At 66.0% G+C, this 113,462-nt stretch carries 107 protein-coding genes and 2 tRNA genes (2 of these 109 cut by a window edge); 81 read left to right on the top strand and 28 right to left on the bottom strand.

Features of this window, described 5'->3' with window-relative positions; genetic code table 11:
• Window positions 1-480, top strand: the 3' portion of a protein-coding gene (locus BSP_RS12430; protein WP_152950544.1) for an enoyl-CoA hydratase-related protein. Its footprint begins 420 nt before the window's first position; 480 of the gene's 900 nt are visible here — the last part of the coding sequence; its start codon lies off the left edge, out of view; the stop codon is at window positions 478-480.
• 74 nt (window positions 481-554) lie between these two features.
• Window positions 555-1,955: a Do family serine endopeptidase gene (locus BSP_RS12425; protein ID WP_152950543.1), complete on the top strand. Its 1,401-nt coding sequence runs from the start codon at window positions 555-557 to the stop codon at window positions 1,953-1,955.
• 500 nt (window positions 1,956-2,455) lie between these two features.
• Here BSP_RS12425 and BSP_RS12420 read toward each other — a convergent pair whose 3' ends face one another.
• Complete coding sequence (locus BSP_RS12420) at window positions 2,456-2,878, bottom strand: VOC family protein (protein WP_152950542.1); 423 nt, start codon at window positions 2,876-2,878, stop codon at window positions 2,456-2,458.
• Window positions 2,879-2,948: 70 nt separating this feature from the next.
• Between BSP_RS12420 and BSP_RS12415 the strand changes: the two genes are divergently transcribed.
• From BSP_RS12415 to BSP_RS12405, 3 genes are all read left to right on the top strand, one after another.
• Window positions 2,949-4,277, top strand: coding sequence for a replication-associated recombination protein A (locus BSP_RS12415; protein ID WP_152950541.1), 1,329 nt, complete (start codon window positions 2,949-2,951; stop codon window positions 4,275-4,277).
• A 16-nt stretch (window positions 4,278-4,293) separates the two neighbouring features.
• On the top strand, window positions 4,294-5,019 hold the full coding sequence (locus BSP_RS12410) for an RluA family pseudouridine synthase (RefSeq protein ID WP_054766007.1): 726 nt from the start codon (window positions 4,294-4,296) through the stop codon (window positions 5,017-5,019).
• Window positions 5,020-5,096: 77 nt separating this feature from the next.
• Window positions 5,097-5,585, top strand: a complete 489-nt coding sequence (locus BSP_RS12405; protein WP_054766006.1) for a hypothetical protein — start codon at window positions 5,097-5,099, stop codon at window positions 5,583-5,585.
• Here BSP_RS12405 and BSP_RS12400 read toward each other — a convergent pair whose 3' ends face one another.
• The gene (locus tag BSP_RS12400; RefSeq protein WP_054766005.1) at window positions 5,586-6,779 is read right to left on the bottom strand and encodes a hypothetical protein; all 1,194 of its coding nucleotides are present in this window, start codon (window positions 6,777-6,779) and stop codon (window positions 5,586-5,588) included.
• Window positions 6,780-6,918: 139 nt separating this feature from the next.
• Between BSP_RS12400 and crcB the strand changes: the two genes are divergently transcribed.
• The 5 genes from crcB to BSP_RS16395 all read left to right on the top strand — a co-directional run bounded on the left by crcB (window position 6,919) and on the right by BSP_RS16395 (window position 9,931).
• Window positions 6,919-7,314, top strand: coding sequence for a fluoride efflux transporter CrcB (gene crcB, locus BSP_RS12395; protein ID WP_054766004.1), 396 nt, complete (start codon window positions 6,919-6,921; stop codon window positions 7,312-7,314).
• Window positions 7,311-8,333: an RluA family pseudouridine synthase gene (locus BSP_RS12390; RefSeq protein ID WP_152950540.1), complete on the top strand. Its 1,023-nt coding sequence runs from the start codon at window positions 7,311-7,313 to the stop codon at window positions 8,331-8,333. Before crcB ends, BSP_RS12390 begins: the two co-directional genes overlap by 4 nt.
• Window positions 8,330-9,094 carry an ATP12 family chaperone protein gene (locus tag BSP_RS12385; protein ID WP_152950539.1) on the top strand — a complete coding sequence of 255 codons (765 nt, stop codon included), beginning with the start codon at window positions 8,330-8,332 and terminating at the stop codon, window positions 9,092-9,094. The genes BSP_RS12390 and BSP_RS12385 overlap by 4 nt, the downstream gene beginning before the upstream one ends.
• A 79-nt stretch (window positions 9,095-9,173) precedes the next feature.
• On the top strand, window positions 9,174-9,626 hold the full coding sequence (locus BSP_RS16400) for a hypothetical protein (RefSeq protein WP_227975961.1): 453 nt from the start codon (window positions 9,174-9,176) through the stop codon (window positions 9,624-9,626).
• Window positions 9,623-9,931: a transcriptional regulator gene (locus BSP_RS16395; protein ID WP_227975960.1), complete on the top strand. Its 309-nt coding sequence runs from the start codon at window positions 9,623-9,625 to the stop codon at window positions 9,929-9,931. Before BSP_RS16400 ends, BSP_RS16395 begins: the two co-directional genes overlap by 4 nt.
• On the opposite strand, the gene BSP_RS12375 is transcribed toward BSP_RS16395, so the two are convergent.
• Window positions 9,917-10,687 (bottom strand): pseudouridine synthase, encoded by a 771-nt coding sequence (locus tag BSP_RS12375; protein WP_152950537.1) that lies wholly within the window; start codon window positions 10,685-10,687, stop codon window positions 9,917-9,919. The two genes, BSP_RS16395 and BSP_RS12375, sit on opposite strands and share 15 nt — an antisense overlap.
• Window positions 10,688-11,078: 391 nt before the next feature.
• Between BSP_RS12375 and BSP_RS12370 the strand changes: the two genes are divergently transcribed.
• Entirely contained in the window at window positions 11,079-11,510 is a 432-nt protein-coding gene (locus tag BSP_RS12370) for a hypothetical protein (RefSeq protein ID WP_202483713.1), read from the top strand.
• On the opposite strand, the gene BSP_RS12365 is transcribed toward BSP_RS12370, so the two are convergent.
• A complete protein-coding gene (locus BSP_RS12365) occupies window positions 11,511-12,164 on the bottom strand; it encodes a DUF938 domain-containing protein (protein ID WP_054766975.1) in 654 nt (217 codons plus the stop codon).
• Between the two features lie 132 nt (window positions 12,165-12,296).
• Here BSP_RS12365 and BSP_RS16500 point away from each other — a divergent pair, with 132 nt between their 5' ends.
• The 8 genes from BSP_RS16500 to BSP_RS12330 all read left to right on the top strand — a co-directional run bounded on the left by BSP_RS16500 (window position 12,297) and on the right by BSP_RS12330 (window position 17,124).
• A complete protein-coding gene (locus BSP_RS16500) occupies window positions 12,297-12,431 on the top strand; it encodes a hypothetical protein (RefSeq protein WP_255478917.1) in 135 nt (44 codons plus the stop codon).
• Between the two features lie 95 nt (window positions 12,432-12,526).
• Window positions 12,527-13,861: a hemolysin family protein gene (locus BSP_RS12360; protein ID WP_191554085.1), complete on the top strand. Its 1,335-nt coding sequence runs from the start codon at window positions 12,527-12,529 to the stop codon at window positions 13,859-13,861.
• 96 nt (window positions 13,862-13,957) lie between these two features.
• A tRNA-Trp gene (locus BSP_RS12355) sits at window positions 13,958-14,033 on the top strand.
• 70 nt (window positions 14,034-14,103) lie between these two features.
• Window positions 14,104-14,403 (top strand): preprotein translocase subunit SecE, encoded by a 300-nt coding sequence (gene secE, locus BSP_RS12350; RefSeq protein WP_152950536.1) that lies wholly within the window; start codon window positions 14,104-14,106, stop codon window positions 14,401-14,403.
• Window positions 14,404-14,416: 13 nt separating this feature from the next.
• Window positions 14,417-14,992: a transcription termination/antitermination protein NusG gene (nusG, locus tag BSP_RS12345; protein ID WP_054765997.1), complete on the top strand. Its 576-nt coding sequence runs from the start codon at window positions 14,417-14,419 to the stop codon at window positions 14,990-14,992.
• 362 nt (window positions 14,993-15,354) lie between these two features.
• Window positions 15,355-15,786 (top strand): 50S ribosomal protein L11, encoded by a 432-nt coding sequence (gene rplK / locus BSP_RS12340; RefSeq protein WP_054765996.1) that lies wholly within the window; start codon window positions 15,355-15,357, stop codon window positions 15,784-15,786.
• 4 nt (window positions 15,787-15,790) lie between these two features.
• A complete protein-coding gene (gene rplA / locus BSP_RS12335) occupies window positions 15,791-16,480 on the top strand; it encodes a 50S ribosomal protein L1 (RefSeq protein ID WP_054765995.1) in 690 nt (229 codons plus the stop codon).
• Window positions 16,481-16,596: 116 nt separating this feature from the next.
• Window positions 16,597-17,124, top strand: coding sequence for a DUF2059 domain-containing protein (locus BSP_RS12330; RefSeq protein WP_082382708.1), 528 nt, complete (start codon window positions 16,597-16,599; stop codon window positions 17,122-17,124).
• A 78-nt stretch (window positions 17,125-17,202) separates the two neighbouring features.
• Here the strand turns inward: BSP_RS12330 and BSP_RS12325 are convergent, their stop codons facing one another.
• Entirely contained in the window at window positions 17,203-17,811 is a 609-nt protein-coding gene (locus BSP_RS12325; RefSeq protein WP_054766973.1) for an NAD(P)-dependent oxidoreductase, read from the bottom strand.
• Window positions 17,812-17,863: 52 nt separating this feature from the next.
• Between BSP_RS12325 and BSP_RS12320 the strand changes: the two genes are divergently transcribed.
• From BSP_RS12320 to rplL, 5 genes are all read left to right on the top strand, one after another.
• Window positions 17,864-18,274, top strand: coding sequence for a helix-turn-helix domain-containing protein (locus tag BSP_RS12320; protein WP_152950535.1), 411 nt, complete (start codon window positions 17,864-17,866; stop codon window positions 18,272-18,274).
• A gap of 89 nt (window positions 18,275-18,363) precedes the next feature.
• A complete protein-coding gene (locus tag BSP_RS12315; RefSeq protein ID WP_054765992.1) occupies window positions 18,364-19,449 on the top strand; it encodes an AI-2E family transporter in 1,086 nt (361 codons plus the stop codon).
• A 161-nt stretch (window positions 19,450-19,610) separates the two neighbouring features.
• Window positions 19,611-20,072, top strand: a complete 462-nt coding sequence (locus BSP_RS12310; protein WP_054765991.1) for an NUDIX hydrolase — start codon at window positions 19,611-19,613, stop codon at window positions 20,070-20,072.
• Between the two features lie 303 nt (window positions 20,073-20,375).
• Window positions 20,376-20,891: a 50S ribosomal protein L10 gene (gene rplJ / locus BSP_RS12305; RefSeq protein ID WP_054765990.1), complete on the top strand. Its 516-nt coding sequence runs from the start codon at window positions 20,376-20,378 to the stop codon at window positions 20,889-20,891.
• A gap of 62 nt (window positions 20,892-20,953) precedes the next feature.
• Window positions 20,954-21,340 carry a 50S ribosomal protein L7/L12 gene (gene rplL / locus BSP_RS12300; RefSeq protein ID WP_152950534.1) on the top strand — a complete coding sequence of 129 codons (387 nt, stop codon included), beginning with the start codon at window positions 20,954-20,956 and terminating at the stop codon, window positions 21,338-21,340.
• 124 nt (window positions 21,341-21,464) lie between these two features.
• Here rplL and BSP_RS12295 read toward each other — a convergent pair whose 3' ends face one another.
• Window positions 21,465-22,382, bottom strand: coding sequence for a PHB depolymerase family esterase (locus tag BSP_RS12295; protein WP_152950533.1), 918 nt, complete (start codon window positions 22,380-22,382; stop codon window positions 21,465-21,467).
• Window positions 22,383-22,506: 124 nt separating this feature from the next.
• Between BSP_RS12295 and BSP_RS12290 the strand changes: the two genes are divergently transcribed.
• The 3 genes from BSP_RS12290 (at window position 22,507) to rpoC (ending at window position 32,018) form a co-directional block, all read left to right on the top strand.
• On the top strand, window positions 22,507-23,187 hold the full coding sequence (locus BSP_RS12290) for a type 1 glutamine amidotransferase domain-containing protein (RefSeq protein WP_152950532.1): 681 nt from the start codon (window positions 22,507-22,509) through the stop codon (window positions 23,185-23,187).
• Between the two features lie 369 nt (window positions 23,188-23,556).
• Window positions 23,557-27,672, top strand: a complete 4,116-nt coding sequence (gene rpoB / locus BSP_RS12285) for a DNA-directed RNA polymerase subunit beta (RefSeq protein WP_152950531.1) — start codon at window positions 23,557-23,559, stop codon at window positions 27,670-27,672.
• Between the two features lie 149 nt (window positions 27,673-27,821).
• Entirely contained in the window at window positions 27,822-32,018 is a 4,197-nt protein-coding gene (rpoC, locus tag BSP_RS12280) for a DNA-directed RNA polymerase subunit beta' (RefSeq protein ID WP_152950530.1), read from the top strand.
• 62 nt (window positions 32,019-32,080) lie between these two features.
• Here rpoC and BSP_RS12275 read toward each other — a convergent pair whose 3' ends face one another.
• Together BSP_RS12275 and BSP_RS12270 are read right to left on the bottom strand one after the other, a co-directional pair.
• Window positions 32,081-32,908: a hypothetical protein gene (locus tag BSP_RS12275; RefSeq protein WP_152950529.1), complete on the bottom strand. Its 828-nt coding sequence runs from the start codon at window positions 32,906-32,908 to the stop codon at window positions 32,081-32,083.
• Complete coding sequence (locus BSP_RS12270; protein WP_152950528.1) at window positions 32,905-33,570, bottom strand: hypothetical protein; 666 nt, start codon at window positions 33,568-33,570, stop codon at window positions 32,905-32,907. The genes BSP_RS12275 and BSP_RS12270 overlap by 4 nt, the downstream gene beginning before the upstream one ends.
• 116 nt (window positions 33,571-33,686) lie before the next feature.
• On the opposite strand from BSP_RS12270, the gene BSP_RS12265 reads away from it, so the two are divergent.
• The 6 genes from BSP_RS12265 to tuf all read left to right on the top strand — a co-directional run bounded on the left by BSP_RS12265 (window position 33,687) and on the right by tuf (window position 39,358).
• On the top strand, window positions 33,687-34,277 hold the full coding sequence (locus BSP_RS12265; protein ID WP_152950527.1) for a hypothetical protein: 591 nt from the start codon (window positions 33,687-33,689) through the stop codon (window positions 34,275-34,277).
• 30 nt (window positions 34,278-34,307) lie between these two features.
• The gene (locus BSP_RS12260; protein ID WP_152950526.1) at window positions 34,308-34,628 is read left to right on the top strand and encodes an energy transducer TonB; all 321 of its coding nucleotides are present in this window, start codon (window positions 34,308-34,310) and stop codon (window positions 34,626-34,628) included.
• A 275-nt stretch (window positions 34,629-34,903) separates the two neighbouring features.
• Complete coding sequence (rpsL, locus tag BSP_RS12255; RefSeq protein ID WP_008260482.1) at window positions 34,904-35,278, top strand: 30S ribosomal protein S12; 375 nt, start codon at window positions 34,904-34,906, stop codon at window positions 35,276-35,278.
• 81 nt (window positions 35,279-35,359) lie between these two features.
• Window positions 35,360-35,833, top strand: a complete 474-nt coding sequence (rpsG, locus tag BSP_RS12250; RefSeq protein WP_054765982.1) for a 30S ribosomal protein S7 — start codon at window positions 35,360-35,362, stop codon at window positions 35,831-35,833.
• A 149-nt stretch (window positions 35,834-35,982) separates the two neighbouring features.
• Entirely contained in the window at window positions 35,983-38,061 is a 2,079-nt protein-coding gene (fusA, locus tag BSP_RS12245; RefSeq protein WP_152950525.1) for an elongation factor G, read from the top strand.
• A gap of 106 nt (window positions 38,062-38,167) precedes the next feature.
• On the top strand, window positions 38,168-39,358 hold the full coding sequence (gene tuf / locus BSP_RS12240) for an elongation factor Tu (RefSeq protein WP_152950524.1): 1,191 nt from the start codon (window positions 38,168-38,170) through the stop codon (window positions 39,356-39,358).
• A 258-nt stretch (window positions 39,359-39,616) separates the two neighbouring features.
• Here tuf and BSP_RS12235 read toward each other — a convergent pair whose 3' ends face one another.
• A complete protein-coding gene (locus BSP_RS12235; RefSeq protein WP_227976113.1) occupies window positions 39,617-40,297 on the bottom strand; it encodes a TetR/AcrR family transcriptional regulator in 681 nt (226 codons plus the stop codon).
• Between the two features lie 29 nt (window positions 40,298-40,326).
• Here BSP_RS12235 and BSP_RS12230 point away from each other — a divergent pair, with 29 nt between their 5' ends.
• From BSP_RS12230 to BSP_RS12165, 14 genes are all read left to right on the top strand, one after another.
• The gene (locus tag BSP_RS12230; RefSeq protein ID WP_197273304.1) at window positions 40,327-40,848 is read left to right on the top strand and encodes a DinB family protein; all 522 of its coding nucleotides are present in this window, start codon (window positions 40,327-40,329) and stop codon (window positions 40,846-40,848) included.
• 162 nt (window positions 40,849-41,010) lie between these two features.
• On the top strand, window positions 41,011-42,237 hold the full coding sequence (gene hemA / locus BSP_RS12225) for a 5-aminolevulinate synthase (RefSeq protein WP_054765978.1): 1,227 nt from the start codon (window positions 41,011-41,013) through the stop codon (window positions 42,235-42,237).
• Window positions 42,234-42,422 carry a hypothetical protein gene (locus BSP_RS12220; RefSeq protein WP_054765977.1) on the top strand — a complete coding sequence of 63 codons (189 nt, stop codon included), beginning with the start codon at window positions 42,234-42,236 and terminating at the stop codon, window positions 42,420-42,422. The genes hemA and BSP_RS12220 overlap by 4 nt, the downstream gene beginning before the upstream one ends.
• 32 nt (window positions 42,423-42,454) lie before the next feature.
• Entirely contained in the window at window positions 42,455-43,018 is a 564-nt protein-coding gene (locus tag BSP_RS12215) for a GNAT family N-acetyltransferase (RefSeq protein WP_054765976.1), read from the top strand.
• A 33-nt stretch (window positions 43,019-43,051) separates the two neighbouring features.
• Window positions 43,052-44,335 carry a serine hydroxymethyltransferase gene (gene glyA / locus BSP_RS12210; protein ID WP_152950523.1) on the top strand — a complete coding sequence of 428 codons (1,284 nt, stop codon included), beginning with the start codon at window positions 43,052-43,054 and terminating at the stop codon, window positions 44,333-44,335.
• An 8-nt stretch (window positions 44,336-44,343) separates the two neighbouring features.
• Window positions 44,344-44,814, top strand: a complete 471-nt coding sequence (gene nrdR / locus BSP_RS12205; protein ID WP_054765974.1) for a transcriptional regulator NrdR — start codon at window positions 44,344-44,346, stop codon at window positions 44,812-44,814.
• Window positions 44,814-45,434, top strand: a complete 621-nt coding sequence (locus tag BSP_RS12200) for a RibD family protein (protein WP_152950522.1) — start codon at window positions 44,814-44,816, stop codon at window positions 45,432-45,434. Before nrdR ends, BSP_RS12200 begins: the two co-directional genes overlap by 1 nt.
• Before the next feature lie 120 nt (window positions 45,435-45,554).
• Window positions 45,555-46,145, top strand: coding sequence for a riboflavin synthase (locus BSP_RS12195; RefSeq protein ID WP_054765972.1), 591 nt, complete (start codon window positions 45,555-45,557; stop codon window positions 46,143-46,145).
• Window positions 46,145-47,293, top strand: a complete 1,149-nt coding sequence (ribB, locus tag BSP_RS12190; protein WP_224762204.1) for a 3,4-dihydroxy-2-butanone-4-phosphate synthase — start codon at window positions 46,145-46,147, stop codon at window positions 47,291-47,293. The genes BSP_RS12195 and ribB overlap by 1 nt, the downstream gene beginning before the upstream one ends.
• The gene (ribH, locus tag BSP_RS12185; protein WP_152950521.1) at window positions 47,290-47,751 is read left to right on the top strand and encodes a 6,7-dimethyl-8-ribityllumazine synthase; all 462 of its coding nucleotides are present in this window, start codon (window positions 47,290-47,292) and stop codon (window positions 47,749-47,751) included. The genes ribB and ribH overlap by 4 nt, the downstream gene beginning before the upstream one ends.
• Window positions 47,748-48,272, top strand: coding sequence for a transcription antitermination factor NusB (gene nusB, locus BSP_RS12180; RefSeq protein ID WP_152950520.1), 525 nt, complete (start codon window positions 47,748-47,750; stop codon window positions 48,270-48,272). Before ribH ends, nusB begins: the two co-directional genes overlap by 4 nt.
• A complete protein-coding gene (thiL, locus tag BSP_RS12175) occupies window positions 48,272-49,261 on the top strand; it encodes a thiamine-phosphate kinase (RefSeq protein WP_152950519.1) in 990 nt (329 codons plus the stop codon). Before nusB ends, thiL begins: the two co-directional genes overlap by 1 nt.
• Before the next feature lie 45 nt (window positions 49,262-49,306).
• Entirely contained in the window at window positions 49,307-49,738 is a 432-nt protein-coding gene (locus tag BSP_RS12170; RefSeq protein WP_054765968.1) for a hypothetical protein, read from the top strand.
• Window positions 49,739-49,915: 177 nt separating this feature from the next.
• Window positions 49,916-52,063, top strand: a complete 2,148-nt coding sequence (locus tag BSP_RS12165; RefSeq protein WP_152950518.1) for a sodium-translocating pyrophosphatase — start codon at window positions 49,916-49,918, stop codon at window positions 52,061-52,063.
• 61 nt (window positions 52,064-52,124) lie between these two features.
• Here BSP_RS12165 and BSP_RS12160 read toward each other — a convergent pair whose 3' ends face one another.
• Window positions 52,125-52,604 (bottom strand): outer membrane protein assembly factor BamE, encoded by a 480-nt coding sequence (locus BSP_RS12160; RefSeq protein ID WP_152950517.1) that lies wholly within the window; start codon window positions 52,602-52,604, stop codon window positions 52,125-52,127.
• A gap of 91 nt (window positions 52,605-52,695) precedes the next feature.
• Here BSP_RS12160 and BSP_RS12155 point away from each other — a divergent pair, with 91 nt between their 5' ends.
• The 15 genes from BSP_RS12155 (at window position 52,696) to BSP_RS12085 (ending at window position 70,467) form a co-directional block, all read left to right on the top strand.
• A complete protein-coding gene (locus tag BSP_RS12155) occupies window positions 52,696-53,220 on the top strand; it encodes a ubiquinol-cytochrome C chaperone family protein (RefSeq protein WP_054765965.1) in 525 nt (174 codons plus the stop codon).
• Window positions 53,221-53,224: 4 nt separating this feature from the next.
• Window positions 53,225-53,743, top strand: coding sequence for a DUF177 domain-containing protein (locus BSP_RS12150; RefSeq protein WP_082382706.1), 519 nt, complete (start codon window positions 53,225-53,227; stop codon window positions 53,741-53,743).
• A 105-nt stretch (window positions 53,744-53,848) separates the two neighbouring features.
• Window positions 53,849-54,925 (top strand): phosphate acyltransferase PlsX, encoded by a 1,077-nt coding sequence (gene plsX, locus BSP_RS12145; protein WP_227975959.1) that lies wholly within the window; start codon window positions 53,849-53,851, stop codon window positions 54,923-54,925.
• A complete protein-coding gene (locus BSP_RS12140) occupies window positions 54,922-55,899 on the top strand; it encodes a beta-ketoacyl-ACP synthase III (protein WP_152950515.1) in 978 nt (325 codons plus the stop codon). The genes plsX and BSP_RS12140 overlap by 4 nt, the downstream gene beginning before the upstream one ends.
• 77 nt (window positions 55,900-55,976) lie before the next feature.
• Window positions 55,977-56,282 carry an integration host factor subunit alpha gene (locus tag BSP_RS12135; protein ID WP_152951144.1) on the top strand — a complete coding sequence of 102 codons (306 nt, stop codon included), beginning with the start codon at window positions 55,977-55,979 and terminating at the stop codon, window positions 56,280-56,282.
• Between the two features lie 5 nt (window positions 56,283-56,287).
• Window positions 56,288-56,707 (top strand): MerR family transcriptional regulator, encoded by a 420-nt coding sequence (locus BSP_RS12130; RefSeq protein WP_152950514.1) that lies wholly within the window; start codon window positions 56,288-56,290, stop codon window positions 56,705-56,707.
• Between the two features lie 59 nt (window positions 56,708-56,766).
• A tRNA-Pro gene (locus tag BSP_RS12125) sits at window positions 56,767-56,843 on the top strand.
• A 356-nt stretch (window positions 56,844-57,199) separates the two neighbouring features.
• The gene (locus tag BSP_RS12120) at window positions 57,200-59,959 is read left to right on the top strand and encodes a TerB N-terminal domain-containing protein (RefSeq protein WP_152950513.1); all 2,760 of its coding nucleotides are present in this window, start codon (window positions 57,200-57,202) and stop codon (window positions 59,957-59,959) included.
• A complete protein-coding gene (locus BSP_RS12115) occupies window positions 59,956-61,266 on the top strand; it encodes an ATP-binding protein (RefSeq protein ID WP_152950512.1) in 1,311 nt (436 codons plus the stop codon). Before BSP_RS12120 ends, BSP_RS12115 begins: the two co-directional genes overlap by 4 nt.
• Window positions 61,263-63,491, top strand: a complete 2,229-nt coding sequence (locus tag BSP_RS12110) for a DEAD/DEAH box helicase (protein WP_152950511.1) — start codon at window positions 61,263-61,265, stop codon at window positions 63,489-63,491. The genes BSP_RS12115 and BSP_RS12110 overlap by 4 nt, the downstream gene beginning before the upstream one ends.
• Before the next feature lie 212 nt (window positions 63,492-63,703).
• A complete protein-coding gene (locus BSP_RS12105; protein ID WP_152950510.1) occupies window positions 63,704-64,309 on the top strand; it encodes a BRCT domain-containing protein in 606 nt (201 codons plus the stop codon).
• Between the two features lie 199 nt (window positions 64,310-64,508).
• Window positions 64,509-67,931 (top strand): response regulator, encoded by a 3,423-nt coding sequence (locus BSP_RS12100; protein ID WP_227975958.1) that lies wholly within the window; start codon window positions 64,509-64,511, stop codon window positions 67,929-67,931.
• A gap of 3 nt (window positions 67,932-67,934) precedes the next feature.
• Window positions 67,935-68,759: a protein-glutamate O-methyltransferase CheR gene (locus BSP_RS12095; RefSeq protein WP_152950508.1), complete on the top strand. Its 825-nt coding sequence runs from the start codon at window positions 67,935-67,937 to the stop codon at window positions 68,757-68,759.
• Window positions 68,756-69,331 (top strand): chemotaxis protein CheB, encoded by a 576-nt coding sequence (locus BSP_RS12090; RefSeq protein WP_152950507.1) that lies wholly within the window; start codon window positions 68,756-68,758, stop codon window positions 69,329-69,331. Before BSP_RS12095 ends, BSP_RS12090 begins: the two co-directional genes overlap by 4 nt.
• Window positions 69,328-70,467: a hybrid sensor histidine kinase/response regulator gene (locus BSP_RS12085; protein WP_152950506.1), complete on the top strand. Its 1,140-nt coding sequence runs from the start codon at window positions 69,328-69,330 to the stop codon at window positions 70,465-70,467. Before BSP_RS12090 ends, BSP_RS12085 begins: the two co-directional genes overlap by 4 nt.
• Window positions 70,468-71,279: 812 nt before the next feature.
• On the opposite strand, the gene BSP_RS12080 is transcribed toward BSP_RS12085, so the two are convergent.
• Window positions 71,280-71,678, bottom strand: a complete 399-nt coding sequence (locus BSP_RS12080) for a putative quinol monooxygenase (RefSeq protein ID WP_227975957.1) — start codon at window positions 71,676-71,678, stop codon at window positions 71,280-71,282.
• Between the two features lie 261 nt (window positions 71,679-71,939).
• On the opposite strand from BSP_RS12080, the gene BSP_RS12075 reads away from it, so the two are divergent.
• Window positions 71,940-73,235, top strand: a complete 1,296-nt coding sequence (locus tag BSP_RS12075) for a sodium:proton antiporter (protein ID WP_152950505.1) — start codon at window positions 71,940-71,942, stop codon at window positions 73,233-73,235.
• Window positions 73,236-73,613: 378 nt separating this feature from the next.
• Here the strand turns inward: BSP_RS12075 and BSP_RS16650 are convergent, their stop codons facing one another.
• From BSP_RS16650 to BSP_RS12005, 14 genes are all read right to left on the bottom strand, one after another.
• The gene (locus BSP_RS16650) at window positions 73,614-73,817 is read right to left on the bottom strand and encodes a dihydrofolate reductase family protein (RefSeq protein WP_227975956.1); all 204 of its coding nucleotides are present in this window, start codon (window positions 73,815-73,817) and stop codon (window positions 73,614-73,616) included.
• A gap of 37 nt (window positions 73,818-73,854) precedes the next feature.
• Window positions 73,855-75,041 (bottom strand): IS3 family transposase gene (locus BSP_RS12065; protein ID WP_152948930.1). Its coding sequence is split into 2 segments (ribosomal slippage): window positions 73,855-74,780 and window positions 74,780-75,041, totalling 1,188 coding nucleotides; the frame shifts between segments, so codons are not numbered across the junction.
• Window positions 75,042-75,102: 61 nt separating this feature from the next.
• Window positions 75,103-75,441 (bottom strand): dihydrofolate reductase family protein, encoded by a 339-nt coding sequence (locus BSP_RS12060; protein WP_227975955.1) that lies wholly within the window; start codon window positions 75,439-75,441, stop codon window positions 75,103-75,105.
• Between the two features lie 188 nt (window positions 75,442-75,629).
• On the bottom strand, window positions 75,630-76,877 hold the full coding sequence (locus BSP_RS12055) for a DUF3363 domain-containing protein (RefSeq protein WP_152950504.1): 1,248 nt from the start codon (window positions 76,875-76,877) through the stop codon (window positions 75,630-75,632).
• A 328-nt stretch (window positions 76,878-77,205) separates the two neighbouring features.
• Complete coding sequence (locus BSP_RS12050) at window positions 77,206-78,150, bottom strand: DUF2493 domain-containing protein (protein WP_152950503.1); 945 nt, start codon at window positions 78,148-78,150, stop codon at window positions 77,206-77,208.
• Window positions 78,151-78,436: 286 nt separating this feature from the next.
• Entirely contained in the window at window positions 78,437-78,652 is a 216-nt protein-coding gene (locus BSP_RS12045; RefSeq protein WP_152950502.1) for a hypothetical protein, read from the bottom strand.
• Between the two features lie 219 nt (window positions 78,653-78,871).
• Entirely contained in the window at window positions 78,872-79,291 is a 420-nt protein-coding gene (locus tag BSP_RS12040) for a single-stranded DNA-binding protein (protein ID WP_152950501.1), read from the bottom strand.
• Window positions 79,292-79,328: 37 nt separating this feature from the next.
• The gene (locus BSP_RS12035) at window positions 79,329-79,685 is read right to left on the bottom strand and encodes a hypothetical protein (RefSeq protein ID WP_152950500.1); all 357 of its coding nucleotides are present in this window, start codon (window positions 79,683-79,685) and stop codon (window positions 79,329-79,331) included.
• A 122-nt stretch (window positions 79,686-79,807) separates the two neighbouring features.
• Window positions 79,808-84,094, bottom strand: coding sequence for a strawberry notch-like NTP hydrolase domain-containing protein (locus tag BSP_RS12030; protein WP_152950499.1), 4,287 nt, complete (start codon window positions 84,092-84,094; stop codon window positions 79,808-79,810).
• Between the two features lie 153 nt (window positions 84,095-84,247).
• Window positions 84,248-86,308, bottom strand: coding sequence for a ParB N-terminal domain-containing protein (locus tag BSP_RS12025; RefSeq protein WP_152950498.1), 2,061 nt, complete (start codon window positions 86,306-86,308; stop codon window positions 84,248-84,250).
• A gap of 51 nt (window positions 86,309-86,359) precedes the next feature.
• Complete coding sequence (locus tag BSP_RS12020) at window positions 86,360-87,259, bottom strand: toprim domain-containing protein (protein ID WP_152950497.1); 900 nt, start codon at window positions 87,257-87,259, stop codon at window positions 86,360-86,362.
• 7 nt (window positions 87,260-87,266) lie between these two features.
• Window positions 87,267-87,872: a DNA repair protein RadC gene (gene radC, locus BSP_RS12015; protein WP_152950496.1), complete on the bottom strand. Its 606-nt coding sequence runs from the start codon at window positions 87,870-87,872 to the stop codon at window positions 87,267-87,269.
• 213 nt (window positions 87,873-88,085) lie between these two features.
• The gene (gene dmeF, locus BSP_RS12010) at window positions 88,086-89,039 is read right to left on the bottom strand and encodes a CDF family Co(II)/Ni(II) efflux transporter DmeF (RefSeq protein ID WP_152950495.1); all 954 of its coding nucleotides are present in this window, start codon (window positions 89,037-89,039) and stop codon (window positions 88,086-88,088) included.
• A gap of 8 nt (window positions 89,040-89,047) precedes the next feature.
• A complete protein-coding gene (locus BSP_RS12005) occupies window positions 89,048-89,323 on the bottom strand; it encodes a metal/formaldehyde-sensitive transcriptional repressor (RefSeq protein ID WP_152950494.1) in 276 nt (91 codons plus the stop codon).
• A gap of 168 nt (window positions 89,324-89,491) precedes the next feature.
• Here BSP_RS12005 and BSP_RS12000 point away from each other — a divergent pair, with 168 nt between their 5' ends.
• The 9 genes from BSP_RS12000 (at window position 89,492) to BSP_RS11960 (ending at window position 99,334) form a co-directional block, all read left to right on the top strand.
• Window positions 89,492-89,854: a PepSY domain-containing protein gene (locus BSP_RS12000; protein WP_194166967.1), complete on the top strand. Its 363-nt coding sequence runs from the start codon at window positions 89,492-89,494 to the stop codon at window positions 89,852-89,854.
• A 52-nt stretch (window positions 89,855-89,906) separates the two neighbouring features.
• Entirely contained in the window at window positions 89,907-90,584 is a 678-nt protein-coding gene (locus BSP_RS11995) for a response regulator transcription factor (protein ID WP_152950492.1), read from the top strand.
• The gene (locus tag BSP_RS11990) at window positions 90,577-91,932 is read left to right on the top strand and encodes a HAMP domain-containing sensor histidine kinase (RefSeq protein WP_152950491.1); all 1,356 of its coding nucleotides are present in this window, start codon (window positions 90,577-90,579) and stop codon (window positions 91,930-91,932) included. Before BSP_RS11995 ends, BSP_RS11990 begins: the two co-directional genes overlap by 8 nt.
• Before the next feature lie 46 nt (window positions 91,933-91,978).
• Entirely contained in the window at window positions 91,979-93,286 is a 1,308-nt protein-coding gene (locus tag BSP_RS11985) for a TolC family protein (RefSeq protein WP_194166966.1), read from the top strand.
• The gene (locus BSP_RS11980) at window positions 93,274-94,326 is read left to right on the top strand and encodes an efflux RND transporter periplasmic adaptor subunit (RefSeq protein ID WP_152950489.1); all 1,053 of its coding nucleotides are present in this window, start codon (window positions 93,274-93,276) and stop codon (window positions 94,324-94,326) included. The genes BSP_RS11985 and BSP_RS11980 overlap by 13 nt, the downstream gene beginning before the upstream one ends.
• The gene (locus tag BSP_RS11975) at window positions 94,323-97,373 is read left to right on the top strand and encodes an efflux RND transporter permease subunit (RefSeq protein ID WP_152950488.1); all 3,051 of its coding nucleotides are present in this window, start codon (window positions 94,323-94,325) and stop codon (window positions 97,371-97,373) included. Before BSP_RS11980 ends, BSP_RS11975 begins: the two co-directional genes overlap by 4 nt.
• Window positions 97,370-97,984, top strand: coding sequence for a dual specificity protein phosphatase family protein (locus tag BSP_RS11970; RefSeq protein WP_227975954.1), 615 nt, complete (start codon window positions 97,370-97,372; stop codon window positions 97,982-97,984). Before BSP_RS11975 ends, BSP_RS11970 begins: the two co-directional genes overlap by 4 nt.
• Before the next feature lie 86 nt (window positions 97,985-98,070).
• Window positions 98,071-98,712: a phosphatase PAP2 family protein gene (locus BSP_RS11965; RefSeq protein WP_194166965.1), complete on the top strand. Its 642-nt coding sequence runs from the start codon at window positions 98,071-98,073 to the stop codon at window positions 98,710-98,712.
• Window positions 98,713-98,752: 40 nt separating this feature from the next.
• On the top strand, window positions 98,753-99,334 hold the full coding sequence (locus BSP_RS11960; RefSeq protein WP_152950486.1) for a DUF1003 domain-containing protein: 582 nt from the start codon (window positions 98,753-98,755) through the stop codon (window positions 99,332-99,334).
• Here the strand turns inward: BSP_RS11960 and BSP_RS11955 are convergent.
• The 3 genes from BSP_RS11955 to BSP_RS11945 form a co-directional block, all read right to left on the bottom strand.
• Window positions 99,325-99,903 (bottom strand): cation transporter, encoded by a 579-nt coding sequence (locus tag BSP_RS11955; RefSeq protein ID WP_152950485.1) that lies wholly within the window; start codon window positions 99,901-99,903, stop codon window positions 99,325-99,327. The two genes, BSP_RS11960 and BSP_RS11955, sit on opposite strands and share 10 nt — an antisense overlap.
• 131 nt (window positions 99,904-100,034) lie before the next feature.
• Window positions 100,035-100,379, bottom strand: coding sequence for a YnfA family protein (locus BSP_RS11950; RefSeq protein WP_152950484.1), 345 nt, complete (start codon window positions 100,377-100,379; stop codon window positions 100,035-100,037).
• The gene (locus BSP_RS11945) at window positions 100,376-100,870 is read right to left on the bottom strand and encodes a DUF411 domain-containing protein (protein ID WP_152950483.1); all 495 of its coding nucleotides are present in this window, start codon (window positions 100,868-100,870) and stop codon (window positions 100,376-100,378) included. Before BSP_RS11945 ends, BSP_RS11950 begins: the two co-directional genes overlap by 4 nt.
• A gap of 610 nt (window positions 100,871-101,480) precedes the next feature.
• On the opposite strand from BSP_RS11945, the gene BSP_RS11935 reads away from it, so the two are divergent.
• The 9 genes from BSP_RS11935 to trbB all read left to right on the top strand — a co-directional run.
• A complete protein-coding gene (locus BSP_RS11935; protein WP_227975953.1) occupies window positions 101,481-102,797 on the top strand; it encodes a TolC family protein in 1,317 nt (438 codons plus the stop codon).
• On the top strand, window positions 102,794-104,056 hold the full coding sequence (locus BSP_RS11930) for an efflux RND transporter periplasmic adaptor subunit (RefSeq protein WP_152950481.1): 1,263 nt from the start codon (window positions 102,794-102,796) through the stop codon (window positions 104,054-104,056). The genes BSP_RS11935 and BSP_RS11930 overlap by 4 nt, the downstream gene beginning before the upstream one ends.
• A 14-nt stretch (window positions 104,057-104,070) precedes the next feature.
• Window positions 104,071-107,259, top strand: coding sequence for an efflux RND transporter permease subunit (locus BSP_RS11925; protein ID WP_152950480.1), 3,189 nt, complete (start codon window positions 104,071-104,073; stop codon window positions 107,257-107,259).
• 50 nt (window positions 107,260-107,309) lie between these two features.
• Complete coding sequence (locus BSP_RS11920; RefSeq protein WP_152950479.1) at window positions 107,310-108,041, top strand: HupE/UreJ family protein; 732 nt, start codon at window positions 107,310-107,312, stop codon at window positions 108,039-108,041.
• Window positions 108,042-108,055: 14 nt separating this feature from the next.
• The gene (locus BSP_RS11915; RefSeq protein WP_152950478.1) at window positions 108,056-108,733 is read left to right on the top strand and encodes a transmembrane anchor protein; all 678 of its coding nucleotides are present in this window, start codon (window positions 108,056-108,058) and stop codon (window positions 108,731-108,733) included.
• An 82-nt stretch (window positions 108,734-108,815) separates the two neighbouring features.
• Window positions 108,816-110,141 (top strand): MFS transporter, encoded by a 1,326-nt coding sequence (locus BSP_RS11910; RefSeq protein ID WP_152950477.1) that lies wholly within the window; start codon window positions 108,816-108,818, stop codon window positions 110,139-110,141.
• A gap of 583 nt (window positions 110,142-110,724) precedes the next feature.
• A complete protein-coding gene (locus tag BSP_RS11905) occupies window positions 110,725-112,611 on the top strand; it encodes a type IV secretory system conjugative DNA transfer family protein (RefSeq protein WP_227975952.1) in 1,887 nt (628 codons plus the stop codon).
• Between the two features lie 11 nt (window positions 112,612-112,622).
• Window positions 112,623-113,075, top strand: coding sequence for a hypothetical protein (locus tag BSP_RS11900; RefSeq protein ID WP_152950476.1), 453 nt, complete (start codon window positions 112,623-112,625; stop codon window positions 113,073-113,075).
• Window position 113,076: 1 nt separating this feature from the next.
• On the top strand, window positions 113,077-113,462 hold the start of the coding sequence (gene trbB / locus BSP_RS11895) for a P-type conjugative transfer ATPase TrbB (RefSeq protein WP_152950475.1). 571 nt of this gene lie beyond the right edge of the window; only the first 386 of its 957 coding nucleotides appear in the window; the start codon lies at window positions 113,077-113,079; the stop codon falls past the right edge of the window.

Genomic DNA, 113,462 nt, shown 5'->3' with positions numbered 1-113,462 from the left:
TGCGCCGTCGTCGAGGGCGCGGCCATGGGCGGCGGGGCCGGAATCGTCGCCGCCTGCGACATGGCCGTGGCGGTGGAGGGGGCGCGTTTCGCCTTTTCCGAGGTCAAGCTGGGCCTGATCCCGGCCACCATCGCCCCCTATGTCATTGAGGCCGTCGGGGCCCGCCGCGCCCGCCAACTCTTCCTGACCGCCAACAGTTTCGACGCCGACTACGCCGCCCATGCGGGACTGATCGACCTGGTCCTGCCCCAGGGGTCGGTCGATGAGTTCATCACCATGTTGACCGACAGCCTGGGCGGCAATGCGCCCGGCGCCATGGGCGAAGCCAAGCGGCTGGTCAACGACATCGCCGGCCACAGGATCGATCACGGCCTGATGGACGATACAGCCAGACGGATCGCCCGGGCGCGCGTCTCGGCCGAGGGGCAGGAGGGGGTTCGCGCCTTTCTGGACAAGCGCAAGCCGAGCTGGACGGTCTGACCGCCATCGCCTTGATGCCGCCAGAAAAGCCGTGCGGTATAGCCCGGCTTGAAGCTTCCATTCCTTGGATGACGATGAAGACCCGACCGATCGTGCTCGTCGCCGCCCTGGCCCTTTCGGCCTGCGGCAATCCCACCTCGACCAAGGCGCAGGAGGGCGAGTTCGCCCAGCCCACGCGCACCGCCCCCAGTGATGCGGCGGGGATGAAGTCCAGCTTCGCCCCTGTGGTGCGCTCGGCCGCTCCGGCTGTGGTCAATATTTCGGCGCGCAGCGTGCAGCGGGTTCAGGTCGATCCCTTCTTCCAGTTTTTCGGCGGCGGCATCCCCCAGGCGCGGGTGGCCGAATCCGTGGGGTCGGGGGTCATCGTCCGGTCGGACGGGATCGTGGTGACCAACAACCACGTCATCGACGGCGCCCAGCAGATCAAGGTGGTGCTGAACGACCGGCGCGAGTTCCCCGCCACCGTCATCCTGGCCGACGAGCGCAGCGACATCGCCGTGCTGCGGCTGGAGAACGTCAGCGACCGCCTGCCGGTCCTGGCCATCGACGATCAGGAAGAACAGCAGGTCGGCGATCTGGTCCTGGCCATCGGCAATCCGTTCGGCGTGGGCCAGACGGTGACCAACGGCATCATCTCGGCCCTGAATCGGACCGAGACGGGCATTTCCGACTCAGGCTCCTTCATCCAGACCGATGCGGCCATCAACCCCGGCAATTCGGGCGGGGCCCTGGTGGACATGGACGGCGACCTGATCGGCATCAACACCGCCATCTTCTCGCGCTCGGGCTCGTCGGCCGGGGTCGGGTTCGCCGTGCCGGCCGCCATGGTCAAGCGGGTGGTCGACAGCGCCCTGGGCGGCGCCAAGACGGTGGTGCGGCCCTGGCTGGGGGTGAAGGGCGACACGGTCACCGGCGACATCGCCGGCAGCCTGGGCCTTTCCCGCCCGCAGGGGCTGGTGGTCACCGACGTCTATCCGAACAGCCCGGCCGCCCGCGCGGGGGTGCGTCAGGGCGACGTGATCACGGCGATCGACGGCCAGGAGATCAACGACCAGGGCGGGCTGAACTACCGCATCGGCTCCCGCGCGCCCAATGATCAGGTGCAGGTGGCCATCCTGCGCGACGGGCGGGCCCAGACGCTGACGGCGCGGGTGCAAACCCTGCCGGGCGAGGCTGATCCCGACAAGGGCCTCGTTATCCAGCAAGGGCCGTTGCAAGGGGCCATGGTGGCGCAACTCACGCCGGCCCTGGCGGATCGGCTTGGCGGCGATCCCTTCGCCACCGGAGTGGTCGTGCTCGGCGTCTCCGGTCGAGGCTATGCGGCCAGCGTCTTCCGCCAGAACGATTTGCTGATCGCGATCAACGGCCGTCAAATTTCCACAGCCGCTGACGCTCAGGCCGCCAGCGCTGGTCGCGGCCCTTGGGAGGTGGTCATCAATCGCGGCGGTCGGCAAATCCGAGGCGTTCTGCGCTAGGCCGCTCCGCCATTGGACAAAAAAAGGTGTCCGATGTGTCCGATCTGTCCGACGACCTTTGTTTTTGCGGGGGGAATTCCTCTGACGCCGATTGGGCTGTCCGAGGATGGGGCCAGGCGCGGGCTGGAAAAGGGCTCGGGCTGGAAGCGGCGCGGCGAGGGCTGAGACGTCCGGCCGATCGGACACGAAAAAAAAGGTGTCCGATGTGTCCGATCTGTCCGACGGGTTTTGTTTTCTAATGAGAAATGGCCGGACGCCGATCGGACTGTCCGCCGGCCGCCGCGCTCTGCTCCTTCTGCGATGTCAAAGACCGGGCGTCATTATAGGGCCCTCGGGAGGGGCGCCGGGTAGTTCGACGGGCGAAGCCGCAAGCCGTTGAAACAAGGAGCGGGTTTTCGCGACATTGGACGAGAAGCCCTGGGATGGCCAGAAGGCAGAGGGCTGGGGATCGAGCGCTGCGAGGGCTCTCGCTGACCGGACGGGGCGAGAGCCTGATCGTCTCAACCCTTCATCGGCCCGCCGATCGACCAGGTGTGGCCGAAGGGGTCGCGCAGGACGCCGTAGCGGTCGCCCCAGAACTGGTCCGCCATGTCGAGAACCGGTTCCGCACCCCCGACGGTCAGGGCGCGGGTCCACCAGGCGTCCGCGTCTTCGACCTGAAGGTGCAGGGTCACGCCGGCGGGGCGGACGTCCTGGCTGCCCGTATATTCCGGGAACTCGTCGTTCAGCATCAGGCTGGCGCCGTTGATCCTCAGATGGGCGTGCATCAACCGTTCCCCGTCGTCCGCCAGCCGCCGATCCAGCACTTCCGCGCCGAAGGCGATGGTGTAGAAATCGACGGCGGCGGCGGCGCCCCGCGACGGAATGGTCAGGTGCGGGGTTAGGCCGCCAGTCGGGCCTTGGTTCGGATGGGCGTCGGTCATAAGGGCTCTCTGTGGCGCTGACCCATACTAACGGGTGAAAACCGCTTTAGGCACGACTACATAGGTCGCAATGAGCGATCTTTTCGAAGCCTCCGGCATTCTGCCCCCCGACGCCCCCCTGGCCGACCGTCTGCGGCCCCGCACCCTGGACGAGGTGGTGGGCCAGGATCATCTGCTGGGCGCCGGCGGGCCGATCCGGCGGATGATCGAGGCGGGGCGGCTGGGCTCGATGATCCTGTGGGGGCCGCCCGGCACCGGCAAGACCACCATCGCCCGGCTGCTGGCCCAGGCGGCGGGCTATGAATACCAGTCGATCAGCGCCGTCTTTTCCGGGGTCGCCGACCTGAAGAAGGCGTTCGAGGCGGCGCGGATACGGCGGGCGGCGGGGCAGAGCACCCTGTTGTTCGTCGACGAGATCCACCGCTTCAACCGCGCCCAGCAGGACGGCTTCCTGCCCTTCGTCGAGGCGGGGATCGTGACCCTGGTGGGGGCCACGACCGAGAACCCCAGTTTCGAACTGAACGGGGCGCTGCTGTCGCGGTCCCAGGTCTATGTGCTGAAACGTCTCGACGACACGGCTCTGGATCAACTGTTGCAGCGGGCGGAGGCCCATATGGAGCGCGCCCTGCCTCTTTCACCCGAGGCGCGTCAGGCCATGCTGGCCCTGGCCGACGGCGACGGCCGCTATCTGCTGACCATGTCCGAGGTGTTGTTCGACCTGCCCAAGGGCGGGACCCTGGATGTGCAAGGGCTGGCGGGGGTGCTGCAACGCCGCGCGCCCGCTTACGACAAGTCGCGAGAAGAACACTACAACCTCATATCCGCCCTGCATAAATCGGTGCGGGGGTCGGACCCGGACGCGGCCCTCTACTGGCTGGCGCGAATGCTGAACGGGGGCGAGGATCCGCTGTATCTGGCGCGGCGGATCGTGCGGATGGCGGTCGAGGACATCGGCGAGGCGGACCCCCTGTCGATCCTCGTCGCCAATGCGGCCAAGGACGCCTACGACTTCCTGGGCAGCCCGGAGGGCGAACTGGCCCTGGCCCAGGCCGTGGTCCACCTGGCCACTGCGCCCAAGTCGGTGGGGGTGTACGAAGCCTTCAAGGCGGCGAAGAAGGCGGCCTATGAGACCGGCTCGCTGATGCCGCCCGCCCATATCCGCAACGCCCCGACAAAGCTGATGAAACAGCTCGGCTACGGCAAGGGCTACCAGTACGACCCGGACACGCCCGAGGGTTTCTCGGGCGCCGACTTCTTCCCCGACGAGATGGAGCGCCGCACCTTCTACAAGCCCAAGGGCGAGGGGCATGAGGAGAAGGTCAAGGCGCGGCTGGAGCGCTGGGCCGAGATGCGGGCGCGAATGGCCGAAGAGGCGGCAGTGGACGGGGCGGGGGACTGACCTCTAGAAGCCCCCGATGACCGCCCGCACCCCCGTCGCCCTGTCCGAGGATGAGATCGCCGCCGTCCGGTCCTGGGTGATCCACGAGGACGCCCATCTCATCGCCTTTTCCAAGCCGTCGGGCCTGTCCAGCCAGGGCGGGCGGATCAAGGCCCATACGCTGGACGATCTGCTGTGGGCCTTCGCCCGGTCCAACGGAAAGCGGCCGGAGCTGGTGCATCGGCTGGACCGGGACACCTCGGGGGTCATCCTGGCGGCCAAGACCAAGCCGGCGGCGGGTTTTTTGGGCAAGGCCTTGCAGATGCGGCGGTTCCGCAAACAGTATCTGGCCCTGCTGTCCGCCGCGCCGGACCCGAAATCCGGCTCCATCGACGCCCCGTTGCGGCGCGAGGAGATCGGGCGCGAGTCCTATATGCGGGTCGTCGCCTTCGACGCGCCCGGCGCCCAAGGGGCGCAGACCCGCTATCGGACCCTGGCCGCCAATGATCAGGGCGCGGTGGTCGAGCTGGAGCCGCTGACCGGGCGGATGCACCAGCTGCGGGTCCATATGGCCCATCTGGGCCGTCCGCTGATCGGCGACGTCCGCTATGGCGGCGCCCTGACGACAGAGGTCGGGCCGGCGCCGCGCCTGATGCTGCACGCCGCCAAGCTGAGCTTCCCCCATCCCGAAGGCGGGACCACCACGGTCGAGGCGCCGCCGCCCGCCGACTTTGCGGGTTTGCGCGCGGCGCTTGGCCTGTAGTCGGGGCCTCTAGTCTGGGCCTCTGGACGGAACGCTCCGGCTCAAACAACGCTATCTCAGCCAAAGGAGACCCCGCCATGAAGCGCCTCGCCGTTCTCAGCCTCGCCGCCTCGACCTTGGCGCTTGCGGCCTGCGCCAGTCTGGCGCCCTACGGCGCCCAGCGCGGGCCGGGCGGTCAGGGCTATTCCGACCAGAGGATCGAATCGAACCGCTATCGGGTGACCTACAACGGCGTGGGCGCCCCCGGCGCCGTAGCCGACTTCGCCCTGTTGCGGGCCGCCGACCTGACGACCGAACAGGGCTATGACTGGTTCGAGGTGACCCAGAGCTGGACCGACGGCCGCCCCGGCGGCGCGGGCGGCGTGCGTCCGAGCGTCTCGATCGGCGGCGGCTCCAGCCGGTACGGCGGCTATTCCGCCTCGGGCGTCGGCGTCGGCCTGGGCCTGAATTTCAGCGGCCCCAGCCCGACCTCGACCTCGCTGGAGATCGTCATGGGACGGGGTCAGAAGCCCGACCGTCCGAACGCCTATGACGCCCGGTCGGTGCAGGCCTCCATTCCGCGCTGATCAGCGCCCCCTGGTGAGGGCGCGATATTCGACCAGCCGTTCCTTGTCGCGCCGCACCTGATCGCCGACGGTGTTGTCCACGTCCAGCGAGGCGTAACGGACCCAGCCGTCAGCGCCCAGCTTGTCCTGAATGGCGTTTGTCGGGGTTTGCCAGCGGAAGTAGGACAGCCACGACACGCCGAACGCCAGAACGACGGCGACCAGTTGAAGGACGCGGAACCCGACCTCGTTCGCCTGGGGCGCCGGGAAGAGGGCGAAGGCGATCAGCCAGATCAGCAGAACCGCCGGGGTGGTGATCCGCCCGAACCAGCGCATCCAGTAGCGTTCGCGCCGCACACGCCACAGCTCCATCTGGATGAACTTCTCCAGATACTCCATCCGCGCCCCGATCCACATGACCAGCCGCGTCAGATAGAGGGCGCGCTGGCCCCAGGCCTTGCCGTCCATCTGATAGGTGGTCTCGGCCTGGTCCGACAGGGCGCGGGCGTTGGTGAACAGGTTCTGCAGCTCCCGCGTCCGCTGCACGATTTCGCGCGACAGCTCATAGGAGTCGTTCTCCAGTCGGAACCGGTACTGGATGAACAGTATGGTCGAGACGCCGAAGAAGATCCCGCCCGTCACGAGCATGGCCAGGACGCCCAGGCCCAGCCCCGCCGGCTGACCGCCCGCCCACTGGGCGAACAGGGTCGGCCCCATCTCGGCCAGGACGGCGAAGGCGATCAGGGTCAGGGCCTGGGTCAGCCGTTTGACGCCCACATGGACACACAGGTTTCGGAAGATGCGCCGCCCATAGGCGTGAACCCGGCCGCGGATGTCGCGGTCCGCCGGAAACCGCTCCTTGATCTGGCGTGAGAACAGGACGTGGAAGCGGTCGGGCTTCTTCTCGTTTTCCCAGAAGGGAAAGATGTCGAGGGGCTGGTTGAAATAGAGGTCGATGTTGCCGGAGATGCGCGCGATCGCCGCGTCGTCCAGGGTGAAATAGTCGCTTTCCTGGATCGGGCGCAGAACCCCTTCGTCCGATATGGCGGGGGTGTCGCTGGGGGTCGGCGTCGGCGGCGCGGCGCGCGGGGCCTCCGCCGGGGCTTCGGCCAGATCGTGCGGCTGCTCGGCCGCCGGCGCTTCGGGTTCGACGACGGGCGGCGGCGGGGTCATCGTCGGCGTGATCGCCGGGCTCTGGCTGTCTTCCTGCGACATGAAACATCCCCGACCTGAACTAGGCTGTTTCGGATATCGCCGTTAACCACGTCCGAGGGCAAGTGAAGTTTCGGTCAGACGGGCGGCGAGGGCAGGGAGACTTCGCTTTCGGCGGCGGCGGCGTATATAGGCCCGGATCATGACACGGTTTCTTCTCGTCGCCGCCGGCGGCGCCCTGGGGTCCATGGCCCGGTTCGGCCTGGGTCTCCTCGCCGCGCGGCTGGCGCCCAATACGGCCTGGCCGATGGGCACCTTCGCGGCCAATATCCTGGGCGGCCTGGCCATGGGCTTGCTGGTCGGCTGGCTGGCCTTCAAGGGAGGGGCGCATCAGGAGACGATCCGCCTGTTCGCCGCTGTCGGCGTGCTGGGCGGGTTCACCACCTTCTCCTCCTATTCGCTGGAGGCGGTGATGATGATCGAACGCCGAGATTACGCCCTGGCCGCCGCCTATGTGGTCGGTTCGGTGATCCTGGCCGTCGCCGCTCTCTTTATCGGCCTGATGGTCGCCCGCCGCGCTTTCGGAGCCGCCCTTTGACCGACCAACCGCCCGCAGACGCGCCCAAGCGCGAAGTCCTGACCCTCTATGTGGCGGAAGACGAGGACGGCATCCGGCTGGACCGCTGGTTCCGCAGGCGTTGGCCCCACCTGTCCAATATCCAGGTCCAGAAGATGGCCCGCAGCGGCCAGATTCGCGTCGACGGCGCCCGCATCAAGCCCGAGGGCCGTCTGACCGCCGGCGCCGCCGTGCGCGTGCCGCCGATCCCCGACGACACCTCGCGTCAGGCCGGCGATCCCCACGCCCTGACCGAACGCGACATCGCCTTCGCCAAGTCTCTGGTCCTCTATGAGGACGACATGGTCATCGCCCTGAACAAGCCGCACGGCCTGGCCGTCCAGGGCGGCACGAAGACCAGCCGTCACGTGGACCGCCTGTTGGGAGCCTGGGGCGAGGGGATGGAGCGGCCGCGCCTGGTCCACCGCCTGGACCGCGACACCTCCGGCGTCCTCCTGCTGGGCAAGGGGCCTGAGGCGGCCAAGCGTCTGGCCGGGGCCTTCGCCCGCCGTCAGGCCAAGAAGACCTATTGGGCCATCGTCATCGGCAATCCGAAACCCTATTCGGGCCAGATCGACATGCCGCTGAAGAAGACCGGCATCAACGACTTCGAGATGATGCGCCCGGCGGATCGCAAGGATCCCAAGGCCGAACCGGCCGAGACGGCCTTCAGCACCATCTCCCGCGCCTCCGATCGCGCCGCCTGGATGGCCCTGCGCCCCTTCACCGGCCGCACCCACCAACTGCGCGCCCATATGGCGGGCATAGGCCACCCGATCCTGGGCGATCCCAAATACGGCGACGACAAGTCCCGCGAACTGTCCGGTCCGCTGAAGCTGCAACTCCACGCCCGCAGCATCGAACTGGACCACCCGCGTGGCGGCCTGCTGAAGGTCACCGCGCCGCTCAGTCCCGAAATGAAGGCCGGCTTCGCCCATTTCGGCTTCTCCGAGGACGAGGCGGAAGACGATCCCTTCCTGGGCGTGAAGCGAATTCGATGAGCCATATTCCCCCGCTCGACCCCATTGTCGCCGCCCGCAAGGGCTTCCGCGAGGCCCAGGAGACGGTGCGCCGCTTCTGGAGCGATGTGACCGTCGGGAGCCATTCCGACGGCGGCTGGGCCGTGCTGCTGGACGGGCGCACGCCCAAGACCCCCGCCAAGGCGCCCCTGGTGCTGCCGACCGAGGCCGCCGCCCGACTCGTGGCCGACGAGTGGGCCGCACAGGGCGAGATCGTCGAACCCTCGACCATGCCCGCCACCCGCCTGGCCTCGACCGCGATCGACCGGATCGGCCAGGCGCGCGAGGCGGTGGCGGACGAGATCGCCGCCTACGCCGGATCGGACGTGGTCTGCTATCTGGCGGAACACCCTACGCCCCTGGTCGAACGCCAGCAACACGCGTGGGGACCGTGGCGTGATTGGGCGGCGCGCGAGATGGGAGTGGTCCTGGCGCCCGTCTCCGGCGTCATCCATCAACCCCAGTCGCCTGAGGCCGTCGCTCGGGTGAAGGCCCACGCCCTGTCGCTGGACGACTTCCGCCTGACCGGCCTGGCGACCGCCGTGCCCCTGTTCGGTTCGGCGGTCCTGGCCCTGGCGCTGGAGCAGGGCGCTCTGGAGGGCGGCGTCGCCTTCGACCTGTCGCGGATCGATGAGCAGTTTCAGGAGGAGCAGTGGGGCGTCGATGCAGAGGCTGCGGAACGCACCGAGGCGCGCCGGGCCGAGGCCGAACTGCTCCAGCGGTGGTTCGAGGCGCTGGGTTGATTTTCCAATTTGGAAACTTATGACTTGACGATATGGAAAGTCTCCATCATTTTCCATTGTGGAAAGTGAGAAAGCCGCCATGTCCCAGAACGACCCTGAAACCCACGAACAGATGCTGGCCGAGATCCGGCGTTCCCAGGACCTGGTGCGCGAGCGCGTCGGCAAGAGTTCCTGGTCCTATGACCTCGTCTATTCGGCGGTCGCGGCCGCCTTTGTCGGCGGCCAGGCTGCGCCGATGCCCTTCAACGTATTGGCCTCGGCAGCAGCGACCCTGGCCTTCGCCATCCTTTGGCGGCGATGGTCCGAGAAGACCGGCGTCAGCGTCACCGGCCTGTCGCCACGCCGCGCACGCTGGATCGCCATCGCCCTGGGCGTCGTCTTCCTCGTTCTGGCCCTGGCCAGCGTCTATTATGGACGGACGGGCCAGTATGTCTGGGTTCTGCCGCTGATTGCCGCCGCCTTTGTCCTCGCTCTGGTCTTCTCGCGCCTTTGGATGCGGGTTTATCGCGCAGAAACGGTGACGCGACCGTGAGCGCCCCGGTCCTGGACGCCGTCATCCACGCCCCCGGCCGTCTGCAGATCTGCGCCATGCTGTCGGCGGCGGACGAGGTCGAGTTCGGCGTGGTCCGCGACGGGATCGGCGTGTCCGATTCCGTCATGTCCAAACACGTCAAACAGCTGGAAGAGGCCGGCTATGTGAAGCTGCGCAAGGCGGCCTTGGGCGGGCGGCAGCGCACCTGGCTGGCGCTGACGGGGTCGGGGCGCAAGGCCTTCGCCGACCATGTGGCGGAGCTGACCCGCTTGGCCGGTTTGGCGGGCGTATCAGTTCCCGGCTGACTGCCGGATCAGCGCCTCGCGCTCGTCCGGCGTCAGGTGACGCCATCGGCCCTCGGGCAGGTCGCCCAGCAACAGCGGCCCCACGCGGATGCGGTACAGGTCTGTGACCTCCAGCCCGACCAGTTCGCACATTCGGCGGATCTGGCGGTATTTGCCTTCGGTCAGGATGAAGCGCAGTCGCTGGGGTTCGATCTGGGTGACGCGGGCGGGCTTCAGCGGCTTGCCGTTCAGCTCCAGTCCGTGGCGCAGCTTGCCCAGCTTGGCCTCGGTGATCTGGCCGTCGACGACCACCAGATATTCCTTGTCCAGTTCGGACTGCGGCCCGATCACCGCCTTGGCCACCACCCCGTCCGACGACAGCAGCAGCAGGCCGCGCGAATCCTCGTCCAGCCGGCCGATCGGGGGCAGGGAGGCGTCGCGCGCCGGGACCTCGCCCTCGCCGACGCGGTTGGGGGCCTTCAACAGCCGCACGGCCGGGATCTTGCCGGGATCAGGCTGGCCCGAGACATAGCCGACCGGCTTGTGCAGCAGTATGGTCATGCCCGCCGCCAGGGCCGACTGGGCCGTGTCGTTCAGGGTCAGGGTCTGGCCCGGCTCGATCTTGCGGCCTGCGTCTCGCACCACCTCTCCGTCGATGGTCACCAGTCCGTCTGCGATCAGGCTCTCGGCCTCCCGGCGCGAACAGACGCCGGTCTGGCCCAGCCACTTGTTGATCCGGACCGGCGCGTCGCCGTCATAGGTGCGGGAAAAAGCCATTACGGTCCGTCGTCAAAGGATGCGGCTGTCTAGAGCATGACCGCTTCGGACGGAACCGCGAAGCCGTTCCTCCTCACCGCATCAGGCTCCAGGCGGGGCGGCCGTATGAGAAAATCGCGGGGGTCGTGAATGACCATGATCAGGACGTTCCGAGCCGGCGAAGGTTGATATTGCCGACGATCCGACTATATCAGACCTCATTCCACAAACGATGCAGATTGCGGGGCGGCCACGGCCGATCCCGATCATTTTCGTTTCTCTGGAAATTTTCCAGAAGCGTCTTCGGATTCGGCGACGCGATCTGATGACATATTGAAATTGAAAAGGAGACGTCTTGTACGCACAACGTAAATCTTCCTCCGGTCCTCGTCGTTCGAGCTATAATCGTCCCGTGCCCACCCGTCTTCGGATGGGGTTGGTGATGCGCCGGGACATGGACTTCGGTGAAATGGGCGATGTCGAGGGCGCACTGCGGGCTGAAGGCGTGGGACTGGCGCCCATTTCGACCGGCGACGCCAGTTTGGTTGCGGGCGGGGTGACGGTCTTGGCGACCGCAACCGCATCCGACATCGCCGAGGGGCGTTTGAAGGGTTTGATCGTGCCGGGCGGCGCGCAGGACGCGACGGGCCTGGCGGCCGTTCGGGCTCTGATCGATCTGGCGCGGGCAAACCAACTGCCCGTGATCGCATTCGCCGACGGCGTGGATGTGGCGGCCGATCGTTTCGGCGTGGCCGCACAGGCGCCCGGCGCCCTGTTCAACGGCGAACAGGTCCAACTGGTGAACGCCCGTCCGGATCTGGCGGCCGTGGTCGCCGCCCTCTGATCAGGCACGCCTGAACAGCAGCATCAGATTGTTCGACGGCATCTGGACCCGGCGCGTCGCGACCAGCCCCTGCGACCGGGCCAGATCCTCCACGTCCTCGCGCGCCCTCAAGCCCCAGCTCGGGTTTCGCGCCTTCAGACTCTCGTCGAAGGCGGCGTTCGACGGGGACAGGGGGAGGTCGGCCTCGCGATAGGGGCCGTAAAGCGCCAAGAGACCGCCGGGGCCGCGCAGCATCCGTCCCGCCAGAACCATCAGCCCCTCGGTCGCCGACCAGGGGCTGATGTGCGCCATGTTCGCGCAATAGACCGCATCCCAAGCCGTTTCGGGACCCGCCGTCGGGGGCCATGTCGCCGGGTCGGCGGCGTCCAGCGGAAGGGGCTTCCGCAGATTCGACGGTCCATCCCGCCGCCAGGCGTCGATGCTGTCGCGCGCCTCACGGCTCGGATCACTGGGCGTCCAGGTCACGCCGGGAAGGGCGCAGGCGAAGATCAGGGCGTGCTCGCCCGATCCGGCGGCGACCTCCAGCACGCGGCCTTTCTTGGGCATATGGGCCTTCAGCACGCCGAGAATCGGCGCGGCGTTGCGACGCGCCGCCGGAGAGGACAGGGCGCCGGGCGGAAGGGCGGCGCCGTCTGTGGCGACGAGGGAATCCATGGTCTGCATCTCGATCCTGTAGACGCCGCTCGGGCTGTGGCGTCTCTTTTTCGCTTCCGGCGGGTGTCGGCTTGAACCAAATCTTAATCCATCGTTTATGACGGTTGTCAGTACTAAGCGATTGGTAACCTTATGCGACGCGCGCTTCGCACCGGACTGTTCATCGGCACGCTTTTGGGCATGAGCGCCTGCGCCGGCGCCCATGACGCCGGTCGCGCCTCGACGTCCGGCGCCTATGGGGCGATAGAGGTCGGCCGGACCGGCTGAAGATCAAGGAAAACGTGGCGTCGCGCGCCAACCTGTCATAGTATAGGCGCGCGGACGCCGAATGTCGCGCCGCGTCGGTCCCCAAAAACCCCTAGATGTTACTCATCGCTATTGCCGTCGTTCTGCTCCTTGTGGTGCTCAACGGCCTGTTCGCCATGACCGAGTTGGCCGTGGTCTCCTCGCGAAAATCCCGCCTCCAAAGCCGGGCTGAAAAAGGCGATCGCGGGGCGCGCAAGGCGCTGAAACTGTCAGAGGAGCCGACGCAGTTCCTGTCGGCGGTCCAGGTTGGCATCACCCTGATCGGCATTCTGGCCGGCGCCTATGGTCAGGCCACCATCGCCGCCGAACTGGACCATATTCTGGAAGTCAGCTTCCCGGCCCTGTCGGCCTATACGGAAATCGTGTCCACGGCCCTGGTCGTGGTCTGCATCACCTATGTTTCGCTGATCGTCGGCGAACTGGTGCCCAAGCGGCTGGCCCTGATCTTCCCTGAAACCATAGCGGCGAAGATGGCCGCGCCCATCTCCACCCTGGCCGTCGCTCTGAAGCCTTTTGTTCTGCTGCTGACGGCCTCGACCTCGGGCATTCTGAAGATTCTGGGCGTCAAGGATCGTGACGGTTCGGACGTCACCCAGGAAGAGGTGGCGACGATCCTGGCCGAAGGCACCTCCGCTGGCCTGATCGAGCCCGAAGAACAGGTGATGATCGAGGAAATCCTGCGCCTGGGCGACCGGCCCGTGCGGGTGGCCATGACGCCGCGCCACGAAGTCTTCTGGATCGCCCTGGACGATCCCGAGGCGGTGTTGCGCGAAGAGATCCGCACCTGCCCCTATTCCCGGATCGTGGTGGCGCGTGAGAGCGACGTCGATAATCCCCTTGGGGTGGTGCACAAGAAGGATCTGCTGGACGCCCTGCTGACCGACGGCACGTTCGACATCGAACCCCTGGTGGCCGAACCGGCCTTTATTCCCCAATCGACCTCGGTCCTGAAGGCCCTGGAGATCCTGAAGGGGTCCCGGGTTCATATGGCCTTCATCGTCGATGAGTTCGGCGCCTTCGAAGGCGTCGTCACCGCCACCGACATTCTGGAAATGATCGCGGGCGACTTCAACGAGGGCCACGATGAAGACGACGCCTGGATTCATCAGCGCCCAGACGGCAGCTGGCTGGTGGACGGACAGACCGATCTCGACGATCTCGCCGATACCCTGGGCGAGGACTTCGGCGAGCATGAGGGTTTCCACACCGTCGCGGGCCTGATTCTGCATCAGATTTCGCGCGTCCCGGACGAGGGCGAGATTCTGCAGGTCGGCCGATTCGAGGTCGAGGTGGTCGATATGGACGACCGCCGCATCGACAAGCTGATCTTCAAGGAACTGGTGAAGGCCGAGGCCGAGCGGGAAGCCATCGCCGCCCATCTGGAAGACTGAAGCGGAACTGCGACATCGCCCTTGAAATGACGGGCGGCGTGGGGCATACGCCCCCCTCTGGCGAACGCGCGGGCCGGACGGTTCGCGCGATTGTCTAGGAGTTTAGCTCAGCTGGTAGAGCACCGGTCTCCAAAACCGGGGGTCGTGGGTTCGAGTCCCCCAACTCCTGCCAATCCCCCCTGTCGCTTCCGGATGGGACTACCCATCTGGGGCGACAGGAACAATTGTGTGAAGAGCAACTGATGGCCAAGGCCAAATCACCCGGCAAGCGGCCCCAGGCCGGCTCCAAGCCCCAGGCCGTCGCGGCCGGCGCCACCGTCGTCGTCGATCCGATCGAGCCCAAGAAGCCCCGCACCAGCCCGGCGCAGTTCTTCAGCCAGGTTCGCGCCGAGGCCCGCAAGATCGTCTGGCCGACCCGCAAGGAGACCTGGATCACCTCGGTGATGGTCTTCATCATGGTGGTGATCGCTTCGATCTTCTTCTGGGTCGTGGACACCGTCCTCGGTTTCGCCTTCCGATACATCATCGCTCTCGGATCCTGAGAAAGACGCGCCCATGACCGATGCAGCGCCCGCAAAGCCCGCCAACCCGCGCCACAAATGGTATATCGTCAACGCCTACTCGAACTTCGAGAAGAAGGTGGCGGAGCAACTGCGTGAGCAGGCCAAGCAACAGGGGCTGGAAGACGCCTTCTCCGAAATCCTGGTGCCGACCGAGGATGTCGTCGAGATCCGTCGCGGCCGCAAGGTGAACTCGGAACGCAAGTTCTTCCCCGGCTATGTGCTGGTGAAGATGGAAATGACCGACCAGGCTTATCACCTGGTCAAGAACACGCCGAAGGTCACCGGCTTCCTGGGCGCCGCTGGCGGCACCAAGCCCCTGCCGGTCTCGGAACGTGAGGTCCAGAACATCATCGGCCAGGTGGAGGAGGGCGTCGAACGTCCCAAGCCCACCATCCGCTTCGACATCGGCGAGAAGGTCAAGGTCATCGACGGCCCGTTCGCCAGCTTCGACGGCTCGGTCGAGAGCGTCGACGAAGAACAGGCCCGCCTTCGCGTCGCCGTCTCCATCTTCGGCCGCGCCACGCCGGTCGAGCTGGAATACGGCCAGGTGGAGAAGGTCGCCGGCTGAAGCCGCGCACCGGCCGAGATTTGAAGCCGCGTCCGACTGGGCGCGGCTTTTTTCGTTGTGGCGTGTGGATCGTTTCCCGCCGTCATCCTCGGGCTTGATCCGAGGATCGGATCGTCAGTCGCATTGCGCCTCGGACGACGCACAGCCCGATCCGCGTCCGGACTTCGGGTGAAGCCCGAGGATGACGAAGCGGGGGATGGGAGCGCCAGTCGCGTTTGCCTTTCCAGCCCCTCTCTGTTACACGCGCGCCTTCGCTTGGCGGGCCTCGGTTCGTGGAGCGTCAAATCCGTGGGAGGCCGCCATGCCGCACCACGGCTCACCGGCTCGTCGTTCGTTCGTCGGGTCATTCATAGGAGAGACCAATGGCCAAGAAGATTCTCGGCTATATCAAGCTGCAAGTGCCGGCCGGTTCGGCCACGCCTTCGCCCCCGATCGGCCCGGCGCTGGGTCAGCGCGGCGTGAACATCATGGGCTTCTGCAAGGAGTTCAATGCGCGCACCGAGAAGGAAGCCAAGGGCACCCCGCTTCCGACCGTCATCACCGTCTATCAGGACAAGTCGTTCACCTTCGTCACCAAGACGCCCCCGGCGACCTGGTACCTGAAACAGGCCACCGGCCTGAAGTCGGGCTCCAAGCTGGTCGGTCGCGAAGTGGCCGGCAAGATCACCGTGGCCCAGCTGCGCGAGATCGCCGAGAAGAAGATGAAGGATCTGAACGCCAACGACCTGGACGCGGCGACCAAGATCATCGAAGGCTCCGCCCGCGCGATGGGCCTCGAAGTGGTGGAGGGCTAAGCACATGGCCAAGCAAACCAAGGCCCAGAAGGCCCGCACCGGCGTCACCCAAGACCTGCTGCCTTTCTCCGACGCCATCAAGCTGGCCAAGGAAAACGCCAAGGCCAAGTTCGACGAGTCCCTGGAAATCGCCGTCAACCTGGGCGTCGATCCGCGTCACGCCGACCAGCAGGTCCGCGGTGTGGTCAACCTGCCGTCCGGCACCGGCCGTGACGTCCGCGTCGCCGTCTTCGCCAAGGACGCCAAGGCCGCTGAAGCCGTCGCGGCCGGCGCCGAGCACGTCGGCGCCGAAGACCTGTACGAGAAGATCGCCGGCGGCTTCATGGAGTTCGACCGCGTGATCGCCTCGCCGGACATGATGGCCCTGGTCGGCCGTCTGGGTAAGGTGCTGGGCCCGCGCGGCCTGATGCCGAACCCCAAGGTCGGCACCGTGACCCCGAACGTCGCCCAGGCCGTCAAGGACGCCAAGGGCGGCGCGGTCGAGTTCCGCGTCGAGAAGGCGGGCATCGTCCACGCCGGCGTCGGCAAGGTCTCCTTCACCCAGGAAGCTCTGGAGGCCAACGTCAAGGCCATCGTGGACGCCCTGGTCCGCGCCAAGCCGTCGGGCGCCAAGGGCACCTATGTGAAGCGCATCAGCCTGTCGTCGACGATGGGCCCGGGCTTCAAGGTCGATCCGGCCTCGCTGGGCGCCTAAGCCGTCTGCGTCGAAAGACGATCGGTACGAAGAGCGGCGGGGAGCGATCCCCGCCGCTTTTTTCTTGTCTCGAACCGGACGGCCCGGCAGGGTGGGCGTCTAACCGGGGGTTTAGGATGAGACACTTTTTCGGCGGGCTGATGTTGGCCCTGACACTGTTCTGCGCGCCGGCCGCCCTGGCCGAGACGCGCGATGACGGCGCGGCGCGGCTGGCGCTCGCAAACAAGTTCGTCTCCTTGATGCAAGGAGAGGAACTGGGCGCCGCCCTGGGTCAGATGACGTCGATGATGATGCCCGCCGAGCTCGAAGGCATGTCCGAAGATGAGGCCGCCAAGTTCCGTGCGGTCATGGGGGAGGTGACGGCGCGCATGATGCCGCGCATGTTCGAGGCCATGGCGCCGATCTACGCCGACATCTTCACTCTGGAAGAACTCCAGGCCCTGGTCGACTTCTATCAGAGCGACGTCGGCCGCTCCATGGTGACCAAGAGCTATCAAGCCGCGCCGCGTTTGGCGGAGGCGGTCCAGGCGATCATGCCGGAAATCATGGCCGAGATGGGCAATGTGCTCTGCGACGAGTTCGAATGCACAGCCGAACAGCGCCGTGAATTGAAGGCGGCGATGTCTCAAGCCGTGGGGCGGTGATTTTCAGGCGACGATCACGGGGACTGTTTCACCTGTGACCTGGAAGACGGCGGCGGATCAAGACCCGCCGCCCAGCCCTCAATAGGCCGCGGTGAAACGCGATCGCGAGTGGTTGTGCTGCTCCAACTCATCCACCATGGCGATGGCGTAGTCGGCGAAGCTGATGCGGCTCTGTCCGTTGGCGTCGACGATCAACTGATCGGTTCCCGTGCGGAAGACGCCCAGGCGCGGTCCTTCCTCGATGAAGGCCGCAGGGGAGAAGAAGGTCCAGTCGATTTCGGTCTCGCCCCGCAGATCCTCCAGGAAGGCGACGCCGGGCAGGGCGTAGGGTTTGAATTCTTCCGGAAAATCGGGAGTGTCGATCAGGCGAAGACCCGGCGCGACCTCCAGGCTGCCCGCGCCGCCGGTGACCAGAAGGCGCGGCACGCCCGCAGTCTTCAGCGCCTGAAGCAGGGTCTCGGCCTTGATGTCGTGGTGCAGGGCGCTGATCACGGCGTCGCATCCCTTGATGAGGTTCGCCAAGGCCGCAGCGTCCGAGGCGTCGCCCCCAAGCGCCGTCACGCCGGGCGCTACGGGAATGGCTTCCGGCTTGCGGGCGATCGCCACGACTGAATGGCCGCGAGAGGCCAGCTCCTTGGTGATTTCCGATCCGGCGCGACCGCTGGCGCCCAAGACTGCGATCTTCATGAAAGTCTCCATAGGTTTCCAATGGAGACCAGGTGCGTTATGGAAATCGGCTATGCAAGACGGCACCTTTCTCTCACCTGGTCACCCGCTGGAAACCCGACTGCGCGGCGACGTCTTTTGCGCCGCCTGTCCGACGCGCCAGCTCCTGGATCGGATCGCCGACAAATGGAGCACCCTGGTCCTGATCGTCCTGGGCGACGGGCCGATGCGTTTCAATGCGCTGAGGCATAGGATCGACGGCGTGTCCCAAAAGATGTTGAGCCAGACCCTGAAGGCTCTGGAGCGCGACGGGCTGGTCTCCCGATCGGTCGCGCCGACCGTGCCCGTGTCCGTCACCTACGCCATGACGCCCTTAGGCCGATCGCTTCTGGCGGCGCTGCAGTCAATGATAGACTGGGCGGAGACCCATATGGACGAGGTGGAGGCGGCCCAGGCCGCCTATGACGGACGCGATCATCCCTGAGTCCCACGAACCTGGTCGAACTCTTTTCGTCATCGCTTCGAACGGCGCCGCTCCGGCGGCGTTGTAGGCAGGCGAAACAAGGGAAGCGAATGTTCGGTTTGGGAAGAGCGGCGCAGGGCGCGCCGGCGGATGAGGGCGGACGCGATCCATGGAAGGGAAGGCTGGCCTTCGGCGCCGTGGTGCTGGTGGGCGTCTATTTCGCCGGCCAACTGATTGTCACGCTACACACCCTATGGTTGTTGGTTTTCGGTGCAATTCTGGCCGCGGTCGTTCTGAGGGCCCTAGCCGACCCTATCGTCCGGTGGTTCAACCTGCCCGATCCCGCTGCGGTTCTGCTGTCCCTGTTGATCGTCATTTCGATCCTGGCGGGGGTTCTGACCCTCTTCGGCGCCCAGATCGCCGAACAGATCGCGGCCCTTGTGGCGGTGCTGCCTCAGGGCTGGGATCGGGTGCAGTCCTGGATTCAGGCCCAGCCCTACGCCGCCCAACTGCTTGACCAGCTGAAGAGTCTGGGCGGACAGACGGGGCAGGCGCTGCAAGTGGCGCAGAAGTTCGCAGTGGGCTTCGCCTCCGGGGCCACCACCTTGGTTCTGGTGATGGTGGCCGGGGTTTTCCTGGCCATCGAGCCCGCCAAATCGCGCGAGGGCCTTCTGTCCCTGGCGCCCAAGACCCACCGGCCGCGCCTGCGCGAGGTGCTGAACAGCTGCGGCCGCGCCTTGAAGGGGTGGTTGAAGGCGCAGCTGTTCTCGATGGTGCTGGTCGGGGTCTTGACGGGGACGGGACTGGCGCTGATCGGCGTGCCCTCGGCGGTGGGTCTGGGGCTGCTGACGGGCGTGGCGCAGTTCGTGCCGATCGTCGGCCCCATCGTCTCCACCATCCCGGCGGTCCTGGTGGGCGCGACCCAGGGCTGGGAGACCGCCTTGATGACCCTGGGGCTTTACGTCGCCGTTTCCCAGCTGGAGAGCAACTTCATCACCCCCATGGTGCAGAAGAACGTCGCCAATCTGCCGGTGGTCCTGGGCATCTTCGCCGTCGTGGGGATAGGAACGCTTTTCGGGCCGCTGGGGGTCCTGTTCGCAACGCCCCTGGCCCTCGTTCTGCACACCGTCATCACCATGATTTACCGACAGGACATTCTGGGCGACGAGGAGGCGACAGCGCCTGGCCAAACCTGATCCCTTATCGGGTTTACCAGTGTCTTGACGCCGCCTGCCGGATGACGTTTGGGAAGATGTGGTCGATCGACCGTCTTGGTACGGATGGTCGGGCGAGCCGGGGACGAGGCAAGGGGTCTCGACCGGTCTTTCGGCGTTCTGCGGTGGAAGGGATCTGACGTATGGCCAGCGGAGCCAAGCGCACGGCGCGCTCGGAAATGCGTCAGGTGGCGGCCCTGCCCTGGCGGGTGGAGGAGGGCGAGCGCCGAATCCTCATGATCACGTCGCGCCAGACCGGACGCTGGGTCATACCCAAGGGCGGCCGTATGGCCGGCAAGACCGACGCCCAGGCGGCGGTGCAGGAGGCTCTGGAGGAGGCGGGCGTGAAGGGAGCCGTCGAAGACGCGCCCATCGGCGTCTTTCGCTACGCCAAGACCCTGAAGGACGGTGGGCAGCGCAAATGCGTGGTCTCCGTCTATCCGCTGCAGGTGCTGATTCAGCTCGGAGCCTGGCCTGAGGACCATCAGCGCCAGCGGCGATGGATGACGCCGCAAGCCGCGGCGGCGGCGGTCAACGAACCGGATCTGGCGGCCTTGATCCTCGAATTCGCCGCAACCCTGCCGACGGACGAACAGCCGGCTTGATTTCGCCGGGCCGCGCCTGTATTAGCGCGCCTTCCCGTCACAGGTTCACGCCTTTGACGGTCCTGTCCGAGAACTTCGGGGCGTGGGGGTCACCCAGGCCGTAACTGTCAGAGAGCCCTCTGGCGCCGTGGGGAGATGGGGACGCGACCTTGCCGATGTCAGCCCGCATTCCGGGACGGACGCCGTCAGACGCATCCTTCGGACAATAAGACCGGCCTCAACGCTTCGCAGCGATGCGCGGCGCCTCGGCTAATCCGTCGTCGGGAATAAGCCCGGCGGCGAATACCAAGACTGGAGACCGCAATGGACCGCGCACAAAAGGCCGAGTCGATCGAGACGCTCAAGGGCGTGTTCGCCGACGCCGGCTCCGTGGTCGTGACCCACAACCTGGGTCTGACCGTTGCGGAAATGGAAGATCTGCGCGGCCGTCTTCGCAAAGAAGGCGGCGCGTTCAAGGTGGTCAAGAACCGCCTGGCGCTGAAGGCGCTCGAAGCCGAAGAAGGCAGCGGCTACCACGGCCTGTTCAAGGGCCCCGTGGGCATCGCCTATGCTGAGAACCCGGGCACGGCCGCCAAGGTCGCCACCGAGTTCGCCAAGGCCAATGATCGCTTCAAGATCATCGGCGGCTTCATGGGCGAAACCGTCGTCGATCAGAAGGGTGTCGAGGCTCTCTCGAAACTCCCGACGCTCGACGAAGTCCGCGCTCAGCTCATCGGCCTGCTCAATGCGCCCGCGACCAAGGTCGCCGGCGTGCTGCAAGCGCCCGCCGGTCAGCTGGCTCGCGTGTTCAACGCCTACGCCACCAAGGAAGCCGCGTAAGCGGCGGACCCTTTCATCTCTGCATCATTCTCTGAAACCAATCCTCCGAAGGAAAACTGACAATGGCCGACCTCGCCAAGATCGTCGAAGACCTGTCCGCGCTTACCGTTCTGGAAGCCGCTGAACTCTCCAAGCTGCTGGAAGAAAAGTGGGGCGTTTCCGCCGCCGCTCCGGTCGCCATGGCCATGCCGGCCGGCGGCGGCGCCGCTGCTCCGGCTGAAGCCGCTGAAGAGCAAACCGAGTTCACCGTCGTCCTGGTTGACGGCGGCGACAAGAAGATCAACGTCATCAAGGAAGTCCGCGGCGTCCGTTCGGACCTGGGTCTGAAGGAAGCCAAGGACCTGGTCGAAGGCGCTCCGCAGAACGTCGTCGAAAACGTCTCCAAGCAACAAGCCGACGAGATCGCCAAGAAGCTGACGGAAGCCGGCGCCAAGGTCCAGATCAAGTAATCTGGGTCTCAGCTCCGCTGAAGATCGGAAAGGCCCGGCGGGAAACCGCCGGGCTTTTTTGTTGGCCTACCGCGCTTCGCGCTGCTTGAGGCCCGTGAGCGCTATGGCTGGGGCCTAGTCCGTATCAGTTCTGCGGGCGTGTCCGCGCGGCGAAGAAGGCCCACATGGCGTCGTTGTCGGCGACCCAGCTGTGGCCCCCGCCGGCGGTGATGCGGCCGACGACGTCGGCGCCGTCTCGGCAGGCGGCATAGCCTTCTTCATAGACCTGGGCCGTGACCCAGACGGTGGGACGCGGGGCCGCGCAGCCGTTCAACTGGGCCCAGCGCTGTTCGGCCGCATGCATGGTGTAGCTCCAATATGGGGCGCCGCCGCCCTGGATCGGATTGGTGGTGTCGGCGTCGCCGGCGAAGGCCATCACCGGCATGGGGCGCGACGGCCGGCAGGTGGCGGGATCAGGGCGCTGAGGATCACGCCGATCGGGCCGTCCGGCGCGCAGCCCGACCACGGGAGCGATGGCGGCGAACCGGTCCGCGGCCGCGCAGCCCAGCCAGGAGGTCATCCGGCCGCCGCCCGACAGGCCGGTCGCATAGACCCTGGACGGGTCAATACAGCCCTGATCGGCCAGGGCGTCGATGGTCTCGGTCATGAAGGCGACATCGTCGGCGTCGTTCGGGCCGGGAATCGTCCCCGCTATGGTGGGCACGCCCGGCACGTTCCAGACGAAGCCGCGCTCCACCGGAATGCCGCCGTCGGGCGCAATGACGATGAAGCCGTGCCGATCCGCCGTCTCGGCCAAACCCGAGGATGCCAGAATTTCGGCGCCCGTGCCGCCGCTGCCGTGCAGCAGAAAGACCAGGGGAGCGGGGCGGTTCGGGTCAAATCCGCGCGGCGTATGAAGCTGAACCGTCCGACCGTTCGGACCCAGGGCCAGGGCGCGGATCGTTCCGGCCGGCGCCAGGCCGCAATCGGCCCGAGCGGCTGAAGCCGACGCCAATACACCCATCACAAGAGGCAGGGCCAGGGCCGCGATCCACGCTCTCATCCGTCCGTCTCCATTGGGGGCAGGGAAGGGGGCAGGCTTGCCCCAGGCCGACAGGCGTCGCAAGCGCGGCCTTGGCGGATCGGTTCGGCTTCCCATCTGTTACGCCTGAAAAGGAGCCCCCGAAATGAAGATCCTGATGGTGCTGACCTCGCACGACCAGCTCGGCGACACCGGCAAGAAGACCGGTTTCTGGCTGGAGGAACTGGCCGCCCCCTATTATGCGCTCAAGGACGCCGGGGCCGAGATCGTCCTGGCCTCGCCCAAGGGCGGTCAGCCGCCGCTGGACCCCAAGAGCGACGATCCCGACGCACAGACCGAGGACACGCGCCGCTTCAAGGCCGATGCCGAGGCCCAGACCGCCCTGGGCTCGACCGTCGAACTGTCGTCGGTCAAGGCCGAGGATTTCGACGCGGTCTTCTATCCGGGCGGCCACGGACCGCTGTGGGACCTCGCCAACGATCCGGCCTCAATCGCCCTGATCGAAGCCTTCGCCAAGGCGGACAAGCCGACGGGCTTGGTCTGCCACGCGCCGGGCGTTCTGAAGTCGGTCAACGGTCCGGACGGACAGCCCTTGGTCAACGGCCGCAAGGTCACGGGCTTCACCAATACCGAGGAGGAGGCTGTCGGCCTGACGGCCGTGGTGCCCTTCCTGGTCGAGAACGTGCTGAGCGCCAACGGCGGCGACTATTCGCGCGGCCCCGACTGGGGCTCCCATGTCGTCGTGGACGGCAAGCTGGTTACCGGTCAGAACCCCGCCTCCTCGCGCGACGCGGCGGAGGCCCTGCTGCAACTGCTGAAGTCCTGAGACCTAGGGCCGTCAGAGCCCATCCAGGGCGGCGACTCGCCGGTCCGTCAATCCGCCTTAGACGCCTTGGCGAAGGGGCGCGAAAATATGGGGCAGGGGCCTTTATTTCGCCGCGGAAGCGAGTATATGTCCGCGTTCCGCAACACTCCTAAAGAGTCTGCGCGCAAGCGCCGAGGCCCGGTCCGTCGCCCTCCGACCGGAGCGAAGGCGCGGCTCCTTCCCCAGGGAGCCGGTACAATTCAGGCGTCCTGGCCCGGCAGCGGGCCGAGGGTGGGCGCCGAAAACCTGGCTGCGGACGCGGAAACGCGCACCGTGGCTGCTGCATTTCGCGCGCGACTTCCCCGGGTCGCGCGCCATGGGAAACACTGAATGACTGACGTCGCCCACGATCTCGCCATCAACGGTCAGATCGCTTCCGCCACTTCGTTCACCGGCAAGAAGCGCATCCGCAAATCCTTCGGACGTATTCCCGAAGCGGTGCAGATGCCGAACCTGATCGAGGTCCAGCGCGCCTCCTACGAACAGTTCCTGCAACGCGAGGTCCGTCCGGGCCAGCGCAAGGAGCAGGGCATCGAGGCGGTCTTCAAGTCGGTGTTCCCGATCAAGGACTTCAACGAACGCGCCATCCTCGAGTACGTTTCCTACGAGTTCGAGGATCCTAAGTACGACGTCGAAGAGTGCATTCAGCGCGACATGACCTATGCCGCGCCGCTGAAGGTCAAGCTGCGTCTGATCGTCTTTGAGACCGACGAGGAAACGGGAGCCCGTTCGGTCAAGGACATCAAGGAGCAGGACGTCTACATGGGCGACATCCCGCTCATGACGGACAAGGGCACCTTCATCGTCAACGGCACCGAGCGCGTGATCGTCTCGCAGATGCACCGTTCGCCGGGCGTCTTCTTCGACCACGACAAGGGCAAGACGCACAGCTCGGGCAAGCTGCTGTTCGCCGCGCGCGTCATCCCCTACCGCGGCTCCTGGCTGGACTTCGAGTTCGACGCCAAGGACGTGGTCTATGTCCGCATCGACCGCCGCCGCAAGCTGCCGGCCACGACCTTCCTGATGGGTCTGGGCATGGACGGCGAAGAAATCCTGAAGACCTTCTACGAGACCGTGCCCTACGAGAAGCGCGGCGAGGGCTGGGTCACGCCGTACAAGGCCGAGCGCTGGCGCGGGGTGAAGCCGGAGTTCGACCTGATCGACGCCGACACCGGCGAAGTGGTGGCACAGGCCGGCCAGAAGATCAGCGCCCGCGCCGCCAAGAAGCTGGGTGAAACGGTCAAGTCGCTGTCGCTGGCCGCCGACGCCCTGGTGACCAAGTATCTGGCGAACGACGCCGTCAACTTCGAGACCGGCGAAATCTTCGCCGAGGCCGGGGACGAGCTGGACGCCGCCACTATCGCGGTGCTGGAAGAGAACGGCTTCACCACCATCGAGGTGCTGGACATCGACCACGTCACGGTCGGCGCCTATATGCGCAACACCCTGCGCATCGACAAGAACGACAACCGCGAAGACGCCCTGTTCGACGTCTATCGCGTGATGCGTCCGGGCGAGCCGCCCACCCCGGAAGCCGCCGAAGCCATGTTCAACTCGCTGTTCTTCGACAGCGAGCGCTACGACCTGTCGGCCGTGGGCCGGGTCAAGATGAACATGCGTCTGGAGACCCCCGAGGTGTCCGACGAGATCCGCGTCCTGCGCAAGGAGGACGTGCTGAAGGTGTTGCAGATCCTGGTCGGGCTGAAGGACGGCCGCGGCGAGATCGACGATATCGACAACCTGGGCAACCGCCGGGTCCGTTCGGTCGGCGAGCTGCTGGAGAACCAGTACCGCGTCGGCCTGCTGCGGATGGAGCGCGCCATCAAGGAGCGCATGTCCTCGGTCGATATCGACACGGTCATGCCGCACGACCTGATCAACGCCAAGCCGGCCGCCGCGGCGGTTCGCGAATTCTTCGGCTCGTCGCAGCTGTCGCAGTTCATGGACCAGACGAACCCGCTGTCGGAAATCACCCACAAGCGTCGCCTGTCGGCGCTTGGCCCGGGCGGTCTGACGCGTGAGCGCGCGGGCTTCGAAGTCCGCGACGTCCACCCGACCCACTATGGCCGCATCTGCCCGATCGAAACGCCGGAAGGCCCGAACATCGGCCTGATCAACTCCCTGGCCACCCACGCCCGCGTCAACAAGTACGGCTTCATCGAGAGCCCGTACCGCCGCGTGAAGGACGGCAAGGCCCAGGGTGAGGTGGTCTACATCTCCGCCATGGAGGAGTCGAAGTACACGATCGCCCAGGCGAACATCGAACTGAAGGACGGGGTGATCGTCGAGGACCTGGTCCCCGGCCGGATCAACGGCGAATCCCAGCTCCTGAACAAGGACGCGGTGGACATGATGGACGTGTCGCCGAAACAGGTCGTTTCGGTCGCCGCCGCCCTGATCCCGTTCCTCGAAAACGACGACGCCAACCGCGCACTGATGGGCGCGAACATGCAACGTCAGGCCGTGCCGCTGGTGCAGTCGGACGCGCCCCTGGTCGGCACCGGCATGGAAGCGGTCGTGGCCGTGGACTCCGGCGCCGTGGTGGTGGCCCGTCGTGACGGCGTCGTCGAACAGATCGACGGCACCCGGATCGTCGTGCGCGTCACCGGCGAGGTGGACGCCGCCCGCTCGGGCGTCGACATCTATCGCCTGTCGAAGTTCCAGCGCTCGAACCAGTCGACCTGCATCAACCAGCGCCCGATCGTGCGCGTGGGCGATGCGGTGAAGGCCGGCGACGTGATCGCCGACGGTCCGTCGACGGACCTGGGCGAACTGGCCCTGGGACGCAACGCCCTGGTCGCCTTCATGCCCTGGAACGGCTACAACTTCGAAGACTCCATCCTGATCTCCGAGCGCATCGTGCGCGACGACGTCTTCACCTCCATTCACCTCGAGGAGTTCGAGGTGATGGCGCGGGATACGAAGCTCGGGCCGGAAGAAATCACCCGCGACATCCCCAACGTCGGCGAGGAAGCCCTGCGCAACCTCGACGAGGCGGGCATCGTGGCCATCGGCGCCGAGGTCCAGCCCGGCGACATCCTGGTCGGCAAGGTGACGCCGAAGGGCGAAAGCCCGATGACCCCGGAAGAGAAGCTGCTGCGCGCCATCTTCGGCGAGAAGGCTTCGGACGTGCGCGACACCTCCCTGCGCCTGCCGCCCGGCGTCGCCGGCACCATCGTCGACGTCCGCGTCTTCAACCGTCACGGCGTGGACAAGGACGAACGCGCCCTGGCCATCGAACGCGCCGAGATCGAACGCCTGGGCAAGGACCGCGACGACGAGCTCAAGATCCTGGAGCGCAACGTCTACGGCCGTCTGAAGCCGCTGCTGCTGGGCAAGACCGCCGTGTCGGGTCCGAAGGGCATCGGCCGCGGCGAGCTGACCGAAGAGAAGCTGGCCGAGGTCAGCCGCGGCCTGTGGTGGCAGATCGCCCTGGACGACGAAAAGGCCATGGGCGAGCTGGAGGCGATGAAGCGCCAGTTCGAGGACGCGCGTAAGCAACTGGACCGTCGTTTCGAAGACAAGGTCGAGAAGCTGCAACGCGGCGACGAACTGCCCCCCGGCGTGATGAAGATGGTTAAGGTCTTCGTGGCCGTGAAGCGCAAGCTTCAGCCCGGCGACAAGATGGCCGGCCGTCACGGCAACAAGGGCGTCATCTCCAAGATCCTGCCGATCGAGGACATGCCGCACCTGGAGGACGGCACCCACGTGGACGTGGTTCTGAACCCGCTGGGCGTGCCGTCGCGCATGAACATCGGCCAGATCTTCGAAACCCACCTGGGTTGGGCCGCCGCCGGCCTGGGCAAGCAGATCTCCGGTCTGCTGGAAGCCTGGCAAGCGGGTGGTCAGAAGCAGGCGCTGATTGATCGTCTGACCGAAATCTACGGCCCGGAAACCCCGCTGCCGGAAGACGAGGAAGAGCTGATCGAACTGGCGAAGAACCTGTCAAAGGGCGTGCCCTTCGCGACTCCGGTCTTCGACGGCGCGCACATCGGCGACATCGAGCGTCTGCTGGAAGAGGCCGGCCTGCACAAGTCGGCCCAGTCGATCCTGTACGACGGTCAGACCGGCGAGCAGTTCAAGCGTCCGGTCACGGTCGGCTACATCTATATGCTGAAGCTGCACCACCTGGTCGACGACAAGATCCACGCCCGCTCGATCGGCCCGTACTCGCTGGTCACCCAGCAGCCGCTGGGCGGCAAGGCGCAGTTCGGCGGTCAGCGCTTCGGGGAAATGGAGGTCTGGGCTCTGGAAGCCTACGGCGCCGCCTACACCCTGCAGGAGATGCTGACGGTCAAGTCCGACGACGTGGCCGGCCGGACCAAGGTCTACGAGGCCATCGTCCGCGGCGACGACAGCTTCGAGGCCGGCATTCCCGAGAGCTTCAACGTGCTCATCAAGGAAATGCGTTCGCTGGGTCTGAACGTGGAGCTGGAGAACAGCTGAGGCGCGTAGCGCCTCAGAGTGGCGAGTAATGAGTGGCGAGTGGCGAGTGAAGAAATTCAGCGCCGTGATCCCCCTTCTTACTCGCCACTCACCACTCGCCACTCGCCACTAAGTTTTTCGCGGTTTCAAACCGCAGCAAGGAAACCAAGATGAACCAGGAAGTCCTGAACATCTTCAACCCGGTCCCGGTCACCCCGACCTTCGACCAGATCAAGATCGCCCTGGCCTCGCCGGAGAAGATCCGGTCGTGGTCGTTCGGCGAGATCAAGAAGCCGGAAACCATCAACTACCGCACGTTCAAGCCCGAGCGTGACGGCCTGTTCTGCGCCCGTATCTTTGGCCCGACCAAGGACTACGAATGCCTGTGCGGCAAGTACAAGCGCATGAAGTACAAGGGCATCATCTGCGAGAAGTGCGGCGTCGAGGTCACCCTGGCCCGCGTTCGCCGCGAGCGGATGGGCCACATCGACCTGGCCGCGCCGGTGGCCCACATCTGGTTCCTGAAGTCGCTGCCCAGCCGCATCTCGCTGATGCTGGACATGGCGCTGAAGGACGTCGAGCGCGTCCTGTACTTCGAGAACTACATCGTCACCGAGCCGGGCCTGACCCCGCTGAAGCAGAACCAGCTGCTGACGGAAGACGAGTTCTATCGCTACCAGGAAGAATACGGCGACGACGGCTTCACCGCCGAGATCGGCGCCGAGGCCGTCCGCAACCTGCTGATGGGCATCGACCTGAACGCGGAAGCCGAAAAGCACCGCGCCGAACTGGCCGACAATCCGTCGGAAATGAAGGCCAAGAAGGCGTCCAAACGCCTGAAGCTGATCGAGGCCTTCCTGGAATCGGGCAACAAGCCCGAGTGGATGATCCTGACCATCGTGCCGGTCATCCCGCCTGAACTGCGCCCGCTGGTGCCGCTGGACGGCGGTCGTTTCGCGACCTCCGACCTGAACGACCTGTATCGCCGGGTCATCAACCGGAACAACCGTCTGAAGCGCCTGATGGAGCTGCGGGCGCCGGACATCATCATCCGTAACGAAAAGCGGATGCTGCAGGAGTCGGTCGACGCCCTGTTCGACAACGGCCGTCGCGGCCGCGTGATCACGGGCGCCAACAAGCGGCCCCTCAAGTCGCTGGCCGACATGCTGAAGGGCAAGCAGGGCCGCTTCCGTCAGAACCTGCTGGGCAAGCGCGTCGACTATTCGGGCCGTTCGGTGATCACCGTGGGTCCGGAACTGAAGCTGCACGAGTGCGGTCTGCCCAAGAAGATGGCGCTGGAGCTGTTCAAGCCCTTCATCTACGCGCGTCTGGACGCCAAGGGCCTGTCGGGCACCGTCAAACAGTCCAAGCGCATGGTCGAGCGCGAGCAACCCGCCGTCTGGGACATCCTGGACGAGGTGATCCGCGAGCACCCGGTTCTGCTGAACCGCGCGCCGACGCTGCACCGTCTGGGCATCCAGGCGTTCGAGCCCAAGCTGATTGAGGGCAAGGCCATCCGCCTGCACCCCCTGGTCTGCACCGCCTTCAACGCCGACTTCGACGGCGACCAGATGGCCGTTCACGTCCCGCTGAGCCTTGAGGCCCAGTTGGAAGCGCGCGTCCTGATGATGTCGACCAACAACATCCTGTCGCCCGCCAACGGCAAGCCGATCATCGTGCCGTCGCAGGACATCGTCCTGGGCCTGTACTACCTGTCGCTGGTCAAGGACGGCGAGCCGGGTGAAGGCAAGCTGTTCGCCAACATCGGCGAGATCGACGCGGCGCTGGACGCCAAGGTCGTGACCCTGCACAGCCGCATCAAGGCGCGCTGGACCGAGCTGGACGCCGAGGGCAAGGAGGTGACCAAGGTCATCGACACCACGCCGGGCCGGATGAAGCTGGCCGCCCTGCTGCCGCGCAACCCGAACGTCGGCTATCGCCTGCTCGAGAAGAACCTGACCAAGAAGGAGATCGGGAACCTGATCGACGTGGTCTATCGCCACTGCGGTCAGAAGGCGACGGTCATCTTCGCCGACCAGATGATGGGCCTGGGCTTCCGCGAGGCCGCCAAGGCGGGCATCTCCTTCGGCAAGGACGACATCGTCATTCCGGCGAAGAAGGCCGAGCTGGTCGCCGAAACCCGCACCCAGGTCGAGGAGTACGAACAACAGTACGCCGACGGCCTGATCACGCGCGGCGAGAAGTACAACAAGGTCGTCGACGCCTGGGCCAAGGCCACGGACCGGATCGCCGACGCCATGATGGGCGAGATCGCGCAGCCGCGCGTGCTGATCGAGGGCGAAAACCCCGACATCAACTCGGTCTATATGATGGCCAACTCCGGCGCCCGGGGTTCGCAGGCCCAGATGAAGCAGCTGGGCGGCATGCGCGGCCTGATGGCCAAGCCCTCCGGCGAGATCATCGAGACGCCGATCACCTCGAACTTCAAGGAAGGCCTGACCGTCCTTGAATACTTCAACTCGACCCACGGCGCCCGTAAGGGTCTGGCCGACACCGCGCTGAAGACCGCCAACTCGGGCTATCTGACCCGCCGTCTGGTGGACGTGGCGCAGGACTCGATCGTCACCGAACAGGACTGCGGCTCGACGCGCGGCATCACCCTGCGCGCGGTGATGGAGGGCGGCGACGTCCTGGTCTCTCTGGGTGCCCGTATCCTGGGCCGTTATGCGGCCGAGGACATCAAGGAGCCGGGTACGGACACCGTCCTGTTCCCCGCCGACACCTATCTGGTGGAAGAGGTGGTCGAGGCCATCGAAGCCGCCGGCGTCCAGTCGGTGAAGGTGCGTTCGGCCCTGACCTGCGAAGCCGAGGCCGGCATCTGCGCCCACTGCTACGGCCGTGACCTGGCGCGCGGCACCAACGTCAACATCGGCGAAGCGGTCGGCGTCATCGCCGCCCAGTCGATCGGCGAGCCCGGCACCCAGCTGACCATGCGGACCTTCCACATCGGCGGCACGGCCCAGGTGGCGGAAACCTCCTTCATGGAGGCGACCAACGCCGGTACGGCCAAGGTCACCGGCCCGACCGTCGTCGCGGCCCACGGCGACCTGGTGGCGATGAGCCGCAACGTCATCGTGACCGTGGTCGTGGACGGCAAGGACCGCGAGACGCACAAGGCGCCTTACGGCGCCCGCATCCGCGTCAAGGACGGCGATCCGGTCAAGAAGGGCCAACGCCTGGCCGAGTGGGACCCCTACACCACCCCGATCCTGACGGAAGTCGGCGGCGTGGTGCGCTTCGAGGACCTGGTCGAGGGCCTGTCGGTCAAGGAAGAGACCGACGAAGCCACCGGCATCGCCCAGCGCGTCGTCAGCGACTGGCGAGCCAGCCCGCGCGGTTCGGACCTGCGTCCGGCCATGGGCATCACCCTGGGCGACGCCTACGCCAAGCTGTCGTCGGGCTCCGACGCCCGCTATCTGCTGCCCGTCGGCGCGGTTCTGTCCGTGGCGAACGGCGACGAGGTCAAGCCGGGCGAGATCATCGCCCGCGTTCCGACCGAAGGCGCCAAGACCCGCGACATCACCGGCGGTCTGCCGCGCGTGGCCGAACTGTTCGAAGCCCGTCGTCCGAAGGACTGCGCCGTCATCGCCGAGATGGACGGTCGCGTGGAGTTCGGTCGCGACTACAAGAACAAGCGCCGCATCAAGATCACGCCGGAGCCCAACGCCGACGGCGTCCAGGGCGAACCCGTCGAGTTCCTGATCCCGAAGGGCAAGCACATCTCCGTCCACGACGGCGATCTGATCCAGAAGGGCGACTACATCATCGACGGCAATCCGGATCCGCACGATCTGCTGCGCATCCAGGGCGTCGAGGCTCTGGCCGAGTATCTGGTGAACGAGGTGCAGGAGGTCTATCGACTGCAGGGCGTGCCGATCAACGACAAGCACATCGAAGTCATCGTGCGTCAGATGCTGCAGAAGGTCGAGGTGATCGACGCCGGTGAAACCACCCTGATCCGCGGCGACACCGTCGAGGTGGCCGAGGCGGCTCTGGAGAACGCCAAGGTCGAGAAGCGCGGCGGTCGTCCGGCCGTCACCCAGCCGGTCCTCTTGGGCATCACCAAGGCGTCGCTGCAGACCCGCAGCTTCATCTCGGCGGCCTCCTTCCAGGAGACCACGCGCGTCCTCACCGAGGCTTCGGTCCACGGCAAGAAGGACTTGCTGGAAGGCCTGAAGGAGAACGTCATCGTCGGCCGTCTGATCCCGGCCGGTACGGGCGCCTATCTGCGCTCGCTGCAGAAGATCGCCAACGAGCGCGACGCCGAACTGACCCAGGCCCGCGAAGATGCGATCGAGCCGCTGCCGGCCGATCTGCAACTGGAACTGGAGAGCAGCGAAGGCTGATCTCCGGGTTCGGATGTGATGAACTGAAGAGGGGCGGCGCCGGCGACGGGGCCGCCCTTTTCTTAGTCGTCCTTGCCGCCGATCCTGAGCCCCCCAATGCTGGCGGAGAAGCCTTGCGGGCGCTGTTCGCCGGGGTTGATGGGCGTCCGGGCGCCTTGTTGCATGTCTACGCCGGGGACGGGACCGAGATGCGCGCCGGCGCAACCCGTGCCGAAGTTCGAGCCGACACAGTCCGCTGGCCCGACCACGCCCACCCCGCCGGACAGGGGACGGCGCAACTGCTCCCACTCGGCCAGACGCCGGGCGCCTTGACGGGCGAAGCGGGCGTCGCGCTCGGGGTTGCCCGAGCCGGTGATGGGCGCCGCGTTCTCGCCCCTTCGGGCGAACTCATTGCGGCAATGCTGACGCTCCATCTCGTTCAGCAGATCGGGCGAGGCGCAGCCCGGCAGGCCCTGGCGCAGGGTGCGGGCCATGGCCCCGCTGCGGTTTGAAGGATCGACCCGCCAGACGTCGGCCGGCGGCGGCGCGCCCGGCGGCGTCGGGGCGGCGAGGCGGGGACGCAGGGGGGCAGGGCGGGGAACGGCCTGGGCCTCCGCAGCGGGAGGTCGAACCGACGGGGAAGACGAGGCTGTCGGAGCCGCTGCGGGTGCGACGTCCGGCGTGGCCATGCTGGGAATGCGAGGGCGTTCATCGGGCAGCAGGGGGCGCGGCTCGATGTCCAGATAGATCGGCGGCGGCTCGGCGGCGAAGTCTTCCCCGTCGATCCCCAGCGCCGTGACGGACAGGGCGGCGATCAGGGCGATGTTGATGGCGGCGGCCAACGCGGCCAGACCCGCCTTGCGCCAGTCGGGACGCTGGAACGGTGGACGAGGCTGGGCGGACACGCTCATTGGCGGCGCTTTCTGAGGTTGGGCAGGACGCCGTCGCGTGTGGAGAATAGCTCAACGCTGATGTTGACCCCTTCGCAACCGGCCACGGGATTGGGACTTTCGCAAGGCGGGTCGCCCCGCGACGGCTCAGCGCGCTTCGCCTCCCATGCCGCCAGGCGTCTGGCGCCCTGGCGCGCGAAGACCGCGTCCCGTTCGGCGTCGCTCGAGCCGGCGATGGAACGGACCTCCTGGCCCAGGCGCATCCACCGGTCCTCGCATCGACGACGTCCTTCGACGGACAGACGATGCGGCGCGTCGCAGGACGCGAAACTGTCGCTGGGACGCCCGACGCCGATCGTGACGCGCCAGCCTTCATCGATGGGCGCGCCGGCCGCGACGGAAACCCCAGCCTCCTTCGTCTGGTTGGAGGTCGTGGGCGAAACGGCGGCCGGACGTTCAACAGGAGAGGGCGCACGGCCGAGCCTGCGAGACGTCCGAACGGACCGATCCCTCGGCAAGGAGGCGCGTGGCTCGATATCGAGATACAAAACCGGTTCGGCAGCCCGTGAGCGCGGCGTCCGCTCTCGCCGGTGCTCCATCGACAGCAGGGCTATGACCAGGACGTTGACGCTGAGAGCGGCGGCGGTCGCGCCCGCCCAGCCGATCCTGCCCGTCGCCCCCATGCCCGTCCCCTGACCGTTCAACGCAAAGCTCGACCGCAAGGATGGCTGGATTCAGGCGCTGGTTTGACTTGTTCGCGTCATGGCTGTGTGATGAGGCTCCGAGGGAGGGGCGGCTGATGTCGATACTGTTGGTCCTGGTCTTGTATCTTCAGGCAAGCTCGCAGGTCGCCAGGCCGGCCCCTGTCGACGACCTGGAGACTTGTCCGGCCGTCCCCAATGAGGCCAACGCCGAGCGCGACTGGGAGGATTTTGAGTTCTCGACGGACAAGCCCGGCAGTCCGATGTGGTACGCCGATCTGGGGTGCTACCGGCGAGCGGCCGAGGCCAGTCGGGAGTATCTGACGCGTGGGCCGCTGTTGGGGGTGCGGGAATCGGCCATCTCCCACCTACACATGGCGCGCTATCTGGCCTTTGCCGGAGACGAAGCGGGCGCCGCACTGGCGCTGGGCGGAGCGCGGCGGTCGGATCAGCGCACGGCCGCCGAAATCGCCTTGGACTGGAACGCCTATGTCGAGGGGTTGTATGGGTTCCTGGTCAAGGATCGGGGACTGCTGGACGCGCGTCTTGAGACGTTGCGAACCTCACCCAACGAAGGCGACCGGTACAATGGCCGGAACCTGTCATGGCTGTCCCGCTGTTTCGAGCGGACCTATATGGAGGCGCAGACAGACGCCGCCTGTGCCGTGGAGCCCGGCCCCGCCCGGTGATAATGAAATCTGGATTCGGGGGAGGGACGGATGAAGAATACGATCGTCGTCGTCATATGCGGTCTTCTCGCCGCCTGTGCGACGTCCGAGGCGGTAGCGTCCCTGCCGGACGGAACCCCTGTCGTCGGCCGCAGCTTCACGCCCGGCTCAGAGGATGGGGCTGTGACGCTTGAATGCGTTCTCGCCGAAGGCGGAGCTTTGACGGACTGCGTGGTGATCTCCGAGGAGCCGTCCGACCAGGGCTATGGCGAGGCGGCGCTCGCCATGTCCAGAAGAGGTCTGCGGGTGCAGGCCGATCCGAGCCGGGTGGGACAGAAGGTCCGGTTCACATCCCGCTTTAGACTGCAGTAGTTGGCCTGTCCTTGACCTTTCCCCCCATGGCGCGTAGAAGCCGCCCACTTTCGAGGCGTGGCCGGTTCGCCGGTCGCTGAGATCGTGACAATCGAACGGACGGGCTGTGCCCGCCGGAACGCCCAAAGCGCGCGTTCCGGCTTTTCTGTTTGGGTCGTCACGCACTCAGTCTCGATGACACCCGGGCGGGGGAATGGTCCCTCGTTCACAAAAGAAGGCGCGGGGCGCCTCGGTCGAAAGACACACGCCCCCCATAGAAGTCGAGACCTGTCTCAATGCCTACGATCAACCAGCTGATCCGCAAGCCGCGCAAGCCCAAGCCCACCCGCAACAAGGTGCCGGCCCTGGAGGGTTCGCCCCAGCGTCGCGGCGTCTGCACCCGCGTCTACACCACGACCCCGAAGAAGCCGAACTCGGCTCTGCGTAAGGTCGCCAAGGTCCGTCTGGCCAAGAACGGCTATGAAGCCGTGTGCTACATCCCCGGCGAAGGCCACAACCTGCAGGAACACTCTGTTGTTCTGATCCGCGGCGGCCGCGTGAAGGACTTGCCCGGCGTTCGCTACCACATCCTGCGCGGCGTGCTCGACACGCAAGGCGTCAAGGACCGCAAGCAGCGCCGTTCGCACTACGGCGCCAAGCGTCCGAAGTAAGCCGTTCGCTTCCGGGCCGTCGCGCCCGGAGGCCTTTTCGAGATCTTCCCGGCGTCGGCCGGGCCCCAAGAGGAATAACCCATGTCGCGTCGTCACCGCGCCCAGAAACGTGAAGTCCTGCCGGATCCCAAGTTCGGCGACCTGGTCGTCACCAAGTTCATGAACTACGTCATGTACGAAGGTAAGAAGGCCGTCGCCGAGAACATCGTCTACGGCGCCTTCGATATCCTGGCCGAGAAGAAGAAGGACCAGACCGCGGTCGAGACCTTCCACTCCGCCCTGGACAACGTCGCCCCGGCGGTCGAAGTCCGCTCGCGTCGCGTCGGCGGCGCCACCTATCAGGTGCCGGTCGAGGTTCGTCCCGACCGTCGTCGCGCCCTGGCCATCCGCTGGCTGGTCAACGCCGCCCGCAAGCGCGGCGAGAACACCATGACCGAGAAGCTGGCCGCCGAGCTGCTGGACGCCTCGAACAACCGCGGCACCGCGGTCAAGAAGCGCGAAGACACCCACAAGATGGCCGAGGCGAACCGCGCCTTCAGCCATTACCGCTGGTAAATGTCTTAAAACCGTCTCCCTTTCGAAGGTATGGGGCGGTTCCTATCTAAGACTATCCGGCGCGGGCGGTTTCAGCTAAATCGCCCGCGCCGTCATATCCGACATTTCGAAGGGCGCATCTGCGTCCGAAGCCCTCAAGGGACGCTCTAATGCCCCGCACGCATAAAATCGAAGACTACCGCAACTTCGGCATCATGGCCCACATCGACGCGGGCAAGACGACGACGACCGAGCGGATCCTGTACTACACGGGTAAGTCGCATAAGATCGGCGAAGTCCACGACGGCGCCGCCACCATGGACTGGATGGACCAGGAGCAGGAGCGCGGCATCACCATCACGTCGGCCGCGACGACCGCCTTCTGGAAAGAAAAGCGCCTCAACATCATCGACACCCCCGGCCACGTGGACTTCACCATCGAGGTCGAGCGTTCGCTGCGCGTCCTCGACGGCGCCGTGACCGTTCTGGACGGCAACGCCGGCGTCGAACCGCAGACCGAAACCGTCTGGCGCCAGGCCGACAAGTACCGCGTGCCGCGCATCGTCTTCGTCAACAAGATGGACAAGATCGGCGCCGACTTCGACAAGTCGGTCGAGTCGATCCGCGACCGTCTGGGCGCCAAGGCCGTGCCGATCCAGTTCCCGATCGGCGCCGAGTCGGCTCTGAAGGGCCTGGTGGACCTGGTCCGCATGAAGGCGGTTGTCTGGGACAATGACGGGCTGGGCGCGTCGTACGAAGATCAAGAGATCCCCGCCGACCTGATGGACAAGGCCGTCGAGGCCCGTCAGTACCTGATCGACAACGCCGTCGAATTGGACGATGAGGCCATGGAAGCCTACCTCGAAGGCAACGAGCCTTCGGAAGAGACCATCAAGAAGTGCATCCGTAAGGCCGTTCTGACCGGCGCCTTCTACCCGATCCTCTGCGGCTCGGCCTTCAAGAACAAGGGCGTGCAGACCCTGCTGGACGCCGTCGTCGACTATCTGCCGTCGCCGGTGGACATCCCCCCGACCAAGGGCATCGACTACAAGACCGAGGCCGAGGTCGAGCGCAAGGCGTCCGACGACGAGCCCCTGTCGGTTCTGGCGTTCAAGATCATGGACGATCCCTTCGTCGGCTCGCTGACCTTCTGCCGCCTGTATTCCGGCAAGATGGAAACCGGCATGGGCCTCTTGAACTCGACCCGCGACAAGAAGGAACGCGTCGGCCGCATGCTGCTGATGCACTCCAACAACCGCGAGGACATCAAGGAAGCCTACGCCGGCGACATCGTCGCCCTGGCCGGCCTGAAGGACACCCGCACCGGCGACACCCTGTGCGACCCGATCAAGTCGCCGGTCATCCTGGAGCGGATGGAATTCCCGGCCCCGGTGATCGAGATCGCCGTCGAGCCCAAGTCCAAGGCCGACCAGGAGAAGCTGGGCGTCGCCCTGGCCAAGCTGGCCTCGGAAGACCCGTCCTTCACCGTCTCGACCGACCACGAGTCGGGCCAGACGATCCTGAAGGGCATGGGCGAGCTGCACCTTGACATCAAGATCGACATCCTGAAGCGCACCTATAAGGTCGAGGCCAATATCGGCGCGCCGCAGGTGGCCTATCGCGAGTCCATCAGCCGCAAGGCCGAGATCGACTACACCCACAAGAAGCAGACCGGCGGTACGGGCCAGTTCGCCCGCGTCAAACTGGTGTTCGAGCCGGGCGAGCCGGGTACGGACTTCGTCTTCGAATCCGCCATCGTCGGCGGCGCGGTGCCCAAGGAATATATCCCGGGCGTCGAAAAGGGCCTGAAGTCCGCCAAGGACAACGGCCTGCTGGCCGGCTTCCCGGTCATCGACGTCAAGGCCACCCTGGTGGACGGCGCCTTCCACGACGTCGACTCCTCGGTCCTGGCGTTCGAAATCGCCGCTCGCGCCGCCTTCAAGGAGCTGCGCGAGAAGGGCGGACCCAAGCTGCTGGAGCCGATCATGGCCGTTGAGGTCGTGACCCCGGAAGAGTATCTGGGTTCGGTCATCGGCGACCTGAACGGCCGTCGCGGCATGATCCAGGGTCAGGACATGCGCGGCAACGCCACTGTCGTGAACGCCTTCGTGCCGCTGGCCAACATGTTCGGCTATGTGAACACGCTGCGCGGCATGTCGCAGGGGCGCGCCCAGTTCACCATGCAGTACGACCACTATGAGCCGGTGCCGCAGCACGTCGCCGACGAAGTGATCAAGAAGTACGCCTAAGCTTTTCCTTTCGGAAAAGCGCACCTAAAAGCGCCCGGTCCCAAACCGGGCGCCCTTAACCCCCAGACTGCAGGAACCCCCGGTTCGGGGACCTAGGAGCTAGAGAATGGCCAAGGAAAAGTTCGAACGCACGAAGCCGCACTGCAACATCGGCACGATCGGTCACGTTGACCACGGCAAGACGACGCTGACGGCGGCGATCACGATGACGCTGGCGAAGGCCGGCGGCGCCAAGGCGATGAACTACGCCGACATCGACGCCGCGCCGGAAGAGAAGGCGCGCGGCATCACGATCAACACGGCGCACGTGGAATATGAGACGGCGAACCGTCACTATGCGCACGTCGACTGCCCCGGCCACGCCGACTATGTGAAGAACATGATCACCGGCGCGGCGCAGATGGACGGCGCGATCCTGGTGGTTTCGGCCGCGGACGGCCCGATGCCGCAGACGCGCGAGCACATCCTGCTGGCCCGTCAGGTCGGCGTGCCGGCCCTGGTGGTCTTCATGAACAAGGTCGACCTGGTCGACGACGAAGAGCTGCTGGAGCTGGTCGAGATGGAAGTGCGCGAGCTCCTGAGCTCGTACCAGTTCCCGGGCGACGAAATCCCGATCACCAAGGGCTCGGCCAAGGCCGCGACCGACGGCGTGAACCCGGAGATCGGCGAACAGCGCATCCTGGCGCTGATGGAGACGGTCGACAGCTACATCCCGCAGCCTGAGCGTCCGGTGGACCTGCCGTTCCTGATGCCGGTGGAAGACGTCTTCTCGATCTCGGGCCGCGGCACCGTGGTGACCGGCCGCGTCGAAAAGGGCGTGATCAAGGTCGGTGAAGAAGTCGAGATCGTCGGCATCCGTCCGGTCCAGAAGACGACCTGCACGGGCGTGGAAATGTTCCGCAAGCTGCTGGATCAGGGTCAAGCCGGTGACAACGTCGGCGTTCTGCTGCGCGGCACCAAGCGTGAAGACGTCGAGCGCGGTCAGGTTCTGTGCAAGCCGGGTTCGATCACCCCGCACACCAAGTTCCTGGCCGAGGCCTACATCCTGACCAAGGAAGAGGGCGGCCGTCACACCCCGTTCTTCACCAACTATCGTCCGCAGTTCTACTTCCGCACGACCGACGTGACCGGCATCGTGAAGCTGAAGGAAGGCGTCGAGATGATCATGCCCGGCGACAACGCCGAGCTGAACGTCGAACTGATCACCCCGATCGCCATGGACCAGGGCCTGCGCTTCGCCATCCGTGAAGGCGGCCGCACCGTCGGCGCCGGCGTCGTGGCCAAGATCGTCGAGTAAGCCTCTTAGTGCGCTAACGCGCGCGAGCGGTCGCTCGCTTCTTGAGCGCTTCGACCTCAAGCGGCGAGCCTCCGCGAGGCGAGCGTAGGCTACAAAAAGAACGGCCCTCGGAGAAATCCGGGGGCCGTTTTGCTTTGGGCGACTGTCTTACGCGCGGCGGATCCCACGCCGCCTTGAGGTCCGTGATGCGGGGCTACAGCAATGGGGTGAGGGTGACAGCCTTGAATCCAGGAAGGCGCCTCTGGACAAGGCAGCCTTTCACGGCAAATCAGTTCCAGGTGATAGATAGAGCGCGATCAAGCGGATCAACTCCTCGCGCATCCGCTCGTCGTCGAGGGCGCTGCGACTCGCCGCATTGTGGATCACGCCGTCAACGGCGTCCGAGAGGACACGCCCCGCAACCGCGTCAGCAGGACTACCCTGTCTGCTGCGGAAGTCCGCCACGATTTTCGCGTATAACGACAGGTAGGCGACTTCATAGTCGCTCTCCGGGTTGCGGCGTGCCCTCGCTGTCGGGATCTCTTGAAGTAGGACGGGATGAAGGCCAGGATGAATGGAATGGGCTTCGATCCTCGCTGCGACGATCCGGACCGCCAGTTCATGTGGCGTCAATCCTACGGCACGAACCCTTCGCATCGCTTGCATACCGTTTTCCAGATGGGTCTGACGGATGGCGTCGACCAGTGAAAACTTGTCCTCAAAATACTGGTAAAGCGAGCCGATGCTGACGCCGGCCCTCTCAGCGACGCGGTTCGTCGTGAACCCCGCCCATCCGTCATCGCTGAGAATGCGAGCACCGGCTTCGATGATGGCATCGACCGTGGCGCGCGAGCGCGCCTGACGCGGGGTTTTGCGGGTCGCCGCTTGCGGATTTTCAATGCGAATAGACAGGAACGCCGCTCCTTCTGAAAATGTGTGCGGATTGCTCGCATTCGTCACCAGCAAAGTAAGGCCTGACAATGGGAAATATGCTGCAGATGTTGGTTCGCTATTCTGCCTGGGCCAATCAGGAGCTGTTTGACAAACTGGACGCTCTTGATGCTGTGCAATGGGAGGCGGAATTGCTGATCGCGCGGCGACTCATCGGCCACCTTCACGTTGTGAGCCGGATTTTCGCAGGACATCTGCAAGGAGAGACGCACGGCTTCACCTCTACAAATTTCGAAACGGCGTTGCCGCTCGGCCAGTTGAGGGAGGCCGTTGCAGCGACCGACCAGTGGTACATCGACTATGTGGATGCTCTGTCTGCCGAAGCTCGGATCGAGCCCGTCGCCTTCACCTTCACTGACGGCGACCGCGGCTCGATGACGCGTGAGGAGATGCTGGTTCATGTCTCGCTGCACGCCGGCTATCACAGAGGCGAGATCGGCCGCCTTCTCACTCAAGCATCCGTCACGCCGCCCTGGGACACGCTTGCGGTGTATCTTCACCAGAACGAGCCCGCGCGGCGAGACAAGGGATTCAGTCAAGACGGGTCCGGCGCAGGCTGATCCTGGGCAGCATACCGAGCTGGAGACGAGCTGACGCCTTCGTTCTGAGAAGCGTTATCAATTAAGGGCTTGGGCGATTTGTCCATACGGAAGACATGGACAAGCCAGGCCGTCGGGCGCAAATAAACCGTCAGACACGCCATAAGCGAAAGAACGACTATCGTGTTCGACTATAAAGCCGCCTTTGAAAGCTCGGTGGAGCAGGTGCGCAGCGAAGGCCGGTATCGCGTCTTCGCCGATCTGAAGCGGGTGAGCGGCGCCTTTCCCCAGGCGGTGCGCCGTCGGGAAGACGGGTCCGAACAGGACGTCGTGATCTGGTGCTCGAACGACTATCTGGGCATGGGCCAGCATCCGGACGTGCTGAAGGCCATGCAGGACGAGATCGCGGCGACCGGCGCGGGCGCCGGCGGCACGCGCAACATCTCGGGCACCACCCGCTCGGCTGTGGATCTGGAGAGCGAACTGGCCGACTGGCATCAGAAGGAGGCGGCCCTGCTGTTCACCTCCGGCTATGTCGGCAATGAGGCGACCCTGTCGACCCTGCAGAAGATCCTGCCGGGCCTGATCATCTTCTCCGACGCTCTGAACCACGCCTCGATGATCGAGGGCATCCGTCACGGCGGCGGTGAACGTCACATTTTCCGCCACAACGACCTGGCGCATCTGGAGCAGCTCCTGGCCGCCGCCCCGGTCGAGGCGCCCAAGCTGATCGCCTTCGAGAGCGTCTATTCGATGGACGGCGACATCGCCGACCTGGCCGGCACCATCGCCCTGGCGCGCCAGTACGGCGCCTTGACCTATCTGGACGAGGTCCACGCCGTGGGCCTGTACGGCGCGACCGGCGCCGGCGTCGCCGAGCGGGACGGGGTGCTGGACCAGATCGACATCATCGAATGCACCCTGGGCAAGGCCGTGGGCGTCATGGGCGGCTATATCGCCGCCGACGCCGTGATCGTGGATGCGGTGCGCAGCTGGGCCTCGGGCTTCATCTTCACCACCAGCCTGCCGCCGGCCCTGACGGCGGGGGCCCTGGCCTCGGTGCGCCATCTGAAGGCCCATCCCGAACTGCGCGAACGCCATCAGGAACGCGCGGCGACCCTGAAGGCCCGTTTCGCCGCCGTCGGTATTCCGGTGATGGAGTCCGAGAGCCACATCGTCCCGGTTCATGTCGGCGATCCGGTCCACTGCAAGATGATCTCGGACATGCTGCTGGAAGACTTCGGCGTCTATGTTCAGCCGATCAACTATCCGACCGTGCCCAAGGGGACCGAGCGCCTGCGCTTCACGCCCTCGCCCAACCATACGGACGCGATGATGGATCATCTGGTCCAGGCGATGGACAAGCTCTTCTCCCACTGCAACGTGGCGCGCCGGCCCGTCGCCGCATGACGACCGGCGACGACCTCGGCGAGATCATCGTCGAGTTCGTCCGCAACGGTCCCTATGTCAAATGCTCGGCCATCCACGTCGCGACCGGCCGCGAGGTCAGCGCCATGGGGCCGGCGAACGAACCCAAGGCCGTCGAGCGGGTGGCGATCGCCAAGCTGAGGCGAGCTTTGGAGGCTGGGCGATAGCGCAGCCGCTCTCTTGACCCTATAGCGGCGGCATGCGCCCGACGCCCACCCTTCATACGCCCCGCTTCCTGATGCGGCCGTTGGTCCGCGAGGACGCGGCGGCGCTGTTTCCAACCCTCTCGCGCGACGACCAGTGTCTGTATATGTCGCGACCCGCCTTCCGTAGCGAGGCCGATCTGGCCGATTGGCTGGTCGATCCGACCTGGCCGGGCCGAAGCTGGACGGCGGTGGACCGCGAAACCGGCGCGGTCGCTGGACGCTACGTCGCCTTTCCAGGACGCGACGAGGGCGTTCTGGAGGTCGGCTATGTCACCGTCGTCGACCGCCAGGGGCAGGGCGTGGCGCGGGAGTGCATGACGGCCCTGGTGTCCCATCTCTTCACCGATCCGTCGTGCCGTCGGATCTATGCGGAGATCGATGCGGACAACCGGCCGTCCGCCGGCTTGGCCGAGCGCCTGGGCTTTTCCTTGGAAGGACGGTTGCGGGAGCATGAAACCACGCACAAGGGCCTGTGCGACATGCTGGTCTACGGCCTGCTGCGGCGTGAATGGGCGGCTGGGACACAAGATATTGTGGTTCGCTCCGCTGGGGACTAGATAGGCGGCCTTCTCAGATGCGGGGATTCCGACGTGACCGCCTTCACCCATGACGCCTATTTCACCAAGACCCTGGCCGACGCCGATCCGGACGTCTTCAAGGGCATTCAAGGGGAGTTGGGCCGGCAGAAGGAGCAGATCGAGCTGATCGCGTCCGAGAACATCGTCTCCCAGGCGGTGCTGGACGCCCAAGGCTCGGTTCTGACGAACAAATACGCCGAGGGGTATCCGGGGCGCCGCTACTACGGCGGCTGCGAATATGTGGACGTGACCGAGGATCTGGCGCGCGAACGGGCGAAAAAGCTGTTCGGCGCGGCCTTCGCCAATGTGCAGCCCCACTCGGGCGCCCAGGCCAACCAGGCGGTCTTCTTTACGCTCTTGCAGCCGGGCGACACCTTTCTGGGCATGGACCTGGCCTGCGGCGGGCACCTGACCCACGGGTCGCCGGCGAACCAGTCGGGCAAGTGGTTCCGCCCGGTGACCTACAAGGTCACCGAAGACACCCATCTGATCGACTATGACCATGTGGCCGAAATGGCCGAGCGCGAGAAGCCCAAGCTGATCCTGGCCGGCGCCTCGGCCTACAGCCGCCACATCGACTTCAAGCGGTTCCGCGAGATCGCCGACAGCGTCGGCGCCTATCTGATGGTGGACATGGCCCACTATGCGGGTCTGGTCGCCGGGGGCGTCTATCCCGATCCGATCCCGCACGCCCATGTCGTGACCACGACGACGCACAAGACCCTGCGCGGGCCGCGCGGCGGCATGATCCTGTCCAACGACGTCGAACTGGGCAAGAAGATCAACTCGGCCGTCTTCCCGGGCCTCCAGGGCGGGCCGCTGGAGCATGTGATCGCGGCCAAGGCCGTGGCCTTCGGCGAGGCGCTGCAGCCCGAGTTCAAGCTGTACGCCCAGCAGGTGGTCAAGAACGCCCAGGCCCTGGCCGGCGTCCTGGTCGAGCGCGGCCTGGCCATCGTCTCGGGCGGCACCGACAGCCATCTGATGCTGGTCGATCTGCGGCCCAAGGGCGTGACCGGCAAGGCGACCGAACACGAGCTCGAAAAGGCGCTGATGACCTGCAACAAGAACGGCGTGCCGTTCGACACGGCGCCCTTCACCGTCACCTCGGGCGTTCGCCTGGGCACGCCGGCGGGCACCACGCGGGGCTTCGGCGAGGAGGAGTTCAAGCAGATCGGTCACTGGATCGCCGACGTCGTCTCCTCGATGAACGGCGGGGACGAGGCTGATCCGGCCGTGGTCGCGGGCGTGGCGGCCCAGGTGCGCGAACTGACGAACCGCTTCCCCATCTACGGATGATCTGACCGATGAAGTGCCCCTTCTGCGGTCATCAGGACACCCAGGTTAAGGACAGCCGGCCGTCGGACGACGGCTCGGCGATCCGACGGCGGCGGTCCTGTCCGAACTGCAACGGGCGCTTCACCACCTTCGAGCGGGTCCAGCTGCGCGAACTGGTGATCCTGAAACGCAACGGTCGGCGCACCCCGTTCGACCGGGACAAGCTGGAGCGGTCGCTGGGCGTGGCCCTGCGCAAACGCCCGGTCCAGGCCGAACAGGTCGAACAGATGGTCAATCGGATCGTCCGCCAGCTTGAAAGCCTGGGCGAGACTGAAATCGCTTCCAGCGTCGTCGGCGACTTCATCATGAAGGCGCTGAAGGGCGTGGATGAGGTGGCCTATGTCCGCTACGCCTCGGTCTATAAGGACTTTCGGCACACGGGCGACTTCGCCAAATTCCTGGGCGATGAAGGCTTTGACGAGCCGTCCGGCAAGAGCTGATGCGCGTCACCCTGAAGCTGGCCACCTCGCTGGACGGCCGCATCGCCACGGCCTCGGGCGAAAGCCGCTGGATCACCGGCGAGGCGGCCCGGCTGGAAGGGCACAGGCTGCGGGCCGCCCATGACGCCATTCTGGTGGGGGTCGAGACCGTGCTCCACGACGACCCCGAACTGACCGCCCGCCTGCCGGGCCGCAGCGTCGATCAGCCGCTGCGGGTGGTGTTGGACAGCCGGCTCAGAACCCCGGAGACGGCCAAACTGGCGGGGCCGAACAGTCTGATCCTGACCGCCGTCGCGCCCCGTCCGGTCGGAAGCGCCGAGGTGCGGCAGGTCGAGACACAGGACGGACGCCCCGCCGTGCCGGCCGTGCTGAAGGCGCTGAAGGCGGTCGGCGTCGCCTCGGTCCTGATCGAGGGCGGAGGCCAGGTGGCCGCCGCCTTTCTGCGCGCGGGGGCGGTGGATCGTCTGGAATGGTTCCGGGCGCCGATCCTGTTGGGCGGGGAGGGGCGGCCGTGCGTGGCTTCCCTGGCCCTTGCAAAGCTGGCCGAGGCCCCCAACTTCCGACGCCTGGATGTCCGGCCCGCCGGGGACGACCTGTGGGAAAGCTACGCCCGCATCTGACGGCGATCGGACAGATCGGACACTTTGGACACTGTTTTTCGGTGTCCGGATCGGACTGTTTCAGACGATCTGGACACATTAGATTGTATTTTTCGGGTCCGAAGGGGGACCGGTCGTCTCATGTTCACAGGCATCGTCACCGACATCGGCCGCGTCCGCGACGTTCGCGAGACCGCGCGCGACCGCCGCTATGAGATTGAGACCGCCTGGGACGTGGCCTCCATCGACCTGGGCGCCTCAATCAGCCATGCGGGCTGCTGCCTGACCGTGACGGAGAAGGGCCCAGACTGGTTCGCCGTCGAGGTGTCGAACGAGACCCTGTCCAAGACGACGCTGGGCGGCTGGAAGGCCGGCGACGGCGTCAATCTGGAACGGGCTGCGCGCCTGGGCGACGAGATGGGGGGGCACGTCGTCTCGGGTCACGTCGACGGCCTGGGCCGGGTCGTCTCCATCACGCCCGAAGGGGGCTCGCACCGGATCGAGGTCGAGGCCCCGGCGCCGCTGCACCGCTATATCGCCGCCAAGGGGTCGATCACGGTGGATGGGGTGTCGCTGACGGTCAACGCCGTGCAAGACCGGGTCTTTTCGTTGAATATCATTCCGCATACGTGGGAAGTGACGACCCTGGGCCGCCTGAAGGTCGGCGATCCGGTCAATCTCGAGATCGACATGCTGGCGCGCTACCTGGCGCGGTGGCAGGAGACGGCCTGATGCCGAAGGAACGCCAGATGCTGGCCGCGAACATGAACGACAGCCCGATCAGTCCCATCGAGGACATATTGGAGGACGCCCGCAACGGCCGTCCCTACATCCTGGTGGACGCCGAGGATCGCGAGAACGAGGGGGACATCATCATCCCCGCCCAGTTCGCCACCCCGGATCAGATCAACTTCATGATCAAACAGGCCCGCGGTCTGGTCTGCCTGGCCCTGACGGCCGAGCGGGCGCAGCAGCTGCGGCTGCCGCCGATGGCCGCCGACAATCGCGAGAGCATGAAGACCGCCTTCACCGTCTCGATCGAGGCCAAGGAAGGCGTGACGACGGGTATTTCGGCGGCCGACCGGTCGCGGACCATCCAGGTGGCGACCGACGCCTCGAAGGGCATGGACGACATCGTCTCGCCCGGCCACATCTTTCCCCTGGTGGCGCGTGACGGCGGGGTGCTGGTCCGCGCCGGCCATACCGAGGCTTCCGTCGACATCAGCCGCATGGCCGGCCTGACCCCGGCGGCGGTGATCTGCGAGATCATCAAGGACGACGGCGAGATGGCGCGGATGCCGGATCTGGTCGCCTTCGCCCAGCTGCACGGGCTGAAGATCGGCACCATCGCCGACCTGATCGCCTATCGCCGCCGCACCGAGCGGTTCGTCGAACGGATCATGGATACGCCGTTCGAGAGTGTTCACGGCGGGCCGTTCCGCTTGATGCTCTATAAGAATACGATCGAGGGGGCGGAACACGTCGCCCTGGTCCATGGTCGGATCGACCCGTCCAAACCGACCCTGGTGCGGATGCACCAGGTGGACTTCGCCTGCGACCTGCTGGGCCATGTCGAGGCGCGCCAGGACTATGTGCCCAAGGCCCTGAAGCAGATCACCGAGCATGACGGTCCGGGCGTCGTCGTCTTCCTGCGCGACCCGGCCCTGAACTCGCTGGCGGAACGTCTGGCGGGGGTGGACAAGCCGGCCGCGGTGGATCGGTCGCTGCGGGCCTATGGCGTGGGGGCGCAGATCCTGCTGGACCTGGGCGTCAAGGATATGATCGTGATGAGTTCGACGAGACCTGAACCGACGGCGCTGGAAGGCTATGGCCTGCGCATCGTCGGCTGGCGCGATATGGATGGAGAAGACAAGGCGTGACCGACGCACCCCGTATTCTGATCGTCGAGGCGCGCTTCTACGACGAACTGGCCGACGCCCTGCTGGAGGGCGCCAAGGAGACGCTGAAGGCGCGCGGCGCCGCATTCGACGTCGTCACCGTGCCGGGCGCCCTGGAGATCCCGGCGGTGATCGCCATGGCCGAGGAGGCCGGGCGGTTCCCGACCGCGCCGCGTTATGACGGCTATGTGGCCCTGGGCTGCGTGATCCGCGGCGAGACCTATCATTTCGAGATCGTCTCGGACCAGTCGGCGGCCGGGCTGATGGCCCTGGGCGTCAAGGGGCTGATCGTCGGCAACGGCATTCTGACGACCGAGGACGAGCATCAGGCCTGGGCCCGGGCGCGGCTTTCCGAAGGGGATAAGGGCGGTGGAGCGGCCAAAGCCTGTCTGGACCTCATTGCATTGAAGAAGCGGTTGCGGCTAGGCCTCGGCGCATGACTGAACCGAACAGCGTCAAGGCCGTCCTCGAACAACTGGCCGAAGCCGAGAAACAGCGGGCCGAGCCCCATCTGAGCTCCAAACAGCGCCGGGCGCGCACCGTGTCGCGCCTCGCCGCCGTCCAGGCCCTGTACCAGATGGAGCTGGCGGGCGAGGGGGTGGAGACGGTGATCACCGAATTCTCCAACTTCCGCTTTGACGCCGACATCGAGGGCGAGGCCCTGGCCGAGGCGGATGAAGCCTATTTCGCCGACATCGTGCGCGGTGTGATCGAAAGCCAGCGCGAGATCGACGCGGCGATCAAGGCCCGGCTGGCGTCCAACTGGCGGTTGGAGCGGATCGACGCCACCCTGCGCGCCCTGCTGCGCTCGGGCGCCTGGGAACTGATCAAACATCCGGAGACGCCGCGCGAAGTGGTGATCGACGAATATGTCGAACTGGCCAAGGCCTTCTTCGACGACGCCGAGGCCCGGTTCGTCAACGCTGCTCTGGACGGCGTCGCCAGAGACGTCCGCCGCTGATGCCCGCGCTCGACGTCGCGGGCGAGTTCGAGACGATCGAGACGCTGCTGCGGCCCCTGGCCCATCCGGAGTGGGGCAGGGGGCTGGTCGATGATGTGGCGGTCCTGCCGTCCCGGCCCGGCTATGATCTGGTCCTGACCAAGGACGCCATCGTCGAAGGCGTCCATTTCCTGCCCGACGACCCCCTGGATACGGTGGCCAGAAAGCTGCTGCGTGTGAACCTGTCGGACCTGGCGGCCAAGGGGGCTGAAGCCTTCGGCTATCTGCTGGCCTGCGCCTGGTCCGAACGTTGCGGCTGGCCGGAGCGCGAGGCCTTCGCCGCGGGCCTGGCCCAGGATCAGGCGCGCTTCGGCGTCTTTCTGATGGGCGGGGACACGGTCAGGACACCGGGTCCGGCCGCCTTCTCCCTGACCGCCCTGGGCTGGGTGCCGGCCGGGGGGGCGGTGTCGCGCGCCGGAGCCGAGGCGGGGGATATGGTCTTCGTGACCGGCACGATCGGCGACGGCCTCCTGGGGCTTCAGGCGGCGCGGGGTCAGTTGACGCTCGATCCCGAGCGGCTGGCCTTTCTGATCGACCATTATCGCCAGCCGACGCCTCAGCAGGATTTCGCCGAGGTGATCGCCGCCCATGCCACTGCGGCGGCCGACGTCTCCGACGGGCTGATCGCCGATCTGAAGCATATCGCCGGCGCCAGCGGCGTCGCGATCGACCTGAAGCTGGACAGCCTGCCCCTGTCGGCGGCCGCCAGGGCCTGGTTCGAGGCCCGCGTCGATCCTCAGGCGGCGCTGGAGGATCTGGCGACCGGGGGCGACGACTACCAGATCGTCTTCACCGCCCCCGCCCGGCTGGTGGAGACGCTGCGCCGAGAGGCCGACCGGCGGCGGGTTCGCCTGACCCTGCTGGGCGAGGTGCGGGTCGGCGCCGGGGTCACGGTCTCCTACGGCGGCCGGCCCCTGACGCCGGGGCGCGCCGGCTGGACCCATGGCTAGGACTTTCGCAAGGGAATCCTAACCCACCGCCGTTAGGCTGGTCGCATGGATCGCAGAAGCTTCATCGCCGCCGGAACCGTCGCCCTCGCCGGGACCGCCGCCGGTTCCGCCGCCGCCTCCTCCGAGAAGGCGGCCGAAGGGCCCCCGACCTTCGGCATAGCGGGGGTGGGCCTGCCCGTCATCGCTGACGGTCGGCTGCGGAACTATGTCTTCGTCTCGCTCCGCCTGATGCTCGGCGCGGGCAAGACCGCCGATCAGATGCGGCTGAAGGAGGCCTTCTTCCGCGACGCCCTGGTGAAGGCCGCGCACCGGACCCCCTTCACCGTTCCCGGCGACTGGACGCGCCTGGACGAGCGTCGCATGTCGGCCGCCCTGGTCGCTGCCGCCAACACCATCTCCGGACGGGGCTCGGTGACCGGCGTCGAGATCATCGCCCAGAGCCCCCGCCGTCGCTCCGGCATGCCGACCGCTCACTAGCGGTCAACGATCACGGTTGCGTCAACTTGACGCCCGTGACACGCTCCCTCTGCAAAATCCCAAGGGGCGCAATGACGCGCTCGCCGCGTGCGGGGGGACCGGAAGGCGGACAGAGGCCCTAAGGCCCGCCCGCCGCGCCAGGCCTGCGCGCCTGTTTGCAAGGGCATGGAAACGCCAATGACGACCTATCTTACGCTGGTCTTCGCGGCCGGTGTTCTGGCGGTGCTTTACGGCGCCGTTCAGACCGCCGCCCTGATGAAGGCGAGCACTGGCAACGACAAGATGCGAGAGATCGCCGCCGCCATTCAGGAAGGCGCCTCGGCCTATCTGAAGCGGCAATATCTGACCATCGGCCTGGTGGGGATTGTGATCCTGATCGCCGCCTATCTGCTGATCGGCCCCTATGCGGCCGTGGGCTTTCTGATCGGGGCGGTCCTGTCGGGCGCGGCCGGTTACGCCGGGATGCTGATCTCGGTGCGGGCCAATGTTCGCACGGCCCAGGCGGCCTCCGAAAGCCTGTCCAAGGGGCTGAACCTGGCCTTCCGGTCGGGCGCGATCACCGGCATGTTCGTGGCGGGCGGCGCCCTGATCGGGGTGTCGGGCTATTATATCGTCCTGACCCACCACCTCGGTTTGAACCCGGTCGGCCGCGAGGTGATCGACGGCCTGGTGGCCCTGGGCTTCGGCGCCTCGCTGATCTCGATCTTCGCACGACTGGGCGGCGGCATCTTCACCAAGGGCGCCGACGTGGGCGGCGACATGGTGGGCAAGGTCGAGGCCGGCATCCCTGAGGACGATCCCCGCAACGCCGCCACCATCGCCGACAACGTCGGCGACAATGTCGGCGACTGCGCCGGCATGGCGGCGGACCTGTTCGAAACCTATGCGGTGACGACCGTGGCGACCATGGTGCTGGCGGCCATCTTCTTCCGCGGCCAGCCCTATGTGGACATGCTGATGGTGCTGCCGCTGGCGATCTGCGCGGTCTGTATCGTGACCTCGATCATCGGCAGCTTCTTCGTGCGGCTGGGCAAGAGCCAGAACATCATGGGCGCCCTGTATCAGGGGCTGATCGTGACCGGCGTCCTGTCCATCGGCGCGGTCTGGTGGGTCATTGACCAGATGGTGAGCGGGCCGGTGACGACGACTGGCGGTCTGGTCATCCAGCCCATGGCCCTGTTCTGGTCCGGAATGGTCGGGCTGGCGGTGACCGCAGCGATCGTGGTGGTCACGGAATACTACACCGGCTCGGGCTTCCGGCCGGTGCGGTCGGTGGCCAACGCCTCGGTGTCGGGTCATGGGACCAACGTCATCCAAGGGCTGGCGGTGTCGCTGGAGGCCACGGCGCTGCCGGCCCTGACCATCATCGTCGGCATTGTGGCCAGCTTCCAGTTGGCGGGCCTGTTCGGCATCGCCATCGCCACCACCACCATGCTGGGCGTGGCGGGGATGATCGTGGCCCTGGACGCCTTTGGGCCGGTGACGGACAACGCCGGGGGGATCGCCGAAATGGCGGGCCTGCCCAGCGAGGTGCGGCATTCGACCGATGCGCTGGATGCCGTGGGCAACACGACCAAGGCCGTGACCAAGGGCTACGCCATCGGCTCGGCGGGCCTGGGGGCGCTGGTGCTGTTCGCGGCCTATACGTCGGACCTGCAATATTTCTCGGCCAATCCGTCCGACTATCCCTTCTTCCCCGACATGGGGACGGTCGCTTTCGACCTGACCAACCCCTATGTGGTCGTGGGCCTGCTGTTCGGGGGGCTGTTGCCCTTCCTGTTCGGCGGCATGTCGATGATGGCGGTGGGGCGCGCCGCCGAGTCTGTCGTGGCCGAGGTGCGGCGCCAGTTCCGGGAGAACCCCGGCATCATGACCTATCAGGTCAAGCCCGAGTACGGACGGGCGGTGGACATCCTGACCAAGGCGGCGATTCGCGAGATGATCGCGCCGTCGCTGCTGCCGGTCCTGTCGCCCATTGTCCTGTTCGTCGCCGTCATGGCCATCTCGGACAAGGCCAACGCCTTTGCGGCCTTGGGCGCCATGCTGATGGGGGTGATCGTCACCGGCCTGTTCGTGGCCGTGTCGATGACTTCGGGCGGCGGCGCTTGGGACAACGCCAAGAAGGTGATCGAGGAGGGCTTCACCGACAAGAACGGCGTGGTGCACGGCAAGGGATCGGAGGCCCACAAGGCGGCCGTCACGGGCGACACCGTGGGCGACCCCTATAAGGACACCTCGGGGCCGGCGGTGAATCCGATGATCAAGATCACCAATATCGTGGCCCTGCTGCTGCTGGCGGTGCTGGCCAGCGGGACGGTCGGCTGACGTGAAAACGCCCCGGAGAGCGATTCTCCGGGGCGTTTTTCCTTGGGCGATGCGCCGGGGATCAGTCCGGGCGGCGTTGACCGGGAGTGTCGTCCTCGGTGCGCGGCAGCTGGCCGCGGCCGACGTTGCCCAGCAGCTGCTCCAGAACCGTCAGGGCGCGGCCGCGCGTCGGGGTTTCGCGGCTGTTCATCGCGATCTGTTCGCCGTCCGTCAGCCCCAGGGTGCGCACGGCGGCGACCTTGTCGCCGTTCGGCTCAAAGGTGATTTCGGTCACCGTGCGGCTGGAAACGACCGGCAGATTGTAGGTGTATTTCTCAGTGGTCTGGCTGATGTAGTACCAGACCTTGTCCGGTTCGAAGGTCGAGGTGGTCGAGGGCGAGCCCAGCCGCGCCAGCACCGTCTCCTTGGTGTCGGTTCCGGCGACCACGTCCTGGGGCTTGGCGTCGATCACCTGAAAGCCGTTGGAGCCGACCATCGGCGCGCAGGCGGCGGACAGGCCGCCCAGGGAAACGGCGACGAAAAGCGGGACGAAACGAGACATGATCGGGCGCCTGCGAGAGAACAAGATCTTTGACCTAGACGGACCTGCGTCCTAGTTCAACGGCGCGGCGGAAAAGGGGCCGTTTAAAGCCATGCTGAAAAACCTGTTCAAACCCCGCGAAGGCGTCCGCATTGGCGACGCCCTGTACGCCCTGGCGGTGGAGCAGGCGCGCCGGCCGGGACTTTATACGCGACTGGGCGTGGCTGACCGGATCGACGCGCGGTTCGAACTTTATACGCTGCACGTGCTGCTGCTGGTGCTGCGGCTGCGCGATGAGAACACGCCGAGCGGTCGAGACGCGGCCCAGGCTCTGTTCGACGTCTATGTCTCGGCGCTGGACCATGCGTTGCGGGAAGAAGGCGTCGGCGACATTTCGGTGGGCAAGAAGATGCGCAAGCTGGGCGAGGCCCTGTACGGCCGGATGAACGCCTATGAGCCGCCGCTGCGCGACGGCGATGCGGCGGCTCTGACCGAAGCTCTGGCGCGCAATGTCTATGGCGAGACGCGGGCGGAACAGGCGGCTGATTTGGCGCGCTACGCCCTGGCCGCGCGAGCCGCCCTGGCGGCGCAGGAATTCAATGATGTGCTGGTGAAGCCGGCCTGGACGGATGTTTGAGACCATGAGCGCAAGCCTCCCCTACAGCGAGACGGTGCGGGTCAATCAGATCGGCGCGGGGCTGAGCCGACGCCTGGAGCCCGACGCGGAGGCGCGTCAGCGAATTGCGCGCGCCCTGGATCTGCAGGGCCTGGACGCCTTCGCCGTAGAGATCGAGGTCAAGCCGACCCCGTCGAGCAGCGAGTGGACGATGAAGGGGCGCGTCACGGCCCATGCGATCCAGACCTGCGGCCTGACCTTGGAACCCCTGCCGGTCGAGGTGGACCGCCGCTTCTCGATTCAGTTGGCCGAGGCCGAGCCGCAGCAGACCGACGAGATCGAAGTCACCCTGGAGGAGGAGGACGCCGACCTGATCGAGGACGGCAAGATCGACCTGGGGCAGTATGCGGTCGAGCAGCTGGTCCTGTCTCTGGACCCCTTTCCGCGCAAGCCGGGGGCGCAGTTCGTGCAACCGGAAGAGCCCGCCGAAATCTCGCCCTTTGCAGCTTTGAAGGCCCTGAAGCCGCAGGACGACCAAGGCTGAGGTTGACGCAGGGGCCGTGCGGTTGCATCCCCCGGCGTCGGCGCTATCGTCCGGCGCCTATATCCAGTGTCGTGCGACAAGACGACGCGGTTAGTCGAGGTCCATTTGCCAGCCCCAGTTACGATCTCGCTTGACGCCATGGGCGGCGATCACGGCCCATCCGTCGTCGTTCCGGGCGTCCAAAGCTTTGTCCGCGCCCATGGCGGGGAGGGAGTCCGCTTCCTGCTGCATGGGGACGAGACCCGGATTCGCGCCGAGTTGGCGCATTGCAGCCTGCCGGCCGACACGGTCGACATCCGTCATACCGACAAGGTGGTGGCCATGGACGAGAAGCCCGCCCAGGCCATGCGCCGGGGCAAGGGCTCGAGCCTATGGAACGCCGTCGAGGCGGTTAAGACCGGCGAGGCCGGCGGCGTGGTCTCGGCGGGCAACACCGGCGCCCTGATGGCCATCTCCAAACTGATTCTGCGCATGTCGGCGCCGGGCCTGGAGCGGCCGGCCATCGTCGCCAGCTGGCCGACCTTCAAGGGCCATACGGCGGTTCTGGACGTCGGCGCCAACATCGGCAGCGACGCCGAGCAACTGGTCGAGTTCGCCATCATGGGCGAGGCTTTCCAGACGGCGGTGCGCGGCACCGTTCGCCCGACCATCGGCCTGCTGAACGTCGGCTCCGAGGACATGAAGGGCAATGAACAGGTCAAGGAGGCGCACGCCATCCTGCGCGACGGGCCGTTCGACCTGAATTATTACGGCTTCGTCGAAGGCGACGACATCGCCAAGGGCACGGTGGACGTGGTCGTCACCGACGGCTTCACCGGCAATATCGCCCTGAAGACGGCCGAAGGCACGGCCCGCTATATCTCGGCCCTGCTGCGCGAGGCCCTGACCTCGAACCTGCAGGCCAAGCTGGGCGCCGCCATCGCCATGCCGGCCCTGAAGAAGATGCGCGAGAATATCGACCCCAGCGCCATCAACGGCGGCCCCCTGCTGGGGCTGAACGGGATTGTGGTGAAGAGCCACGGCGGCGCCGACGCCAAGGGCTTCGGAAACGCCATCCGTATCGCTGTGGATCTGGCCCGCAGCGACTATATGACCAAGGTCGGCGCCAATCTGGGCAAGCTGGACGCCGTGTTCGACCATTCCAGCGCGCCCGCCGCCCCCGCCGGAGAACCCCTTCAGTGAGCGTCACCCGCAGCGCCGTGACCGGCGTCGGCTCCTATCTGCCGGAGCAGATCGTCACCAACGCCGACTTGGCCCAGATCGTCGACACCTCCGACGAATGGATCCAGGAGCGCACGGGGATCAAACAGCGCCACAAGGCGCGCGACGACCAGCCGACCAGCGATCTGGCGGTCGAGGCCGCCAGGAAGGCCCTGGCCGACGCCGGCAAGACGGCGGCGGATGTCGATCTGATCATCGTGGCGACGACTACGCCGGACATGACATTCCCGGCCGTGGCCTCCATCGTTCAGCACAAGCTGGGCGCCGGCGTCGGCGTGGCCTTTGACGTTCAGGCGGTCTGTTCCGGCTTCGTCTATGCGTTGAGCGTCGCCGACGGCTTCGTCGCCCGCGGCCTGTCGAAATGCGCCCTGGTGATCGGCGCCGAGGAAATGACGCGGCTGATGGACTGGACCGACCGGACGACCTGTGTGCTGTTCGGCGACGGCGCCGGCGCCGTGGTGCTGGAGCCGCGCGAGGGGCAGGGGACGGCCGCCGACCAGGGGATGCTGGGCTTCGCCCTGCGCGCCGACGGGTCCAAGACGGATTTGCTCTATGTCGACGGCGGGCCGGCGTCGACCGGAACCGTCGGCCATCTGCGGATGGCGGGCAATCAGGTGTTCCGCCATGCGGTGGTCAATATCGCCGAAGGCATCACTGCGGCCTGTGAGGCCGCCGGGATCGAGGTGGCCGACGTCGATTGGTTCGTGCCGCACCAGGCCAATCAGCGGATCATCAAGGGCGTCGGCGACCGATTGGGTCTGGACGAGAACAAGGTGATCTCGACCGTGGCTCTTCACGCCAACACCTCCGCCGCCTCAATTCCCCTGGCGCTGGATGCGGCGATCCAGGACGGGCGGATCAAGAAGGGCGATATGGTGCTGTTGGAAGCCATGGGCGGCGGCCTGACCTGGGGCGCCTGCGCCTTGAGGCTTTAACCGCTGCGCCGGGCATTGATTTTCTGAGAAGTTTGCGCCCCTATGCGCCCAGAAGATCGTTTCCAGACGGGACTATGATGGGCAACCATACCGTAACGCGCGCCGACCTTTGCGAAGCCGTGCATGAAGAGGTCGGTCTGTCCCGCCAGGAGTGTTCGTCCCTGGTCGAACGGACGCTGGAGCTGATCGTGGAGGCGCTTGAAAAGGGCGATACCGTAAAGCTGTCGGGTTTCGGCGTCTTCCAGGTGCGTGAGAAGCGGGCCCGCATGGGCCGCAACCCCAAGACCGGCGAACCGGCGGCGATCAACCCCCGTCGCGTCATCAGCTTCCGCGCCTCTCAGATCATGAAGAGCCGGGTTCACGACGCCGACGTCGAGGCCTGATTCGCTTGGCCAAGAGCGCCGACGCCTTCCGCACCATTTCTGAGGCGGCCGAGGAGGTCGGAGCCCCGCAGCACGTTCTGCGGTTCTGGGAAACCAAGTTCAGCTTCGTCACGCCGGTGAAGCGCGCCGGTGGACGTCGATTCTACAGGCCCCAGGACATCGCCGTGCTTAAGGCGGTTCGGCGGCTGCTGCACGAGGACGGCCTGACCATCCGCGGGGTGCAACGGCTGCACAAGGAGCAGGGGCTCAAGACGCTGGTCGGCGCGGACATGGCCGGCCTGATCGAGGCGCGCGACGCCGAATCCCCGGCTGAGCCCCTGATTTCAAGGACGCCGGCCCTGTCCGGCGTGACTGAGCGGCTGAATGTCGTGCTGATGGATTTGGAACAGGCCAAGGCCCGACTGGACGCTGTTCTGAGAAGCTAGGTGGAAAACCTGTTTTTGCGTTTGCGGCGCGCGAAACCCGCGTCTATAGGGAGCGCCTTCGGAGCGTGGCGCAGCCTGGTAGCGCACTTGACTGGGGGTCAAGGGGTCGCAGGTTCGAATCCTGTCGCTCCGACCAGGGAAATCAAGGGGTTAGGCACGAGCCTAACCCCTTCGATTATCTCGAAATCTGATTTGGTCACAGATTTGGTCACAATGCGGGGCGAGCGTTCACGCATCTAGGTGAAACCGGCTGAAGCGCCATGAAGGTAGTTGTCGAACGCCCGGTCGTGCCCTGAACGTACAAAGGCGGCCGACCGGCCGGAGTCCAACGGATGGTTCCTGCGTCCTGCCGACCAAAAGGGACAATGTCCGCCCCGCCCCGCAGTAATGGTTTGGAATGTCTGCCTGGCCTCTCACTGCCGCATCTTCCCCGTGTGCCTAGCTCGCGAGATGCACGTGCGGTAGGGTCCGTTAATCCGGGGGAACGGGCTGTTGGCACTGATCATAATCTGCGTTCTCGTCGTGGTCATTTGGCTGGCGTTGAACGCCCAGGCGCAGAAACGAAAACGCACTGCGGCAAGCCCGCCGCCGCGGGTACCGCTCTACGACGATGAGCTAGTCTTCCCAACCCGGCATATCCGGCTTGAACTGCCGCTCGTACGTTTGGACGCCAAGACCTCTCCGTCGTCGGACCCGCCGATGCCGGCACCCACGGCTCCGGACGTCGCGCCGGATCCGCGCGGTGAGTTGATGAACGCCCACGGCATCGCCCTGACCGGTGGGCGCTACGTCGTGAAGGGCTACGGCTTCTCGGAGTTGGCCCAGGCAGTCAACTACGCCCGAAGGCTGGCCGCCCACGGTGAGGCCGAGCCCAGAGGAGGGGCCTCCGTCTCCGCGGTGGCGACACCTTCACTCGCCTCTCTACCGGTTGCAACGGCTTCCGCTTCGCGCGCCTCGATCCTGGCCCCATCGCCGCATGCCACGCGCATGGCCGATCATGGGGTCACCTATCACGATGGCCGCTACGTCGCCGGGGCCTACGGGTTCTCGACCCTTGATCAGGCCGTAGCCTTCGCGAGCCGGAAGGGAGAGGGGCGGCCGGACCCGTCACCCCCAGTGGAAACCCGTACGGTCGCGCCGATGCCCGCACGGTCACAGGCCCTGGCAGCGGCTCCCGCACGGCTGTCTCCGGGCTGGATCGCGGCGGGCGATGGCCTTCAGATCGGACCCGTGCGCGTGCCGGGAGGAATGATCTACGCAGGCCATGCCGGAGCGTCCGCCGAATGGCTGAACGAACGCAGTCTGGTGGACCCGTCATTGCAGGTCAGCCTGTCGGGCACCGATCCGCTCGGATCAAGCTTGCCGTACTGGCCGTCCTACAGAGACCTGACGTCGAACGCGCGCCGGTCCTATCTCGACTGGTTGGCCGCCGGGCGGGTCGACCCCGTCGGCGTCGGCTATGTCTTCCTGTTCTTCTACGGCCTGGAACGCCGGTTGTTCATCGACAAGGCGTTCAAGGAGGCTGAGAGCATCATCGCGGAGGTCGCCCGACTCAGAGTCGCCTACGGCGATAACTATTCCTTCGATGGCTATGCGCGCCGTTTTCTCGAAGCAGCCGAGCTCGTGAGATCCGGCGTGGTTGAACGGCCGATCCTGTCTCCGAGGATGGGCAATGGAGAGTTCGAGATCCCGCTTCCGGCTAGGCGTTATCTCGGCGCGCGCCTCGCGGAACAGCTTCCGTTCGACGCAGACGACTGCCTGGTCTGGGCGCTCTGTCTGCCTGACACCTATCTTCGCACGCCCGGCTCGCGATGTTTCGAGGAACTCGCGGTGCTGTGGCGCCTCCGCTTTGACCGGCGGCATCCTGAAGGGCTCAAGGTCCGTGCGCCCAAACGCAGGCTTACTGGTCAGTATCGAAGCGCAAGCAGCGCGTTCGAGCTGACCCTTGATCTCGGCGACCTGCCCGACATTGCGGCCATCGCCGCGCCGCTAAGCGGTCTTCGCGATCTTCTGTCGGAGTGCCAGACCGATCTCGAGGCCTACAGCCGGCTTCTGGGTCGGAAGCCCGAGGCTCGAGGCACACTAGAGGCTGCGCTATGCCTTCCGGACGACCTGATCGAAACCGATTGGGGGCTGAGTGCACGGGCCCTCAAGGCGGAGTTCGACGCCATCATCGGCGACCAGACTATCGTCCCGATGGCGGTCACGCGGCTCTGCGACCTTATCGGAATGGATCAGGTCGAGGGCAAGGTGCCGGTCGGCATCCATCGCCAGTTCGGCGTCGTCCTGGATCGCCTGCAGATCGCGTTCGAACCGGATCGCCGTTACGGAGACGCCGGCCTGACGTCTGATAGCCAGGTGGTCCTTTACCGGGCGGCGGGCGGTGGTCCGATCGACTGCGAACAGCCCGCCTACCGATCGGTCCGTACAATGGCGGAGATTTCAGCGATCGCGGCTATTTCGGATGGCGAAGTGGTCTCGGCCGAGCTCGACCAGATCGAGGCCGTGATTCGCGCCGCCACGGACCTCCGGCCTGAGGAGCGTACACGCCTGTCGGCCTATGCGATGTGGTTGCTTCAGGATCGCCCGCGCCAGCTCGCGGCGATCACCAAACTGTCCAAACTGCCGGTGCCGCTAAGGACTGAGGCGGCGCGTGCCGCAGTGGCGTCAGTTTTATCCGACGGTCGGGTCCAGCCCGCCGAAATCCGTTTTCTCGAGAAACTCTATAGGGCTTTGGGCCTGCCCCAGGACGAGGTCTACGCCACCCTCCACCGGGGCCCGGCATCGCGCGACGAACCGGTCACAGTGGCCGAGGCCGCGCCCGCTGCCAAGGACGGCGTCGCCATCCCCCAGGAACCTGTCGTTCCGACCACCGTGCAAATCGATCCCGCCCGCCTGGCCCGGCTGCGCCTGGAAACGGCGGAGGTGTCCAGTCTCCTAGCTGGCATCTTCGCGGAGGAGGAGGCCCCCGTCGCTCCGCCGGCGGTCGCGGAGACGACTTCGGCGCGCTTTGAGGGGCTTGATGTCGCTCATTCTGAACTCCTGGGGGCCGTTGTCGACGCTTGCGGGCTTGACCGCGCGACGTTTGACACCCGCGCCAAGGCTTTGAAGCTTCTCCCGGACGGCGCGATCGAGACGATCAACGACTGGGCCTTCGACCGCTTCGACGAGCCCGTCCTCGAGGGTGATGACGACCTTACCTGCCCTGAGCCCCTCCGACTTCAGCTTCTCGCTCTGGATCTGGCTGCATGACCTCCGCACCGACGCTCAAGCCGCGGGATCGCGACATCATCCTCCAGGCCCTTGCAGCCGGCGTCGTTCCGAGGTCGGGCCTCCCACATATCCAAGTCGGCCGATCGGCTGAGATCAATGCTCTCGTGCGCGACGTGGACCGGATCGCCGACGGGGGTTCGGCCGTCCGGTTCGTCATCGGAGAGTACGGTGCCGGCAAGACCTTCTTCCTCAATCTCGTCCGACTGATCGCTCTCGAACGGCGATGCGTGACCATCCATGCCGACTTGGCACCGGACAGGCGGATCCACGCGACCGGCGGGCAGGCGAGGGGGCTCTATGCCGAGGCCGTTCGCAACATGGCGACCCGGACTAAGCCCGACGGCAATGCTCTCGCCTCGATCGTCGAGAAATTCGTTACCGAATGTGTGCGTGACGCCGAAGGGCGCGGAGCGGGCGTCGAGGCGGTAATCGATGAGCGTCTCGCCCCGCTGCAGGATCACAACGGCGGCTACGATTTCGCGGCGGTGCTGAAAGCCTACTGGCGCGCCAGCGAGGACGCCGACGCCGGCGGCAAGGCGGCCGCCCTGCGTTGGCTGCGAGGCGAATACACCACGAAGACCGAGGCCCGGCAGGCTCTGGGTGTCCGCAACATCATCGACGACGGCGACGTCTACGACAGCCTCAAACTGCTCGCGGCCTTCGTCCGGCTGGCCGGATACGCCGGGCTCGTCATCGTCTTCGACGAGATGGTCAACCTGTACAAGCTCCAGAGCGCCCAGGCGCGCAACCAGAACTTCGAGCAGATCTTGCGCATTGTGAACGACGTCCTGCAGGGTAACGCCTCCGGCATCGGCTTCGTCTTCGGGGGCACGCCGGAGTTCCTGATGGACAGCCGGCGCGGCCTGTACAGCTATCAGGCCCTGCAGTCGCGGCTGGTCGAGAACGCCTTTGCGACCAATGGGCTGATCGATCTGTCGGGACCGGTCATTCGGCTCCAGAGCCTGACCCCTGAAGATCTGCTGATCCTCCTGTTCAATCTGAGGACCGTTTTCGCCTTGGGCGACCCGGAAAAGTACCTCGTGCCCGACGAGGCCCTGCCGCTGTTCATGACCCACTGCAACAAGCGGATCGGGGAAGCCTACTTCCGGACGCCGCGCAACACCATCAAGGCCTTCGTCCAGTTTCTGTCGGTGTTGGAGCAGAACCCTGGACAGGGCTGGGCGGACCTGATCGGCGGCGTCGATATCGCCAACGACACCGACGGCGCCGCAGACATCGAGGTCGAGGTGGGCGGGGACGACGAGCTGGCGACGCTGCGGCTTTGACCGAGACCAGTTTTGATCGGCTGCATCCGGAGGTTCGGCGCTGGATTCGCGACGAAGGCTGGATCGAACTGCGGCCCGTGCAGGACCAGGCGATCCGGACAATCCTGGGAAGCGACAGGGACGTCGTAATCGCTGCGGCGACCGCAGCCGGCAAGACAGAAGCCGCCTTCCTGCCCCTCCTCACCCAGGCCGCCGGCCGCGAGGAGAGGGGCGTCTCGATCCTCTACGTCGCACCGCTCAAGGCCCTGATCAACGATCAGCACCGGCGGCTGGACCTTCTGTGTGAGCGCATGGGGGTAAGCCTGGTGCGCTGGCATGGCGATGCGCCCCAGGGTCCCAAGCAACAGATATTGAAGACGCCTCACGGCGTGGTGATGATCACTCCGGAATCGATCGAGGCGCTTCTTCTGCGCCGCTCGACGGATGCGCGCCGGCTTCTGGGGTCCCTGGACGCCATCGTCGTCGACGAACTGCATGCTTTCCTTCAGGGGCCGCGCGGGCTGCATCTGTTCAGCCTGCTACGTCGCCTGGAGCTGATGTCGGCGCGCCGGCCCAGGCGGATCGGCCTGTCCGCCACCCTGGGCGACATGGGCATCGCAGCCGCCTGGCTGAACGCGCAGGCCCCCATGTCGGTGGACGTTATTCAACCCGAAGGCGCCGCGCCCGAGTTAAAGCTTCAGGTCCGGGGTTACATCGAGCCCGTCGAAAGCGGCCTGTCGGGCGATGATCTGGAAGTAGACGGCGGCGACGAGGCTCTCGACCGGATCGCAGACCATGTCTTCTCCGTTCTCCGGGGCGACAACGCCCTGTTCTTCGGAGGCTCGCGCCACAACGTCGAGGCGCTCTCGGACCGCCTCCTCCGCCGGTCCGAGAGGGCGGGCGTGCCCAATGAGTTCTTCCCCCACCACGGCAGCCTTTCCAAAGAACTACGTGAGGAGCTCGAAACCCGCCTCAAGGCGGGAACCCTGCCGACGACGGCGATCGCTACCACGACCTTGGAGCTCGGCATCGACCTCGGATCTGTGAAGTCGGTGGCTCAGCTCGGCGCGCCGCGTTCACTGGCCTCGCTGCGACAGCGGCTCGGCCGAAGCGGGCGGCGCAAGGACACACCAGCCATTCTCCGAATCTATACGCGCGAGCGGCACCTCGGTCGGGCCTCGGACCCAATCGACCGCCTGAGGCCCCAGGTCGTCCGGGCTGTCGCCGCCATTCGCCTGCTTCTCGGTCGCTTCGTCGAGACGCCTGGTGACGATCCGGCGATCGTGACGGTTGCAATCCATCAAATCCTGTCGATCATCACCGAACAGGGCGGCGCGCGGGCAGACGCCCTCTACAAGACGCTTTGCGGCGCCGGCCCTTTGGCGGCCCTGACACCCAGCGATTTCGTCGAGCTGCTGCGATGGATCTCCGGGCCGGAGGTGGGATTGATCGAACAGGCTCCGGATGGAACCCTGATGCTAGCCACAATGGGTGAGGAGCTCACCGCCGCCCGCGACTTCTATGCGGTGTTCGAGACCGACCAGGAATGGAGGCTGATCCACGGAACGCGCGCCCTCGGCTCCATCCCGATCTCCAATGTCTTGGCGGTGGGCAGTCTTCTGGCCTTTGCGGGACGCCGGTGGCGGGTCGCGGACGTCGATGATCGAGCCAAGGTGCTTACGGTTGAGCCGCATCCCGCCGGGCGCTTGCCGAAGTTCGACCGGCAGTCGGTCGAGCCGATCGACGACAGGCTCGCGACGGAAATCCGCGCCGTCTATTTGGACGAGGACCTTCCCGCCTTCCTGGACGAGACGGCCGTGCAGCTTTTGCAGGAAGGGCGGGCAGTATTCCACGCGCTCGACCTGGCCGAAAACGCACTCGTCGCCAGCGGCGCCGACACCCACATCCTCACGTGGAGGGGCACAGCGATGAACGATGTCCTCGCGGTCTGTCTGACGGCTGCCGGACTCGAATGCGAGGCCCACGACCTTGGCGTGACAGTGTCCGGCACAAGCCCGTTGGAGGTGGCTGGTCTCGTGAAGCAGATGCCGGGAGCGTTCACGGCGGCTGATCTCAGTGAGTTTGTCGCCAACTTGCAGAAGGCGAAGTACGACAGGTTCGCCCCTCCCTCGCTGTTACGCAGACTGTGGGCGCGACGACACGAGGGCGCGGTCAGTCACTTGAGCAGCTTGACCGTCTCTGTCTGTCCACCGGCAAGCTTGATCGAGGGAAAAGGCCCATTCTGATGAAGATTGATCGAGGCCGTTCGCCTCAGCCTCTGTGACTGGGCCCGAAGCGCTCCCGGCCGCCGCAATGCAACAGCAACGATAGCGTGGGGCGTACCCCGATCCCGTGTCAGTCGGAGCCGCCACCGATGCGAAAACAGCCGGACATGGTTGCAGTATGGCCGCAATAGCTCTCTGTTAGCTCGATTGGCGGGGATGTCGGCGGTGACTGGATGGACGAAGCAGTTTTCAACACGCTCGGTGACGATCGGATCACGTCCCGTCAAATCGATGAGCTCATCGGTCTCGCGCGAGGGTTGGCCGCAGACGGTGATCTGAACCACAGTGAAGTTGAGTTCCTGCAGAAGTGGCTGGCAGCGAACCTGGCCATCAGCCAACAACCCCTGATCCGCACCCTTTATCATCGCATCAATGCAGTCCTCGCTGACGGTGTCGTCGATGAGGAGGAGAAAAGCACCCTTCTCGATACGCTAAACAGCCTCTCCAACCGCGATTTCGAACTCGGCGAGGTTATGAAGCCTGCATCTTTGCCGTTGTGCGATCCGGCTCCACTGCTCAGGTTCGAAAGGCAGACCTACTGCTTCACGGGGACTTTCATCTTCGGGCAACGCAAGGACTGCGAGCGAGCAGTCGCCGAGCGCGGCGGTTCTGCCGGCTCGCTGACGCAAAAGACCAACGTCCTGGTTGTTGGCGCGTACGCCACCGACTCGTGGAAACACTCCAGCTTCGGCAACAAAATTCTGAAGGCGAGTGACTGGCGGGATCAAGGACGACCCATTGCTATCGTCTCAGAGCAGCACTGGTCATCATACCTCTAAGCAACAATCAGCCCGACCACCAATGTCCGCTCCCGGGGACCACGCCGTTGTCTGCTCCTGACTCAAAGCGGCGGTTGGGGACGTCGGCTTTCGGTCAGGGAAATTATGAAAACAGCGGTGGCGTCCTCAGCACTGTTTGCCAAGGTGTGGCTTGCAGCTATGGACGGGCGGAATGAACTTTTCGGGTTGGAGAGCGAGCTTGGCTCAGACGCAGCATGGCGTTGGACGCATTCGATCGAAGGTCGAAATTTGGGTCGGAGTGGGCGTCGTGCTCGTTCTCGCCTTCTTCCTGATTAGCGGCGTCGTCGCCTACCTCAACGTCCAGGGCCTGCGCGCCAATAGTCAGAAGGTGGTTGGAACCCATACGACACTGGTGGCCATAGACCAGGTCCTGTCGACCGTGCAGGACGCTGAAACGGGACAGCGCGGTTACCTTCTCACGGGCCAAGACCGTTATCTTGAGCCCTACGAAGACGCCGTGGCCGCAATGGACCGTGACCTTGCGATCCTCACCGAAGTGACCTCGCGCGACCCAGCGCAGCAGGCCAACCTCAAAGAGGTCAAGCGCCATGTCGGCGTCAAGATGGAGCAGTTGACCCGGGGAATCGAAGCGCGGCGTACGGGCGGCCTCGCGGCGGCCGTCGCGATGATCGAAACCGACCGCGGCAGGACGGCGATGAATGCGATCCGGGAACGCTTGGCCATCATGCGCGCCGACGTCGCGCAGCAGCGGCGACAGTGGCTGTCTGAGATGGAGGTCGCTTACCGGACCGCCCTGCTGACCGGAATCCTGTCCGCCCTGCTCGGCGCCGCCCTCACCGTCGGGGTGTTCCTGCTCATCCGCAACAGCACGCGGGAACGCGCCCGGCGGGAGTGGCTTCAGGCCGGACAGGTCGGGCTCGCCGAAGCAATGAGCGGCGACAAGACCATCGAGGCGCTGGCCGACAGCATCTTGGGCTTCCTGGCTCGATATGTCGACTTTCAAGCCGCAGCGATCTTCAAGGGCGAAGGCGGCGTTTTCCGCCGCGCCGCCACCCTGGGCGTTCCATCAGACGCGCCCGTGCCTATGGAGTTCCGACTTAAGGAGGGCCTTCTGGGCCAGGTCGCCGCTGATGGGGCGTCAGTGCTGCTGACGGATGTCCCTCAAGGCTATCTGACTATTGGATCCGCGCTGGGACGGGATGACCCGCGTCATCTCGTCATCGCCCCTGCGAACGCTGATGGCGTCATCAACGCCGTGATCGAGTTGGGCTTTATCCATGCCCCGGGACCGCAGGTCCTTCGGCTGCTGGACGAAAGTGCGGCTGCGATAGGCGTCGCCCTCAGGTCGGCGCGCTATCGTCTGGATCTTCAGAACGCCCTCGAAGAGACCCAGCGCCAGTCCGAGGAACTACAGGTGCAGAGCGAAGAGCTTCGGGTTTCCAACGAGGAGTTGGAGGAGCAGGGGCGCGCGCTCAAGGAATCCCAGGTGCGGCTGGAGCAGCAGCAGGTGGAGCTTGAACAGACCAACAGCCAGCTGGAAGAGCAAGCACAGGTTCTGGAGGGACAGCGCGACGACCTGGAACGGACCGGCGCCGATCTGGCCCTCAAGGCCCGGGAGCTCGAAGCGGCCAGCCAGTACAAGTCCGACTTCCTCGCCAACATGTCCCACGAACTCCGGACGCCTCTTAACTCCCTGCTGATCCTGTCGAAGCTTCTCGGCGACAACAGCGACGGAAACCTGTCCGAAGAGCAGGTTCGCTACGCCCGGACCATTCAGTCCTCGGGCGACGATCTGTTGACGTTGATCAACGACATTCTCGACCTCTCCAAGATCGAGGCCGGGCACGTCCAGATCCGTCCCGAAGCTGTTTCGGTCCAGAGACTGGCCGGCGACTTGCGCCAGCTGTTCGATCCGATTGCAGACCAGCGGGGGCTGAACTTCACGATCGACGTCGCCAAGGGGACGCCCGATCTGGTTGAGACGGACCGTCAACGTCTGGAACAGATCCTTAAGAACCTGCTTTCGAACGCCTTCAAGTTCACAGAGAAGGGGAGCGTAAAGCTGAGGATCGCGCCCGGCGACCGGGGCTTGGTTTTTTCGGTGAAAGACACCGGAATCGGTATTTCGCGCGAACAGCAGAACAGCATCTTCGAAGCCTTCCAGCAGGCCGACGGCACGATCAGCCGCAAGTACGGCGGGACGGGGCTCGGACTTTCGATCTCCAGGGAACTGGCTCGGTTGCTCGGAGGCGCGATCACTCTGGAAAGCAAGCCCGGCAAAGGCAGCACCTTCACCCTCAGCGCGCCCCTCGCCTACGACGCCGCTCAGGTTGCGTCGCGCGCGCCCTTTGCTCCGCAACCCGCGGCGTCCTCAGTCACGCAGGCCGCCCCGAAATCGTCGCCCGCTGTCCTGCCCCGCGCGATTGAGGATGATCGGGACGCGCTGGCCGTGAACCGGCGCACGTTGCTGGTCGTTGAAGACGACGATCGTTTCGCCGCCATCGTCCGGGACCTGTCGCGCGAAATGGCGTTCCAGTGTCTTGTGGCCAGTAATGGCGAGGACGCGATCAAGCTGGCCAAACAGTACCGGCCGAGCGCCATCGTCCTTGACGTCGGCCTTCCTGACCAGTCCGGTCTGACGGTCCTGGACACGCTGAAGCGCGACGACCAGACCCGCCATATACCGATCCATGTGGTGTCCGCTGGAGACCATGCCACGACCGCGCGCGCGCTTGGCGCGATGGGGTATCTCACCAAGCCGGTCAAACGTGAGGCGCTGGCGGATGTCCTTCGGGCCCTGGAGGAGGACCTCACCCGGACCGTTCGACGAGTCCTGATCGTGGAGGATGACGCCGTCCAGCGCGAGGCCATGAGAGCCCTTCTGTCGAGCGGCGGGGTCGAGACGGTCGGGGTGGGCACGGCGGCGGAATGCCTTCAAACCCTCGAACAGCAGACCTTCGACTGCATGGTTGTGGACCTGTCCCTGCCCGACGCCTCCGGCTTCTCGCTGCTGGAGACGCTCAGTCTGGACGGTCAGCAGGCCTATCCGCCGGTGATCGTCTATACCGGCCAGGATCTGACGGCGGACCACGAGCAACAACTGCGCCGCTACTCCAGCTCAATCATCATCAAGGGCGCCAAGTCGCCGGAACGCCTGCTGGATGAGGTCTCGCTGTTCCTCCACCAGGTGGTCGCCGACATGCCGCCCGAACAGCAGCGCATGATCCAGAAGGCGCGAAATCGAGATGCCGTGCTGGAAGGCCGGCGCATCCTCGTCGTCGAGGATGATGTCCGAAACATCTATTCCCTCACCAGCGTGCTCGAACCTCGCGGCGCCGTCGTGCAGATCGCGCGCAACGGGCAGGAAGCGCTCGACGCGCTCGATGCGTCCGCCGCCTCTGCACCCGCCATAGACCTCGTTCTGATGGATGTGATGATGCCGGTCATGGACGGGCTCACCGCGACACAGCGCATCCGGAGCGATGGACGCTGGGGCGGCCTGCCGATCCTGATGCTGACCGCCAAAGCCATGCCGGACGACCAGGAACGCTGTCTCGCAGCAGGGGCCAACGACTACATGGCCAAGCCCCTGGATGTCGATAAGTTGCTCTCTCTGGTCCGCGTGTGGATGCCGCGCTGATCCATGGCCGACGCTCTCGAAGACCTCGAAATCCAACTGCTGCTGGAGGCGCTGTTCCAGCGCTATCATTTCGACTTCCGTCACTATGCCCGTGCGTCGATCAAGCGGAGGCTAGTGCAGGCCCGCGACCAGATGGGCTATCCGACGCTGACCGCGCTGCAGGACGCTGTCCTGCACGACCCGACGATGCTGCCTCGGCTGCTGGGCTATCTGACGGTGCAGGTCAGCGAAATGTTCCGCGACCCGACCTATTTCAAAGCCTTGCGCGAGACGGTGCTTCCCCATTTGCGCACCTATCCGTCGCTCAAGGTTTGGATTGCGGGGTGCAGCACTGGCGAGGAAGTCTACTCCCTAGCCATCCTGTTCCGGGAGGAAGGGCTGTATGATCGCACCCTCTTCTATGCCACCGACATCAATCCCGATGCGCTCCGCGCAGCAGAAGCCGGGGTCTACGCCCTCGATCGGCTGCGCAAATTCACCGAGAACCACCAGAAGTCGGGCGGACGTTCGTCCCTGTCCGACTACTATACGGCCGACTACGGGCGGGCCGTCTTCGACCGTAGCCTCAGCGCCCGGGTCGTCTTCTCCGATCACAGCCTCGTCACGGACGCGGCGTTCGCCGAGATGCAACTGATCTCCTGCCGCAATGTCATGATCTATTTTGATCGCGCCCTGCAGGATCGCGCCATTGGCCTGTTCAAGGACTCCCTACCACGCGGAGGCTTCCTCGGCCTCGGCTCCAAGGAAAGTTTGAGGTTTTCGGCCCACGCCGGCGAATTTTCTGAGTTCGTCCCCCAGGAAAAGCTCTACCGAAGGCTAGGCGCATGAGTGTCCCATCACAACGCGCGGTGGTGATCGGCGCTTCCGCCGGCGCCGTGCAGGCGCTTTTAGCCATCCTTCCCATCCTCCCAGCGGACTATCCCTTGCCCATTCTGATCGCGGTCCATGTCCCCCCGGATCGAGGCAATGGTCTCGTGCCGCTGCTTCAAGCGAGCTGCGCCCTTGCGGTGCTTGAAGCCGAGGACAAGGAAAGGGTCCTTCCGGGAACCGTCTATTTTGCGCCCCCCGACTATCACCTTCTGGTCGAGCGAGATGGCGGGCTGGCCTTGTCCTCGGATGAGCCGGTCAACTATTCTCGCCCATCGATTGACGTTCTCTTCGAAAGCGCCGCCGACGCCTATGGAGCCGGCCTGATCGGCGTCGTGCTGACGGGCGCCAACAACGACGGGGCCGCCGGACTGAGAGCCGTTATGGAAAGGGGTGGCGAGGCCTTCGTCGAATGCCCGTCAGAGGCCTATGCGTCAGCGATGCCAGAAGCCGCTCTCGCGGCCTGCGCGGGCGCAACGGCCATGAGTCTGGCGGACATCGCAAACTATCTGGTGGAACTCGAATCCGCATGACGACCCTCGACGCCCCGATAAAGGTTCTTCTTGTCGATGATCTCGAGGAAAACCTCCTCGCGCTTGAGGCTTTGCTCCAGCGCGAAGGTCTCCACCTGCTCAAGGCGAAGTCCGGAGATCAGGCGCTTGAGCTGCTCCTTGCCGAAGACGTCGCTCTCGCCCTCCTAGACGTGCAGATGCCTGGCATGGACGGCTTCCAACTGGCCGAATTCATGCGCGGCAACGCCCGGGTCCGTCATGTCCCCATCATCTTCGTCACGGCGGGCAGCGCAGAACAGCAGCGCCGGTTTCGCGGCTATGAGGCCGGCGCTGTCGATTTTATCCAGAAGCCGATCGAGCCTGATATCCTGCGAATGAAGACGGAGATCTTCATTGAACTCTATCAGCAGCGTGAGCGGATACGCCTGCAACGAGACGAATTGGACGTGCATGCGACGGCCTTGAGCGCCGCAGATCAACGCAAGAACGAGTTCCTGGCGGTCTTAGGTCATGAGCTACGCAATCCCATCATGGCCCTGAACGCAGGGCTGAAGTTGCTCGATCGCGCCGGCGAGCCAGATCAAGCCGCCGTCATCCGGGAGCGGATGGCGACCCAACTGTTCCACCTCTCGCGGCTTGTCGAGGATCTGCTTGACGTTTCGAGGATCGATCAGGGCAAGATCGCCCTGCGCCTCGAACGGGTGCAGTTAAAGACCGTGCTGGACTCCGCGATCGATACAAGCCGTCCCAGGATCGACGCGGGTGGGCATGCCTTCACGTTTGACCTACCGACGGAAACCGTATGGGTCACAGCCGACTTCACCCGCCTATCGCAGATCGTCAGCAATCTGCTGACCAACGCAGCCAAATACACCCCGTCGGGCGGGACGATCCAGCTCCGGGCGAACGCCGGGCCCGACTACGTCGAAGTCGCCGTCTCCGACACTGGCGTCGGCATTTCCAAGGATATGCAAGCTCGGGTCTTTGAGCTGTACACGCAGTTGAAGGGGCCCGACGATCGATCCAGCGAAGGCCTTGGCATCGGTCTGGCCCTGGTCCGCCAACTGGTCGATCTGCATAAGGGCGACATCCGCGTGGAAAGCGACGGTCCGGGCGCCGGCAGCTGTTTCACCATACGGTTGCCGCGTTCAGCATAGCATCGACCGTCGGAGTAGGCGCGGCTATTGCCAAACAATGCGGCAGTGGATGTCTGGGACTGGCGCACAGAAGTTCATTATCCGGAAGCAGGCGTCGCGACAGGGAGGCGACCTCAGAGGACGGGGCATGCGACAGTCTGACCTGTTCCTACAACCGAAGCCCTCAGGGAACGCCGGCCGTCTAATCGGCCCCAAGGCGCCGCTTAAGCCCAAGCTCATCTGGTCCATCCGACAACAGTTGAGTGTGGCTAGGAGATTTCGCGACCTCGCCATGTTCGACTGCGCGTTGGATTCGAAACTACGCGCCTGCGACCTGGTCCGACTTCGCGTGAGCGATGAGGCGAGAGGCGGTGTTCTCCGTCAGCGGTCGGTCGTCATCCAACAGAAGACCGGGAGACCTGTGCCCGTTGAGATCACCGAGCCTGCGCGTGATGCGATCGCTGCTCGCCTGAGTGTGCGGCGCCAGCCTGAAGACGACTGGCCGTTCCCAAGCCGGAGCCGGTGCGGCCAGCACATCGGCGCCAGGCCGTATGCTGGGCTGATAGACCGATGGCGCCGTTGATTGACCTAGAGCCCTAAGGGTACGGCGCTCACAGCCTTAGACGCACTAAGGTCTCGCTCATTCACAAGAATGACAGGCTATCTTCGCGCATGCCAGCTCCTGATCGGCCACAGGAGATTGGAGAGCATAGTCAGATATCTCGGTATCGAGGTGGATGACGCCTGGGAGATGTCAGAGCAAATCGACTTGTGACCCTAAGCCGGGCCCTGAAGCAGGCCCGGCGATGTCAGCTTTGGGTGGGAAGCGGATGTTAGTGGGCGGGCGCCGAGAGGCCGTACCCTCCTGCGGGCGCCGTCTCGGCCACCCTCGACATTCCCGCGATCATCGGTCGCCCTCTCGAGATCGCATCGCGGACCGCCGGAAGCGTGAGTGACGCGCCGTGCGCTTCCTTACTTTGCCATGCCTCTGTGATCCAAATCACCTCCGGCTCTAGCGGGTCCAAAGCAACGATGTAGCTCAAACAGCCCGGCAGTCCGCTTACACCCTCGATGAGGACTCTGACCAGCTCGTCGCGATGACCTGGCTGCGCTGTCATTTTGCCGATCAAGCCGTACATCGATGAACTTTCCATGTCCGCAGCAGACGCGCGAAGCGGTGAAGTGACGGCCAAGCCGACGCCAGCAACGACGATTTTGCGGCTGATTTCCATCGCAATACGTTAGCTGGCCGATAGATCGAGACAAGCGGATAGTTCCGCAACGGGTCGATTTCGGTCCTGGGCTTTGGCGCCGAACGCGGATGTTGGCCGTTAGGCCGGAAAGCAGTCGCCCTTGACGCCAAATCGGGGTGATTAGTGGACGTTCCTCATCGAAACAACGGGGCGTGGAACCATAGCCTCTAGAAACGACCGGTAACCGGACGGGCGTTGCCGCATTAAGGGAACGACGCCTTGTCGATCCTCCGGAGAGCCATGCCCGATCCCTATATCCTCATGCTGTTTGTGGTGGGGGCGCTGGTCGCGCTGGTGGCGTGGCTGCCGCTGGTGTTCCGGCGCGCGCCGCTTTCGCTGCCGATCGTCTGCGTCGGGCTTGGGGCCGCGCTGTTCAGCCTGCCGCAGGTGGGGTTCGATCCGCTGCCGCAGACCTATCCCGAGATCACCGAGCGGCTGACCGAGTTCGTGGTGATCATCGCCCTGATGGGGGCAGGGCTGAAGATCGACCGGATCTTCAATCCGAGGCGATGGGGCGTGACCTGGCGGTTGCTGGGCGTCACCATGATGCTGTCGATCGTGGCGATCGTGCTGCTGGGATGGACGGTCCTGGGGCTGGGCCTGGCGGGGGCGATCCTGCTGGCCGGCACGCTGTCGCCGACCGATCCTGTGCTGGCGTCGGACATCCAGGTGGCGGCGCCGGGCGAAGGGCGTGAAGACGAGGTGCGGTTCGGCCTGACGTCCGAGGCGGGGCTGAACGACGGGTTGGCGTTCCCGTTCGTGAACCTGGCCATCGCCCTGGCCCTGGTGGCGGCGGGCCAGAAGGACGACTGGTTCGTAGAGTGGCTGACCGTCAGCGTGCTGTGGGAAATCGGCGCCGGGCTGGGCATCGGCTGGGCGATCGGCTGGCTGTTCGGCTGGCTGACCTTCACCATTCCGGTCAGCACGCGACTGGCCGCGACGCGCGACGGGTTCATCGCCCTGGCGGCGACCTTCATCTCATACTCGGTGACGGAGATGCTGCACTGCTACGGCTTTCTGGCGGTGTTCATCACGGCGCTGGCGTTCCGGCACGCCGACCGGGACCACGATTTCCAAGTCGAGATGCACGACTTCATCGAGCAGATCGAGCGTATGGCGATGATGGTGGTGCTGGTGCTGTTCGGCGGGGCGCTGGCGTCGGGCCTGCTGGCGCCGCTGCGGCCGCTGGATGCGATGGTGGCGTTGGCGATCGTGCTGGTGGTGCGGCCTCTGACCGGGATGATCGGCTTCATCGGCTGGAGGCGGCCGATGCGCGAGAAGCTGATTCTGGCCTTCTTCGGGATCCGGGGCGTGGGGTCCTTCTACTATCTGGCCTATGGGCTGAACGCCGCGCCGTTCGAGAGCGACGACCGGCTGTGGGCCATCGTGGGGCTGATCTGCCTGATGTCGATCCTGCTGCACGGGATCACGGTCACGCCGGTGATGCGATGGTTTGACCGCAGCGAAGGCCGCGATCCGGATGCAGAGGCGGATGGGGTGCAGGCCGAAACGTCGGGGCGAGGAACGTCAGCCTGACTTTGTGACCAAGGCCGATTGGATCAGGCACCTCAAATGTCCGCTACGGGTGGTTAGCGGTCATCGACTGGCGGTAGCCTTCGCTTAGCTTCCGAGATGAGCCACTTCACGACTTCAAGGGGGATGCTTCCTTTATCAAACGTCGCCAAGGTCATCTGACCGTTTGCGTCAGCGTAGAAAACCTCTGCCAAGGGCGCGTGTTCGATCACCCCATCCGACAGTTCGAGGAACATGCCGTCACGCTGGACATCACTGCCCATGGTCAGTTGAACGATCCAGCAGGCGACTTTGACATGCGAATACCCCAGATCGCACTAGCCTAATCGGCTGGGCCGATGTCCGCCTCGGGTGGGAAGCGGACATCGTCCCAACTTTCAATCAATGAGCTCGGTAATGCATAGCGACCGCGCCGTTACTGAAAGGCTTGGTCGAGAGCAGTTCTAGTCTGCGTGTTGCGGACAAGCCGGCGTGATAAAGGGTCGGACCGTGCCCTGCGATCCTTGGATGAACGACGAGCTTGTATTCGTCGATCAGATTCAACCGATCTAGTTCCGTCGCCAGCTTGTCGCTGCCGAGGAGCACGCCAGCCGGCGTAGCGTCCTGACGTGCCCCTGAGTTTTCATCCAGCGGCGACCAGAGTCCTTGGGTTAGTTACGCCTCGTAGCGTGGGGTGAGCAACAGGCCGAGCCGCGCAGCTTTCATCCTGCGCAGCGGGTCGGCCTGTTGCGGTCAGACTGGCGGCAAAGGCCTCCGGGGTGAGGTAGCCGATCGACGAGTGCGGCCGGCGGGTATTGTAGTCCAGCGCCCAGGCAGCGACCTTCTGGCGGGCGTGATCCAGACTAAAGAACAGGCTCTCGTTGAGCAGTTCGTCGCGCATCCGGCCGTTGAAGGATTCCACAAACCCGTTCTGGGTCGGCTTGCCGGGCGCGATGTAGTGCCAGTCGACGCCATGATCCTGCGCCCAGGCCAGGATGGCCGTGGACGTGAATTCCGTGCCGTTGTCGCTGACGATCATGGCGGGACGGCCCCGTCGAGCGATCAGCGCTGTCAGCTCGCGCGCGACGCGGCGTCCCGAGATCGAGGTGTCGGGGATCGCCGCCAGGCACTCGCGGGTGACGTCGTCGACCACGTTGAGAATGCGGAAGCGGCGGCCCGTGGCGAACTGGTCGTGCACAAAGTCCAGCGACCAGCGGGCGTTCGGCCTTGCCTCGATCAGGATCGGCGCCCGCGTGCCGATGGCTCGACGACGGGAGCGGCGCTTGCGCACCGTCAGACCTTCCTCGCGGTAGAGCCGGTAGATCCGGTTCTTGCCCGAAGGCTCGCCTTCACGTCGCAGCAGCACGAACAGCCGGCGATAGCCGAACCGTCGCCGCTCGACAGCCAGGGCGCGCAGCCGCTCCCGCAGCGCCGTGTCTGGCGGGCGGCAAGAGCGATAGCGCACCGATTTGCGGTCGGCCTTGATGATGGAGCAGGCCCGCCGCTCGCTGACGCCGAACGTCGCCTTCACATGGGCGACGGCTTGGCGCATCGCCGCGGGCCCTACCACTTTTTTGAGAGCAGATCGTTCAGCGCCGCCTTGTCGAGCATGGCGTCGGCCAGCAGGCGCTTCAGCTTTCCGTTCTCATCTTCCAGGGCGCGCAGGCGCTGGGCGTCCGACACGCTCATCCCGCCGAACTTGGCTTTCCAGGCGTAGATCGTGCCCTCCGACACGCCGTGCTTGCGCGCCAACTCGCCCGCTTTGGCACCGGCCTCGTTCTCCCGCAGGATCCCGATGATCTGCTCTTCCGTGAATCTCGCTCGTTTCATTCCGTCCGTCCTTTCAAGGGCCGGACTCTAGCTCCGCGTGGAGGAAATTCTCAGGGGCACGTCAGTCCTTCAGCGCTTGCACCGCCGCATGTAAGTCGCTGCCAAGATGGTGGCTGTTTGTCCACGGGAACGTCGTACGAGTCGTTGACGCCACATACTTTGGTTTGTCTTCCAGCTTGACCGCCCACTCGCGGATCGCCGCAGGTGCATCCACCTCGCCACTAGCGACGGTAGGCCAGTATCTCTCCATCATCTCGTAGGTCACACGACCCCAGAGCATCGCGCCGTTCTCGTCCATCAAGCGGGTAAAAAAGGCGTGCGTCTCGTCGTCGGCGATGCCTTCCTGATGGTCGACGCAGCCATCTAGAGTGAGGTTGATGCTGAAGGTCAGAAGTCCCATGAGGCTAGCCTATGCGATCTTGGCTCGAGCTCAACGTCCGCAACGGGTTGGTTTGCGAAGCAGCCATCGCCCCCGAAAGAGGACCTCTGATCCACGCACGGAATGTCGTCTTTCCGGCATGGTCCGCATGACCGCTCCTGGCGCATTTGCGACTTTGTGGGTCGCCGGGTGGCTCTTCATCAATCGCTTCATCGCTCCAGTGTCGGCTGACCGCGACCCAAGGTTCCGAGCCTCGCGACCCCGCGATCGGTGCCAAGGATCTCGACGGCCTTGCCGACTGCGGGTGTGGTCGTTCCTGGGGCCAACCTTGCATAGTGCTCCATGCCCGCGCGATCTTTCACCACCACGAAGGGTGACGTCCCGACCTCGTCGTGTCGCCCCGCTTGAACTACCCGACCGCGCACAGTCTCCGCTCCCAGTTGGCGTAATGACTTCGCACCCGCCAACCGCCTTTGGTTCAGCGTTCGGATCACATCCCGCCGGATTTGCAACGTCCGAAGCTTGGTCTCCATCTGGGCATCAAGCCGGTATCGACCGCCGGTTGGTTCGGCCAATCCCAACCGCTCAAGGTGCCGTAACCGGCCTCGCGACAGCGCCGCCCACGCGTCGGTTCCGCCGACGCCATCGTCGACCAGGCCCTGCGCGTCCGCCGCCTGCACCAGCCGCCGATCAAACCCTGTGAACCGATCGGCCTCCGTCTCCTTCCAGATACGCCGCTCGGCATCGGCCCGCGACAGATCGCCCAGCCGCTCCTGCGCCACCTCCTGCGCACGGGCCCGAAACCCGTAGCCGATGTAATCACGCGGGATCACCAGATCGCGCCCGTCGGCCCGCTTGCCGCGAACGATCAGATGAGCATGGGGCTGATCGGTGTCGAAGTGACAGGTCCCGATCCACTGCAACCCCGGCTCGCCCAGATCGGCCGAGACCCGCGCCATGACCTCGCGGGTGTATCCCCGCTGATCGGCGATCCGATCCCCATGTTCCGGCGACACGATGAACCGGAAATGATGCCGGTCCGTCCCCCAGTCCCGGGTCGCCTCGGCCGCATCGACGGCGTCGTCCGTCCGGTCGAAGAACTCCGCCGGCTTCCCCTCAGCACCCGCGCCGGCCCGCCCGAGATAACTCACATGCGCCGCCAGAGCCGCCGCCCGCCCCGCGCCCTTTCCGGCGTGCCGCGACACCAGCGCCTTGACGATCACCTTCTGCCGGACGTCCAGCCGGAAGGCGCGCCCTGAACGCTTCTGCGCCGTCCTGAGCACCCCTGCACGGTCGCCATAGGCGAACAGCCGCGACGCTGCGAGCCGCTGGAACATCGCCGTCCGGACATTGATCCGGTCGCTTTTGAGGGTGGTCGGCAGACTGGCCCGACCGGCCTTGCCATCGTTCTCGCTGCGCTCATCCAAACGCGCCTGGATGCCGCTTCTGACCGACATGGCCTCGTCTCCGCAGAAACGACGACCCCCAAATCCGCCCTAACTCACCGCAAGTCGTGGAAGCGTTTCGGGGTCGTCGTAAGATGCTGAGACCCTACAACAAAACAGACACCCTCTCATCTCCTTTTATCTTGCCCTAAGACCTAAAATACGATCACCAATCTATGATCATCATACACGATCAACACCCAGCAACAGTAATCCGTCAGTAGGTGATGAGATGAGATATCCCGATTCGCCTGCCGTTGTGCGGATGCCTCCCCAGCGGCCAAACGCAGAAAACCCGCCCGGCCAAAGCCGAGCGGGTCATTCCGTCTGAGGTTTGATCTCAAGCCGCGCGGGCTCGAATGGAGACGTGTCTGAGCCCGGTCTCCATCGCCTTCTGACCCAGGTTCAGCGCCGGCCCGAACGGCCGCTGATCCGGTGACCGTGACCGATCCAGTGAATGCACCAGGGTGAGGCAGCAGGTAGGCTCAAGCGCGATCAACTCGTCGTTGGCCCGGAACGGAGCGGCCTTGCCGTGGGCGTCAAAGTCGGCCCGGGCGAGGATCAGTTTCACCCCCTTCTGCCTGGACCATTTGATCGCCAGCTTCTCGGAGCCCTTCGCCCCGGTCGTGGCCAAGGCCATGTCGGGCCATTCCTTGAGCGCCCAGTTGAGCGCGTCGAACACCCGGCCCGCATCCTCGGCCGTGTCCGCTGTCGGAGCCCCTCTGAAGGCGATCACCGGACCGCCCGGATCCGCCTCGCCTGCCCGCCGGGCCTTGATCGCCCGAATGGCCGCCTTGGCCTCCATCTGCGCCGCGGTGAGATGCGTGCCTCGTCGGCTGCCCCGCCAGGCCGTCCAGACCTCCCCGGTCGCGACCGTGTAGCTTTCGGCCGCCGCGTCCCGGATCAGCTCGGCCGCCTGGGTGGCCGCGTCTCCGGCCCGGGCCTTGGCCGTGGCTTCCTGAAGCTCGGTGTCGGCCGCTTCCGAACCGTCGAAGTCCCGGTCCAGGCTTCGCATCGTGTCGCGGGCACGGTCGGCGTCGCGTTCGATCCGCTGTGCGGCCGAGTGGAAGGCACCGATCAGGGTCTCGGCCAGGATGGTCTGGAAGTCCTCGAGTGCTGTGTCGGCGATCACGTCCAAGAGCTCGGTCATGAGTGCCCGGCCGAGTTGCGAGAGCGCGTCCTCGCTGGGATGCGGACGCTGATCGCCCAGGGAAGCGGAGAGGTCGTCGAAGGCGGAGTCGGACTTGGAGAAGACGGAGTGTGTGGAGGTGTGCATCGGGATCATCCTTGAAAGCGTCGAGCGCCCCATGCGCAACGACCCCGATTTTCGGCACATCGGGCCCCGGAAAGTCACCGGAGCGGACCGCCCTTCGCGGGCCGTGGAGGGGATAAGGCGAAGCCGTTGACTTTCCGGGTGATGTGACAAAATCGGAGGGCGTTGTGTGGGGGCATGTCGTCGTCGCCCTTCGCGACGACGACCCCGTTCGGCGCCGTCGCGCCGATACGAACAGACGGGCATCGATCTTCATGTCTGTCGTCGGCGGCGAGCCGCCGCGTCGCGCGATCGGGGATCAGTCGGTCCAGCCGCTGGGCCGCCACCCGCTGAGAAAGGCTTCGACGGCGACCTGCACGGGGCCGCTGATATCGCGCTGGCCCGCCTCCATCGCGAGGAACCGCGCCGCCATCTTCTCCGGCGTACCTGCAAGCCGGAGAGCGCGCGCCATGGTCAGCGCATCCCACCCGAGGATCTGGCGGGCGAGTTTCAGTTCGGCGGCGGGCGTAGCCATCAGGAGTCCGTACGGTCAGTCGTCATCAGCATGGTGTCGGGGGAGGGCCCGCCAAAAAAAAGAGAGGCGGCGACCTCATCAAGGTCGCCGCCCATCGCCAGGCTAGATCGGAAACCCGACGCCGTCATGACGTCCGTCGGTCAGCAGGGACATCTCTTTCAAAAAGAACCGCCCGGAGCGCGACCGCTCCGGGCGAAGAGGAGGGCACAGGTCCGTCGATCAGAACGGGATGTCGTCGTTGAGATCGTAGCCGCCGGCCGGCTCCTGCACCGAGGGCGCGGGTCCGGCCTCCTCGGACGAAGTCCGATCCCGCCGGTTCTTCAGGCGGATGTCGGCCACGATCAGGCGCAGGTCGTAGTGTTCGACCCCGTCCTTGCCGGTCCAGGTGTCGTTCTCGACATGGCCCTGGATGACGACCCGGCTCCCCTTACGGGCGAACGGCTCGATGTATTTCTCGGCGGTCGCCTCGTTGAAGCAGACGCAGTTGAAGCCGGTGGTGCGTTCGCCGGGCGTGCCGTCGGCGCGTCGGAACCGGGTGGTCTCCATCACGCGGAAGCTCGCGCGTTTCTTGCCCGAACCCTGGGCGGAGAGGATGGACGGATCGGCAGCCAGATAGCCTTCGAGGGTGAGGGATTGCATGTCAGTCTCCTGAAAATGAAAGGTGAAGGGGAGGGAGTCAGGCGGCGGCGCGGTCGTCGAGGCCTGTGTCGGTCTCGCGGTCTTCGGCCCAGTCGAGGACGGTGAGCCGGTTGATGACCAGCTCCTTGGCGGTGCGCTCGGCCCCGTCCCGCGCCTTGTAGGACGTGTCGATGAAGGCCCCGATCACGACCGCCTCGCACCCCTGCGCTAGGCCGCGCGCGATGACCTTCTCGTTCAGGCCCTTGGACCAGCTAACGCAGTTGACGCCGACGAGCCGGTCCTTGCCGGCGCTATCCACGCCGCGTTTCTCGATCAGACGGAACACCGCCTTGGCGAAGTCCTCGCTGATCTGGGGGTCGGCCGCCAGTCGGCCGGTGAACACCATGGTCTGCATGTCAGTCTCCTGTTGATCCGAAGCGCCGAGAGAGCTGATCTCCCTCATCCCGCCTCACCCGAGACCTCCCTTCCTCCCGACCTCCTCCTGACCGGGCGGGGCCTTCGCCCCGCCCGGCAATCTCACGCCGCCGCGCCGTCGAGGACGGTCTGCACCGGATGGCGACGCAGAACCGCCTCCAGCACCTCCGGCCGATCCACCGGGACGAACACCCGGGGCGTGAAGGCGATGATCTCGACAAAACAGCCCAGGGCCACGAGCGCGTCCCGGTCGGTCCGGCCACCCACCACCTCGATGCGCCACCGGTCCATCACGCGCGCCCGCTTGAGCCAGAGCCCGCCCTCCAGCGACAGCTGGACACTCCGATCGAGCAGAGCGGCGAGGGTTTGCGCCCCGTCCGCCCATGCTGCCCCAACATCGGTCAAACCCAGCGCCGCCTTCAGGGTCCGGGCCTGGACGGGGTCAAGCACCCGTCCCAGCCACCGCCGCCCGTCGGGCGCGCGGACACGCCGGACGGAGCAGCCGCGCGCCGGCAAACGGCCCCAGATCGGCAACAACAGGCCGGTCGCCAGGGTCAGTTCGCGCGTTCGCCAAGGGTCGGTCCCAGCCACCTCTTCATCCCAGACCCGCCGCCAGTCGGCGACCGCCGCCGGCTTCCAGGCGGATTCCTCAAAGGCCTTCTGCGGCATCGTCTGACGGTCGTCCGGTCGAACCAGCCGGACGGCGCTAACCAGCCTATCTTCGTCCGTCGCCGTGGTCAGACCGAGCTCCGCGATCGCCGCCCGTCCCGACTTCTCGTTGACGACCAGCTGGTGCGCGATGTCCTCGGCCCGGCCGAGCGCGTCCTTCGAGCTCAGGAGCTCGCGCCGGACCTTGAGCGAGAAGGTCACCAAAGCGGTCTCCGCTCCGGTCGAGACGTCGGTGCGGATCACCTCCTGATCTAGCACGTCGAGCTCTTGGGCCTCGATGTCCTCCAGGCCTCGGTCCAGATCGCCCGAGGCGGCGGCGCGTTCGAGGATGCCCGACAAGATGCGGTCGAAGTCCGCGAAGAGGGCGTTCTGGTCGGCGATGCGCAGGGCCAGCAGCCGGTTCAGGAAGGTGTGGATCGGCGGCAGGTCGTCGGACGGCTTCAGCCCGCCGTCGGCGTTCAGCAACTTCAGGCCCGTCTTGGCCATGAAGGTCTCCAGCGTCATGGACGCCAGCTCCCCGAAGGCGAGGGCACCGTAGAAGACCAGCAGGGCGCGCCGCGCCCATGGGCTCTCCAGATTGTCCTCGGCCCGAAACAGACCGGCCCCGGCCGTGCGGCGCTCGCCGCGCGTCAGCGCCCCCAGGGAATCCAACCGCCTGGCAATTGTGGACGTGAACCGCTTCTCGCCCTGAATGTCGGTAGTGACCGGCCGGAACAGCGGCGCCGACGCCTGATGGGTCCGGTGGCTGCGGCCCAGCCCCTGGATGGCGGCGTCGGCCCGCCAGCCCGGCTCGACCAGATAGTGGACGCGCCGTTGCTGGTTCCCGGCCGACAGATCGGCGTGATAGCTGCGGCCCGTACCACCGGCATCCGAGAAGATCAGAACCCGCTTCCGCCCCGACATGAAGGCGTCGGTCTCGGCGCGGGCCGCGGAGCCCCCGCGCCGCTCGACCACCCGTCGACCGTCCCGCACCACCACGCGTCGCGACCGTCCGGTGATCTCCGAGACGGCATCGGTGCCGAAGGCTTCCAGCAAGGCGTCAAGCACGCCCGGCACGGCGGGCAGACAGGCCATCCGCTCGATCAGAGCCTCGCGGCGCGCGAGCGCCTCCTGGCTGACGGCCGGACGCCCGTCGTCCATCACGGGGACCATGGTCACATTGCCGTCCTTGTCCTCGATCGCCTCCATCAGATGGACCGGGAAAGCCTCGCGCAGATAGTCGAGGACGTATTCGCGCGGCGTCAGGTCGATCGACAGGTTGTTCCACTCCTCGGGCGGGATGGAGGCCAGCCGCCGCTCCATCACCGCCTCGTTGGTCGAGACGATCTGGACCACGGCCGACCGGTTGGACGCGAGGTCATCCCGGATCGAAGCAACCAGGCTCGGGGCCTTTAACCCTGCCAGCAGGTGGCCGAAGAAGCGAAGCTTCGCACCCTCGAAGGCGGAATGGATCGCAGACGCCGCCTGACCGCTCTTGGGCTTGCCCTCGTCGTCACTGAGACCCGTGGCCTTCAAGGCCTCGGCCAGATTGGCGTGGATCAGCTGGAAGGCGTCGGCCCAGGCATCCCAGATATCGATGTCGTCAGACGTGAGCGGATGAACGAGCGGCTCGTACTCGACGCCCTCGAACGACAGGCTTCGCGCCACATAGAGACCGAGTGCCTTCAGTTCGCGCGCGACCAACTCCATGGCCGCGACCCCGCCCCGCTCCATCGCCTCCAGGAAGTCGGCGCGCGACATGAAGGGGGCCTCGGGCCCGCCCCACAGTCCGAGGCGGGCGGCATAGGCTAAATTCTCCGCCGTGGTCGCCCCCGTGGCGGAGACGTAGAGCACCCGGGCGTCGGGCAGCCGGTTCTGAAGCGCCAGGCCCGCCATGCCCTGAAGCGAGGCCTTCTTGGTCCCGCGTGCGCCCCTGCCAGCCCCGGCGGCATTGGCCATCGCATGGGCCTCGTCGAAGGCGATCACCCCGTCGAAGTCGTCGCCCAGCCAGGCGACGATCTGGTCGAGCCGAGATGGCCGGTCACCGCGGGCCGGTTGGCGCAGGGTGGCATAGGTGGTGAACAGAACCCCGCGGTCCAGCCGGATCGCCTCGCCCTGTTTCCAGCTCGACAGGGGTACGATGTCATGGGCCCCGCCGCCGAGCGCCGCCCAGTCGCGGCGGGCGTCCTCCAGCAGGGCGTCGTTTCGGGACAGCCACAGCGCCGGAACCCGGCCCTGGGCCATGTTGTCGGCGATGACCGCCGCGATCTGGCGGCCCTTGCCGCAGCCGGTCCCGTCGCCGAGGAAGAAGCCGCGCCGGAATCGGATCGCGTCTTCCTGGTCATCGCGCAGCAGGGTGACGTCGTGCTGCGCGTCTCCCAGCCGGAAACGTCCGGGAAGATGGGCGGCATGCGCCTCGCCGGCATAGATGACCGTCTCGGTCTGGGCGTCGGAGATCCGGCCCTCGTCCCGCATCACGGGAGACAGCATCGGCCGATAGGTCGGCGCCGGTGGCGCGACCGAGGCCATCGGTCCGGACTCGACCAGCGGCGATGGATGCGGACGGGGATCAGGCAGATCGAGCCGCGCGAGGCTGTGGGCCTGGTAGAGACCGACGTCTCGGCCTTCACCTTTCCAGGGACCTACCTCGTAGGCCAATGGCGTCGCGCCCGCGAGGAAGGCGAGGCGGCCAGAGGGCAGGGCGAGGCCGCGTTCGCGCGGTCCGACCAGAGATCCCAGAGACAGCTGCAGTCGTGCACGTGGCTTCGCGCCGACGCGCGCAGGAAGGGCTGCGATCACCTTGGCCGCACCCTTCAGGTCGTCTGCACTCAGCACCGCCGGGACCTCGGTCGTCTCGGCGGAACGATCGACGACGAGGAGCCCGGTCTCGACCGAGGTCCCGTGCTTGGCGAAGGCGCCGGTCGGCAAAGTGATGCGGGCAATGATCGCGCCCACGGCACCCAGACGCCGCAGCAAGCCGTCGTTCGTCAGCGCGGTCACCGGCACGATCGCGGCTAGACGGCCATGATCGGCCAGGGCCCTCACGGACGCCAGCAGATGGTCGGCGAGGTCCGAGAAGGGGGGATTGGTCACCACAACGTCGAAGCCGCCCGCGCCCCGGCTCAGGTTGTGGATATGGCGCGCGTCGTGGCGTGTCCGCTCCGCCGAAGGGAACAGCCCGTCCAGCAGGTCTGCGCGCCCTGCCGCGATCTCATTGAGCGCGAGCGCACCGCCGCAGGCTTCGGCGACGATGGCCAGCAGCCCGGAGCCTGCGGAAGGCTCAAGGACGCGGTCTCCGGGCCGGACCTGGGCGGCCAGGACGACGAGGGCAGCCAGCTGCGGCGGCGTCGAGAACTGGTCGAGCGCGACCTGTTCCTCACTCCGGCGCGTATGGGTCAGGCCGAGTGCAGAGACCGAAGCCAGGAGCGCGGCGATCTCCGCCGGCGCATCCTCCAACCGCGCGACCTGGGGCGCGAGACGCCGGATCTGCAATACGGTCGCTGCTTCTATCGCGTCATAGGCGTCGCGCCAGACCCAGGCCCCCTCGGCGTCCGAGGCCCCGAAGGCGGTGGTCATCACCTGGGCGATCAGCCGCCGGTCGAGCGGACGGGAGCGCGCCAGATGGGCCGCGAGGGCGCGAGCGGCGGCCAGGACATTGGCCCCGGCATCCGCGCTGGCGGCGTCGGCGAACAAGCTGAGGGTAGCGGTTGGCGAGGTGGAGGACGTGCGGATGGAAGGCATGGCGTGGGTTCCGGCCGCCTGGAGCGGAGGGCGCCTCCCTCTCGGTCCTCCAGGCTCGCCCCGCTCCGCCCTTCCTCCGCCTCCCGACCCTCGGAACAGCGCAACGCCGCCCCGGCTGAAGCCGGGACGGCGCGTGGTCATGATCGCGAAGGCTCAGGCCGCCGCCGGGGCGAGCGCGGCCTCGCCCGCCGGGGTGACCACGAATGCTCCGGCCCCATCGTCCGGCGCGTCGTCCAGTTCGTCCTCCGGATCGGCCTCGTCCTCCACGTCAGAGACCTCCGGGTCGTCGGACGCCGCCCATGACAGGCCGATCGGCGCCCAGGACCGCGACGCCGCCTGTTCGGCGACCCAATCGACCAGCTCGGTCTTCTTGAGCGACGTGGCGCGCAGGTCCTCAGCCCCCATGTCGGTCAGCATCGCGAGCAACAAGGGTTTGGAGTGGGACTGAAGGAAGGGCGCGTCGGGGGTCCAGTGGAGCGTAATGTCCGCGCCGCACAGGGCGGCGAGCTCGGCCGCTTCCGAGCGGGCGCGGCGGCGGATCAGGCTGGTGCGCTCTTCGCGCACGTCCAGACTGATCGCCGTCAGTTCGGCCAGCAGGGCCATCTTCTCGCCGTGGGGCAAGCCGTGGATCCAGGCGATGACCGTCTCGCCGGACGTCTCCCAGGTCGCCCGGCGCTGATCGAGCCTTTGGCGCACCTCGCCGTCCAGGGTCTCGATCACCCGGCCACCCGGCGGATTGAAGCCAGTCGCCAGGATGGCGAGCGCCGAGTCCGAGCGCGCGACATGGGTGCGCAGCACCAGCAGGGTGAACAGGCGCGCGATCAGGGCCACCAACGCCGCGCCGGGGTCATCCGCAAGAGCCCGCATCAAGCCGCGCGTGGCCACATCCGTGCGGACGGCGTGCAGGGCGTGATTGACGCCATCGGTGTCGGGCTCGGGAGCCTCGACCTCAGGCGGGACATAGGCCGGCGGCGCGACGGGGCGTGTCGGCGCCTCGCCATCGACCGTGTCGTCCGCCTCAACCTCGGGCTCCTCGGGCGTGTAGCACCTGACCTCGACGCCCATGGGCGAAGCCGGGGACATCACCATGGTCGTCACAACCCGTCCGCCAGAGCCGGTCTGATCGACTTCGATTTTGGCGCGGATCATGGCCACGAGGGCGGCGTCAGCGCCCTCCGGATCAGACGCTTCGGCCAAGGCCAGCCCTGCTGCCTCGGCGCGTTCACGCCAGACGTCGCGCTGGGCGCGATAGCGCGCCATCTCCTCGTCGTTCAGGACGCCGCCGTAGACATAGCCGAGCGCCTCCAGGTCCTCTGGGAGCTCGGGCTCCTGACCGGCCGTCACGTGAACCGCGATGCCCTCGGCCTCGAACACGGCGGCGAGGCTGCGGGCCCGCCTTAGCCAAGCCTCGGTCAACACGTCCGGATCCAGCAGGACCGGCGCCAGCTCCCCGAACAGATCGGCCTCGGTGCGACCGCCGGCCGCCGCATAGGCGGCTGCCCCGACCAGGGCGCAGCGTCGATCGTGCGGCGTGACCCGCGAGGCGTCTAGGCGCTCGACGATGCGCCAGTCCTGAAACCCGTGGCCCGACAGCGCGACCTCAGCGATCTCGGCCTGTTCTTCGGCGTTCGGCAACCGCGCCAGGAGGCGAGCCTGTTTCAAGGTCATCCGCCCGGCCTTGAGCGCGCTAGTCGCGACCGGGGGCAGGGCAGCGAGAGCCGCCAGCCGCTTGATCTCGATCTCGGCATAGCCGAGGGCGCGGGCGATGACCGGTACGGTCAACCTGGTCTTGAGCATCCGACCGATGGCGACGATGACGTCGGCGACGTGGACGGGGGCGGCGGTGTTGGTCAGCAGCAGAGCAGCGGCCTGCCGCGCCGGATCTGTCTCGACATAGACGGTGACGGGGTAGTCCTCGTCGATGGCACCGGCTTCGCGCAGCAGATCCAGCGCCAGACGCCGGCGACGACCGTCCAGGGCCATCCAGGGCTGTTCCTTCTTGCCGCGGCCCGGGCGTACGGTCAGGCGCTGCAGTTGTCCGGCCGCCCGGATCGTGGCGGCCAGGGTCGGGATGTCATCATCCGACGGCTCGTTGAAGCGCAGATTCTCGGGCGCGATGCCGAGGTCGCCGAGGCGGATGGTGCGTTCGTCGCGGTCGACGACGACAGCGGGCGTGTCGTCGAGCGAGGTGATGACGGGAACGAGGTCGGTCATGAGGGATCTCCCGCCGGGCGACGGGGCCGATCCCCGCCGCTCCGGCGCCCCTCAGCGCCCTCCCTCCGCCTTTGCCTGCGCCATCGCGACCGCGTTCCAGTCGTCGAAGGGGGCGTCGGGCCAGACCACCTGCGCGATGATCCCGAGATCGACGAGCCGCCGATACAGCCGCCAGGCCCGATCCTGACCGACCACCCCGCGATCGGCGGCGATCAGCACCCGCCGCACGCAGGACGGCGGTGTCCAGCACGCCAGGTTGTTCGCCGCCAAGAGCGCCCAGCCGGGCAACTGGAAGCGCTCGATGGCCGAAAGGGTGGTGATCACGCCTTCGCCCACCAGTATCTCTCGGTCGGGTGGCCAGAGGCGGACAGCGGCCCCGGGCGGTACGTGGCCCACGGCCTTGCGAGACACCCGAAGTTCGGTCGCGCGACGACCGTTCAGATGCAGATAGGTGAGTTCGACGCCGGTCAGCCGGTCAGCGCCGTCGCTGATCCGGGCGATGAGGGCAGGGCGGTGGGCACTTCCTGGCCGATACACGGACGCCGGCGCACGTGAATGGTGGCGAAGGTTCGACGACGCTATCCCGCCGGTCACTGACCGAGACCGGATGTGTCGTGCCGCCGCGCTGGTCACGCCGATGGGCACCGCGCTCTCCCAGAGGTGGGCGGCGGCTTGAAGCCGGGCCAGACGATCGGGCCTGGGCCAGGTCGAACCGGCATGGCCACCGCCCGTCAACCGCCCGCCGTCGTCAATGAAGCCGCGTCGGCGCAGATCGTCGCGCATGGCGCGCCAATCGGTGGCCCCGAAGCCGTGAATAACGAGCCGCCCGTCCGTAAGCAGCAGTGAGACGGAGCGGTCATGGCCGCTGTGACCAGGGGCCGGCACATTGGCGCGATGGCCACCCTGATAAAGATCGCCGCCCAGGGCGGTGACGATGGCGTGCAAGGTCATGGCGCGCTCAGATCAGACCAAGGCTACGAAAGCTCGCCGTGCCTTCCCGCCCGACGATGACGTGATCATGCACCTGAAGGCCGAACACCTTGGCCGCCTCGATGATCTGGCGCGTCACCGAAATGTCGGCCTGAGAGGGCGAGGGGTCGCCCGAGGGATGGTTGTGGACCAGAATGAGCGCCGACGCCGAAAGCTCCAGCGCCCGCCGTATGACCTCGCGGGGATAGACGGGCGCGTGGTCGACGGACCCGTCTGCGACCAGCTCGTCGCGCATCAGGATGTTGCGCCGGTCGAGGAAGAGGGCGCGGAACTGTTCCCGGGGCAGATGGGCCAGGGCGATCCGAGCATAGTCGAGAAGTGCGTGCCAGGAGCTCAACACCGGCCGGGCGCAGACGGCGCTGCGTGCCAAACGCACACTCAGCTGGCGGAGAAGTTTGAGGTCCATGATCGCTGCCGCCCCGACGCCGTCCACGCGTCCAAGCTCGGGACCGTCAGCGGCGGCGATGCCGCCCAGGTCCCCAAACTGCCCCAGCAGGTCGGCGGCCACCCGTCCTGCGATAGGAGCGGAAACGCTTCGACCGAGCAGCAGACACAGCAGATCGTGGTCTGACATCCGTTCCAGACTGGAGGGGTCTGGCCCGTCTGAAGCGGCAGTCGATCGTGCTGGTCGGATCGGATGGGCATGGGCTGAAATCTGCGTCACGGCGGCCTCCTGGCTTCCGCTCCCCGTCGGAGCGCCAGCCGCCGCCCTCACTCTCTCCCTCCATCGACGCCGCGGTGGCCGGACAACCAGAAATCGATCTTGATGATCCTGGCGAACGTACCGCTATGCCGAGGTCCTGCATTCCACAGTGATGTGCGCAAGCTCGTGCACAGGGACCAAGTGAGCCCGGACCACGTCGGCGACGACGTTCCCCGAGACGCTGACGATGGCGGCATAAGCCTCAGGACCGACTCTCCAGACGTGCAGATCAACGATACGAGCGTCGCCTGGCCCTTCGATGCAGTCGCGGACTTCCTCACTGAGGTGCGCGTCGGTCGTATCGAGCAGGACGGCGGCGGTGTCGCGCATCAGGCTCCAGGACCAACGGGCGATCACGATAGCTCCGACGATACCCATGGCAGGGTCAAGCCACGACCAACCGAGGAACAATCCGGCGAGCAGCGCCAAGATCGCCAGCACCGAGGTCAGGGCGTCGGCCAGGACGTGCATATAGGCAGCACGCAGATTGTTGTCCTTATGGGCCGCATGGCCATGCCCGACATGGTGATCATCGTCGTGATGATGCTCGTGCCCGTGACCATGTCCGGGCCCGTGATGATGACCGCCTGACAAAAGGATCGCGCTGACGACGTTCACGGCTAGGCCGATCACGGCCACCGTCGCGGCCGGGCCGAAATCAACTGCTTCGGGCCTGAGCAGGCGCATGACCGACTCGACCGCGATCCCGATGGCCACGATGCCGAGCACCAGGGGCGAGGCAAAGCCTGCTAAATCGCCGACCTTGCCGGTGCCGAAGCTGAATCGCGGATCGGTCGCGTATCTTCGCGCGAAGGCATATGCCCCCGCGGCGACCGCGAGCGCTCCGGCGTGGGTGGCCATGTGGAAGCCGTCGGCCAGCAGCGCCATCGAGCCGAAGACGGTGCCTGCGACGATCTCGCCGACCATCATGACTGTGGTCAGTGCCACCACCCACAAGGTGCGACGCGCATTATCGTCGTGGGTGGAGCCCAGAAAATTGTGGTCGTGGGTGTGGAGATGCGGGTCGGCGGTCGTCATGGTCGAACCTATCGGGAATAGCGGCGGATGATGGCGAGCATTTCGGCGGCCCCGGTCTCGCGCTCTTCATCCGTCAGATCGGATCGAGCCACATGCTGGTGAAGGTGGTCCTCGATCAGTTCTTCAAGCAGACCGCTCATGGCCCCTCGCGCGGCCGCCACCTGTTGCAGAATTTGCGAGCAACCCGCCTCGGACTCGATCGACCGCTCGATCGCCGCCAGCTGGCCGCTGATCCGGCGGACGCGCGTGATGAGCTTCTTCTTGTTGCCTGCGACGTGCGCCATACCATACTCCTCTATAGTATGGTTCATGATGAAGGTAGGGGGTGGCGGAGTGACAGCAGCTTCGTCGTGTCCGTGCCTCTCGAAGGTTTAACTGCGCCGCGAGGCTGCGCGAAGGTTTGGTCATCTAAGGTGTCACCGTGCCCGATTGGGGCGCAGTGGAGAAAGACGATGAAACGCAAGACGATCGTGATCGGCCTGTCGGCGGCGACCTTGGCGTCGGCTCTGGCCATCGGCGGCGTGGCCTTGGCCAACGGGGTCTCACCGGAACGCGTGGAAGCCGACGACGTCCAGGAGATCGCCGCCGTGATGGGCGCGCGCGTGTCCTTGGTCCAGGCTGTGGCCATCGCCGAGCGGCAGAACGGCGGCAAGGCGCTGGAGGCGGCATTCGACGATGAGAGCGGCAGCCGGTGGGAAGTCGAACTCGCCCGTGACGGTCAAGTGTCGACCTATCTGGTTGACATGACGACTGGCGCGCTGTCGGCCGCACCCGGCGAATCGGAGACCGACGAGGGGTCCGAGGACGAGGATTGATCCTTCGTCAGCCTCGCCCGGCGCCGGGCGAGGACCTCGGGGAGGTTTGAAGATGAAAATTCTGCTGATCGAAGATGACGCCGAAGCGGCGCAGTTCGCAGCGCGCGGCCTGCGCGAGGCCGGCCATCTTGTGGATATCGCCGACCATGCCGAAGACGGCGAGCACATGGCTCTCGAAGGCCATTATGACGTCTTCATCGTCGATCGCATGCTGCCGGGCGGCGACGGCCTGAGCATCGTCAAAAAGGCGAGGGCTGCGAGCGTGACCACACCGGCTCTTTTCCTGACGGCCGTCGGCGGTGTCGGGGACCGTGTCGAGGGGCTCGAGGCGGGGGCCGACGACTATCTGGTCAAGCCCTATGTCTTTAGTGAACTGCTGGCCCGGGTGAACGCCTTGGGCCGACGGCCGCGCACCCTGGACATGCGCGATCGCCTGACGGCCGGGGATATTGAGATCGATCTCGGCTCGCGCACAGCGCGGCGCGCCGGCGTCGATCTCGACTTGACGCCTCAGGAGTTTCGACTGCTGGAGTTTCTGGTCCGACACTCGGGCCTGGTCGTGACGCGCGACATGCTGCTTCAGAAGGTCTGGGGGTTCGACTTCGAGCCCCGCGCCAATCTCATCGATGCCCACATGAGTCGTCTGCGCGCCAAGGTCGATCGGCCGTTCGCCCGCGACCGCATTCAGACCGCGCGGGGGACCGGCTACCGACTGGACGACCATGACTAGGGCGCTGGGATCGGTCGCCGTTCGCCTGGCACTCGTCTACGCCCTTGTCTTTGGACTGGGCGGCGGGGTTCTGTGGTCGGTCCTGACGATCATCGTCGCGCGCTATGCGGCCGAGGCCATCACGACGGATCTCCAGACAGAGACCCGTGTGCTGCTGGCGGAGGACGGCGGGTCGGATCAGGCGACCCTGGTGCGCAAGGTCGAGGCTCGGAGCCGGGTCGGCGGCCTGTTCGTTTACAGTGTGACGGATCCCCAGGGTCAGCGGCTCGCAGGCCAGTTGCCCGACGGCCTGATGCCGCGTCAGGGGCTCGACGAGATCCAGCTGCCGTATGCCGAAGATGACGGCGGTCCGGCTGAAGAAGTGCCCGTTCGCACCCTGACCACGGCCCTGCCTCAGGGCACGCTTGTGGTCGGTAAGTCGACCTATGCCGTTCATGAGCTTGAGGAGCTGCTCCAGGATATCGGTCTATGGGCCGTACTGGGTCTGACCGGCGTCGCCGCTCTGTCGGGAGCGGCGGCTGGAGGACTGCTGTCGGCACGCCTGAGCCGGATAAACCGGGCCGCCGCGCGCATCATGGAAGGCCACCCCAATGAGCGCGTGCCGTCCGTCGGATTGGGAACCGAACTGGAGCGAGTCCGCCGCAACCTGAACGCTCTTCTGGATTGGCAGCAGCGGGCGCTGGAAGCCCTGCGCCATGTCTCGACCGACATCGCCCATGATCTGCGGACGCCGCTGAACCGCCTACGCCAGCGTCTGGATCGGGCCCAGGCGGAAGCCGTCGACGGGCGGGTTCCGGACGCGGCCATTCGCGCCGCGATCGCCGACCTGGACCAGGTTCTGGAGACCTTTTCCGCCCTGCTGCGGATCGGCCAACTCGAGGGCGGGGCTGGCCGGACCTCGTTCAGGCGCGTGAAGCTGGGTGATGTGGTCGATCGTGTCTTCGAGGCCTATCAGCCCGCCAGCGAGGAGAGCGGTCACATCCTGACCCAGCTTGTCGATAGCGACGCCGAGGTCATCGGCGACCCCGAGCTGCTGGTTCAAATGCTGTCGAACTTGGTCGACAACGCCTTGGCGCACGCGGGCAGCGGCGCGCGAATCCAGATCGGAGCCTACGACGAGGGCTCGAAGAGCGTTCTCGCCGTGCGCGACGATGGTCGGGGCGTGCCGGCCGACCAAGTCGAGCGGATCACACGCCGCTTCTACCGGCTCGATTCAAGCCGCAACACGCCCGGTCAAGGCTTGGGTCTGGCGCTGGTAGCGGCGATAACGGCGCTCCACGAAGGCGAACTGGTGATCGGGCCAAACCATCCCGGTTTGGCCGTGCGCGTCGTGCTACCAAGACCATGATGGGAACGGTGGGGTGATGCGGGTCAGTCTTGTTTGGCCATTGATCATGGTGTCGCTGGCCGGTTGCGCGACCTATGCGCCGTCACCTCTGCCGATGGCCCCTTCGGCCGATCCCACGAGCGCTTCGCTCGCCGATCGCCTTCGGTTGGCACGCCCAGAGGCTCAGCCCATCGATCTGACCGCACCGCTTGGCCCGGACGCCCTTGCGGCGATCGCCATCGTTTTGAACCTTGACTTGAGGAGCCAGCGCGCCCGGGTCGGCGTGGCCGAGGCCCAGGCCTTTGACGCCGGCCTCTTTCCCGATCCGCAGTTCAGCGCCAGTCTTGATCGACCGCAGTCCGCCCCGATGCTCGTCGACGCCCTGGCGGCCTCTCTCGGTCTGGATACATCGGCCTTTTATCTCCGCCCTCAGAGGCTGCGGAGCGCGCGAGCGGTGGAGCGGCAAGCCCGACTGGATCTCGCCTGGCTAGAGTGGCAGACGGGCAATCAGGCGGCTGTGCTGGCCGCCCGTATTCAGGGTCTGGAGAATAACCTCCAACTGACGCGCGAGGCGGAGGCCCTGTCGGCCTCGATTCTGAATCGCTCGCTGGCCGCCCTGGCCAGGGGAGACCTGTCCGCCACTGACGTCGAGCCCCGGAGGATCGCCGAGGCCGATGCGGCCGATCGTCTGCGCGTCGCCGAACGCGATCTAGCCTCCGCCCGTCTGGAGTTGAATGCCCTGCTGGGCCTCAGCCCCGCGACCTCGATCCAGCTGACGCGCTTGCAGCCACCGTCGCCATGCTTACTGCACGTGGACACGCTGGTTGATAGGGCCCTGGCGCAGAGGCTCGACCTTCAGGCCTTGCGCGCGGGATATGAGGGCCAGGAGGCGACGCTGCAGGTCGCGGTTCTCCAGCAGTATCCCCGGTTGAACCTCTCTTTGAACGGGGCCCGGGACACCGGAGCCGTCCGCACCAACGGCGTCGCCGTTGGGTTCGACCTGCCTCTCTGGAACCGGAACCGCGGCCAGATCGCGATCCAGACCGCCACGCGCGAGCAGCTGCGCTCGGAGTACGAGACCCGGCTGTTCAGGACGCAGGCCGATATCGCGACCCTGGTGTCCGCGCTCGACATCGGCCGCCGGCAGCAGGCCGACCTGGCCAATCAACTGGGTCCGCTCCGCGCCTCGGTGGCCGCCTTCGAGAACGCGGCGGCGCGTGGCGACATAGCGCGGATCACCGCCGAGACCGCCCGCCTGTCCTTGCTCGACAAGTCGATCGCCTTGTCCGCCCTCGATCAGGCGATGGCCGAACAGACACGGGCTTTGCAGACCGCCGTCGGAACTTCGCTGGAGACGTTCGCATGCGCCGTCTGATCCTTCTCCTCGCCCTGGCGGCGATCCCGGCCGGCTGTTCCAAGCCCGCCGAAAAGGCGGCCGATCCCGTGGCTCAGGTCCGCACCGCTCCTGTCGTCAGAGCCGACCTGGACGAAACCGTCACCGCCTATGGTCAGGTGGAGTTCGATCCAGCCGGTCTTCGCGCCCTGACTGCTCCCTTCGAGGCCCAGGTGGCCCAGGTTCACGTTCGGGTCGGACAGTCTGTTTCGGCCGGGCAACCGATCGTGACCCTGACCGCCAGTCCCCAGACCCGCCTCGACCTCGGGCGGCTGGCTCGTGAGGCGCAGGTGGCGGCGAGCGAGGCGGAGCGGCTGGGTCGCCTGCGATCCGATGGCCTGGCCGGTGACGCGGAGGTCCAGACAGCGACGGCCACCGCCCAGACGGCACGTCAGGCCAGCGCGAACCTCCAGAGCCTGACGCGCGGCGGGCAGGTGACCCTGTCGGCACCGGTGGCAGGGATTGTCGATGCCGTGCCCAGCAGCCCGGGTAGTCTGGTGCCTGCCGGATCCGTGGTGGCCAATCTCGGGGCTGCCGGGCGGCTGAACGCCCGCATCGGCATTGAGGTCGAAGACGCCCAGAGGCTCAGGTCGGGCAGCGTCGTCATGCTGATGGGGTTGCATGATCAGGGCGGCACAGCTCCCTCTCGGGTGGCCTCAATCGACCGGCGTGTCGATCCCGCCACCCGCCTCGCGGCTCTGCTTGTTCCGCTTCCGGCTGCGGGCGTGTTGCTTCCGGGCGAGGCCGTCAGGGCGGACGTAGTGGTCGGCACGCGCATCGGCGTCCTGACGGTGCCGCGCGCCGCGGTCCTCTATGATGGCGAGACGCCCTATGTGTTTGTCGTCAGCGCGGGCAAGGCGGTGCGCAGGCCCGTCCAGGTCGGACTTGAACTCACCGATCGGGTCGAACTGACCTCGGGCGTTCAAGCCAACGAGCAGGTGGTGATCGAGGGCGGTCCATCCCTCTCGGACGGCATGGCCGTGAGAGAAGCCGCCGCCGCGACCCCGGCGGCGCGCCCGTGACCCGCTGGCTCTCCGGCCAGGTCCGGTTCGTTCTTCTCGCCTTCGTCCTGCTGGCCCTGGCGGGGTCGGCGGCGGCGTTCAGACTGCCCGTGAGCCTGTTCCCGAAGATCGACTTCCCCCGGGTGGTGGTGGCCGTCGACGCCGGCGACCGTCCGGTGGAGCAGATGGTCAGCCAGGTGACCCGGCCGGTCGAGCGGGCGCTTCGCACCGTCCCCGGCGTAGCCTCCGTCCGATCTACCAGCAGCCGGGGCTCGGCCGAGCTGTCCGTCAACTTCGCCTGGGGCGCGGACATGGTCGCTGCGACCCTTCAGGCCGAGTCGGCCGTGAATGCGGTGATGCCGGACCTGCCGCCGGGGACGCGGTTCGAAGTCCGGCGAATGGACCCGACGGTGTTTCCGGTCCTGGGTCTTGCGCTGGTGTCGCCCAGCCGCGATCCCGTGGCGCTGAGAGATTTCGCCCAGCTCCAGCTCGCCCCGCTGCTGTCTTCGACGCCCGGCGTGGCCAGCGTGACCGTGCAGGGCGGTCAGGAGAAGGAATATCAGGTGCTGGCGGACCCCACGCGACTCCAGGCGCTGGGTCTCTCTGTCGAAGACCTGGCACGGGTCCTGTCGTCCAACAACGTCGTGGTCGCAGCGGGTCGCTTGGAGGACCGTTATCGGCTGTATCTGGTGCTCACCGACAACCAGCTGACCGGCATCGACGATATCCGCCGGACCGTGATCCAGACCGGCGCGCGCGGTGTGGTCGAACTGGACGATATCGCCGATGTCGTGGTCCGACAGACCCCGCAGTGGACGCGGGTCACGTCGCAGGGCCAGGACGCGGTGCTGGTCAACATTCGCCAGACGCCAGACGCCAACAGCGTCGGTCTGGTCAAAGAGGTGCGGCGACGCATCGCCGCCTTCAAGGTGGAGACCCCCGCCGATGTTCAGATCGTTACCTTCTACGACCAGTCGCAGCTGGTGACCGCAGCGGCGAGCAGCGTGCGCGACGCTATCCTGTTGGGCGCTCTGCTGGCCGGTGTTGTGCTGTTCGTCTTTCTTCGCAGCCTGCGCTTCATGGTGATCGTCGCCCTGATGCTGCCTGCCGTGTTGGCGACGACCTGCATCGCCCTCGGCCTTCTGGGCATGAGTTTCAACATGATGACCCTGGGGGGTATGGCCGCGGCCGTCGGCCTGGTCGTGGACGACGCGGTGGTCATGCTGGAACATCTGATGCGGCGGCTTCAGGAGAAGCGCAGAGGGGCGGAAGCCGGGGAGGACGGTGTGCTGGTTTCGGCGGCCGAGATGGCCCGCCCGCTCATCGGATCGACGCTCGCCACCATCCTAGTCTTCGCGCCCCTCGCCTTCTTGAGCGGCGTCACGGGCGGGTTCTTCAAGGCCCTTGCTGTCACGATGTCGGCGTCGCTCGCCGTTTCCCTGATCTTCGCTCTGTTCGTCGCGCCGTTGCTCGCCGAGCGATGGGTGCGGGAACGCGACGTGGAGCAGGCCGAGCGGGCAGGCGGGCTGCTCGAACGATTCGGTGGTCGTTACGAGACGCTGATGACGCGCGTTCTGGGACGGCCGGGTCGGCTTGCATTGATCGTGGGCCTCGTCGTCCTGTTGATCGGCGGGCTCGCCTATACCCGGGTCGGGTCGGGCTTCATGCCCAAGATGGACGAAGGCGGCTTCATCCTCGATTACTATGCCGCGCCGGGCACGTCGCTGAGCGAAACCGACCGGCTGTTACGACAAGTCGAGTCCATCCTCCAAGCCACGCCGGACGTCGAAAGCTATTCGCGGCGGACCGGGCTGCAGCTCGGCGGCAGCCTATCCGAAGCCAATGAGGGCGACTTTTTCGTGAGGCTGAAGGCCAAGGGCCGACGTCCGCTCGAAGTCGTCACCGCAGAGGTCCGATCCAAGATCGAGGCGTCCGTGCTCGGCCTCACGGTCGAGACGGCGCAACTGATGGAGGACCTGATCGGCGATCTGACCGCTGTGCCCCAGCCGATCGAGGTCAAGCTGCTGGGGGCGGACATGGCGGCATTGAAAACGGCATCGCCAATGGTCGTGGATGCCATCGGCAAGATCCGGGGCGTGGTCGAGGTCAGCGGTGGCCTGCGGGTCGCCGGCGACGCCGTGGTTATAGCCGTGGATCGGCCGGCCGCGGCTCTGGAAGGCCTCGATCCCGAGGCGGTGACGCGACAGCTCCAGCTTCTGGTAGGCGGCAACGTCATCGGGCAGATTCAGGAGGGCGAAAAACTGGTCGGCGTGCGGGTCTGGACGGCAGGCGATCTCCGCGATCGTGTGCGCGCTCTGGAGACCCTGCCGCTGCGCGCGCCGGACGGGCACACCCTGCCTCTCTCGCGTGTCGCGACCCTGACGATCGCGCCCGGTCAGCCGCAGGTCACCCGCGAGAATCTACAGCCGTTGGTGGCTGTGACCGCGCGGCTGGATCAACGCGATTTGGGCTCGGCGATGCGCGAGGTTCAGCGCACGGTGGCCTCGTTGAGCCTGCCGTCTGGCGTCCGCGTCGAGTACGGCGGCCTCTATGCCGAACAACAGAAGTCGTTCCGTGACCTGGCGGTGGTCTTCGTCAGCGCCTTAGCGCTCGTCGGGTTGCTGTTCCTCTATCTGTTTCAGGGATGGGCAGCGGCGGCGAGCATCGTCGTCACGCTTCTGCTGGCGGCGTCCAGTGTCTTCCTGGGCCTGTGGGCCACGGGCACTGAGCTCAACATCTCCGCCATGATGGGCCTCACGATGGTCATCGGCATCGTCGCCGAGTTGGGCGTCTTCTACCTCGCGGAACTGCCACCGAACCAACGGGCGGACGCCAAGACGTTGATAGCCGCTGGGCGGGCGAGACTTCGGCCCATCCTCATGTCCGCCCTGATCGCCATTTTGGCCTTGGCGCCCCTCGCGCTCGGCCTCGGCGAGGGGTCGGCGATGCAAAAGCCCCTCGCGATCGCGATCATCACCGGTCTGATCGCCGGTGTGCCGCTGATCCTGATTTTTTGTCCCGCCCTGTTGGCGCGCCTTTCCACTCCGCTCCGGGAGCGACCGCAATGAAGTTCAGCCTGCCGTCTTCGCGTGGCCCACGCGTGCTGCTCAAGATCGTCGCCGGCCTTGGGTCCGCGACCCTCTGGACGATGGCCGCCATCGGCCTGTTCGTCGTGGCCTTTGTCAGCTTCACCATGGCTAACGACAATTTCCACGCCGTCGCCAAGGATGAGGCTTTCCGGTCGGCGCAGCCGTCGCCGCAGGACCTCGAACGCTATGCGCGGGATCATGGCATCCGCACCGTTATCAATCTGAGAGGGGCGAACCCGTCCGAGGCCTGGTACCGCGACGAGGTGGCCACCGCGCGTCGCCTGGGCTTGCGCCACATCGACTTCCGCATGTCCGCGAAGCGGGGCATTACCAACGAAGAGGCTTGGCGGCTGATCCAGGTCATGCGCGACGCGCCCAAGCCCCTGCTGATCCATTGCGAATCGGGCGCCGACCGCAGCGGGCTTGCCTCGGCCCTCTATGTGGCTGCGGTGGAAGGGCTCGGTGAGGAGGCCGCGGAGCGACACCTCTCGCTGCGCTACGGCCATGTCCAGGCGCCGTTTGGCAAGGGGTGGGGCTCCACCGTCACCTGGGAGCGCATGGAGCCTTCCTTGGGCTTTGTCGGTAGCTGATGCTGGGAAGACTGCCTGTGTCCGGATTGGCCTCCACTCTGGGGCGGGTGCGCGGTCGGCTGAGCGGAGCGGTCATCGCGACCTTCATGGCCGGTTCGCTGGCCATCTGGGGCTTCCTGACCCTCGCGGGCGAAATGCGTGAAGGCGAGACCCGGGCGATCGATGAACGCCTGATGCTGCTGATGCGTGAAAGGGGCGATCAGAATGATCCGCTCGGGCCGCGGTGGCTTGAAGAGGCGATGCGTGACGTGACGGCCCTCGGCGGCTTCACGGTGCTGACGCTCGTCACGATCGTCGCTGTGGTCACGCTGATGCGAGCCAGGCGGTGGCGCAAGGCGCTTGGCATGGCAACGGTGGCGCTCGGCGCCGAGCTGACGAGCGATGTGCTGAAGCTCGCCTACGCCCGGCCCCGACCGGACCTCGTGCCCCACGGGAGCTATGTCTATTCCAACAGTTTCCCGAGCGGCCATTCCACCTTGTCCGTCGCCATCTATTTCACACTCGCGGCTTTGTTAGCGGCGGGCGCGGTCCGCCCGAGCTCCCGTAGAATGATCTATATGGTGGCCGGATCGGTGGTGCTTATGATTGGCGCAAGCCGTGTCTATCTGGGCGTGCACTGGCCGACCGACGTCGCCGCCGGGTGGGCACTGGGATCAATCTGGGCCTTGATCGGCTGGCGATGGCTTGGCGAACCGACGACTGCGGGCGCAGGCCCGACGCAGCACTGACGCCAGATCCGACCCTCACATCCCTCATGAAGAGATGGCGATGACCAACGACAGACTCGACCTGGATCATCTTGCACGGCGTTGGCTTGGCAAGGCCACGCCGGAGCTAGCGGAAGCCGAGCGCCGCGTCCTCAGCCGCACGGTGCATCGAAAACCCGTTTCGCAGGACGTCAATGCGGCGTTCAAGAGCGACCTGACCTTCGGCGAACGCCTGTCCGACCGAGTCGCCCGTTTGGGTGGCTCCTGGGGCTTCATCAGCAGCTTTGGTTTGTTTTTGCTGGTCTGGGCGATCCTGAATCTCACCCTTGGTCGGCACGCCTTCGATCCCTATCCCTTCATTTTCCTGAACCTGTTGTTGTCGATGCTCGCTGCGATCCAGGCCCCGATCATCATGATGAGTCAGAACCGGCAGGCTACGAAAGATCGGCTGGATGCCTCACATGACTATGAGGTCAACCTGAAGGCGGAGATCGAGATCATGGCCCTGCATGAAAAACTGGATCAGATGCGTGACAGCCAAATCCAGACCTTGATCAGCAAACAGCAGGAGCAGATCGAGCTGTTGACGACTCTGTTGCGCAAAGACGGTGTCGCGGCCGAAACGCCCAAAGGTCAGGCCTGATTCACGTCCGCCTCGCGTCCTGCGGCCCTCCAGACATCCCGCGCCGCGTCGGCGTTTAGTGCTGCGATCGCCAGGCCGACAATCAGGTCCGGCCAAGCGGAACGCCAAAGGAAGGCGGTCACGAGGCCGGCGGCGACGATCGCCACATTGGCCAGAGCGTCATTGCGGGCGGACAGGAAGGCGGCGCGCGTCAGACTGCCCCGGCTGGCGCGGAACCGTGTGAGCAAAAGGGCGCAGGCGAGGTTGACTGCTAAGGCCCCCGCTCCGGTCACCGAAAGCAAAATCGGCTGCGGAGGGGACGGCGCCTGAAACTGGCTCCAAGCCGTCCAGATCGTCGCCAGTCCCGGGATCAGGATCAAAATGGCCAGGCATCGACCGACCCGTGCCCGAACCGTCGCCGAAGCCATAAGCGTCATGCCGATCAGCAGGTTGATCGCTGCATCCTCAAGAAAGTCGACAGAGTCCGCGAAAAGGGAGACCGACCCAATGGCCCGCGCGACCGTGAACTCGACCCCGAAATAGGAGAGGTTCAGGAAGGCAACCAACCAAACGGTCTGGCGCAGGTCCATCTGGTAACCGGTTGACCTCACGCGATCTGCCCAGTTCCGAGGGGTTCAAGTGCCATCTCCTCCGCCAAGCCCTCTCGCTGCGAACCGGTTCTTACGACGCACGCGAGGATCAGCAGTTTAGCCCGGTTTGATCAAGGACGCGGCGCGAACAGGATGACGCCTGCACCGATCAGGCACAGCATAGCCCCAATGACATCCCATCGGTCGGGGCGGCTGCCCTCGACCAGCCAGAGCCAAAGAAGAGACGACAGGATATAGACGCCGCCGTAGGCGGCATAGGCACGTCCCGCGGCCTCGACCTCCACAAGGGTCAGCAACCAGGCGAACACCGCCAAGCACGCCAACCCCGGAACGATCCACGCCACCGACCTGCCCAGGCGAATCCAGGTCCAGAAGGCGTAGCAGCCTGCGATCTCGGCGAGCGCCGCACCGAGATAGACTGCTAGCGTCGTCGGCGAGATCGTGGCGGGCGTCATCCGTGGCTGGCGAACACGCGGGTGGCACCGTTTTTGAGGATAAGCAGGGTCTGGAACCCCTGGACCCGGTCGGCCGGGGCTGGCATCCCCGGGGATCCCGCCGGCATGCCCGGCACCGACAGACCGAAGGCGTCGGGGCGCTCGCGGACCAGTCGGGCCACGTCCTCGGCCGGCACATGTCCCTCGATCGCATAGGACCCCACAACTCCAGTGTGACAGGACGCCAGGGCGTCGGGCACGCCGTAGCGGCGGCGAATGGGGGCAAGGTCTTCCAACTCGCGCACCGTCGCCGTCCATCCGGCCGCCGTCAAATGCTGGACCCAGGCCCCGCAGCAGCCGCACCAAGGCGTCTTGTAGACGGTGATGGCCTGAACCGCCTGGGCCGCAAGGACCGGCGAAGCCAAGACCGATGACGCCAGGGCCAGACCCGGCAAGGCCCGGACAAAAGACCGACGAGAGGGCGCGAGCTGGGGGGCGGGCGAGAGGGACATGTCGGTAAGCTCCGTTCGACACCACCTATCGCGCCTATGGTCTTCGTCGTCGAGGTTCGCCGATCTTTAGTGGGAAGCGAGGATGTCGCAGCGTCGTACGCGGGGGCCACTCGTGTTGAAGTTTGCCCTGAGGCGGGATACGTGAGCCTCAGGAGTTCCCTTGCCGCCATCGATTCGGACATTCTGCGTCTCGCTATGCGTCGCTTTGGTGGCGGCGCTGACCTTGCACGCGTCCGCTCAGGCTCAGCATGAGGTCGGACATTCGGCCGGCTGGCCTCCCGTCGCCATGGTGGCGAGCGACGACCACGGGCATGCTCACATGCATGTGGCGCCGACCGAAACCACACCCGATGCACCGGACCAAGACCAGGACGGACAGCCGACCGGACATCACCACAGCGGCGTCGAAAAGCCATCGACCACGCCAGCCCTGAGCGTGGCCGGGCCGCTGCAGCTGGTCCGTGTCGCGGAGCACAGCCTCGGGCGAAGCCCACCCTTGGAAGACGTCGGGCTCGACGGGCCCGAATACCCCCCGAAACGGACAGGCGCGATCCTTTGATCCGACGCGGCCAGCCGGCCGCGCGCGCCATTCCGTTTTTGGAGATATCCCTTGCATACCCCATCGTCCGGCTTTGCCGGATCGTGGGCGCGTACACCGACCGTCACGGTCCTCGCGCTCATTCTGGCGGCCGCCATGCCGCCGTCCTTCGCCATGGCACAGTCCCCACCGTCGGCTGACGCAGCCGCTCGCTCTCTGACCCTCGAAGAGGCTCTCGCCCTCGCGGCCTCGGCCGATCCTGCCCTCGCGGGTACGGCCGCCCGGGTGCGCGCTGCTGAAGCGGGGGTGCGCCAGGCCGACGTCCGGCGCAATCCGACCCTGGGGTTGGTCGCTGAGAATATCGGTGGTGTCGGTGGCATCGGCCTGATCGACCGTTCCGAGACGACCCTGACCTACGAGCAGCCGATTGAGCGGGGCGGCGACCGGGATGCCCGCGTGTCCTTGGCGCGCAGCGAGGGTGTGCTGGTCGGAGCCACGGCGCAGGTCCGACGGCTAGACCGGCTCGAACAGGTTCAGACCGCCTGGGCGGAAGCCCTGGCCGCGCAGGCCGAAGTCGAGATCGCGCGAGAACGACTCGATCTGGCCGAACGGTTCCAGACCGAGGTCCAGCGCCGCGTAAACGCTGCACGTGACCCCCTGTTCGCGGGAGCCCGGGCCGAGTCCGAACTGGCCCAGGCCCAGATCGATTTTGATCAGGCCGAGATCGCGGCGCGCCTCGGCCGGGCCACCCTGGCCAGCTTCTGGATGGGACCGGCCGATTTTGTGCTGCGGGACGAGGATTTCACCGACACCAGCGCGTCGCGTAGACCGGCCGGTGATCCCACGATCATCGATGAGACGGCGATCGCGGCCCAACGCGACATCGCTACCTCAAGGGTAGCCGTTGAGCGGGCCCGCGCCGTGCCGGACGCCACCGTCAGCGTCGGGGTGAGGCATCTATGGAACGAAGACGCGCTCGCCTTCGTGGTCGGCGGCTCCATCCCGCTCGGCCGATATGATCGCAACGAGGGGGCAATCGAACGCGCCCAGGCCGAACGGATCGCGGCCGAGGCCGATCTGTCCGCCCTTCGGATCGAACGGGACCGTGAGATCGCCCGGCTCCAGGTCCTGCTAGCCGCCAAGGCCAGCGAGGCCCGGCGCATCGGCGAGGAGACCCTGCCCCAGGCCGAGCGTGCCGTGGTTCTCGTCCGTGAAGGCTTCGCTCGCGGCGGCTTCACCTACAACGACGTCATCCAGGCCCAGACCGCGCTTTTGCAGACGCGGGCGCGGCGAGTGGCGGTTCTGAGATCCTTTCATATCGAGCGCGCCCGCCTTGACCGGCTGACCGGCGCGCATGGCGGCCTGACCGGCCTGGAGATGCAACCATGATCCGCTATCCGACCGCACGGCGAGGCCTGGCCACGCCTCTGCTGACACTGGCCTTGGCCGTGGCCGGTTGCGGCCAGGGCGCGCCGGAAAAGCTGAGCCCCGAGGCTGCCGCCGCTGCCGCCGCAGACTATGAGCGCGGGCCGCACAATGGGCGGATGTTGCGCGACGGCGACTTCGCTCTGGAGATCACGATCTTTGAGGAAGGTTCGGAACCGCTCTATCGGCTCTACCCCTATTTGAAGGACAAGCCTGTCGATCCGCGTCAGGTCCAGGCGTTCATTGCCCTGACCCGCCTGGGGCCTTCGGTGGACCGGTTCGTCTTCACGGCGGCCGAGGATTATCTGACCAGTCCGACCGTCGTGGCGGAGCCGCATTCGTTCGATGTTTCGGTGGCGGCGACTCATGCGGGCAAGCGATCGACCTGGAGCTACCCGTCCTATGAGGGGCGCACGATCATCACGGCCGCCGCCGCACAGGCCGGCGGCGTGACGACCGCGCGTGCCGGTGGCGCGGTACTGGGCGAGAGCCTACCGTTGAGTGGTCGGGTCGAGATCACGCCGGAGGGCCAGAGCGAGGTCCACGCCCGTTATCCGGGCCGGATCATGGCATTGAACGCCGAATTGGGTCAGCGGGTTTCGCGGGGGCAGGTCCTCGCCCGGGTCGAGTCCAGCGAAAGTCTTCAGACCTACTCGGTCACCGCGCCGATCTCGGGCGTCATCATGGAGAAGAACGCGGTCCCCGGCGAGATCACCGGCAATGGCGAGCCGATGCTGGTGATCGGCGACCCCACGCGTCTTCACGCCGAGTTCTCGCTCTATCCGCGCGACGCCGAGCGTGTTCGTGCCGGACAGCGGGTCGAGGTCACCAGCCTGGCCGGAGATCACCGGTTCAACGGCGTGATCGAAACTATCCTGCCCGGCACCGATCCGATGAGCCAGACCCTGATCGCCCATGTCGATCTGGCCTATATGGGCGGGGTCTGGCGGCCGGGACTGGGGGTCCAAGGAATGGTCCAAGTCGGCCAGGGCGAGGTGCCGCTGGCGGTCCAGACCAAGGCCATCATGCCGTTCCGCGACTTCCAGGTCGTCTATGCCAAGGTGGGCAACACCTATGAGGTGCGGATGCTCGAACTGGGCCGCCGCACCGACGAATGGACGGAGGTGTTGGGCGGTCTCGCGCCAGGCACCGAATACGTCGTCGACGGTGCCTTCCTCATTCGCGCGGACATCGACAAGTCCGGCGCGAGCCATGATCACTAGGGAGCGCGCACACCATGCTTGAACGCATCATCGCGCTGTCGATCCGCTTCCGCTGGGGGGTGATGGCGCTGGTCCTGCTGGCCTGCGCGGTCGGCGTCTGGAGTTTCCAGCGCCTTCCGATCGACGCCACACCGGACATCACCAACGTCCAGATCCAGATCAACACCGAGGCCCCCGGCTATTCCCCGCTGGAGGCCGAACAACGGATCACCTTCCCCGTCGAGACGGCGGTGGCAGGGGTGCCGGGCCTTCAATATACGCGCTCCGTCTCCCGCTACGGGCTGAGCCAGGTCACCGTTATCTTCGAAGACGGGACCGACATCTATTTTGCGCGGCAACTGGTCAACGAGCGTCTGCAGAACGCGCTCAGCCAGTTGCCACCCGGGATCACGCCGGAGATGGGGCCCATCGCCACGGGGCTCGGCGAGATCTTCATGTACACGATCGAGGCCGAGCCCGGCGCCCGCCGCCCCGACGGCCAGCCCTATACGACCGAGGATTTGCGCACGCTGCAGGACTGGGTAATCCGACCCCAGCTGCGCAATACCAAGGGCGTCACCGAGGTCAACACCATCGGCGGCTATGAGCGGCAGTATCACGTCACCCCGAACCCCGACCGGCTCGCCGCCTATGGTGTGACCCTGGCCGAGGTGGTGAACGCCCTGGGCAACAACAACGCCAACGTCGGCGCGGGTTATGTCGAACGCTATGGCGAACAGTATCTGATCCGCGTGCCGGGTCAGGCCTCGACCACTGAGGATCTGGGTAATGTCGTCATCGCCACCCGTGGCGGCGTGCCGATCCGCATCGCCGATGTCGCCGATGTCGGGATGGGGGAAGAGTTGAGGACCGGCGCGGCAACGGAGAACGGTCGCGAGACCGTTTTGGCCACCGTGCTGATGCTGGCCGGCGAGAACAGCCGCGTCGTGGCCCAGGCGGCAGCCGTCAGCCTGGAGGAAGCCGCGCGCGCCCTGCCCAACGGCGTGACCGCCTCGCCAGTCTATGACCGGACGGACCTGGTCGAACGCGCCATTCATACGGTCGAAAAGAACCTGCTGGAAGGCGCGCTTCTGGTGATCGTCGTGCTGTTCCTTCTGCTCGGCAACATCCGCGCCGCCCTGATCACGGCGGCGGTCATTCCGGTGACCATGCTGATGACCATCACCGGCATGGTGCGCACCGGCACCTCGGGCAATCTGATGAGCCTTGGCGCGCTCGACTTCGGCCTGATCGTCGACGGGGCCGTCATTATCGTCGAGAACTGCCTGCGTCGCTTCGGTGAGGCCCAGCATCGTCTGGGTCGCGTCCTGAGCCGGGAAGAACGCTTCGAACTGGCCGCCACCGCCTCCAGCGAGGTGATCCGGCCGTCGCTGTTCGGGGTGATGATCATCACCCTGGTCTATGTGCCGATCTTCGCCCTGACCGGCGTGGAGGGAAAGACCTTCCACCCGATGGCGATCACCGTGGTCATCGCCCTGACGGCGGCCCTGGTCCTGTCCTTGACCTTCGTGCCGGCGGCGGTGGCCATGTTCGTCACCGGCAAGGTCGAGGAAAAGGACAGCTTCCTGATGCGCTGGGCGCGGATCGGCTATCAGCCGGCGCTCGATTTCGCGCTGAAGACAAGGGTCCTGATGATCGGTCTGGGGGTTTTTCTGGTCGCGCTCGCGGGATTTGGCGCGTCGCGGATGGGGTCGGAATTCATTCCGAACCTGGACGAGGGCGATATCGCCATGCATGCCCTGCGCATCCCCGGCACAAGCCTGAGCCAGGCCATCCATATGCAGACCGCCCTGGAGGCCCGGATCGCGACCTTCCCCGAGGTCGAGCGGGTCGTGGCCAAGATCGGCACCGCCGAGGTGGCCACCGACCCGGTGCCGCCTTCGGTCGCCGACACCTTCATCATGCTGAAGGATCGCAAGGACTGGCCTGATCCCCGCAAATCCCGTGGCCAGCTGGTCGAGGAGATGGAAGCGGCGGTAAACGAGGTTCCCGGCAGCAAATACGAGTTCACCCAGCCCATTCAGATGCGGTTCAACGAACTGCTCAGCGGCGTGCGCGCCGACGTCGCCATCAAGATCTTCGGCGACGATCTGGATGAACTGCTGAGGCTCGGTGCCGAGATCGAGACCATCGTGGCCAGCGTCGAAGGCTCGGCCGACCCCCAGACCGAACAGGTCACGGGACTGCCGGTGCTGCAGATCACGCCGGACCGGACGGCCATGGCCCGGCTGGGATTGAGCGTGAACGACGTCCAGTCGGTCATCTCCACCTCGATGGGCGGCACGACGGCGGAGCAGATCTTCGAGGGAGACCGGCGCTTTGACGTCGTTGTCCGTCTGCCCGAGGATATCCGGTCCAACACCGACGCGATTGGTCGCCTACAGGTGCCGCTGCCGGCGAACGAAGGCCAGCCGCGTCAGTTCGTGCCCCTGGCGGAGGTCGCCACCATCGCCCTCACGGTCGGTCCCAACCAGATCAGCCGCGAGGACGGCAAGCGGCGGATCGTGGTCACCTCCAACGTCCGGGACCGTGACCTGGGTTCGTTCATCGGCGAGGCCCAGCAGCGGATCGAGGCCGAGGTCGAGGTACCCGCCGGATACTGGGTCACCTATGGCGGCACGTTCGAACAGCTGATCTCGGCGGCAAAACGACTTCAGGTCGTGGTGCCGGCGGTCCTGCTGCTGATCTTCGGCCTGCTGTACGCCCTGTTCCGGTCGTGGCAGGACTCCGCCATTGTCTTCTCCGGCGTGCCTCTGGCGCTGACCGGGGGGGTGGCGGCCCTGATGATGCGGGATCTTCCGCTGTCGATCTCGGCGGGCGTGGGCTTCATCGCCCTGTCCGGCGTCGCGGTGCTGAACGGCGTGGTGATGGTAACCTTCATCCGCAGCCTGATCGAGGAGGGCAAGCCCGTCGCCGAAGCCATCAGGGAAGGGGCCCTGACGCGCCTGAGGCCAGTTCTGATGACCGCCCTGGTCGCCAGTCTGGGGTTCGTGCCCATGGCGCTTAACGTGGGGGCCGGAGCCGAGGTCCAGCGCCCGCTGGCGACGGTCGTGATTGGGGGGATCCTTTCCTCGACGATCCTGACCCTGCTGGTCCTGCCCGCGCTCTACAGCCTGGTGCATGGCCGTGATCGGTCCAGCGACCAACCGCGTCCGGCCTGGCGAGACCGTATCTCGTTCCGACGCAGGCGAGGTGCCCAATGACGCGCTCCGCCTCATCCAACGCTTCAGACCCAACCCCTGGAAAGGTCCCCATGACAGTGGCTTACCGGCCCGACGCCTGGTCGTGGCTCAAATCCCCCGCGACGGCGCTGTTCGCCGTTCTGCTGTTCTTCCTGATCGACGGCGTCACCGGCCAGGCCCTCGCCCATGGCGTGGCCGAAGGCGACAAGGGCTATATCCAGGAGACGTCCGGCATCGTGTTCTGGCCGTTCATCTATCTGGGGGCCAAACATATGGTCACCGGATACGACCATCTGCTGTTCCTGTTCGGCGTGATCTTCTTCCTCTACCGGATGAAGGACATCTCGATCTATGTGACGATGTTCGCCATCGGCCATTCGACCACGCTCCTGCTGGGCGTGCTGATGGATGTCAGCGTGTCCAGCTATCTGGTCGACGCCATTATCGGCCTGTCCGTGGTCTATAAGGCGCTGGACAATCTCGGTGCCTTCCAGCGCTGGTTCGGGGTCCAGCCGAACACCAAGGTCGCGACCCTGGTGTTCGGACTGTTCCACGGCTTTGGCCTGGCCACCAAGCTGCAGGACTTCAACATGGCCCCCGACGGGCTGTTCGTGAATCTGCTGGCGTTCAATATCGGCGTCGAGATCGGCCAACTCCTGGCCCTGGGCGCCATCCTGATCGCCATGGGGTTCTGGCGGAAGACCGGCAGTTTCTGGCGGCATGCCTATGTCGCCAACGTCGTCCTGATGACCCTCGGTTTCGTTCTGACGGGCTATCAGCTCGTCGGCTATTTCGTCCTCTGATCGGAGACTGACCCATGTACAACGCCAACAAGCCCACCGCCTCCGAACTGCCCTCGACCGCCAAGCTGCTGAAGTCGACGGGCATCGCCGCGGTCATCGCCGCCGGCCTGCTGGTCACGATCGTCATGCCCGCTGAATACGGGGTCGATCCGACCCGCGTCGGCTCGGTGTTCGGCCTGACCGAGATGGGCCGGATCAAGGTCTCGCTCGCCGCTGAGGCTCAGGCCGAGGAGGCAGCGGAGGCCAGCGCAGCGACCGCGGCTGCGGCTCCGGCACCCGCGACAGTGACGACCTCGCTCGCCCCGACGGCGGATGCGACCGCGCCTGCGACCGCAGCTCCCGGCGCGGCTCCGGTAGCCACCGCGGCCCAGGCCGCGACGCGGTCGGACCGGACGGTTTTGACATTGGCACCCGATCAGGGCGCAGAGATCAAGCTTGTGATGCAGGAGGGGGCCACGGTCCGCTATACTTGGTCCAGCAGCGGTGGCCGGATCAACTATGACACCCACGCCGACCGGCCGGGCACATCGTACCATGGCTATGCCAAGGGCTCGTCCGAGCGGGTCGAGGACACGCTGACGGCGGTCTTCACCGGCAGTCACGGCTGGTTCTGGCGTAACCGCACGGGCGCGCCGGTGACCATCACCCTGATCACCGATGGCGCCTACAGCGAGGTCAAGCGGGTCGTCTGACCGATCCCGCCCCGTCGTTGGTTCGATCGGAACGGACTACGGGGCATGTTCGGTTGACGCGCGACCCTCGAGAGAGATGCAGATGTTTTCGCCGCTTCGCCACGCCGCCTATCGCAACCTGTTCACGGCTCAGGTCGCCGCCCTGCTCGGCACCGGCATGGCCACAGTCGCCCTGGGTCTGCTGGCTTTCGACCTGGCCGGTGCGAATGCAGGACAGGTGCTGGGGGCTGCGTTGGCGATCAAGATGATCGCCTATATCGGCGTGGCCCCGTTCGCGAGCGCCCTGTCGGCCCGTCTGCCGCGAAAGACTCTGCTGGTCTCGCTGGATGTCGTGCGGGCGGGGGTCGCCGTCAGCCTGCCGTTCGTCAGCGAGCCGTGGCAGGTCTATGGGCTGATGACCGTGCTCTATGTCGCGTCCGCCGCCTTCACCCCGGCGTTCCAGGCCATGATCCCGGACCTGCTGCCCGACGAGGCGGAATACACCAAGGCGCTGTCGCTCTCGCGGCTGGCGGCCGACCTGGAGAGCGTGGCCAGTCCGGTGCTGGCGGCGCTGCTGCTAGCCTTCATCAGCTACAACAACCTGTTCGTCGGCACGGCGCTGGGGTTCGTCGTCTCGGCGCTGTTCGTGGTCGGGGCCAGCCTGCCGGTGCTGAGCAGAATCCAGCCCAAACCCTTCATCCAGCGGCTGACCGCAGGCATGCGGCTGTTCGCCCTCACGCCGCGTCTGCGCGGGCTCCTGGCCATCAGCCTGGCCACGGCGGCGGGCGGGGCCATGGTATTCGTCAATACCGTGGTCCTGGTGCAGTCACAGTTCGGCCTGTCGCAACAGGCGACCGCCTGGGCGCTCGCGGCATTCGGCGGTGGGTCGATGACAGCGGCCGTCGTGCTGCCGCGCCTGCTCAGCCGGGTGTCGGATCGTACGGCCATGGTGCTGGGGGCGGGTGTGATGACGTCGGTCCTGCTCGCCGGAGCCTGGGTCGCCGTCAGCTATCCGGTCCTGATCGGTCTGTGGGTGATCATGGGGTTCGGGTATTCATTGACCATTACCCCGGCGGGGCGGGCGCTGCGGCGCTCATCGACCGCTCAGGATCGACCTGCCCTGTTCGCAGCCCAGTTCGCCCTGTCCCACGCCTGCTGGCTGATCGCCTATCCGGTGGCGGGATTGGTCAGCGCCGAGGCTGATCCTGCCGCAGCCTTCCTCGTTCTGGCGGCGCTGTGCGCGACGGGTGCCGTGCTCGGTTTGTTGATATGGCCAGCGCGGGACCCCGAGACTTTGATGCACAGCCATCCGGATCTGGAGGCGGACGATCCGCATCTGACGGACGGGGCAGGGGGCACCGGCGCCGCTCACGCCCATCCCTTCGTGATCGACGAGAAACATGATCGCTGGCCTGGACCTGGCCGCTGAACGAACGCGCCAATCCGCTTACCGCGTCGAGCTTTCGGCGCAGCCGCCAACGATCCACCGAGTTTTCTTTGCGCTGGCGCTTAATGGTTGCTGCTCTGCAGACTGTCGGAGTTGGCCTCATCTTCAGCGACAGTATTCTCTAAGCGTCGGCGGGGTGGGGTCCGCCATGACGCGGCTTTTTCCCGGGTACGGAGGCAGGCCGACTACCCCTCATCTCCGCACGGCGCTTAAGCGCGCGCAAGGTTCCCGCCATCGGGGCAGGCAACAGGTTCGGAAAGTGATTTGGGAAGATCCTGGGTACAAATCCGCTGACCTCGGCGGAGAACGAAACATGGGTTCCGTTGCCACGGGGCGTTAGGGTGTAGGACATGCTCAAGAAGACGAAGCCGCGCATGCCCAATCGCCATGCGATCAGGTTCGGCTTGCGACGATCGAGCATGCGGCCCGTCAGCCTGTCGCAAAACTCTAATGCGACGGCCCAAAAATCGCCGTCACGTGCAAGTTGAAAATGCTCATCCTGCATCCTGTCCGGGGTGTGGGCGATTTGGCGAAAGCCGGTCACTGACGGACGCGTGTTGTGAGCTTGGGTCTGAAGCTTGCGGCCGGCAGTCTGGGCGTTCTCGCCGGGCTACAGGCCGCGACGCAATACATCGGCTGGACCTTCCAGTGGGCCAGCGTCCTTGGTGCTGGCTGGAGGTTGGGCCCCGATTGGGTCTTCTATCAGCCCTGGTCGATCCTTGAGTGGCGTGCGCGGTTCGGTGCTGAAGAACCCCAGGCCTTCGCGGCGAGCACCGCACTCATGCTCCTGGGGGCATCGGCGGGCCTGGGCCTTGGTGTTCTGTTCGATGGCGACGCGCGAAATTCTCGTGTGCGGGGATGGGGTGGGGTAGCAGAGGCCAGACGTGCGTCGCTTCTGATCTCCACCGGGGCGATGATTGGCCTTCTGCGCGGACGGATACTGGCGACGGTCGATCTTAGACCGACGCTGGTAACCGGGGGCACTCGATCTGGAAAGGGTAGGGGCCATGTCGTCCCCACCCTGCTGTCATGGACAGGCAGCGTTCTTGCCCATGACCCCAAAGGCGAGTTGTTCGCGCTGTCGGCGGGTTGGCGAGCGACCTTCTCTCATGCGCTGTTCATCAATCCCCGCAATCCAGCATCCGCCCGCTGGAACCCGCTCACCGAAATCTCCCTCGGCTCCGGCGAGTTGGCTCAGGTCCAGCGCCTGGTCGCGATCCTGTCCGATCCCGGCGGCGCCCGCGACGACGAAGCCATCTGGGACAAGGCCGCCTCGGAGATCCTCGAGGCCGTCATCCTCCACGTCCTCTACACAGCCGACGATGCCGACAAGACGCTGCTGAAGGTCCGCGAACTCCTCGCCGACCTCGACGATATCGCCGACGTGATGATCAAGACTTTGCACCGGCCCGGCCCCAACGGCGAGCCCGAGACCCATCCCTTCATCAAGACCGCGGTCAAAGGCTATGCGGCCATGCACGACCGCTTCCGCACCTCGGTTCAGGGCACGGCGCGGTCCTATCTCAAATGGCTGGCGGGCGAGGACGTCGAACGCTGCCTGTCCGCCTCGGACTTCCGCATGGGCGATCTGATGTGCGCCGAGGCCCCGGTGTCGCTTTACGTTCAGGTCGCTCCGGCCGATGCGGCCGCGCTCCGTCCTCTCGTCCGGTTGTTTTTCTACGCCGCCGCCCAGTCTCTCACGGCCCACGAGAAGACCGACGCCACCGGCCGGCCTAAACGCCACAAGCTCCTGATGCTGATGGATGAGTTCCCGTTGTTGGGTCGTCTCGCCTTCTTCGAGAAATCGCTGCGGTTGATGAGCGGCTACGGCATCAAGACCATGTTCGTGGCCCAGTCGCTGAACGACATCGTCGAGACCTACGGCCCGCACAACACGATCCTCGACAACTGCCACGTCTACACCGCCTTCGCCGCGCTCGACCCGCTGACCCAGGACAAGGTCTCCAAACTCACCGGCACGGTCACTGAGACGCGGACGAGCCGAAGCGGTCCCGCCGGTTTGGGAGCCGGTCGCAGCTCGGTCTCGCGTTCTGAGATCGAGCGCCCTCTGCTGGAGCCGGGAGAAGTCAGAGCTCTGCCGGACGACGATCAGCTCGTCTTCGTCGCCGGCTTCAAGCCGCTGCGGACCAGGAAGCTAAAATACGACCGCCGCGAACCGTTCCGGTCGCGGGCCAAGCTTCCACCACCGGATCAGGCCGCGCGGATCGACACCCCCGGACGCGCGCCCCATCCGTGGGCGGGCCGCCGTGCGCTCGGCGAAAACCCCGAGGCCACGCTGCCCCTGTTCAAGGAGGTGGCTGGGGCGATCGACGACAAGAAGGCGGCCGCCAAGGCCGCAGAAATCTACGAACGGGTCGCGGGGGAGATGGCCGCCCAGCAGGCGGCCTTGGATCAATTGCAAGGTCAGGGTGGGGCGCGCAGTCAGTTGTAAGGAGTAGAGGAATGCCCAAGACGGTCGCTGCCCGCACGCGGGTGCAGGTCTATCTCACCGACGCCCGGGTCATTGCCGGCCTCAATCGGGAGGCCAAGGCCTCCAAGGCCACCCTCAGCCAGGCGGCGGGCCGGGCGATCGCGCGGGGTCTGGCCAAGGCGCCCCAGGCCGATCCCGAGGACCGTCTGCTGCAGCTGGAGCGGTCGCTTCGGGATCATATGCGGTCCAACTCGCGCGACATGCAGATCGTCCAGGAAGTCCTGATCGAGGTGGCCAAGGCGATGTTCCTGCGCCTGCCTGATGCGGTCGCCGATCAGGATCCGACCGTCCAGGCGGCGGTGGACCGGCGCATAGACCGGCTGCTGGATGCGGCGGCGTCCCGCATCGTTCAGGGTCGCGACCCCCGGCCGGAGCCGCCGTCTCGGTTCGACGCTGAGCCCCGATCCTTCGGCGCGGCCAACTGAGGTGCGGGCCCATCCGATTGTCGCCGAGCGCAAGCTCGAGGCCCTGCGCCACGCACTCGGCGATACCGTGCTGGCGGCCCTGGTCGAGCCGACCGTGGTCGAGATCCTCGCCAACCCCGACGGCCGCATCGTGCTCGACGTGCTGGGGTCGGGCCGCCGGGACACAGGCGAACGACTGTCGGCCGAGGCGCGCGACCGGACCATCAAGCTGATCGCGGACTATGTCGGCGAACCCGTGACGCGCGACGATCCGCGTCTGTCGGGCGTCCTGCCCGAGACCGGCGAGCGCTTTCAGGGGGTTCTGCCGCCGGTGTCGTCGGCCCCGGCCTTTTCGATCCGAAAACGCCCGGCGGTGATCTGGCGGCTGGACGACTATGTCCGCGACGG

Origin of the sequence: Brevundimonas sp. Bb-A (assembly GCF_009394735.1) — a bacterium.
GTDB lineage: Bacteria > Pseudomonadota > Alphaproteobacteria > Caulobacterales > Caulobacteraceae > Brevundimonas > Brevundimonas aurantiaca.
This window is presented reverse-complemented; position numbering and strand designations above follow the sequence as displayed.

What these genes read in the sequence shown, in the direction of transcription:
- BSP_RS11960 (WP_152950486.1), top strand. Translation starts at nt 98,753, where the DNA reads ATGACCAACGACAGACTCGACCTGGATCATCTTGCACGGCGTTGGCTT.
- dmeF (WP_152950495.1), bottom strand. Translation starts at nt 89,039, where the DNA reads ATGACGACCGCCGACCCGCATCTCCACACCCACGACCACAATTTTCTG.
- BSP_RS12085 (WP_152950506.1), top strand. Translation starts at nt 69,328, where the DNA reads ATGACGACCCTCGACGCCCCGATAAAGGTTCTTCTTGTCGATGATCTC.
- BSP_RS12090 (WP_152950507.1), top strand. Translation starts at nt 68,756, where the DNA reads ATGAGTGTCCCATCACAACGCGCGGTGGTGATCGGCGCTTCCGCCGGC.
- BSP_RS12270 (WP_152950528.1), bottom strand. Translation starts at nt 33,570, where the DNA reads ATGGGGGCGACGGGCAGGATCGGCTGGGCGGGCGCGACCGCCGCCGCT.
- BSP_RS12045 (WP_152950502.1), bottom strand. Translation starts at nt 78,652, where the DNA reads ATGGCTACGCCCGCCGCCGAACTGAAACTCGCCCGCCAGATCCTCGGG.
- BSP_RS12135 (WP_152951144.1), top strand. Translation starts at nt 55,977, where the DNA reads ATGGGCAACCATACCGTAACGCGCGCCGACCTTTGCGAAGCCGTGCAT.
- BSP_RS12195 (WP_054765972.1), top strand. Translation starts at nt 45,555, where the DNA reads ATGTTCACAGGCATCGTCACCGACATCGGCCGCGTCCGCGACGTTCGC.
- BSP_RS12115 (WP_152950512.1), top strand. Translation starts at nt 59,956, where the DNA reads ATGACCTCCGCACCGACGCTCAAGCCGCGGGATCGCGACATCATCCTC.
- tuf (WP_152950524.1), top strand. Translation starts at nt 38,168, where the DNA reads ATGGCCAAGGAAAAGTTCGAACGCACGAAGCCGCACTGCAACATCGGC.
- BSP_RS12295 (WP_152950533.1), bottom strand. Translation starts at nt 22,382, where the DNA reads ATGAGAGCGTGGATCGCGGCCCTGGCCCTGCCTCTTGTGATGGGTGTA.
- rpsL (WP_008260482.1), top strand. Translation starts at nt 34,904, where the DNA reads ATGCCTACGATCAACCAGCTGATCCGCAAGCCGCGCAAGCCCAAGCCC.
- BSP_RS11990 (WP_152950491.1), top strand. Translation starts at nt 90,577, where the DNA reads ATGACTAGGGCGCTGGGATCGGTCGCCGTTCGCCTGGCACTCGTCTAC.
- BSP_RS12420 (WP_152950542.1), bottom strand. Translation starts at nt 2,878, where the DNA reads ATGACCGACGCCCATCCGAACCAAGGCCCGACTGGCGGCCTAACCCCG.
- BSP_RS12425 (WP_152950543.1), top strand. Translation starts at nt 555, where the DNA reads ATGAAGACCCGACCGATCGTGCTCGTCGCCGCCCTGGCCCTTTCGGCC.
- radC (WP_152950496.1), bottom strand. Translation starts at nt 87,872, where the DNA reads ATGTCAGACCACGATCTGCTGTGTCTGCTGCTCGGTCGAAGCGTTTCC.
- rplJ (WP_054765990.1), top strand. Translation starts at nt 20,376, where the DNA reads ATGGACCGCGCACAAAAGGCCGAGTCGATCGAGACGCTCAAGGGCGTG.
- BSP_RS12060 (WP_227975955.1), bottom strand. Translation starts at nt 75,441, where the DNA reads ATGGGACTTCTGACCTTCAGCATCAACCTCACTCTAGATGGCTGCGTC.
- BSP_RS12155 (WP_054765965.1), top strand. Translation starts at nt 52,696, where the DNA reads ATGCTGAAAAACCTGTTCAAACCCCGCGAAGGCGTCCGCATTGGCGAC.
- BSP_RS12055 (WP_152950504.1), bottom strand. Translation starts at nt 76,877, where the DNA reads ATGTCGGTCAGAAGCGGCATCCAGGCGCGTTTGGATGAGCGCAGCGAG.
- thiL (WP_152950519.1), top strand. Translation starts at nt 48,272, where the DNA reads ATGCCCGCGCTCGACGTCGCGGGCGAGTTCGAGACGATCGAGACGCTG.
- BSP_RS12310 (WP_054765991.1), top strand. Translation starts at nt 19,611, where the DNA reads ATGGCCAGCGGAGCCAAGCGCACGGCGCGCTCGGAAATGCGTCAGGTG.
- BSP_RS11980 (WP_152950489.1), top strand. Translation starts at nt 93,274, where the DNA reads ATGCGCCGTCTGATCCTTCTCCTCGCCCTGGCGGCGATCCCGGCCGGC.
- BSP_RS12315 (WP_054765992.1), top strand. Translation starts at nt 18,364, where the DNA reads ATGTTCGGTTTGGGAAGAGCGGCGCAGGGCGCGCCGGCGGATGAGGGC.
- BSP_RS12095 (WP_152950508.1), top strand. Translation starts at nt 67,935, where the DNA reads ATGGCCGACGCTCTCGAAGACCTCGAAATCCAACTGCTGCTGGAGGCG.
- BSP_RS16500 (WP_255478917.1), top strand. Translation starts at nt 12,297, where the DNA reads ATGCGACGCGCGCTTCGCACCGGACTGTTCATCGGCACGCTTTTGGGC.
- rpoB (WP_152950531.1), top strand. Translation starts at nt 23,557, where the DNA reads ATGACTGACGTCGCCCACGATCTCGCCATCAACGGTCAGATCGCTTCC.
- BSP_RS12360 (WP_191554085.1), top strand. Translation starts at nt 12,527, where the DNA reads ATGTTACTCATCGCTATTGCCGTCGTTCTGCTCCTTGTGGTGCTCAAC.
- BSP_RS12220 (WP_054765977.1), top strand. Translation starts at nt 42,234, where the DNA reads ATGACGACCGGCGACGACCTCGGCGAGATCATCGTCGAGTTCGTCCGC.
- BSP_RS12215 (WP_054765976.1), top strand. Translation starts at nt 42,455, where the DNA reads ATGCGCCCGACGCCCACCCTTCATACGCCCCGCTTCCTGATGCGGCCG.
- BSP_RS12400 (WP_054766005.1), bottom strand. Translation starts at nt 6,779, where the DNA reads ATGTCGCAGGAAGACAGCCAGAGCCCGGCGATCACGCCGACGATGACC.
- BSP_RS12365 (WP_054766975.1), bottom strand. Translation starts at nt 12,164, where the DNA reads ATGGATTCCCTCGTCGCCACAGACGGCGCCGCCCTTCCGCCCGGCGCC.
- BSP_RS11955 (WP_152950485.1), bottom strand. Translation starts at nt 99,903, where the DNA reads ATGGACCTGCGCCAGACCGTTTGGTTGGTTGCCTTCCTGAACCTCTCC.
- BSP_RS12020 (WP_152950497.1), bottom strand. Translation starts at nt 87,259, where the DNA reads ATGACCTTGCACGCCATCGTCACCGCCCTGGGCGGCGATCTTTATCAG.
- BSP_RS12005 (WP_152950494.1), bottom strand. Translation starts at nt 89,323, where the DNA reads ATGGCGCACGTCGCAGGCAACAAGAAGAAGCTCATCACGCGCGTCCGC.
- BSP_RS12405 (WP_054766006.1), top strand. Translation starts at nt 5,097, where the DNA reads ATGAAGCGCCTCGCCGTTCTCAGCCTCGCCGCCTCGACCTTGGCGCTT.
- rpoC (WP_152950530.1), top strand. Translation starts at nt 27,822, where the DNA reads ATGAACCAGGAAGTCCTGAACATCTTCAACCCGGTCCCGGTCACCCCG.
- BSP_RS11930 (WP_152950481.1), top strand. Translation starts at nt 102,794, where the DNA reads ATGATCCGCTATCCGACCGCACGGCGAGGCCTGGCCACGCCTCTGCTG.
- BSP_RS11950 (WP_152950484.1), bottom strand. Translation starts at nt 100,379, where the DNA reads ATGACGCCCGCCACGATCTCGCCGACGACGCTAGCAGTCTATCTCGGT.
- BSP_RS12325 (WP_054766973.1), bottom strand. Translation starts at nt 17,811, where the DNA reads ATGAAGATCGCAGTCTTGGGCGCCAGCGGTCGCGCCGGATCGGAAATC.
- BSP_RS11965 (WP_194166965.1), top strand. Translation starts at nt 98,071, where the DNA reads ATGGCCGGTTCGCTGGCCATCTGGGGCTTCCTGACCCTCGCGGGCGAA.
- BSP_RS11985 (WP_194166966.1), top strand. Translation starts at nt 91,979, where the DNA reads ATGGTGTCGCTGGCCGGTTGCGCGACCTATGCGCCGTCACCTCTGCCG.
- BSP_RS12290 (WP_152950532.1), top strand. Translation starts at nt 22,507, where the DNA reads ATGAAGATCCTGATGGTGCTGACCTCGCACGACCAGCTCGGCGACACC.
- BSP_RS11915 (WP_152950478.1), top strand. Translation starts at nt 108,056, where the DNA reads ATGTACAACGCCAACAAGCCCACCGCCTCCGAACTGCCCTCGACCGCC.
- BSP_RS12035 (WP_152950500.1), bottom strand. Translation starts at nt 79,685, where the DNA reads ATGCAGACCATGGTGTTCACCGGCCGACTGGCGGCCGACCCCCAGATC.
- BSP_RS12075 (WP_152950505.1), top strand. Translation starts at nt 71,940, where the DNA reads ATGCCCGATCCCTATATCCTCATGCTGTTTGTGGTGGGGGCGCTGGTC.
- BSP_RS12265 (WP_152950527.1), top strand. Translation starts at nt 33,687, where the DNA reads ATGTCGATACTGTTGGTCCTGGTCTTGTATCTTCAGGCAAGCTCGCAG.
- rplL (WP_152950534.1), top strand. Translation starts at nt 20,954, where the DNA reads ATGGCCGACCTCGCCAAGATCGTCGAAGACCTGTCCGCGCTTACCGTT.
- BSP_RS12375 (WP_152950537.1), bottom strand. Translation starts at nt 10,687, where the DNA reads ATGGCTTTTTCCCGCACCTATGACGGCGACGCGCCGGTCCGGATCAAC.
- rpsG (WP_054765982.1), top strand. Translation starts at nt 35,360, where the DNA reads ATGTCGCGTCGTCACCGCGCCCAGAAACGTGAAGTCCTGCCGGATCCC.
- BSP_RS12200 (WP_152950522.1), top strand. Translation starts at nt 44,814, where the DNA reads ATGCGCGTCACCCTGAAGCTGGCCACCTCGCTGGACGGCCGCATCGCC.
- ribB (WP_224762204.1), top strand. Translation starts at nt 46,145, where the DNA reads ATGCCGAAGGAACGCCAGATGCTGGCCGCGAACATGAACGACAGCCCG.
- BSP_RS12160 (WP_152950517.1), bottom strand. Translation starts at nt 52,604, where the DNA reads ATGTCTCGTTTCGTCCCGCTTTTCGTCGCCGTTTCCCTGGGCGGCCTG.
- BSP_RS11970 (WP_227975954.1), top strand. Translation starts at nt 97,370, where the DNA reads ATGAAGTTCAGCCTGCCGTCTTCGCGTGGCCCACGCGTGCTGCTCAAG.
- BSP_RS12050 (WP_152950503.1), bottom strand. Translation starts at nt 78,150, where the DNA reads ATGATCCCGATGCACACCTCCACACACTCCGTCTTCTCCAAGTCCGAC.
- BSP_RS12320 (WP_152950535.1), top strand. Translation starts at nt 17,864, where the DNA reads ATGCAAGACGGCACCTTTCTCTCACCTGGTCACCCGCTGGAAACCCGA.
- BSP_RS12230 (WP_197273304.1), top strand. Translation starts at nt 40,327, where the DNA reads ATGCTGCAGATGTTGGTTCGCTATTCTGCCTGGGCCAATCAGGAGCTG.
- BSP_RS12260 (WP_152950526.1), top strand. Translation starts at nt 34,308, where the DNA reads ATGAAGAATACGATCGTCGTCGTCATATGCGGTCTTCTCGCCGCCTGT.
- BSP_RS11995 (WP_152950492.1), top strand. Translation starts at nt 89,907, where the DNA reads ATGAAAATTCTGCTGATCGAAGATGACGCCGAAGCGGCGCAGTTCGCA.
- BSP_RS16400 (WP_227975961.1), top strand. Translation starts at nt 9,174, where the DNA reads ATGTCCCAGAACGACCCTGAAACCCACGAACAGATGCTGGCCGAGATC.
- BSP_RS12040 (WP_152950501.1), bottom strand. Translation starts at nt 79,291, where the DNA reads ATGCAATCCCTCACCCTCGAAGGCTATCTGGCTGCCGATCCGTCCATC.
- secE (WP_152950536.1), top strand. Translation starts at nt 14,104, where the DNA reads ATGGCCAAGGCCAAATCACCCGGCAAGCGGCCCCAGGCCGGCTCCAAG.
- nrdR (WP_054765974.1), top strand. Translation starts at nt 44,344, where the DNA reads ATGAAGTGCCCCTTCTGCGGTCATCAGGACACCCAGGTTAAGGACAGC.
- BSP_RS12275 (WP_152950529.1), bottom strand. Translation starts at nt 32,908, where the DNA reads ATGAGCGTGTCCGCCCAGCCTCGTCCACCGTTCCAGCGTCCCGACTGG.
- BSP_RS12415 (WP_152950541.1), top strand. Translation starts at nt 2,949, where the DNA reads ATGAGCGATCTTTTCGAAGCCTCCGGCATTCTGCCCCCCGACGCCCCC.
- BSP_RS11910 (WP_152950477.1), top strand. Translation starts at nt 108,816, where the DNA reads ATGTTTTCGCCGCTTCGCCACGCCGCCTATCGCAACCTGTTCACGGCT.
- BSP_RS11945 (WP_152950483.1), bottom strand. Translation starts at nt 100,870, where the DNA reads ATGTCCCTCTCGCCCGCCCCCCAGCTCGCGCCCTCTCGTCGGTCTTTT.
- BSP_RS12000 (WP_194166967.1), top strand. Translation starts at nt 89,492, where the DNA reads ATGAAACGCAAGACGATCGTGATCGGCCTGTCGGCGGCGACCTTGGCG.
- nusB (WP_152950520.1), top strand. Translation starts at nt 47,748, where the DNA reads ATGACTGAACCGAACAGCGTCAAGGCCGTCCTCGAACAACTGGCCGAA.
- BSP_RS12330 (WP_082382708.1), top strand. Translation starts at nt 16,597, where the DNA reads ATGAGACACTTTTTCGGCGGGCTGATGTTGGCCCTGACACTGTTCTGC.
- BSP_RS12165 (WP_152950518.1), top strand. Translation starts at nt 49,916, where the DNA reads ATGACGACCTATCTTACGCTGGTCTTCGCGGCCGGTGTTCTGGCGGTG.
- BSP_RS12025 (WP_152950498.1), bottom strand. Translation starts at nt 86,308, where the DNA reads ATGACCGACCTCGTTCCCGTCATCACCTCGCTCGACGACACGCCCGCT.
- BSP_RS12170 (WP_054765968.1), top strand. Translation starts at nt 49,307, where the DNA reads ATGGATCGCAGAAGCTTCATCGCCGCCGGAACCGTCGCCCTCGCCGGG.
- BSP_RS12030 (WP_152950499.1), bottom strand. Translation starts at nt 84,094, where the DNA reads ATGCCTTCCATCCGCACGTCCTCCACCTCGCCAACCGCTACCCTCAGC.
- nusG (WP_054765997.1), top strand. Translation starts at nt 14,417, where the DNA reads ATGACCGATGCAGCGCCCGCAAAGCCCGCCAACCCGCGCCACAAATGG.
- BSP_RS12080 (WP_227975957.1), bottom strand. Translation starts at nt 71,678, where the DNA reads ATGGAAATCAGCCGCAAAATCGTCGTTGCTGGCGTCGGCTTGGCCGTC.
- BSP_RS11920 (WP_152950479.1), top strand. Translation starts at nt 107,310, where the DNA reads ATGACAGTGGCTTACCGGCCCGACGCCTGGTCGTGGCTCAAATCCCCC.
- BSP_RS11925 (WP_152950480.1), top strand. Translation starts at nt 104,071, where the DNA reads ATGCTTGAACGCATCATCGCGCTGTCGATCCGCTTCCGCTGGGGGGTG.
- BSP_RS12410 (WP_054766007.1), top strand. Translation starts at nt 4,294, where the DNA reads ATGACCGCCCGCACCCCCGTCGCCCTGTCCGAGGATGAGATCGCCGCC.
- BSP_RS12150 (WP_082382706.1), top strand. Translation starts at nt 53,225, where the DNA reads ATGAGCGCAAGCCTCCCCTACAGCGAGACGGTGCGGGTCAATCAGATC.
- rplA (WP_054765995.1), top strand. Translation starts at nt 15,791, where the DNA reads ATGGCCAAGCAAACCAAGGCCCAGAAGGCCCGCACCGGCGTCACCCAA.
- BSP_RS11900 (WP_152950476.1), top strand. Translation starts at nt 112,623, where the DNA reads ATGCCCAAGACGGTCGCTGCCCGCACGCGGGTGCAGGTCTATCTCACC.
- rplK (WP_054765996.1), top strand. Translation starts at nt 15,355, where the DNA reads ATGGCCAAGAAGATTCTCGGCTATATCAAGCTGCAAGTGCCGGCCGGT.
- crcB (WP_054766004.1), top strand. Translation starts at nt 6,919, where the DNA reads ATGACACGGTTTCTTCTCGTCGCCGCCGGCGGCGCCCTGGGGTCCATG.
- BSP_RS12385 (WP_152950539.1), top strand. Translation starts at nt 8,330, where the DNA reads ATGAGCCATATTCCCCCGCTCGACCCCATTGTCGCCGCCCGCAAGGGC.
- BSP_RS12105 (WP_152950510.1), top strand. Translation starts at nt 63,704, where the DNA reads ATGGACGAAGCAGTTTTCAACACGCTCGGTGACGATCGGATCACGTCC.
- fusA (WP_152950525.1), top strand. Translation starts at nt 35,983, where the DNA reads ATGCCCCGCACGCATAAAATCGAAGACTACCGCAACTTCGGCATCATG.